This window comes from Bacillus sp. 3255 (genome assembly GCF_031456485.1).
Lineage (GTDB): Bacteria > Bacillota > Bacilli > Paenibacillales > NBRC-103111 > Paenibacillus_E.
In genome coordinates this window covers 57672-171685 of the sequence record NZ_JAVDUS010000010.1, presented here as the reverse complement: position 1 = coordinate 171685, position 114014 = coordinate 57672, and the positions used below count along the sequence as shown (strand labels likewise).

Annotated in this window: 118 protein-coding genes, 5 pseudogenes, 1 riboswitch and 1 other annotated feature (1 of these 125 only partly in view); of the genes and pseudogenes, 76 read left to right on the top strand and 47 right to left on the bottom strand. The window is 52.0% G+C overall.

All coding sequences use genetic code 11. The features are described from left to right. From J2X61_RS16865 to J2X61_RS16820, 10 genes are all read left to right on the top strand, one after another. Positions 1-604 carry the 3' portion of an HpcH/HpaI aldolase/citrate lyase family protein gene (locus J2X61_RS16865; protein WP_274472363.1) on the top strand. 497 nt of this gene lie to the left of the window's left edge, so only the last 604 of its 1101 coding nucleotides appear in the window; its start codon lies off the left edge, out of view; it ends in the stop codon at positions 602-604. After that, entirely contained in the window at positions 552-1964 is a 1413-nt protein-coding gene (locus J2X61_RS16860; protein WP_310189299.1) for a phosphoribosyltransferase family protein, read from the top strand. Before J2X61_RS16865 ends, J2X61_RS16860 begins: the two co-directional genes overlap by 53 nt. After that, complete coding sequence (locus tag J2X61_RS16855) at positions 1937-3070, top strand: cysteine protease StiP family protein (RefSeq protein ID WP_274472365.1); 1134 nt, start codon at positions 1937-1939, stop codon at positions 3068-3070. Before J2X61_RS16860 ends, J2X61_RS16855 begins: the two co-directional genes overlap by 28 nt. A 1-nt stretch (position 3071) precedes the next feature. After that, a complete protein-coding gene (locus J2X61_RS16850; RefSeq protein WP_310189294.1) occupies positions 3072-3908 on the top strand; it encodes an HAD family hydrolase in 837 nt (278 codons plus the stop codon). Continuing rightward, positions 3905-4927, top strand: coding sequence for an ATP-grasp domain-containing protein (locus J2X61_RS16845; RefSeq protein ID WP_274472367.1), 1023 nt, complete (start codon positions 3905-3907; stop codon positions 4925-4927). The genes J2X61_RS16850 and J2X61_RS16845 overlap by 4 nt, the downstream gene beginning before the upstream one ends. A gap of 262 nt (positions 4928-5189) precedes the next feature. Further along, complete coding sequence (locus J2X61_RS16840; RefSeq protein ID WP_274472368.1) at positions 5190-5771, top strand: hypothetical protein; 582 nt, start codon at positions 5190-5192, stop codon at positions 5769-5771. Between the two features lie 21 nt (positions 5772-5792). Then, positions 5793-6401 (top strand): sigma-70 family RNA polymerase sigma factor, encoded by a 609-nt coding sequence (locus tag J2X61_RS16835; protein WP_274472369.1) that lies wholly within the window; start codon positions 5793-5795, stop codon positions 6399-6401. Between the two features lie 39 nt (positions 6402-6440). Next, a complete protein-coding gene (locus J2X61_RS16830; protein ID WP_310189291.1) occupies positions 6441-7085 on the top strand; it encodes a pentapeptide repeat-containing protein in 645 nt (214 codons plus the stop codon). 28 nt (positions 7086-7113) lie between these two features. Continuing rightward, on the top strand, positions 7114-7677 hold the full coding sequence (locus J2X61_RS16825) for a 5' nucleotidase, NT5C type (RefSeq protein WP_274472371.1): 564 nt from the start codon (positions 7114-7116) through the stop codon (positions 7675-7677). 395 nt (positions 7678-8072) lie between these two features. Continuing rightward, positions 8073-8936, top strand: a complete 864-nt coding sequence (locus J2X61_RS16820) for a hypothetical protein (protein ID WP_274472372.1) — start codon at positions 8073-8075, stop codon at positions 8934-8936. Here J2X61_RS16820 and J2X61_RS16815 read toward each other — a convergent pair. Next, positions 8917-9882 (bottom strand): transposase, encoded by a 966-nt coding sequence (locus tag J2X61_RS16815; RefSeq protein WP_310189288.1) that lies wholly within the window; start codon positions 9880-9882, stop codon positions 8917-8919. The genes J2X61_RS16820 and J2X61_RS16815 overlap by 20 nt on opposite strands. A gap of 456 nt (positions 9883-10338) precedes the next feature. Between J2X61_RS16815 and yunB the strand changes: the two genes are divergently transcribed. Further along, positions 10339-11130, top strand: coding sequence for a sporulation protein YunB (gene yunB, locus J2X61_RS16810; RefSeq protein ID WP_274472374.1), 792 nt, complete (start codon positions 10339-10341; stop codon positions 11128-11130). Positions 11131-11138: 8 nt separating this feature from the next. Here yunB and J2X61_RS16805 read toward each other — a convergent pair whose 3' ends face one another. After that, positions 11139-12188, bottom strand: coding sequence for a M23 family metallopeptidase (locus tag J2X61_RS16805; RefSeq protein WP_310189285.1), 1050 nt, complete (start codon positions 12186-12188; stop codon positions 11139-11141). A 111-nt stretch (positions 12189-12299) separates the two neighbouring features. Between J2X61_RS16805 and larC2 the strand changes: the two genes are divergently transcribed. Continuing rightward, positions 12300-12803 (top strand): nickel pincer cofactor biosynthesis protein LarC2, encoded by a 504-nt coding sequence (larC2, locus tag J2X61_RS16800; protein ID WP_310189282.1) that lies wholly within the window; start codon positions 12300-12302, stop codon positions 12801-12803. Positions 12804-12829: 26 nt separating this feature from the next. Here the strand turns inward: larC2 and larC are convergent, their stop codons facing one another. The 3 genes from larC to larE are packed head-to-tail and all read right to left on the bottom strand — an operon-like array spanning position 12830 to position 15445. Continuing rightward, a complete protein-coding gene (gene larC / locus J2X61_RS16795) occupies positions 12830-13813 on the bottom strand; it encodes a nickel pincer cofactor biosynthesis protein LarC (protein ID WP_310189280.1) in 984 nt (327 codons plus the stop codon). A 10-nt stretch (positions 13814-13823) separates the two neighbouring features. Further along, positions 13824-14600 carry a nickel pincer cofactor biosynthesis protein LarB gene (gene larB, locus J2X61_RS16790; RefSeq protein WP_274472377.1) on the bottom strand — a complete coding sequence of 259 codons (777 nt, stop codon included), beginning with the start codon at positions 14598-14600 and terminating at the stop codon, positions 13824-13826. After that, entirely contained in the window at positions 14597-15445 is an 849-nt protein-coding gene (larE, locus tag J2X61_RS16785) for an ATP-dependent sacrificial sulfur transferase LarE (protein WP_274472378.1), read from the bottom strand. Before larE ends, larB begins: the two co-directional genes overlap by 4 nt. A gap of 155 nt (positions 15446-15600) precedes the next feature. Here larE and lipA point away from each other — a divergent pair, with 155 nt between their 5' ends. Further along, positions 15601-16476, top strand: coding sequence for a lipoyl synthase (gene lipA / locus J2X61_RS16780; RefSeq protein WP_274472379.1), 876 nt, complete (start codon positions 15601-15603; stop codon positions 16474-16476). Positions 16477-16512: 36 nt separating this feature from the next. After that, positions 16513-16869: a YutD family protein gene (locus J2X61_RS16775; protein WP_310189275.1), complete on the top strand. Its 357-nt coding sequence runs from the start codon at positions 16513-16515 to the stop codon at positions 16867-16869. A gap of 71 nt (positions 16870-16940) precedes the next feature. Here J2X61_RS16775 and J2X61_RS16770 read toward each other — a convergent pair whose 3' ends face one another. From J2X61_RS16770 to ylbJ, 4 genes are all read right to left on the bottom strand, one after another. Further along, positions 16941-17753: an NAD kinase gene (locus J2X61_RS16770; RefSeq protein WP_310189273.1), complete on the bottom strand. Its 813-nt coding sequence runs from the start codon at positions 17751-17753 to the stop codon at positions 16941-16943. Between the two features lie 11 nt (positions 17754-17764). Continuing rightward, the gene (locus tag J2X61_RS16765) at positions 17765-18436 is read right to left on the bottom strand and encodes a PilZ domain-containing protein (RefSeq protein ID WP_274472382.1); all 672 of its coding nucleotides are present in this window, start codon (positions 18434-18436) and stop codon (positions 17765-17767) included. Between the two features lie 128 nt (positions 18437-18564). After that, a complete protein-coding gene (gene glgP, locus J2X61_RS16760; protein ID WP_310189270.1) occupies positions 18565-21120 on the bottom strand; it encodes an alpha-glucan family phosphorylase in 2556 nt (851 codons plus the stop codon). 43 nt (positions 21121-21163) lie between these two features. Beyond that, positions 21164-22402: a sporulation integral membrane protein YlbJ gene (ylbJ, locus tag J2X61_RS16755; RefSeq protein WP_310189267.1), complete on the bottom strand. Its 1239-nt coding sequence runs from the start codon at positions 22400-22402 to the stop codon at positions 21164-21166. 275 nt (positions 22403-22677) lie between these two features. Here ylbJ and J2X61_RS16750 point away from each other — a divergent pair, with 275 nt between their 5' ends. Together J2X61_RS16750 and J2X61_RS16745 are read left to right on the top strand one after the other, a co-directional pair. Continuing rightward, the gene (locus J2X61_RS16750) at positions 22678-23070 is read left to right on the top strand and encodes a globin domain-containing protein (RefSeq protein ID WP_274472385.1); all 393 of its coding nucleotides are present in this window, start codon (positions 22678-22680) and stop codon (positions 23068-23070) included. 44 nt (positions 23071-23114) lie between these two features. Next, positions 23115-23816, top strand: a complete 702-nt coding sequence (locus J2X61_RS16745) for a DUF2225 domain-containing protein (protein WP_310189264.1) — start codon at positions 23115-23117, stop codon at positions 23814-23816. A 67-nt stretch (positions 23817-23883) separates the two neighbouring features. Here J2X61_RS16745 and J2X61_RS16740 read toward each other — a convergent pair whose 3' ends face one another. From J2X61_RS16740 to J2X61_RS16730, 3 genes are read right to left on the bottom strand one after another with little or no spacing between them, the layout of a single operon-like run. Beyond that, positions 23884-24990, bottom strand: coding sequence for a GGDEF domain-containing protein (locus J2X61_RS16740; RefSeq protein WP_310189261.1), 1107 nt, complete (start codon positions 24988-24990; stop codon positions 23884-23886). A 41-nt stretch (positions 24991-25031) separates the two neighbouring features. After that, positions 25032-25265, bottom strand: a complete 234-nt coding sequence (locus J2X61_RS16735) for a hypothetical protein (protein WP_274472529.1) — start codon at positions 25263-25265, stop codon at positions 25032-25034. 5 nt (positions 25266-25270) lie between these two features. Further along, on the bottom strand, positions 25271-25435 hold the full coding sequence (locus tag J2X61_RS16730) for a YycC family protein (protein ID WP_274472388.1): 165 nt from the start codon (positions 25433-25435) through the stop codon (positions 25271-25273). A 153-nt stretch (positions 25436-25588) separates the two neighbouring features. On the opposite strand from J2X61_RS16730, the gene J2X61_RS16725 reads away from it, so the two are divergent. After that, a complete protein-coding gene (locus J2X61_RS16725; RefSeq protein ID WP_310189258.1) occupies positions 25589-27397 on the top strand; it encodes a M3 family oligoendopeptidase in 1809 nt (602 codons plus the stop codon). A 69-nt stretch (positions 27398-27466) separates the two neighbouring features. On the opposite strand, the gene J2X61_RS16720 is transcribed toward J2X61_RS16725, so the two are convergent. Together J2X61_RS16720 and J2X61_RS36370 are read right to left on the bottom strand one after the other, a co-directional pair. Then, positions 27467-28414, bottom strand: coding sequence for a methyl-accepting chemotaxis protein (locus J2X61_RS16720; RefSeq protein ID WP_396135461.1), 948 nt, complete (start codon positions 28412-28414; stop codon positions 27467-27469). After that, positions 28406-28717: pseudogene (locus J2X61_RS36370) on the bottom strand (HAMP domain-containing protein); the annotation flags it as partial. The gene J2X61_RS16720 and the pseudogene J2X61_RS36370, both read right to left, overlap by 9 nt. Positions 28718-29003: 286 nt before the next feature. Here J2X61_RS36370 and J2X61_RS16715 point away from each other — a divergent pair. Beyond that, positions 29004-29372, top strand: a complete 369-nt coding sequence (locus J2X61_RS16715; RefSeq protein WP_310189253.1) for an O-methyltransferase — start codon at positions 29004-29006, stop codon at positions 29370-29372. 56 nt (positions 29373-29428) lie between these two features. Here J2X61_RS16715 and J2X61_RS16710 read toward each other — a convergent pair whose 3' ends face one another. Together J2X61_RS16710 and J2X61_RS16705 are read right to left on the bottom strand one after the other, a co-directional pair. Next, complete coding sequence (locus J2X61_RS16710) at positions 29429-30478, bottom strand: FecCD family ABC transporter permease (RefSeq protein ID WP_274472392.1); 1050 nt, start codon at positions 30476-30478, stop codon at positions 29429-29431. Then, complete coding sequence (locus J2X61_RS16705) at positions 30475-31497, bottom strand: FecCD family ABC transporter permease (protein ID WP_274472393.1); 1023 nt, start codon at positions 31495-31497, stop codon at positions 30475-30477. The genes J2X61_RS16710 and J2X61_RS16705 overlap by 4 nt, the downstream gene beginning before the upstream one ends. A 184-nt stretch (positions 31498-31681) precedes the next feature. On the opposite strand from J2X61_RS16705, the gene J2X61_RS16700 reads away from it, so the two are divergent. Next, positions 31682-32674, top strand: coding sequence for an ABC transporter substrate-binding protein (locus J2X61_RS16700; protein WP_274472394.1), 993 nt, complete (start codon positions 31682-31684; stop codon positions 32672-32674). 107 nt (positions 32675-32781) lie between these two features. Here the strand turns inward: J2X61_RS16700 and J2X61_RS16695 are convergent, their stop codons facing one another. Continuing rightward, positions 32782-33015 (bottom strand): alpha/beta-type small acid-soluble spore protein, encoded by a 234-nt coding sequence (locus J2X61_RS16695; protein WP_274472395.1) that lies wholly within the window; start codon positions 33013-33015, stop codon positions 32782-32784. Positions 33016-33171: 156 nt separating this feature from the next. Here J2X61_RS16695 and J2X61_RS16690 point away from each other — a divergent pair, with 156 nt between their 5' ends. The 3 genes from J2X61_RS16690 to ilvD all read left to right on the top strand — a co-directional run bounded on the left by J2X61_RS16690 (position 33172) and on the right by ilvD (position 36120). After that, on the top strand, positions 33172-33657 hold the full coding sequence (locus J2X61_RS16690; RefSeq protein ID WP_274472396.1) for a hypothetical protein: 486 nt from the start codon (positions 33172-33174) through the stop codon (positions 33655-33657). Positions 33658-33670: 13 nt separating this feature from the next. After that, the gene (gene rnhA / locus J2X61_RS16685; protein WP_274472397.1) at positions 33671-34315 is read left to right on the top strand and encodes a ribonuclease H; all 645 of its coding nucleotides are present in this window, start codon (positions 33671-33673) and stop codon (positions 34313-34315) included. Between the two features lie 119 nt (positions 34316-34434). Then, positions 34435-36120 carry a dihydroxy-acid dehydratase gene (gene ilvD / locus J2X61_RS16680; protein WP_274472398.1) on the top strand — a complete coding sequence of 562 codons (1686 nt, stop codon included), beginning with the start codon at positions 34435-34437 and terminating at the stop codon, positions 36118-36120. A 50-nt stretch (positions 36121-36170) separates the two neighbouring features. Here the strand turns inward: ilvD and J2X61_RS16675 are convergent, their stop codons facing one another. After that, the gene (locus tag J2X61_RS16675) at positions 36171-37313 is read right to left on the bottom strand and encodes a permease (protein WP_310189247.1); all 1143 of its coding nucleotides are present in this window, start codon (positions 37311-37313) and stop codon (positions 36171-36173) included. A 112-nt stretch (positions 37314-37425) separates the two neighbouring features. Beyond that, positions 37426-37693, top strand: a binding site (T-box leader). A gap of 66 nt (positions 37694-37759) precedes the next feature. Between J2X61_RS16675 and trpS the strand changes: the two genes are divergently transcribed. After that, positions 37760-38743: a tryptophan--tRNA ligase gene (gene trpS / locus J2X61_RS16670; RefSeq protein WP_310189244.1), complete on the top strand. Its 984-nt coding sequence runs from the start codon at positions 37760-37762 to the stop codon at positions 38741-38743. A 106-nt stretch (positions 38744-38849) separates the two neighbouring features. Here the strand turns inward: trpS and J2X61_RS16665 are convergent, their stop codons facing one another. Further along, positions 38850-39032 (bottom strand): DUF5325 family protein, encoded by a 183-nt coding sequence (locus J2X61_RS16665; RefSeq protein ID WP_274472401.1) that lies wholly within the window; start codon positions 39030-39032, stop codon positions 38850-38852. A 175-nt stretch (positions 39033-39207) separates the two neighbouring features. Here J2X61_RS16665 and J2X61_RS16660 point away from each other — a divergent pair, with 175 nt between their 5' ends. Then, positions 39208-39435 carry an alpha/beta-type small acid-soluble spore protein gene (locus J2X61_RS16660; RefSeq protein ID WP_379240940.1) on the top strand — a complete coding sequence of 76 codons (228 nt, stop codon included), beginning with the start codon at positions 39208-39210 and terminating at the stop codon, positions 39433-39435. A gap of 122 nt (positions 39436-39557) precedes the next feature. Here J2X61_RS16660 and J2X61_RS16655 read toward each other — a convergent pair whose 3' ends face one another. Beyond that, complete coding sequence (locus tag J2X61_RS16655) at positions 39558-40541, bottom strand: metal-dependent hydrolase (protein ID WP_274472402.1); 984 nt, start codon at positions 40539-40541, stop codon at positions 39558-39560. Positions 40542-40707: 166 nt separating this feature from the next. Here J2X61_RS16655 and J2X61_RS16650 point away from each other — a divergent pair, with 166 nt between their 5' ends. Further along, positions 40708-40998, top strand: coding sequence for a hypothetical protein (locus J2X61_RS16650; protein WP_310189239.1), 291 nt, complete (start codon positions 40708-40710; stop codon positions 40996-40998). 51 nt (positions 40999-41049) lie between these two features. Here the strand turns inward: J2X61_RS16650 and gerQ are convergent, their stop codons facing one another. The 7 genes from gerQ to urtA form a co-directional block, all read right to left on the bottom strand. Continuing rightward, positions 41050-41490: a spore coat protein GerQ gene (gene gerQ / locus J2X61_RS16645; RefSeq protein WP_274472404.1), complete on the bottom strand. Its 441-nt coding sequence runs from the start codon at positions 41488-41490 to the stop codon at positions 41050-41052. A 142-nt stretch (positions 41491-41632) separates the two neighbouring features. Then, positions 41633-42325 carry a response regulator transcription factor gene (locus J2X61_RS16640; protein WP_274472405.1) on the bottom strand — a complete coding sequence of 231 codons (693 nt, stop codon included), beginning with the start codon at positions 42323-42325 and terminating at the stop codon, positions 41633-41635. A gap of 228 nt (positions 42326-42553) precedes the next feature. Continuing rightward, positions 42554-43297, bottom strand: a complete 744-nt coding sequence (gene urtE, locus J2X61_RS16635) for an urea ABC transporter ATP-binding subunit UrtE (RefSeq protein ID WP_310189236.1) — start codon at positions 43295-43297, stop codon at positions 42554-42556. Then, positions 43242-44033, bottom strand: coding sequence for an urea ABC transporter ATP-binding protein UrtD (urtD, locus tag J2X61_RS16630; protein ID WP_274472407.1), 792 nt, complete (start codon positions 44031-44033; stop codon positions 43242-43244). The genes urtE and urtD overlap by 56 nt, the downstream gene beginning before the upstream one ends. Positions 44034-44071: 38 nt before the next feature. Beyond that, the gene (gene urtC / locus J2X61_RS16625; RefSeq protein ID WP_274472408.1) at positions 44072-45148 is read right to left on the bottom strand and encodes an urea ABC transporter permease subunit UrtC; all 1077 of its coding nucleotides are present in this window, start codon (positions 45146-45148) and stop codon (positions 44072-44074) included. 21 nt (positions 45149-45169) lie between these two features. Continuing rightward, positions 45170-46075 carry an urea ABC transporter permease subunit UrtB gene (gene urtB, locus J2X61_RS16620; RefSeq protein WP_310189233.1) on the bottom strand — a complete coding sequence of 302 codons (906 nt, stop codon included), beginning with the start codon at positions 46073-46075 and terminating at the stop codon, positions 45170-45172. Positions 46076-46165: 90 nt separating this feature from the next. Continuing rightward, positions 46166-47443 carry an urea ABC transporter substrate-binding protein gene (gene urtA / locus J2X61_RS16615; protein WP_274472410.1) on the bottom strand — a complete coding sequence of 426 codons (1278 nt, stop codon included), beginning with the start codon at positions 47441-47443 and terminating at the stop codon, positions 46166-46168. A gap of 279 nt (positions 47444-47722) precedes the next feature. Here urtA and J2X61_RS16610 point away from each other — a divergent pair, with 279 nt between their 5' ends. The 8 genes from J2X61_RS16610 (at position 47723) to J2X61_RS16575 (ending at position 54219) form a co-directional block, all read left to right on the top strand. Then, positions 47723-48025, top strand: coding sequence for an urease subunit gamma (locus J2X61_RS16610; RefSeq protein WP_274472411.1), 303 nt, complete (start codon positions 47723-47725; stop codon positions 48023-48025). A 32-nt stretch (positions 48026-48057) separates the two neighbouring features. Beyond that, positions 48058-48426 (top strand): urease subunit beta, encoded by a 369-nt coding sequence (locus J2X61_RS16605; protein ID WP_274472412.1) that lies wholly within the window; start codon positions 48058-48060, stop codon positions 48424-48426. Beyond that, positions 48423-50138 carry an urease subunit alpha gene (gene ureC, locus J2X61_RS16600; RefSeq protein ID WP_310189230.1) on the top strand — a complete coding sequence of 572 codons (1716 nt, stop codon included), beginning with the start codon at positions 48423-48425 and terminating at the stop codon, positions 50136-50138. Before J2X61_RS16605 ends, ureC begins: the two co-directional genes overlap by 4 nt. A 19-nt stretch (positions 50139-50157) precedes the next feature. Further along, positions 50158-50838 carry an urease accessory protein UreF gene (locus J2X61_RS16595; protein ID WP_274472414.1) on the top strand — a complete coding sequence of 227 codons (681 nt, stop codon included), beginning with the start codon at positions 50158-50160 and terminating at the stop codon, positions 50836-50838. A gap of 54 nt (positions 50839-50892) precedes the next feature. Further along, the gene (ureG, locus tag J2X61_RS16590) at positions 50893-51552 is read left to right on the top strand and encodes an urease accessory protein UreG (RefSeq protein WP_274472415.1); all 660 of its coding nucleotides are present in this window, start codon (positions 50893-50895) and stop codon (positions 51550-51552) included. Then, complete coding sequence (locus tag J2X61_RS16585) at positions 51545-52399, top strand: urease accessory protein UreD (RefSeq protein ID WP_310189221.1); 855 nt, start codon at positions 51545-51547, stop codon at positions 52397-52399. The genes ureG and J2X61_RS16585 overlap by 8 nt, the downstream gene beginning before the upstream one ends. A 197-nt stretch (positions 52400-52596) precedes the next feature. After that, entirely contained in the window at positions 52597-53565 is a 969-nt protein-coding gene (gene cyoE, locus J2X61_RS16580) for a heme o synthase (RefSeq protein ID WP_274472417.1), read from the top strand. A gap of 21 nt (positions 53566-53586) precedes the next feature. Then, positions 53587-54219 carry an SCO family protein gene (locus J2X61_RS16575; RefSeq protein WP_274472418.1) on the top strand — a complete coding sequence of 211 codons (633 nt, stop codon included), beginning with the start codon at positions 53587-53589 and terminating at the stop codon, positions 54217-54219. A gap of 3 nt (positions 54220-54222) precedes the next feature. On the opposite strand, the gene J2X61_RS16570 is transcribed toward J2X61_RS16575, so the two are convergent. Beyond that, on the bottom strand, positions 54223-54576 hold the full coding sequence (locus J2X61_RS16570; RefSeq protein WP_274472419.1) for a toprim domain-containing protein: 354 nt from the start codon (positions 54574-54576) through the stop codon (positions 54223-54225). A gap of 168 nt (positions 54577-54744) precedes the next feature. Beyond that, the gene (locus tag J2X61_RS16565) at positions 54745-55911 is read right to left on the bottom strand and encodes an MFS transporter (RefSeq protein WP_274472420.1); all 1167 of its coding nucleotides are present in this window, start codon (positions 55909-55911) and stop codon (positions 54745-54747) included. Positions 55912-56009: 98 nt separating this feature from the next. On the opposite strand from J2X61_RS16565, the gene J2X61_RS16560 reads away from it, so the two are divergent. From J2X61_RS16560 to J2X61_RS16535, 6 genes are all read left to right on the top strand, one after another. Beyond that, positions 56010-56177, top strand: coding sequence for a hypothetical protein (locus J2X61_RS16560; RefSeq protein WP_310189216.1), 168 nt, complete (start codon positions 56010-56012; stop codon positions 56175-56177). A 56-nt stretch (positions 56178-56233) separates the two neighbouring features. Beyond that, the gene (locus tag J2X61_RS16555; protein WP_274472421.1) at positions 56234-56665 is read left to right on the top strand and encodes a hypothetical protein; all 432 of its coding nucleotides are present in this window, start codon (positions 56234-56236) and stop codon (positions 56663-56665) included. A gap of 21 nt (positions 56666-56686) precedes the next feature. Then, entirely contained in the window at positions 56687-57835 is a 1149-nt protein-coding gene (locus J2X61_RS16550; protein ID WP_396135457.1) for a transglutaminase domain-containing protein, read from the top strand. A 158-nt stretch (positions 57836-57993) separates the two neighbouring features. Beyond that, on the top strand, positions 57994-58722 hold the full coding sequence (locus J2X61_RS16545) for an HAD-IA family hydrolase (RefSeq protein WP_274472422.1): 729 nt from the start codon (positions 57994-57996) through the stop codon (positions 58720-58722). A gap of 14 nt (positions 58723-58736) precedes the next feature. After that, the gene (locus J2X61_RS16540; RefSeq protein ID WP_379240953.1) at positions 58737-60803 is read left to right on the top strand and encodes a peptidoglycan D,D-transpeptidase FtsI family protein; all 2067 of its coding nucleotides are present in this window, start codon (positions 58737-58739) and stop codon (positions 60801-60803) included. A gap of 125 nt (positions 60804-60928) precedes the next feature. Further along, the gene (locus J2X61_RS16535) at positions 60929-62995 is read left to right on the top strand and encodes a peptidoglycan D,D-transpeptidase FtsI family protein (protein ID WP_274472424.1); all 2067 of its coding nucleotides are present in this window, start codon (positions 60929-60931) and stop codon (positions 62993-62995) included. Positions 62996-63056: 61 nt separating this feature from the next. On the opposite strand, the gene J2X61_RS16530 is transcribed toward J2X61_RS16535, so the two are convergent. Beyond that, a complete protein-coding gene (locus J2X61_RS16530; RefSeq protein ID WP_310189213.1) occupies positions 63057-65039 on the bottom strand; it encodes a glycoside hydrolase family 127 protein in 1983 nt (660 codons plus the stop codon). Between the two features lie 128 nt (positions 65040-65167). Between J2X61_RS16530 and J2X61_RS16525 the strand changes: the two genes are divergently transcribed. The 5 genes from J2X61_RS16525 to J2X61_RS16505 all read left to right on the top strand — a co-directional run bounded on the left by J2X61_RS16525 (position 65168) and on the right by J2X61_RS16505 (position 71203). After that, entirely contained in the window at positions 65168-66034 is an 867-nt protein-coding gene (locus J2X61_RS16525; protein ID WP_274472426.1) for a helix-turn-helix transcriptional regulator, read from the top strand. Between the two features lie 269 nt (positions 66035-66303). Next, positions 66304-68178, top strand: a complete 1875-nt coding sequence (gene asnB, locus J2X61_RS16520) for an asparagine synthase (glutamine-hydrolyzing) (protein WP_274472427.1) — start codon at positions 66304-66306, stop codon at positions 68176-68178. A gap of 40 nt (positions 68179-68218) precedes the next feature. Beyond that, the gene (locus tag J2X61_RS16515) at positions 68219-68959 is read left to right on the top strand and encodes a Cof-type HAD-IIB family hydrolase (protein ID WP_274472428.1); all 741 of its coding nucleotides are present in this window, start codon (positions 68219-68221) and stop codon (positions 68957-68959) included. A 44-nt stretch (positions 68960-69003) separates the two neighbouring features. After that, positions 69004-69486 carry a DUF456 domain-containing protein gene (locus J2X61_RS16510; RefSeq protein WP_274472429.1) on the top strand — a complete coding sequence of 161 codons (483 nt, stop codon included), beginning with the start codon at positions 69004-69006 and terminating at the stop codon, positions 69484-69486. A gap of 28 nt (positions 69487-69514) precedes the next feature. Next, positions 69515-71203 (top strand): putative polysaccharide biosynthesis protein, encoded by a 1689-nt coding sequence (locus J2X61_RS16505; RefSeq protein ID WP_310189204.1) that lies wholly within the window; start codon positions 69515-69517, stop codon positions 71201-71203. On the opposite strand, the gene J2X61_RS16500 is transcribed toward J2X61_RS16505, so the two are convergent. Then, on the bottom strand, positions 71187-72356 hold the full coding sequence (locus J2X61_RS16500; RefSeq protein WP_310189201.1) for a DUF2515 family protein: 1170 nt from the start codon (positions 72354-72356) through the stop codon (positions 71187-71189). The two genes, J2X61_RS16505 and J2X61_RS16500, sit on opposite strands and share 17 nt — an antisense overlap. Positions 72357-72487: 131 nt before the next feature. Between J2X61_RS16500 and J2X61_RS36365 the strand changes: the two are divergent. Together J2X61_RS36365 and J2X61_RS16495 are read left to right on the top strand one after the other, a co-directional pair. Then, positions 72488-72568: pseudogene (locus J2X61_RS36365) on the top strand (hypothetical protein); the annotation flags it as partial. After that, positions 72540-72902, top strand: a complete 363-nt coding sequence (locus tag J2X61_RS16495) for a DUF4183 domain-containing protein (RefSeq protein ID WP_310189198.1) — start codon at positions 72540-72542, stop codon at positions 72900-72902. The pseudogene J2X61_RS36365 and the gene J2X61_RS16495, both read left to right, overlap by 29 nt. 28 nt (positions 72903-72930) lie before the next feature. On the opposite strand, the gene J2X61_RS16490 is transcribed toward J2X61_RS16495, so the two are convergent. Further along, entirely contained in the window at positions 72931-73125 is a 195-nt protein-coding gene (locus J2X61_RS16490; protein WP_274472432.1) for a type II toxin-antitoxin system antitoxin, read from the bottom strand. Positions 73126-73137: 12 nt separating this feature from the next. Continuing rightward, complete coding sequence (locus J2X61_RS16485; RefSeq protein ID WP_310189194.1) at positions 73138-73977, bottom strand: SPFH domain-containing protein; 840 nt, start codon at positions 73975-73977, stop codon at positions 73138-73140. 191 nt (positions 73978-74168) lie between these two features. Here J2X61_RS16485 and J2X61_RS16480 point away from each other — a divergent pair, with 191 nt between their 5' ends. The 5 genes from J2X61_RS16480 (at position 74169) to J2X61_RS16460 (ending at position 78185) form a co-directional block, all read left to right on the top strand. Further along, the gene (locus J2X61_RS16480; protein WP_274472434.1) at positions 74169-74513 is read left to right on the top strand and encodes a thioredoxin family protein; all 345 of its coding nucleotides are present in this window, start codon (positions 74169-74171) and stop codon (positions 74511-74513) included. 203 nt (positions 74514-74716) lie between these two features. Continuing rightward, positions 74717-75616, top strand: a complete 900-nt coding sequence (locus J2X61_RS16475) for a COX15/CtaA family protein (RefSeq protein ID WP_274472435.1) — start codon at positions 74717-74719, stop codon at positions 75614-75616. Positions 75617-75694: 78 nt separating this feature from the next. Further along, on the top strand, positions 75695-76660 hold the full coding sequence (locus tag J2X61_RS16470; protein ID WP_274472436.1) for a DMT family transporter: 966 nt from the start codon (positions 75695-75697) through the stop codon (positions 76658-76660). Positions 76661-76675: 15 nt separating this feature from the next. Then, the gene (locus J2X61_RS16465) at positions 76676-77386 is read left to right on the top strand and encodes a Cthe_2314 family HEPN domain-containing protein (RefSeq protein WP_274472437.1); all 711 of its coding nucleotides are present in this window, start codon (positions 76676-76678) and stop codon (positions 77384-77386) included. Positions 77387-77393: 7 nt separating this feature from the next. Next, entirely contained in the window at positions 77394-78185 is a 792-nt protein-coding gene (locus J2X61_RS16460; RefSeq protein ID WP_274472438.1) for an SDR family oxidoreductase, read from the top strand. 50 nt (positions 78186-78235) lie between these two features. Here J2X61_RS16460 and J2X61_RS16455 read toward each other — a convergent pair. Then, positions 78236-78445 (bottom strand): annotated as a pseudogene (locus J2X61_RS16455) (NifU family protein); the annotation flags it as partial. Between the two features lie 133 nt (positions 78446-78578). On the opposite strand from J2X61_RS16455, the gene J2X61_RS16450 reads away from it, so the two are divergent. Continuing rightward, positions 78579-78833 carry a YuzB family protein gene (locus J2X61_RS16450; RefSeq protein WP_274472439.1) on the top strand — a complete coding sequence of 85 codons (255 nt, stop codon included), beginning with the start codon at positions 78579-78581 and terminating at the stop codon, positions 78831-78833. A 15-nt stretch (positions 78834-78848) separates the two neighbouring features. On the opposite strand, the gene J2X61_RS16445 is transcribed toward J2X61_RS16450, so the two are convergent. Beyond that, positions 78849-79913 (bottom strand): NAD(P)/FAD-dependent oxidoreductase, encoded by a 1065-nt coding sequence (locus tag J2X61_RS16445; RefSeq protein WP_274472440.1) that lies wholly within the window; start codon positions 79911-79913, stop codon positions 78849-78851. 45 nt (positions 79914-79958) lie between these two features. After that, positions 79959-81059, bottom strand: a complete 1101-nt coding sequence (gene mqnE / locus J2X61_RS16440) for an aminofutalosine synthase MqnE (protein ID WP_274472441.1) — start codon at positions 81057-81059, stop codon at positions 79959-79961. 368 nt (positions 81060-81427) lie between these two features. Here mqnE and J2X61_RS16435 point away from each other — a divergent pair, with 368 nt between their 5' ends. Then, complete coding sequence (locus J2X61_RS16435; RefSeq protein WP_274472442.1) at positions 81428-81607, top strand: aspartyl-phosphate phosphatase Spo0E family protein; 180 nt, start codon at positions 81428-81430, stop codon at positions 81605-81607. 147 nt (positions 81608-81754) lie between these two features. After that, a complete protein-coding gene (locus tag J2X61_RS16430) occupies positions 81755-82117 on the top strand; it encodes a HesB/IscA family protein (RefSeq protein WP_274472443.1) in 363 nt (120 codons plus the stop codon). A gap of 148 nt (positions 82118-82265) precedes the next feature. Here the strand turns inward: J2X61_RS16430 and J2X61_RS16425 are convergent, their stop codons facing one another. Next, on the bottom strand, positions 82266-82952 hold the full coding sequence (locus J2X61_RS16425; protein WP_310189189.1) for a class I SAM-dependent methyltransferase: 687 nt from the start codon (positions 82950-82952) through the stop codon (positions 82266-82268). A 79-nt stretch (positions 82953-83031) separates the two neighbouring features. Then, the gene (locus tag J2X61_RS16420; protein WP_310189187.1) at positions 83032-84078 is read right to left on the bottom strand and encodes a methyltransferase domain-containing protein; all 1047 of its coding nucleotides are present in this window, start codon (positions 84076-84078) and stop codon (positions 83032-83034) included. Positions 84079-84237: 159 nt separating this feature from the next. Here J2X61_RS16420 and J2X61_RS16415 point away from each other — a divergent pair, with 159 nt between their 5' ends. Next, a complete protein-coding gene (locus J2X61_RS16415; RefSeq protein ID WP_310189184.1) occupies positions 84238-84918 on the top strand; it encodes a glycoside hydrolase family 73 protein in 681 nt (226 codons plus the stop codon). 52 nt (positions 84919-84970) lie between these two features. Here J2X61_RS16415 and J2X61_RS16410 read toward each other — a convergent pair whose 3' ends face one another. Further along, entirely contained in the window at positions 84971-85132 is a 162-nt protein-coding gene (locus J2X61_RS16410) for a mechanosensitive ion channel protein MscL (protein WP_274472447.1), read from the bottom strand. Between the two features lie 340 nt (positions 85133-85472). On the opposite strand from J2X61_RS16410, the gene sda reads away from it, so the two are divergent. Beyond that, on the top strand, positions 85473-85628 hold the full coding sequence (gene sda, locus J2X61_RS16405) for a sporulation histidine kinase inhibitor Sda (RefSeq protein WP_274472448.1): 156 nt from the start codon (positions 85473-85475) through the stop codon (positions 85626-85628). A 332-nt stretch (positions 85629-85960) separates the two neighbouring features. Here sda and J2X61_RS16400 read toward each other — a convergent pair whose 3' ends face one another. Beyond that, positions 85961-86962 (bottom strand): NAD(P)/FAD-dependent oxidoreductase, encoded by a 1002-nt coding sequence (locus J2X61_RS16400; RefSeq protein ID WP_310189181.1) that lies wholly within the window; start codon positions 86960-86962, stop codon positions 85961-85963. Positions 86963-87392: 430 nt separating this feature from the next. Between J2X61_RS16400 and J2X61_RS16395 the strand changes: the two genes are divergently transcribed. Both J2X61_RS16395 and J2X61_RS16390 read left to right on the top strand, forming a co-directional pair. Next, positions 87393-88583: an NAD(P)/FAD-dependent oxidoreductase gene (locus J2X61_RS16395; RefSeq protein ID WP_274472450.1), complete on the top strand. Its 1191-nt coding sequence runs from the start codon at positions 87393-87395 to the stop codon at positions 88581-88583. A gap of 28 nt (positions 88584-88611) precedes the next feature. Further along, the gene (locus tag J2X61_RS16390; RefSeq protein ID WP_274472451.1) at positions 88612-88899 is read left to right on the top strand and encodes a hypothetical protein; all 288 of its coding nucleotides are present in this window, start codon (positions 88612-88614) and stop codon (positions 88897-88899) included. A 48-nt stretch (positions 88900-88947) separates the two neighbouring features. Here J2X61_RS16390 and hemQ read toward each other — a convergent pair whose 3' ends face one another. Beyond that, positions 88948-89694 carry a hydrogen peroxide-dependent heme synthase gene (gene hemQ, locus J2X61_RS16385; protein ID WP_274472452.1) on the bottom strand — a complete coding sequence of 249 codons (747 nt, stop codon included), beginning with the start codon at positions 89692-89694 and terminating at the stop codon, positions 88948-88950. Between the two features lie 179 nt (positions 89695-89873). Between hemQ and J2X61_RS16380 the strand changes: the two genes are divergently transcribed. Then, entirely contained in the window at positions 89874-90158 is a 285-nt protein-coding gene (locus J2X61_RS16380; RefSeq protein WP_274472453.1) for a YuiB family protein, read from the top strand. Positions 90159-90230: 72 nt separating this feature from the next. Beyond that, positions 90231-91112 carry an alpha/beta fold hydrolase gene (locus J2X61_RS16375; protein ID WP_310189174.1) on the top strand — a complete coding sequence of 294 codons (882 nt, stop codon included), beginning with the start codon at positions 90231-90233 and terminating at the stop codon, positions 91110-91112. An 87-nt stretch (positions 91113-91199) separates the two neighbouring features. Here the strand turns inward: J2X61_RS16375 and J2X61_RS16370 are convergent, their stop codons facing one another. Further along, positions 91200-92237: a zinc-binding alcohol dehydrogenase family protein gene (locus tag J2X61_RS16370; RefSeq protein WP_274472455.1), complete on the bottom strand. Its 1038-nt coding sequence runs from the start codon at positions 92235-92237 to the stop codon at positions 91200-91202. 122 nt (positions 92238-92359) lie between these two features. Between J2X61_RS16370 and J2X61_RS16365 the strand changes: the two genes are divergently transcribed. The 3 genes from J2X61_RS16365 (at position 92360) to dnaI (ending at position 95408) form a co-directional block, all read left to right on the top strand. After that, the gene (locus J2X61_RS16365; protein ID WP_274472456.1) at positions 92360-92731 is read left to right on the top strand and encodes a winged helix-turn-helix transcriptional regulator; all 372 of its coding nucleotides are present in this window, start codon (positions 92360-92362) and stop codon (positions 92729-92731) included. Between the two features lie 175 nt (positions 92732-92906). Then, positions 92907-94412: a replication initiation and membrane attachment family protein gene (locus tag J2X61_RS16360; RefSeq protein ID WP_274472457.1), complete on the top strand. Its 1506-nt coding sequence runs from the start codon at positions 92907-92909 to the stop codon at positions 94410-94412. A 42-nt stretch (positions 94413-94454) separates the two neighbouring features. Continuing rightward, positions 94455-95408: a primosomal protein DnaI gene (dnaI, locus tag J2X61_RS16355; RefSeq protein ID WP_274472458.1), complete on the top strand. Its 954-nt coding sequence runs from the start codon at positions 94455-94457 to the stop codon at positions 95406-95408. Between the two features lie 405 nt (positions 95409-95813). Here dnaI and J2X61_RS36360 read toward each other — a convergent pair. The 3 genes and pseudogenes from J2X61_RS36360 to J2X61_RS16345 form a co-directional block, all read right to left on the bottom strand. Further along, positions 95814-96137: pseudogene (locus tag J2X61_RS36360) on the bottom strand (methyl-accepting chemotaxis protein); the annotation flags it as partial. 225 nt (positions 96138-96362) lie between these two features. Then, a pseudogene (locus J2X61_RS36355) lies at positions 96363-96818 on the bottom strand (protoglobin domain-containing protein); the annotation flags it as partial. A gap of 84 nt (positions 96819-96902) precedes the next feature. Further along, entirely contained in the window at positions 96903-97046 is a 144-nt protein-coding gene (locus tag J2X61_RS16345) for a YqzM family protein (protein WP_274472460.1), read from the bottom strand. A gap of 209 nt (positions 97047-97255) precedes the next feature. Between J2X61_RS16345 and J2X61_RS16340 the strand changes: the two genes are divergently transcribed. The 3 genes from J2X61_RS16340 to uvrC all read left to right on the top strand — a co-directional run bounded on the left by J2X61_RS16340 (position 97256) and on the right by uvrC (position 100176). Further along, positions 97256-97639, top strand: coding sequence for a MerR family transcriptional regulator (locus J2X61_RS16340; RefSeq protein WP_274472533.1), 384 nt, complete (start codon positions 97256-97258; stop codon positions 97637-97639). 139 nt (positions 97640-97778) lie between these two features. Then, complete coding sequence (gene trxA, locus J2X61_RS16335) at positions 97779-98093, top strand: thioredoxin (RefSeq protein ID WP_310189167.1); 315 nt, start codon at positions 97779-97781, stop codon at positions 98091-98093. A 169-nt stretch (positions 98094-98262) separates the two neighbouring features. After that, complete coding sequence (uvrC, locus tag J2X61_RS16330) at positions 98263-100176, top strand: excinuclease ABC subunit UvrC (RefSeq protein WP_310189416.1); 1914 nt, start codon at positions 98263-98265, stop codon at positions 100174-100176. On the opposite strand, the gene J2X61_RS16325 is transcribed toward uvrC, so the two are convergent. Next, a complete protein-coding gene (locus tag J2X61_RS16325; protein WP_274472462.1) occupies positions 100136-101773 on the bottom strand; it encodes a CPBP family intramembrane glutamic endopeptidase in 1638 nt (545 codons plus the stop codon). The two genes, uvrC and J2X61_RS16325, sit on opposite strands and share 41 nt — an antisense overlap. A 218-nt stretch (positions 101774-101991) precedes the next feature. Between J2X61_RS16325 and J2X61_RS16320 the strand changes: the two genes are divergently transcribed. From J2X61_RS16320 to J2X61_RS16305, 4 genes are all read left to right on the top strand, one after another. Continuing rightward, the gene (locus J2X61_RS16320; RefSeq protein WP_310189164.1) at positions 101992-103344 is read left to right on the top strand and encodes a TrkH family potassium uptake protein; all 1353 of its coding nucleotides are present in this window, start codon (positions 101992-101994) and stop codon (positions 103342-103344) included. Positions 103345-103359: 15 nt separating this feature from the next. Next, on the top strand, positions 103360-104022 hold the full coding sequence (locus J2X61_RS16315; RefSeq protein ID WP_274472464.1) for a potassium channel family protein: 663 nt from the start codon (positions 103360-103362) through the stop codon (positions 104020-104022). Beyond that, positions 104022-105284, top strand: a complete 1263-nt coding sequence (locus tag J2X61_RS16310) for a cation:proton antiporter (RefSeq protein ID WP_310189162.1) — start codon at positions 104022-104024, stop codon at positions 105282-105284. Before J2X61_RS16315 ends, J2X61_RS16310 begins: the two co-directional genes overlap by 1 nt. Before the next feature lie 79 nt (positions 105285-105363). Next, positions 105364-106098 carry a response regulator transcription factor gene (locus J2X61_RS16305; protein WP_274472466.1) on the top strand — a complete coding sequence of 245 codons (735 nt, stop codon included), beginning with the start codon at positions 105364-105366 and terminating at the stop codon, positions 106096-106098. Between the two features lie 54 nt (positions 106099-106152). On the opposite strand, the gene J2X61_RS16300 is transcribed toward J2X61_RS16305, so the two are convergent. Further along, complete coding sequence (locus J2X61_RS16300; RefSeq protein WP_274472467.1) at positions 106153-107049, bottom strand: LysR family transcriptional regulator; 897 nt, start codon at positions 107047-107049, stop codon at positions 106153-106155. A 291-nt stretch (positions 107050-107340) separates the two neighbouring features. Between J2X61_RS16300 and J2X61_RS16295 the strand changes: the two genes are divergently transcribed. The 6 genes from J2X61_RS16295 (at position 107341) to J2X61_RS16270 (ending at position 113985) form a co-directional block, all read left to right on the top strand. After that, the gene (locus tag J2X61_RS16295; protein WP_274472468.1) at positions 107341-107994 is read left to right on the top strand and encodes a succinate dehydrogenase cytochrome b558 subunit; all 654 of its coding nucleotides are present in this window, start codon (positions 107341-107343) and stop codon (positions 107992-107994) included. 16 nt (positions 107995-108010) lie between these two features. Further along, positions 108011-109774 carry a succinate dehydrogenase flavoprotein subunit gene (gene sdhA, locus J2X61_RS16290; protein WP_274472469.1) on the top strand — a complete coding sequence of 588 codons (1764 nt, stop codon included), beginning with the start codon at positions 108011-108013 and terminating at the stop codon, positions 109772-109774. 2 nt (positions 109775-109776) lie between these two features. After that, a complete protein-coding gene (sdhB, locus tag J2X61_RS16285; RefSeq protein WP_274472470.1) occupies positions 109777-110541 on the top strand; it encodes a succinate dehydrogenase iron-sulfur subunit in 765 nt (254 codons plus the stop codon). Between the two features lie 593 nt (positions 110542-111134). Then, positions 111135-111245, top strand: a riboswitch (guanidine-I (ykkC/yxkD leader). A gap of 65 nt (positions 111246-111310) precedes the next feature. Next, the gene (locus tag J2X61_RS16280; protein ID WP_274472471.1) at positions 111311-112336 is read left to right on the top strand and encodes an ABC transporter substrate-binding protein; all 1026 of its coding nucleotides are present in this window, start codon (positions 111311-111313) and stop codon (positions 112334-112336) included. A gap of 31 nt (positions 112337-112367) precedes the next feature. Then, entirely contained in the window at positions 112368-113174 is an 807-nt protein-coding gene (locus J2X61_RS16275; RefSeq protein ID WP_274472472.1) for an ABC transporter permease, read from the top strand. Between the two features lies 1 nt (position 113175). Beyond that, complete coding sequence (locus J2X61_RS16270) at positions 113176-113985, top strand: ABC transporter ATP-binding protein (RefSeq protein ID WP_274472473.1); 810 nt, start codon at positions 113176-113178, stop codon at positions 113983-113985. The last annotated feature ends 29 nt before the right edge of the window (positions 113986-114014 follow it).

Here is a 114014-nt window from a genome sequence, read left to right as displayed (position 1 = left end):
ATACGGCCTTCCTATTCTCGAGTCAAGCGCCATCATTTATAAAGAAAGCCGGTTTCAATCGCTTCAATCGATCAAACATATATTGGATACCTATAAGGATTTGGTGCTTAACGTTAGAATCGGGGCTACCGATTTCTCAAGTCTATTCGGCTTGCGCCGAAGCCCGGAGATGACGATCTATGATATTTCTCCGATTCGGGATTGCGTGGCCGACATTATCAACGTCTTTGGAAGAGTGGATAGCTCTTATGTCATTTCGGGACCGGTCTGGGAATATTTCCCGCATAAAGGGTTAATCCGCGAAGTCATGCTGGACAAAGAAAACGGGCTGACGGGGAAAACGATTATCCATCCGACCCATATTAAGCCGGTTCAATCGCTTTACACGGTGTCTCACGAGGAGTACACGGATGCAGCCAGCATTGTGGCGAACAGCAATGGGGATTTCGGCGTGATCAGAAGTGAGTATGCCAATAAAATGAACGAAATAAAACCTCATTTAAATTGGGCGAGAAAGATTTTGTTACGATCACAAATCTATGGGGTGCTGCATGAACAACAACAATACAGTGGATTATTATCCAGTAACCGAGCGTACGTATAAGATCGCCGGAGATTTAGAGCTGAAAGTGAAGGTAGAGGCGAATCCTTTCCAGATCCCATTGGATAGCCTGTTTGGGATGGCGGCCAGAATTAATAAGAAGCGCTCCTTCTTATTCGTGAGCAAAGTGCTCGGCAAGCATATTCCGGTTCGTCCCTATACTTCGTTATTAAGCGGCGTTTCCTTGGGATTGCTCCTCCAGCAAGCGATGCAAGGCAGTATGCCGGATCATTTGTTGCCGCTGGCCATACAAGGCTTGATAGATCCTGCACGTGCGGACAATGCTTACCAAGAAATTCGGAGTCACCGGTTAGAGCTGCCTCAGCCAGCTGTGTTTATCGGGTTCGCAGAGACGGCAACGGCGATCGGGCACGCCGCTTTCCATACGTTTGGTGCTAATAATACTTATATTCATACCACACGAGAAATCATTGACGACTCACAATCCATCCTCAATTTCAGCGAGGAACACTCCCATGCGGTAGCGCATTATTGCTATGCGGAGGATCCTCACCTCTTTGCACAAGCGGAGGTCGTTGTCCTGGTTGACGACGAAATGACAACCGGCAAAACCTCTTTAAACATCATTCGCGATATGCAGGCCAAATTCCCGAAAAAAACGTATTACGTCCTTGCTTTGCTCGATTGGCGAACGGCAGCGGATCTGGAACGGTTTCGGGAGCTTGAACAGGAGCTTGGAATCGCCGTTCATGTCCTTACGTTGGTGAAAGGCGAGGTGACCGTGACCGGATCTTCGGAAAGCTTAACGCCAGCTCAACCGGAATTGCCTCTCAGCCAAGGCTCTACTTCCATAGACATTATGTACGTCGATCACTTATTTGCTCATAGCCCATGGGGGAATCAGCGCCCTTATTTGCAATACAGCGGCAGATTCGGGCTTACGCCGGAACATGAAGCCCAATTAGGAGCCGCCCTATCCCTAACCGCTAAGTACCTTCGAGAAACGCGAATCGGTACCAAGACCCTCTGCGTGGGGACGGGCGAGTTCATGTACATCCCGATGCGGATTGCCGCCGAAATGGGCGAAGGGGTATCCTACCAGTCGACGACGCGCAGCCCGATTCATACGATTGACCGGGACGGTTATGCTGTGAAGTCAGGGTATCCGTACGCATCGTCGGAGGATCCGGAGGTTACGCACTTCATGTATAACGTCCCGGTTGGCGAGTATGAGGATCTCTATCTCTTCCTGGAGAGAGAGGCGGACCAAGCAGCCTTGCAGCCGCTGCTGCGAATTCTGGAGACGCGCGGCCTGCAGCGGCTTCATCTCGTTTTCTTCTCACCACAGACCGTGGAGTGGAAGGAGGGAGCGGTATGGAAGATTGGCGGAGCAGACCGGTAAAGGAACCGGTAAGACTGGGCAGCTATCCCCCTTCCGATGTTACATTCTTGCTGAAGGATTTGCGCGGTGTGCAGCTGGAGAAATCGACGGATGACAGGGAACGGGCTATTCAATCCGGTACGCATTACTCCGAAATGCTCCCGGTCGAGAAGCAGCCGTCTCCCGATTATTTGCAGCTGTATCATGAGACGCTGCAGATGTCGGCCCGGAAGGCAGCCCTCGCAATTGGAACGACGGCGGAACTCATTCGCAGCCGTAAGGGGGCGAACACAGTGCTCGTCTCATTGGCGAGAGCAGGCACGCCGGTGGGCATTCTGATCCGGCGCTATTTGTTGGAGATGCATGGCTTAGACATACCGCATTACAGCATCTCCATTATTCGCGGGAAAGGCATTGACGAGAATGCCCTAATCTATATCCTGCAGAAGCATCCGGAGGCCAGGATTCAGTTCGTCGACGGCTGGACAGGCAAGGGGGCGATCCGCAAAGTGCTGGCTGAGGCATGCGCCCAGATGGAGCGTCACTACGGCATCAAGTTGGACGATGATTTGGCCGTGCTGGCCGATCCTGGACATTGTGCGGAATGGTTCGGCACGAGAGAGGACTTCCTCATCCCGAGTGCTTGCTTGAACGCAACGGTGTCAGGTCTGATGAGCCGGACGGTGCTTCGTGACGATTTGATCGGGCCGTACGACTTCCACGGCTCCAAATTTTATGAAGAGTGGCTGGAGCAGGATCTCTCCAATCATTTTATAGCGGCCATCACGCCGTTCTTTGGCGATATCTTTGCGCAGGCAAGGCAGCAGGCAGATCATTGGCTTGCCCATCCGCCTGCGATAACCTGGCAAGGACTGCACGATATTAAGGCGATTCAACAGGCGTTCGAGATCGCGGATATAAACCTGATTAAACCGGGGGTTGGAGAAACAACCCGCGTCCTGCTTCGCAGGGTACCATGGCGCATTCTCGTTGATCGCTTGGATAATCCGAATATTCGCCATATTCGGCTCCTGGCGGAAGCGAGAGATGTGCCGGTCGAGGTGTATCCGGGCCTAACGTATTCCTGCTGCGGGATGATTAAGTCTGTGAAAGGGGATGCCGAATAAGATGATATTTGCCAGCGACTTGGATCAGACCTTGATCTACTCACAGCCCGAAGACCGAGCGGCCGAACTGGGCAGCCGCATTGTCATTGCCGAGTTGATCGATGGCAAAGTGAGATCGTATATGTCAGCAGACGCTTTCCAACTGCTCAAAGAACTTATGGCGCAGCTGACGTTCATCCCCGTGACGACGAGAACGCTGCATCAATATTTCCGCATACATTTGGTCAGCCAAATCTTGAAGCCGGCCTACGCCGTAACAAGCAATGGCGGGAACATCGTGATCGACGGCCAGCCGGACCTCGAATGGCAATCGCATATTCTGAACCTTGTGAAGCAATCCAGCTCCCACGTCGGGGAGGTCCGGAGACTGATGGACCAGGTGCTTCATCCGGAATGGGTCATTTCCTCCAGCTATTGCGATGAGTTGTTCTTCTCTCACATTGTGCAGCGGGATAAAATTCCGCATCAAGAAGTGAGCCAGATGATCGATGAGCTTCGGCGTATGGGGTGGAACACCTCCATTCAAGGCAGGAAAATTTATGTTGTCCCTGCAGCTGTCAACAAAAGGGATGCCGTAGCGCATCTGAAGACGATGCTGGGGGATGACAAGATCATAGCATCCGGCGATTCGCTGCTGGATCAAATCTTGCTGGACTTTGCCGATTATGCGATAGCGCCGAGACATGGCGAGTTATTCAGGCAAGAGCAGCTGCAGCAAACGGGTGAGTACAAGTTCACAGAGGCATCCGGCATTTTTGCAACCGATGAGATTCTGGCTTATGTACAAACGCTTCCTAACGAGAATCATCATTCCTTCCGAATAAAGGAGTCCTCATGAAAAAAGTATGGTTTAACCGCTGGTTTTCGGTCGCTTATCACTACATGAACAGCATTCGCAACAATGAGGACGGCATGGCCTTCAAGATGTATGCGACGCATCCGGATCGTGCGCATATGGCTCTGCAAGCGGCAGATTATGCGGACACGGAGCCGGTGCTCGGCGATGACGATTATATCGAATTTGCGCTGGGCTTCTGCAAGCAGCATGGCATTGACGTCTTCATCCCGCGTCTGCATATGTATGCAATTGCGAAGCATTTGGATGAATTCGAGAAGATCGGCACCCGAGTCACCGTATGCCGTGATCTGGAGCTGCTGGAGAATTTGCTCGAAAAGCAAAAATTTTACGAAGCTATCCGCGATAAAAATATCCTCAGCATCCCGGATTATCATGTGGTGAATACGGCCGATCAGTTCATGGACGCTTACAAATCGCTGAGCCATGCAGGTCATCAAGTCTGCATGAAGCCAACCAATGCCGAAGGCGGTACAGGCTTCCGCATTATTAGCAACGAACGTAACGCCTTGAAGGACTTATTCGGGACGGTTACCCCTTATCTCACTTCGGATCAAGCTTATCGAACATTATCGTCCGTTGAGCGTTTCGATGACCTCATGGTGATGGAGCTGTTGGGCGGATATGAGTACAGCATCGATTGCTTGGCGACCGCCTCCGGCGAATTGTTAGCGGCTGTCCCGCGCCGCAAAGCGGACGGGCGTCTGCGCGTGCTGGAAGAAGTGCCCGAGCTGATTGAGATTGCGAACAAGGTTGCAGCCGCATACCGAATTCCATTCAACTATAATATTCAAGTGAAGTACAATCAGGGCGTGCCCAAATTGCTCGAAATCAACCCGAGAATGTCCGGCGGCCTGCATGTCACGTGCTTGTCGGGTATTAATTTCCCGTACTTGGCAGTGAAATCAATCTTGGGCGGACAGGTTGAGATTCAGAAGCCCCGGTTCGGCATCACGGCCAGTCATATTGAAACTTACATGATTATGAACTTAGGCGAATAAAGGCGAATAAATGAAGCTGCGCATCATATCTTTGAATATAGACGATTAAATCATTCAAAGAAGGTGCACTGCATGATGATTGGCGGGATCATACTCTCTGGAATCATCGTCGTTCTCATTGTCGTCGCAGCCTCGGAAAAAGCGGAATCCGTATCTAAATTTATTGAAAAATAGTCATCTATGAAACCTGCAAAGGTTTCTTTTTTTTCATCGGTTTTGGTAGAATAAAGAATAGAGTGTCTAAGGCTCTGGAGGGGATAATTTGCTGGATTTTACATTCGAAATCATGGATGAATACACAATTAATACAAGAATTTTGTATGCGAATGAGTGGTTTACTTTCAATCTCTATGAGAAAGACCATGTATGGACGCTTCATCCTTTTGACGGCATGCTGATTCGCAATAAAGATATGTGTGAGCTTGTGATGAACGAGCTTCTCAAGAATAAGTATTTTCACGTGATGTGTGCGAAAGAAAATATCATTCTATCGGAAATACGGACGACAGTCGACGTAGGCAGACGATCGGGCAATCCCGAGCCCATCCCCGTCCCCTCCTCATCACGCAGAGAGAGACCGCCTCAGAATGAATTGCCCGATGATATCCAAGCGTTCATGGACTATCATGATTTGGAGGATATCCTCGAGATTGAGAAAGAGTTCGTTCATAAACGTCTGACGTTCTACAAGCAAATGCTGGAGATCATGTTTATGCAGGGCGGAGGTCCGGACGATCGGGAATTTAGAGAAATTCAGTCTTTGTTCACGATGTATAAAGAAATGCTCGAGAGGTTGAACGGTTGGAACGACCGGGACTCCTCGGGTAATAACAGAAGATGGTAGATATGATAAAGGAGCTGTAATATGCTGCGATTAAGCGATAGTCAACTTGCAACAATGTGGACTCAAGGGGATTCCAAAGCGTTCGGCCGGCTTCTTGAGTTGTATAAAGACAAAATTTACCGATTAGCTTATCGCATGCTGCGCAACAAGTCGGATTCCGAGGATGTCGTGCAGGAGACCTTTCTACGAGCGTACCAGCATTCCCACCGATTTGATGCGAGCAAAAACTTCTCAACTTGGATTTTCAGCATTGGCAAGAACGTGACCATTGATGTGCTGCGTAAAAAGAAGTCGGAGCTGTCCATGGATACGAATCCGCATCCATATAAGGATGCACTGCCTTTCTATGAGAAGTTGACGAGCCAGGACAAAACGCCGGAGGTTCAGTTGATCGAGCAGGAGACAGCCGAACAAGTGGAGAGGATGATCCGCGACCTGCCGGAGAAGTATAAAACGCTGATCGTGTACAAATATTTCCTGGATATGTCGTTGGAGGATATCTCCAAAGAGGTGGGACTGCCTGTGTCCACAATCAAAACAAGATTGTTTCGCGGCCGCAATTTCATTAAGCGCAAGTGGGGTTCGCTCTTCTTCATGCTGCAAAGCCTGACGCCTGTCATCGTACTCTAATCAACATTCCTATTAACCGATAGAGGAGTATCTATTACTATGAGCAATGCCAAAATTGATGCACCCAAAATGCCGAAAGAATTACCGTTAATCTCTTTGCCGGAGGAAAAGCTGGAAGCGGAAGATAACTATCATACAGGAATCATTAGCGATTGTACCATCGATAATCAGAAAGCATCCAAAGTTGCATTTGATAAAATCATCTTCCGCAATGTAACCTTTACCCGGATTGCCATGAAAGACCTTGAATTAACGGATGTTATTTTTGAAAAATGCGATCTGTCCAATGTGGATTTCGGAGAAGCGACGATTCATCGGACGGAATTCCGTAATTGCAAAATTATGGGTATGGATTTGACAGGAGCGACCATTCGTAATGTTTTATTCGATTCCTGCTTAGGCGATTATGTCAATTTCCGAATGGCTAACTTTAGACAGATTGCTTTCCAGGATTGCTCGCTATTAAGCGCGGACTTCTACGAGATAACGCTTCAGAAAGTATATTTCGATAACTGCAAGCTGGACCGTGCCCAATTCACAGGGGCTAAGCTAACAGGCATCGATCTCAGCTCCTGTGATTTCACGAATTTAGGTGCAGGCGTAGAGGAATTGCGCGGCTGCATCATTTCAAGAGGACAAGCTTCTGTATTTGCGAGTCTTTTAGGGCTTATACTAAAGGAATAAACGCAATCGATGAAATGAGGAGACTGTCGTGAAATTTGGATTTGATATTGATGATACGCTTATCAACTTAAGGGAACACGCTTTCCGTATTTATAATCGGGAACTGAAACAGAACGTGGGCTTAGATATATTTGATGCGCTAAAAACGATGGAGATTCACGAAGCATTCGGACTGACGAAAGAAGAGGGCGGGAGGCTGTGGAAGAGCCTCCGTGATGATATTTATTATTCGGACTGCGCCCCCTTCCCGCATGCTCGTGAAATTTTGCATGAGCTGGTCAAGCGAGGCCACGAGGTGTACTACATCACAGCTAGAGCCAAGGAACATACGGAACGGACACGCGAGTGGCTGGTTCAAAACGGCTTTCCCGTTGCGGACGGGCATTTCTTCTGCGGGATGAGCGATTCGGAGAAAGTACATATCATCGACGATTTGAAGTTGGACTATTATTTCGACGATAAGCCGACCGTTCTGGAAACCTTATCCCATTTGCCGGTGAAAGCATACGTCAAAGACAGATCCTACAATCAACAGCTAGATCTGCCGAGGATTACCTCTTGGGATCAGCTTCTTGACGAATTACAGTCATAGGTGTCTATATCTGGATCGAGTCACCCGGCTGTAAGGAAATTAAATTTGTGATACCTTCGAAGGACAGCTGCCTAACTAGGGCGGCTGTTTCTTTATACGGGGCATGAACTAAAAGCTTGAAAGGGCTGTTCATGTCTTGGGTCATCTTACGCACATCAGGCATACCCTGATGGAGTTCGTAGCGTAACGCTTGCATTTGGCAGCCGCGTGCGGCATCACTTAAAGGCCAGCAGTCTCTGGGCTTGGGTTCGCTCCTCCTATTATGATAGTACGTCCATGGCGAGTGATTTCATTTACAAAAAAGACATGCCGAAATCACAATCCCATGACAAATCTTCCTTATGCTCTTCTCTGTGAGGAAGAAGACTTACTAAGTAGTCAAAGGAGATGAATGAATGATCAGAAAGTACACATTAAGAATGGCATTGGCTGTACTCTTCGGAGCTGTTTCAGTCGCAGGAATCGGAGGATCTCCACAGTCCGTTGAGGCAGCGAGTAATATGGTTCCGGATTATGAGGTTAAGCTTCTGCTTAATCCCAGCACGGTTCTTGGCACGGATTATAAACTCACAAGCAGTGTGAAAACCGCCTTCGGGATGCCGGATACGGTGACCAAGATGAATGTTCAATTCCTGGATACGAATGCTAAGGATATCTACAACAATGGATGGAGTCCGCGAATTCGCAAAACGGAAGGCGAGGATAACTTCGAGCTTAGTTATAAGAAACGTTATTCCATCACAGGTAACGATATCAATAGTGCCCTGACATTAGCTAACCAAGAAGGTTTTGATTCCGGCGATACGGGCTATGAAGCACAAATCGAGTGGGGATATCAGAAAAAAACGCTCAGTATTACTCGTACCAAAAGCGGCAGTAAATCCGGATACAGCGGTATGGATCTCCCCAATCAATCAGATTCACGCAGTCTTCTAATTAATAATGCTCCTGATAAGTTTAATAATTGGGTTTCTGACGGATGGGGAACGAGCAAACTATCCTCCTCACGCATCTATGGTCCCGTTCTGGCTAAGCGTTCGATCGGTACATGGAGCGGGCAGCAATTGTATATCGAAGTGTGGCCTATTCGAAATGCGGCGGGAACAGGCACGGAATACATAGTGGAAGCTTCTTTCAAAACGAAAAGCGAGTCGGAGGCTTCAACGAAACATGATGAATTAATTGCTTACCTGCAGGCCAAAGGCTGGTTCTTACCCCAGGATTCATTAAAAACACAGCTTATGATGGATCGATATTAAATAAGCCAAGACTCACAGCCGACCACCTTTCTCGAAGGTGGTTTTCCTTATGGCGGTGTCTGTGCCCACTATCCCTAGCGCTCAGAAAACGGAAACAATCGGTACTTGCATGAGTAAAGACAAGCCGGCATAAATGAGGAAATACCGGGATATTACGGGCTGTCAGATTGTATCGATAGCAAAACTCATCAAGATACTTTTGTAAATACTTAGCGCCAAGGCCATGAAAGCTTCGATTTATCCAATTGCCGGCTTGTCTGGCCAGCTGAAGCAATGGACGACAACGTATGGGCGTATAGAAGCCTGTTGTTATTTCTATATTGCGCACGGCAGGGTCAATATGTTGGTTATGAAACGAATGTAGATCGCGGCGAGATATATGCTTGTTGGTTGGGAGCTGAGGGATGATATGTTTGATTTTGAGATAACCGGATTCATTGCTGTGGATTTGTGAAGAGCCAAGCAGGAGAAGGTGCTCTTGTGGATGCTTACGGACGGTGGGATTGTATGGACGTCCATAAATGGCAGAATTAATAATAACAGTGCCGGTCAGAGGCGTTTGTGCGTCCCACAGATGGATCAATGATCTTATTTTATGCAGGATTAACCATGCCGTTTTGTAGGTGACTTGAATGATATGCGAGAGTTTGACAGCGCTGGCACCCTCCTCCGAACAGGAGACAAGAAATAATGCTGCAAACCACTTCCGAAGACTGGTCCGACTCCCTTCGGTAACGGTTCCGGAGGTCAGTGAAGCTTGATGACGGCAGCGGCTGCACTCGTATAGCGGAAGTCGGCGCGTATTAATTAAATAGGCGTGCCTAAAGCTGCATTGTGGACAGGAGAAGCCTTGTGGCCATTTGACACGGAAGAGATATTCCGCACAAGCGGCTTCGGTGGAGAAACGTTCCATAAACTGCTCGAAAGACAATTTTGAAAAGTCCAAATCCGCTTCCCTCCATTCAATCTCACAGACAAGAACAAATGTTCCTATTCGTAGTATATCGAACCTTTGATTCAATTTCAATATAATTTTGGAAAAATTTACTCGATATAACCATGTTTTATCTGAGCGAAAGGGATAGTGTTGATATAGCGGGCAAGAACAATGGGGGCGGCTAGAGCTGGCTGCGCTAGAGGCTAGAGGCGGCTAGAGGCGGCTAGAGGCGGCTAGAGGCAGCTAGAGGTGGCTAGGTGCAGCTGGAGCACGAGCTTGAAGAGACGAGGAGGCCCTGAGCAGATGGGATAGTGGCAATAGCAAGCAAGTGAATTCCGAATAGGTACCTCCCATAGCTCACCGGAGCTTTCCGGAGCCTCCCCTCCGAGCCGGCGCTAAGGCTTCTTTTTCACTTCATGTCCGCATAAGGTAGTACTAATGACAAGCGGGCTAGGGGGGAATGAGATGCTGCAAAGGCGACGGTGGAGAAGCAGACCTACAGGGAAATCCAACCGGAAAAAGGTGCTGTTGATCAGTCTTCTCATCTTTGTCTTATTTTGCGTGCAGTTTTTTATTTATGTTGAACGGAATCTCCGGCCTCCGCTGATGAACTTAGCGAAGGTCCGCATTAAGCAGATCGCCACACAAGCGATTAACAGCGCAATTGCGGATCATGTGGCTGGCAGCACGAATGCGGAGCAGCTTATCGATTGGAAAATGGATAAAAACGGAAAGATCACAGGCTTCATGTTGAATTATAACGAACATATGCGTATAACCTCCGATACGATCAATACCGTACAAGGAGAGCTTGATCATCTGCAGACGATATCCGAGCATATTCCGGTAGGGCAAGCGATGAACAGCGCCATCCTCTCGTCGTTCGGCCCCGATATACCGATCAGGCTGCTGCCTGTAGGGAATGTGAAGGTTGATTTGAATACGCGATCTCAAAACGCAGGCATTAACATGGTGATGTTCGAGGTATACGTTCGCATTATTGCCGAAGTATCGGTCATTATTCCATTTGATTCGGATACGGAAATCGTGGAAACGGAAATCCCTATTTCCTATTCGCTTGTGGTAGGGGATGTACCGACGTATTACTACGATAACAAGGGCAATCCGGTTGGCAGCAGCAAGGACGCAGGCCCGCCAAGCTTATCGCTTCCGCAAATTCCGAACTCGGGAACTACCACGCCGAAGAGCGAAGGGACCTCTACGCCAGAAGGAACGGAAAAAGAGCCGACCCCCTAGGGGCCGGCTTATTTTCTGCGTCTGCTGCGGTCTTCTTTTTCCCATTTGCGCAAGGAGGGGTAAGGATCAAAGCTCCACTCCGTTAATCCATTATCGCGATAGAGGCCGAAGTGGAGATGGGGCGGGAATTTCCCGGAAGTCCCCGGCTTACCGTAGCCGGAGCTGCCAACCCAACCGATCGTTTGGCCGGGCTTCACGACGTCGTTTTCTTTGATTCCTTTTTGGAACCCGGATAGGTGGGCGTAATAATGATAGATGTTGTTCACGTCACGAATCCCGATGCGCCAGCCGCCGTATGGATTCCAGCCTTTCACTTCCACGATCCCATAGCAGGTGCTGCGCACGGGAACGCCGTAACCGGCAAACAAATCGGTTCCTTCGTGGGAACGATGACCGCCCCAGCCGCGGCTGTCTCCCCACGTGCTGCGATAGGAGTAATCGGCCGTAACCGGCAGCGGGAATGCATGCTCGCCAACGTCCAAGGTGCCGAGCGTCTCATAAATGGTAGCGAACTGTTTGATACGTTCAACACTGCGCGAGTTCTGGTAATAATTCCATAAGTTGATCTGCAGATTATCTTCCTTAATGCCATTCTTGCTCATCAGAAATGCCATTGAAGCCAGCCGATCCAGATCGTTGTCCCGTTCAGCAACGCCGTCTCCGGAACCGTCGCGCCCATAACCGTGGAAGATGGAAATACTTTTGGGATTCGTATCCTGCTGGTCCGGATTCAAGATGCCGGCCCAATCCGACTCGGGAAAGTAAATACTAGTAAGCCCTCTGTGCGCAGGCCGTTTCTTGGCAATATTCATCGTTCGTTCGTACTGATCGACAGCGGCCAAATAAGACCATGGGATGCCGGAAATAATACTTGTTTTCTCAAACAGCTCTTTCCGCTCAGAGTTCAGGTTGGGAGTAACCTTAGATGGAGCAGAAGCGAGCGAGAGGTCGGAAGCGACAGCCTGCGCAGCCTCTACATTTGAAAGAATTCCTGATTCGGTTGCTGATAGGAGGAGGCTACAAATTAAAACCCGCGACCAAAAGGGTCTGCTTATCATCACTATCATCCTTCCTGAAATGTTATTTCTTAGGATGTACGCTTCCTATCGTGTTTATCCCAAGATCTTTTGTTGTTCGTTTATTTTTGCTATGATGCCAATATAAGGCGGGTGAAATGGATGAGTTTTAACCATAGAGATGAGCATGTGGATGACGGGATGCTGTTGATTCAAGCTAATTTGGATGATATGAATCCGGAGTGGGTTTCTTATATCATGGACAAGCTCTTCGATACAGGGGCGAACGATGTGTACGTGGTACCGATTATTATGAAAAGGGGCCGGCCCGGCATTATGTTGAATGTGCTCGTTGAGGAAGAACGGCTCTCGGCGATTGAAGACGTTATTTTCAGCGAGACTACAACGTTAGGCATTCGGTATATGCACGCATCCTGCCATCGTTTGGCCAGAGAGTTCGAAAAGGTACAAACCCCGTGGGGCTCGTTGTCGGTCAAAGTCGGCTATCACCAAGGGAAATTAGTGCAGTATGCACCTGAGTTTAAAGAATGCGAGCAGGTTGCGCTAGCTCATGGCGTGCCATTGAAGACGGTGTATGAAGAAGTCAGACACCGGTTTGTGCAGCAACAGCAAGAACATAAAAACGCCTCCTCCTAATGGTATAGGAAGAGGCGTTTATGCCGTTACTGAGGATTGTGCGTATGTGTATGAGAGTGCGAATGGGCGTGGTCGTGATCATGGTCATGGTGATGATGGTGGTCATCGTGCGAGTGTGCATGATCATGATCATGGTCATGATGATGATGATGGTCATCGTGCGAATGCGCATGATCATGATGATGATGGTGGTGATGGTGATCATCATGCGTATGAGCATGGCCGTGATTATGTTCATGAGACAAGTGCTCGTGGCCGACTTGCCATTTGCCGATGAAAGGGTCTACTTGGCCGATGACAACGCGAAGCACGTTAGGCTGCTTAGGCAAATCCCGCGTGCCTGCGCCGTAACCGATCGTATCCACGACCATTGGCGGAAAGCTTTTGGAAAACTCATCCACGATGCCGGAAATGATACCGGCCCCTGTCGGCGTGGTCATCTCCATACTGTAGTCAGTTGATGCAATCGGTAAGCCGCGCATCATTTCCAAAGTAGCAGGTGCAGGCACCGGATAGGTACCGTGATCGATTTGAATCGTACCCGAGCCTAGAGGAACCGGCGATGCGTAGATGCGCTCGATTCGCAGCGAGTCGATGGCCAAAGCCACACCCACGATATCAACGATGGAGTCGATCGCTCCGACTTCGTGGAAATGTACTTTCTCCACAGGAATACCGTGGATTTTCGCCTCAGCGATACCGATTTTCTCGAAGATGGCGAGGCTGAGCGCTGTTACTCGCTCGTTGAATCCCGCCCCCTGAATGACTTTGACGATTTCGGAGTAATGCCGGTGTTGCTTGGGCGGATGGTTCGGGTCCTGGATGACATCCAGCTTCAGAGCCGAGATGCCGCGCTTAATGACACGTTTCCACTCCAGCATATAAGGTTCCAGCTTGATCTTGGTAAGCTCATCTTCAATGTATGCACGGTCTGCTCCTGCATCGACCAATGCCCCGAGGGTCATATCGCCGCTGATACCGGAGAAGCAGTCCAAATATAAAATACGCATGGTACGAATCTCACGCTCGTTTCGACATATTTTTGTTAATGAGCCCTGCATAATAGCCGGCTCCGAAGCCATTGTCGATGTTCACGACGGAAATGCCGGGTGAACAACTGTTTAACATCGACAGAAGCGGCGCCACGCCTGCCAGATGGGCGCCATATCCGATGCTCGTCGGCACGGCGACGATCGGCTTGGACACAAGCCCGCCGACGACGCTGGCGAGCGCGCCTTCCATGCCGGCTACGACCACAATCGCGTTGGCACCGCGAATGAGATCCAGCCGGCGGAAGAGCCGGTGAATGCCGGCTACGCCGACGTCGAACACGCGTTCGACGTGGCTGCCCAGGCATTCAGCCGTAAGAGCGGCCTCCTCCGCCACAGGGAGGTCGGAGGTGCCTGCGCACACGACGGCGATGTAGCCTTCGTGGACTTTCAACATCGGGCGCTTGAACCAAGTGAGCGCCCGGGCCGTTTCGTGGTAGGTGACGCCTTCCACGGCTGCGGTAACATGGGCGGCTTTGTCCGGATCGACACGCGTGGCGAGCACGCGGTCGGTGTGCTCCGTCAGCCGCCGGAAAATCGTCTCGATCTGCTCAGCGGTCTTGCCTTCCCCGAAAATGACTTCGGGGAAGCCCGTACGCTTCTCGCGATCGATGTCCAGCTGGGCAAATCCGAGATCTAGGTTGCCGGGGCCTGCGCCTGCACCATCTTTGACGATTTGCCTTTTGGCTTCTTCAACGTCCAGATCGCCGGTCTGGACGAGCTTTAGAATCTTCTCCAAGTCCATCATAAGGATGCTTCTTTCACCTTTTCTTTGGTTTCCTTAGACAGCACTTCGTTCATGCTGCCGGTGCGGTAGCCCGCAAGATCCAGCGTTACGTAAGTAAAGCCGAGCTTGCTGAACTTTTCGTAAATCGCGTCGCGGTGCTCCACCACTTTGTGGATTTCATTCGGCATGACTTCGATCCGGGCGATTTTGTCATGATGACGCACCCGCACTTGATATAGACCGAGCTGCGACAAGAAGAATTCACCCTCATCCAGCTGGTCGATTTTCCATTTCTCAATTTGCGTTCCATAAGGAATGCGGGAGGACAAGCAGGCGAAGGACGGCTTATCCCAGGTGCGCAGCCCTAATTCCTTGGAAAGCTGTCGGATCTCGTCCTTCGTCAAGCCGGCCTCTTGCAAGGTGCTGCGGACGCCCTGTTCATTCTTGGCTTGCAGGCCCGGTCTGTAATCGCCGAGATCATCCATATTGGAGCCATCTAGAATATATGGGTAACCCAAATCTTTGGCTAATTGCTGCAGATGTGAATAAAGTCCTGTTTTGCAGTGGTAACAGCGATCCGGGTTATTGGCGACGAAATTCGCGTTCTCCAATTCTTTAACCTCTGTTTTGTGCAGCTTGACGCCGATCTGCTCGGCAAGTTCAACAGCTGCATCGAATTCCCTCGTAGGGAACGTTTCGGAAGCCGCAGTCACGGCTAACACTTGATCTCCGAGCTCTTGCTGTGCCCGCTTGAGGACGAATGTACTGTCCACGCCTCCGGAGAAGGCGATTAATACGCGACCCATGCCTCTTAAAATCTCACCGAGCTTGCGGTCTTTCTCGCGCGTTACTTCTTGTATGCTCATGATTCTTCCCTCCCATACAGCTATATGTAAAAAGCTGAGCTGTTTTGGTCCATCTAGATTAGTGTATCACAACTGACTGGTAAAGTGGATTGTTTTGTCAAGCATTCATGATATAATAACTACAGCATGAAACCAAATAAAAGGCGGGAACTATAATGCCTACAAAACCCCTAGAGAGAAAACCAGACTGGTTAAAAATTAATCTGAAGACCGATGAAAACTTCAAAGAAATAAAGTCGATGATGCGTTCCAAAACGCTGCATACGGTTTGTGAGGAAGCCAAATGTCCGAACATTCATGAGTGCTGGGCGAATCGGACGGCAACCTTTATGATTTTGGGCGACATATGTACGCGCGCCTGCCGCTTCTGCGCCGTCAAAACCGGCCTCCCGACGGAGCTCGATCTGCAAGAGCCGGAACGTGTGGCCGATGCCGCATTGCAAATGGGCTTGCGCCATTGCGTCGTGACTTCCGTCGCGCGCGACGATCTGCAGGATGGCGGAGCGATGATTTTCGCCGAAACGATTAAGGCGATTCGCCGGAAGCTGCCGCTCTGCACGGTCGAAGTGCTGATTCCCGATTTCCTGGGACGCGAAGAGTCGCTGGCAACGGTTCTGGAGGCCAAGCCGGATATCCTGAACCATAATATGGAAACGGTTGAACGCATGTCGGACCGCGTCCGCTCCAAAGCGAAGTATCGCCGCTCGCTGGAGCTGCTGGAGCGCTCCAAGCGAATCGCGCCGAACATTCCAACCAAATCCAGCGTCATGATCGGTGTCGGCGAGGAGTGGGAGGAGCTGCTGCAAACGATGGACGATCTTCGCGCGGTGGATTGCGATATTATGACCATCGGCCAGTATTTGCAGCCGTCCACGACCCATCTGGCTGTCTCCAAATATTATACGCCGGACCAGTTCGCCCTTCTGAAAGAAGAGGGGATGAAGCGCGGGTTCAAGCACGTAGAGTCAGGCCCATTGGTACGCAGCTCGTACCATGCCCATGAGCAGGTCCAAGCGGCATCGAACGTTTAAACTGACGGATCCGAGAAAGGAGAGCTTCCTACCATCATGATTCATATTGCGAACAAAACCTATGAGCTCGTGACCGACCACAAGAACGGTTGGAATTATGAAGTGTTCAAAGAACGCTACAGCGAAGTTCTGGAGCGCTATGATTATATTGTTGGCGACTGGGGATACAGTCAATTAAGGCTGAGAGGCTTTTTTAAAGAAGCTCACCCGAAAGCGACAAAGGATTCGTCGATCGCCGCCCTCCAAGACTATTTGAATGAGTACTGCAATTTCGGCTGTGCTTACTTTCTCATCGAGAAGGTTAACATTAACAAGCAGCAGCAGCAACCACTGCAGCCACAGCAGCCGCAGCAACCGCAGGTACCTTCCGAACCGACGACAACCTCGTCATAGAGGTTTGACAATAAAAAAACGCCATTTGAACTCCCGGGAGTTCAATGGCGTTTTTTTGTTGACCCATAAAGCTACTTAAGCTCTAAGCCGACGAAAGCCTCGCGCACCCGGTTCCAGAACGGGAAGGGGCGGAATCTGGCGAATTTCACTTTCACGTGGGAGGCGACGCGGCAGCGGATCGAGACGACGTCGCTGCGCTGCATATACTTATGATCGAGGGAAAGCAGCATATTTTGCTGGGCTTTCGGATAAATGTCGCAATGATGATGCTTCGGTAAAATCATGGAAGAGCCGAGTGTCCGGTAGACTCTGTTATTGATGGAAGCGATCTCGGCGATTTGGATCGCCTCCAGTGACGGATGGACCATGGCCCCGCCCAAGCTTTTGTTATAGGCGGTGCTGCCTGCCGGCGAGGAGATGCAGATTCCGTCGCCGCGGAACATTTCGAACACTTCATCGTTGATGTCCAGACGCGCAACCAGGGAAACTTCGATTCCCCGAAGCGTAAACTCGTTCAGCGCAAGATGCGTCTCAACGCCATGCTCGGTAGTGATTTCGATCTCAACGACCGGATATCTCACGACTTGCAGTTCCTCGACGGAAGGGACGCTAAATACCAGTGATGCGAGATGGTCGAGTTCGTTCGGTTTCCAATCCGCAAAAAAGCCGAGATGTCCCGTATGGATGCCTACGAATGCGATATGACCGATTTGATCGACATAATTATGAAAAGCCTGAAGCATGGTGCCGTCTCCGCCAATGGAAAGGACGATGTCGGGGTTATGCTCGTCCCTGGGCATTCCATGCTGTGCGGCGAGCGCATGGAACCGTGCTGTCAGCTCCTTGGAGATATCATCGCCTCGTTCAATGACGTTGTATTTCAATCGAGTTCCTCCTATTGAAGCGTACAGTATTTGTCAATTTCTTGCAGTATAGACTCGGGGGTATGCCTGAACTCGGCTGCGACGCGGTATGAATCGTTGCTGAAATTGGCCACCCTAATAATTTCGCCATATGCGGTGATCGGTCCGGGAAGTCCTGGCAGAATGAAGCTGAGCTCCAGGAACAAGGGGTGAATCAGCCGGTTCGTTGTTAGGAATGAAAGGCCTCCGCTGCTGATATCAAGCAGTTGTCCGGAGAAAGCGGCGCCCTTGCGTGCGGACACACCGCGAATACCGACGATCTGAAGTGTAATGGGTGTTCGAAGGAAGAGCTTGGCCCGTTGATGCTGTCTTCTCTGATGATGCTGAATTTCTTCGGGAATGGACAATGTGAGGTTACAACCGGATTTCTTCAATTCGAGCTGAAGCAAATCCACATACGTATAATATAAAATTCCACGGTCTCTAAAAGAAAATTCAATGAATGATACATGTTCAAGTTTGTCGAATGGAAATAGTCCGCAAAGCTCTAGACAAACGGTGAACGATTGTTCGCCTATTCGGTCAATGATGAAATCATCTTCGAAGCAGAACGGTTGCCCGTCTTTGCACTCACCGACAATCATCAAATGACAAGCCGAATTCGGTGCGATATATGCCAATTCTTGCGCCTTATTCCAATCCATAGCATCACCAAGTGGTTAGATTTGCATTCATGCTTGCATGCCCATACCGTAAGTCCTCTTTTCATAATAATTTATAAAAGAAAATAAGAAAAGCCCCAAACGGGGCTTTAAGCGGGTGAATCCAACAATTACTGCCAAGAGAGTGTACTGGTCACAAGCGAAAGCTCGAAGGAATGGGCGAAATTTGGCGAAACCGGTCGAACGCGAATCGAGAAATGAGGCCCATGAACAAGGTGCCCGGGAATGGTCGCTTTATAGCTCTGGATGCCTTCCGTCAGCTCGCCGGACGGCTCCATCGTGATGATGCGCTGCTCCCAGGTGTCGCCAATGTCCTCATAATATATGACTTCCACCGCCGTATCTTGCGGCCAAATAGGGCCGAAATGAACTTGCGCCGAAACCTCCTTCGTAGACGGTTTCATTTCGCTTAATGGAACTTCCGACGACAATTTGGCTGAGCGGTCATCGATGCCAATGATCTTGACATGATACCAGTTGCTGCGAATGAACTGCTTGTAATCGGCCACTTTGGTTGCCACGTCGTAGTGATTGGCGACGAACAGCCGGGCTCTGTCGGCCGTGGGCACATAGGTCTGCTCCGTGTAATCCTGCACCATCCGGTGGGTGTTGTAGACCGGGCTCAGGGTCTGAATGGAGCGCTTCATCCGGGAGATCCATTGATGCGGAAGCTCGCCTTGATTGTAGTAAAGAGGGATAATTTCGTTCTGCAGAATGTGGTAGATCGATTGGGTATTTTCTTTCTCCTGCACGGCCCAGTCCGCCGTGCCCGTGGAGCCGATCGCCCAACCGTTTGACCCGTTGTAGCCTTCCTCCCACCAGCCGTCCAGGACGCTGAAGTTCAGAACTCCGTTCATGGCTGCTTTCTGCCCGCTTGTGCCGCTCGCTTCCAGCGGCCTGCGCGGGTTGTTCAGCCAGACATCCACACCTTGAACGAGATAACGCGCCATATTCATGTCGTAATTCTCGAGCATGACGACTTTGCCTGCGAATTCCTTTAATTGCGATATGCGATATATTTCGCGAATGAGCTCCTGACCGGGATAATCCGCCGGATGCGCCTTGCCGGCAAATATAAATTGCACGGGGCGGTCGGGATCGTTAATCAGCTTCTTCAGCCGGTACAAATCGTTGAAAATGAGATTAGCCCGCTTATAAGTGGCGAACCTTCTGGCGAATCCGATTGTCAAGGCTTTGGGATTCAAGTATTGTCTGACTTCGTCGATGCGCTCCTGAGACTCGCCGTTGCGTCTGCGCTGCTCCATTATGTTGCGCCTCGCGTAGCGGATCAAGTCTTCCTTCAACTGCTGATGCACGGTCCAGATGGATTCGTCGGGAATGACTTCCACCTGCTGCCACTGATGCTTGTTAACTTGATCTTCCCGCCAAGTGCCGGGGAGGAAGCGGGTGAACAGTTCTTGCCACTGCGGAGCGGTCCATGTGTCCAAGTGAACCCCGTTCGTAATGGAACCGATCGGCACTTCGGACGCATCGATATGGCCGTGGAAATCCTTAAACATCTCGCGCGAGACTTGACCGTGAAGCTTGCTTACGCCATTGCGCAATCCAGCCGTATTCATCGCCAGGTGGGTCATATTGAATTGGCCCGTATGGTGGTCGAGCCCGAGCGCTACGATGCTTTGCTTGTGGCGCGACAGCTCGCTCAGCAGCGGTCCGAGATAATGCTCCACCATCCCGATCGAGAACGTGTCATGCCCGGCAGGCACAGGGGTATGGGTGGTGAAGACGGTCGCCGAGCGCACGGTTTCAACGGCTACATGGAACGGCAGCCCAAGGTGGAGCAGCTCCTTCAACCGTTCGAGCGTTAAGAAAGCGGCATGCCCCTCGTTGATATGGTACACATTGGGGTAGATGCCCAAAGCGCGGAGCGCCTTGACCCCGCCGATGCCAAGCACGATTTCCTGCGCGATCCGCGTATCCTGATTGCCGCCGTACAGCTGAGCGGTCAGTTCCTTATCCGCCTGGCTGTTCGCTTCATGGTCGGCATCCAGCAAATAGACGGCATTCCGGCCGACCTGTACACGCCAAATTTGCAGCGTAACGGTTCGTCCGGGCATGTCAATGGTAACGGTAAGCGGACGCCCGTCTTGAAGCACAGGAGAGATCGGCAGCTTGCCGAAGTCGTACGTATACAATTCGCTGATTTGACCGCCGGATGCATCGATTTTTTGCGTAAAATAGCCCTTTTTATAAAGAAGTCCCATACCGACCAATGGGATGCCTAAATCGCTTGCCGATTTGGTATGATCGCCGGCCAGGATGCCCAGCCCCCCTGAATAAATCGGTAAGGATTCATGAAAGCCGAACTCGGCGGAGAAGTAAGCGATTTGCACATAACCGCGATCTCCATGTTTTTGCTGAAACCAAGTAGGCCCGTTCATATAGGCGTCGAACTTGCCGATCACTTGCCGGTAGCGGGACAGAAATTCGGCGTTGCCGCTTAAAGCGTCGATTTGGGCTTCGTCCAAATCGTAAAGGAGGCGAACGGGATTATAGCCGGCTTGAACCCATTTGGCCGGATCCATTTGTGCAAAAAGCTGCAAAGCATCATGGTTCCAACTGAACCACAGATTGATAGCCAGCTCGGACAAGCGCTCAATCGCAGGCGGCAACGGTCTAGCTACTTTGGGGATGGCATTTTGCATACTGGATTCACTCCCTTTATGATTTTGATTCTAATTACCCCTATTATCTTGTTCCACCAACCTTTTCATACACAAGTTTTAGTAAGGAATATGCAGCGAAGAGGCCGGCAATGACTGTAAACGCTGCGAAAATGACCGTTCCGCTAACTGGAAGCAGCAGCTTCAGGTAGCTGAGGACCGGAGCGGCCGGATCGTACTGCGCCTGGAAGACGGCTTGCGAGCCCCGAAACCTTTGCATAGGCTCCCAGATGATCAGCACAATGGCGGCGGACAACAGGGCGTGGACCAGCCGGGCGAAGAGAAAGGGGACGTAACGCAAGTTGGTGTGGCTCAACAAGGAGACGATTTGCGCATGAACGGACATGCCGCCCCACGATAAAATAAAAGCCCCGATCGCCACCTTGCTGGAGAGGGCAAGCGCCGCCGGAGCGTTGCCCGCAGCCTTGGCCCCTAGCGTTACCTCGAACAGTCCGTTCATGACCGCTTGCGACAGTTCGAGCGGCAGTCCTGCGAAGCGCAGGATAGAGTCAATCAGCAGGTACATAGCGTTCATCACACTTGCCTGGGTCAGAACCTCCAGAACGACGGAAAAGAAGACGACAAGTCCGCCGACGACGAAAATTAAGTTCAGCGACTGCAGGATGGACTGGCTGAGCAGGGAGCCGACGGAGCGGCCGTCGGACATCCGCGCGTTATGCATGTTGTCGAATGCGCGTTTCCACACGGAGCCTTGGCTGACGCTTGTCTGCAAGGTCGGCATGCTTTTGCGCCCATGGAATCTCATCATAAGCCCGATAAAGAGTGAACCTCCATAGTGGGCTACAGCCAGAATGAGCGCCAAGGAGGCGTCGTGGAAAAAGCCAATCGAGACGGCGCCGATCAGGAAGATCGGATCGGAGCTCGTGGTGAACGCCACAAGCCGTTCCCCTTCTTCGCGATTCACGAGCTTCTGCTCCCATAGCTGGGAGGTTAATTTGGCGCCGACCGGATAGCCTGCGGCGAAGCCCATGGCCAGGACGAAGCCGCCGATGCCCGGAATGCGGAACACGGGGCGCATCATCGGATCGAGGAGTGTGCCGAAGAAATGCACGATGCCGAAGCCAAGCATGATTTCGGAAATGACGAAGAACGGGAACAGGGCGGGGAAGAGCACGTCCCACCAAATGGAAACGCCGCGTAAGGCGGCGCCAAGACCGGCATGAGGAAACGCAAATAAGCATAGAATAATGGCAATCACGACAAAAGCCGTGAGTAACGCAGCCGTGAAGTTTCGTTGCTGCATGGGCCTACACCTCCTCTTCCTCAACTATATGAAGTGGCTTGGACATCCATGCCAGCCTAAAAAACTTAGACTTTGGTACTGCTAAGCAAGTTGTTTTATGGTAAAATAGAACTATAGGTAGTCTTATATCCTAGGCGTCGGGAGTGATTCAAATGACAGGTATCATTGCCGGGTTGGTCGTTTGTCTGTTCGTGTATGTCATTCGAGAGACGCTCATGCATGCAGGGGATGAGGATGTAGAGCATTACTAAGCCAACAAGAGAGAGGATTTCCTAATGTCAGAGCAGGAACGCAATACGCTGTATGAATGGATGGGGGGAGCGGAGACGATTCGCCGGATTGTGGAGGCCTTCTACCCTAGAGTGCTGAAGCATCCGTTGCTGGCGCCTCTGTTTCCTTCGGATATTGGACCCGTTATGGATAAGCAATCTATGTTTTTGAGCCAGTTTTTCGGAGGACCGACCTTGTACTCGGATGTTCACGGGCACCCGATGATGCGGGCGAGGCATATGGCTTTTCCCATTACGGTCGAGCGTGCGGACGCATGGCTGGGCTGTATGGCCGAAGCGATGGAAGAAGTAGGCCTGCCGGAAGATCTCCGGGACTTTTTACTCCTGAGGTTGAAAGGCTCCGCATATCACTTTGTGAACACACCCGAAGAAGAATAGTTCTTCTTACCTACACTATTATCCGATAAAGGCGGGGTTACAAGATGGTTGAACCTTTGTATGAGATATCCGTAAAGTGCACCTATTGCGACAACTCCTTCAAATCCATGAAGGTTCGCCCCAGCTTCAAAAAAGCGAGCAAAACAGATACCGACTTCTGTGTTCATTATAAAACGATTAATCCCGACTATTACGTCGTAAGAATTTGTCCTTACTGCGGTTATGCGCATACGGAGAACTTCTCGGACAAGTGGAAGCCGGAACAACGGGAAGCCTTCTATGAGAAAGTCGCCAAGTTCTGGTCGATGCGCAGCTATTCCGGCGAGAGAACGTTCGAGGATACGATGCAAACCTACAAGCTTGCACTGATCAGCGCCCAGATCAAGGAGGAGAAGTCCCGTGTCATCGCCGGACTGCTGCATCATCTGGCGTGGCTGTACAGATCGGTCGGCGACTGGGAGCAGGAGAAGCGGTTCCTGACCTTCGCCCTGGATGCTTATGTGAGCGTATATGAGACCGAGGGAATGGACCTTAACAACGCCAGGCTCATGTATTTGATGGGCGAGCTCAACCGCAGGCTGGGCCGGTTCAATGAAGCGGTCAAATGGTTTTCGCGCATCATTAACGACCGCAAAATTATGGACGCCGGGATGATTCGGGCGAGCCGCGAGCAGTGGGTGGCTACACGTGAGGATATGCTGGCGATCCGTATGGAGCTGCCGGAAGAAATGAAGCAAGCCACTTAAATCATATCGGCTTATAATCCAAAGAACGCTTATCCAAGCGAGGTTGAAGGCAACTTCCCCCGTGTGGCTAAGCGTTCATTTTTTGCGCTTCAATTCCGATTTCACTGTAGTGTGTGAACCGATTCTTCCCCTGATGCTTGGACGCATACAACGCTTGATCCGCTTCATAGATAATTTGCGACAATTCATCCTGCGGCGAACCTGCGGTCGCGATGCCGATGGAGATCGTAATGGGCGCCGGAACCGAGTGGTTCTTATGCCGGAAAGCTTCCGCCACCTGGAAACACAATCGCTGCGCGTACAGGCTCAGGCGAATCGGATCGGCCTCCATACTGAGCAGAATGAATTCTTCACCGCCATATCTGGCCAGATAATCCTCCTCGTAGAGATGGGACCGCAGAACGCCGCTCAGCTCCCGCAGCAGTTGATCGCCTTCCAGGTGCCCGAACAGGTCGTTGTACATTTTGAAGTTGTCGAGATCAATCATCATGATCGTGATGGGGCGCTTGCTTAAGGCGCTGCTCGCGATCGGCATGAAGCTGCGCAAATTCGGCAGCTTCGTCAAGCTGTCTTGGTTGGCTTGCAGCTCCAACTGCCGCTGCATCCGCCAACTCTTGTTCTCGTCGTTCACCATCACGATCACCGTGATGAAGGCAGCGGCCATGATGGCGAGCATGAAGAGCAGATCCCCGGCATAAGCCCAGGACAGCCCGTCTGAGAGCAGAGCGTGAGTGATAAGCCGAAGAATGAAGACATAGGAGCATATTTGGAGCCCATGGCGAATAGGTATGTCCAAGAAGCCGCCGCGGTATTCTTTATTGTGGAAGAAGGAGCTGATGAGCGCTGGGGCAATCAGATCTTGCGTGATGTTGAACCAGGCATGGCTTTCCTGCGAGAGGAGGCCGAAGCCCGCCGGCAATATCGTCGAGATCAGGGCTACTGGCAAGCCGTAACGCAGCCCCGCCATGAAAATGGGCAAGGACCGCAGATCGACGAGACCTAGCGGCGCCGGCAAAGGCTCCAGCATCATGATGATACATGCGAGGCCGGTAAGCAAAGGGGCAATCAGCTTCTCGTACGAATCAATCAGCATCTTGCTGCGAACTTTGATCGCTACATAATTGAGCGTGATTAAAGTGCACGCACTTGTCAATGGAACGAGATACTCGTGCATAAATACTCTTTCTACTCCTCGCGCTGTGAAAGCAGCAAATGTTACTTGCGGATAGCGGAATCCGCCAATAAGTAATCGCGGTCTGTGTCGACGAGCGTCAGTCTATTGTGACAGCATGGGAACACAAGCAGCTTTTTTTTGCCTTCGTGAATGGACTTCAGTTCGTGGATTTTGAGCGGCAGCAGCACATTGGGGCTATGGCAAAACGGACATTCGGCCACATAAATGTCCTTCATGATGATGTCATAAGGCCATGTGTTTGCAAAAGGGACCAGCATGGTTACTTCTTGTCCCCTTCGCCGGATTCCGATGCGGAGTTTTTGGCAAGCTCGGCAATTTTCTGAAGTAAAATATGTTGTGGCATATGCATGAGATGCTCCAAGGGCACGCCAAGCTGCTCGGCCAGCTTAACAGCTGTTTCTGGAGAAATTTGTAACGGTTTCATTGTTCATCACACCATCCTGTTCCGAATTAGTTTGCAGGAACTTTACTTCATTGAATCATACTTTTTACCTATAAGCAATGAGGAAGATTGCGATGATTGCCCGCCATGCATCCTTTATGATTTAATAAAAGATGGAAAGGAAAGGTGATGATTTTGCTTCATTTACCTCTTAATCAAACATGGAATTTAGAAACCTTTTTCCCTGGCGGAAGCGATTCTCCCGCATTCGCAGCGCATCTGAAGGAGCTTCAGGCTTCGATTGCCGCTTTCCAAGAGCAGGTGCGGAACACGCCTTCCCCGCAAGCGGTTTCCGATTCGGCAGGGCTGGCCAAGCTGGTCGAGCTGCTTCAGCGTAATTTGATGAATATTCATGAAGCGGATTCCTTCGTAGGCTGTCTGCTGGCCGACAATCAGAAGGATAAGAAAGCTCCTGCGCTCAATGGCCAAGTGAAAAGCTTGCAAGCCGAGTATCAATCGTCGCTTACGCACTTCGATCAAGTATTGACCGGCATTCCGGACAGGGTATGGAAGGAGCTGCTGCAGCAACAACCGTTCCAAGCCGTTGCATTCCCGCTAGACGAACGCCGGGCGTTGGCCAAAGAGAAGCTGTCGCCGGAGCAAGAAGCTTTAATTAACGATTTGGCCGTAGACGGTTATCACGGGTGGGGCGACTTGTATAATTCGACCGTTGGTCAATTCCGTATGTCCGTTGAGGTGGACGGCGAGACCGTGGAGCTTTCAGCCGGTCAAGCTTTCAACAAGCTGCATACGGAGAACCGGGAAGAGCGTCTGGCGCTGTTCGAGAAATGGGAGCAGGCCTGGACGGACCAAGAAGATTACTGTGCGGAGGCGCTGAATCATCTGGCAGGGTTCCGTCTGCAAGTGTATAAGTACAGAGGGTGGAACTCCATACATAAAGAGCCGCTAGCCATCAACCGCATGGAGGAGAAAACGCTCCAGGTGATGTGGGAGGTAATCGACCGCAATAAAGACATTTTCGTCGAATATTTGCGTCGCAAAGCGAAATTGATGGGCGTTGATAAATTAGCCTGGGTCGATGTGGATGCTCCGCTAGGCGATTCGTCGAAGAAGATCTCTTACGATGAAGGAGCGAGCTTGATCGTCGAGCAATTCGAGCGGTTCAGTCCGAAGCTGGCCGCGTTCTCCGAGATGGCCTTCGAGAACCGCTGGATCGAAGCGGAGGATCGCCCGGGCAAGCGTCCCGGCGGCTTCTGCACCTCGTTCCCGGTGGCGGGGGAGACTCGCATCTTCATGACGTACGGCGGCACGCTTAACAACGTATCTACGCTAGCGCACGAGCTCGGCCACGGGTACCATCAGCACGTCATGACGGATATGCCTGCGCTGGCGCAGGAGTATGCGATGAACGTCGCAGAAACGGCGTCTACCTTCGCCGAGATGATCGTCGCGGACGCGGTGGTGAAGAGCGCCGCCACGGATGAAGAGCGGATTGTGCTGCTCGAGGACAAAATCCAGCGGGCGATCGCGTTCTTCATGAATATTCATGCGCGGTTCATCTTCGAAACGAACTTCTACGCGGAGCGGAGCCAAGGGCTCGTCAGCGTGGAACGCTTGAACGAGCTGATGGTGGACGCTCAGAAGGTTGCGTTCAAAGATGCGTTAAGCAGCTATCATCCGCATTTCTGGGCGGCCAAGCTGCACTTCTACGCTACGGACGTGCCGTTCTATAACTTCCCGTATACGTTCGGCTATTTGTTCAGCAGCGGCATCTATGCACGCGCTGTGCAGGAAGGTCCCGCGTTCGAAGACAAGTACGTCGCCTTGCTGCGAGACACAGGCAGCATGAACGTAGAGGAGCTTGCGCAGAAGCATCTGGGCGTTGATCTGACGAAGCCGGATTTCTGGCAAAGCGCTGTGGATATGGCCATCCAAGATGTCAGAGAGTTCATGAAGCTGACGGAAGACAAGGTTCGCGCATAACGAACGATTGATGTAAAAACAAGCTGGCCCGTTGCATACGGCGCCAGCTTGTTGTGCGTTACCTGAGGTTTATAATTTGAATACCTGAATCGTCTGCTGCAGCTGTGTGACGACACGAGTCATTTCTTCCGCTTGGGATACGATCCCTTGTACGGTGGCGATTTGCTCGTTCATGGATGCCGAGACTTCTTGCGTGCCGGCGGCGGACTCCTCCGTGATGGCGGAGATGTTCTCCATGGCAGCGGCGATCTGCCCCGAGCTGATTAGCATCTGCTCGCTTTCTTCGGCGAAACGGGTGATTTCTTCAGAGATGAAGCCGACGCTGTCCACAATTTGCGCGAATACCGTCTCGGTTTGATCGATGAGCACCGTTTGCTTCTTCACGACATCCTCGTTGACTTGGATGCTGCGAATCGCATCCTGAATGCCTTGCTCGATGCTTTTGACGAAGCCGAACACCTCGCGTGTCAAGGAAGTCGATTCCTCGGCAAGCTTGCGCACCTCGGAGGCGACGACGGCGAAGCCCCGCCCGTGCTCGCCGGCTCTGGCCGCTTCGATTGAAGCGTTAAGGGACAGCAGGTTCGTCTGCTCGGCAATCTCCGAAATGGCGCGGGTAACGTTCGAAATGCCGGCCGCTTGACGGGCGAGCATATCAATGGTCTCGGAGACTTGCCCCGTGACCTCCACATTCCGTTTCATGCCGATGCCTTGGCTTTCTACGGAAATGCGGCCTTTCTCAACAAGAGACATCATGTGATCGGAGCGGTCCTTCATCTCCTTGGTCGAACCGGCATAGGTGACGAGCTTCACTTCGATATCTTTGGAAGTAATGGAAACGCCCGAAACTTCTTCGGAAATTTGTCCGGCGCCGGCTGCCAACTCATGGGCGGATATGCTCACTTGCTCCAGAACACCGCGGAAATTTTCGTTCTTGGAATAAATATCGCGGCTGGTTTGGAAAACCTGTTTGGAAATAGAGCCCGTATCGCGAAGAATATCGCGGAGCTTATCGATCATTTTATTGAAGGATTGCCCCAGTTGGCCAAGCGTATCATCGGAAGTTACGTTAACTTTCTGAGAGAAGTCCCCTTTGGCGATGTTGAGCGCGATGCGGGACAGATCCGCCACAGGTTCCGTCAATTGATTCTCAAACCATTTGATGAACGGATAGCTGAGGGCCAGAAGAACGACAAGGAAAATAATTCCTAGTAAGCGGTTCCATTCTGAAGCAAACGAAAGAATTAACAAAAATACACAGTTCAATCCAATTAATGCATAGCAACCCAGCTGTAATTTTTTACGAAACGACAGGTTTGACATTTTGTCCATCTGACCGACTCCTCGCGAAATTTGTTATTTATGCAGGATGAATGGCTTATGTTTGAAAATTATAACATTGAATCTGGAAACATTCTACATCATTTCGACAAAAATCGTTCGCAATCGTAGTTCTTTTGGAGCAATGATTAAGAAATGATAAAAAATAGCAGAATTGCGTGAATATTTAGAATAAACTGTTGAAAATTGTCAAATAGAGTTTTATAATAGGTCTACAATCTTGGAATATACATAATAAGTAAAAAATAATAGCATAAGGAGGAATATGATGAGGTTGGATCAAGGCGCACTTGCCAGACAAATTGATCTGGTATTTCGAAAATTGAAGGAGGAATTGTCGCATACGAGCTCTGGCACGGTTTTTGTTCATATTCGCAATGATGAGATCGGCAAGTTCGGAGTGAAGCATCTTCCCTTCGAGGGCAAGGACGGCGTGCTGCCGGCTTGGTCGAACAAGGGATTAACGGAGCAGCAGTACCGGTCGTTTCGCCAGATGGCGATTGATTCTCTTGCTAGGAAAAAAGGCTGGACTCACGGTGAAATCATGTTTGATTATACCGTGCGGCATGACATGCTGTCGGCCAGTATCAGTTTTGAAAGCAATTATAATATGGCGAGTCTCGCCCAAACGATGTAGCACTCATTCATACCAAATATCCCCCGATCCTGAATAGGAAAGGGGGATTTGCTGCGTTAACCGCGATCTCTGCTGCGGTAGAGGACATAGATGAACAGCGGGGCGCCGATCGCCGCTGTGAAGACGCCGGCCGGAATATCCAGCGGCTTGAACAGGAAGCGTCCGGCGAGATCCGCCAGCAGGAGCAGCAAGGAGCCGGTCAGCGCGGAGACGGGGATCAGCGAGCCGAAGCTGGGACCTACGAGCTTGCGCGCGATGTGAGGCGCCATAAGTCCGATGAAGTTGATGGCGCCGCCGAAGGCTACCGCCGCTCCGGAAAGCGCGACGCTTAGAAGAATAAGGAAGAAACGTTGGCGCTGTACGCTGCTCCCCACATTCCGGGCGATGTCTTCGCCTAAGGACTGTATGGTAATATGCCGTGCATACAGGAAGATGGCCGGAATCAATATGCCCACCCAAGGAAGCAGCGGATAGACAGCCTTCTGCCAGGATACGCCGTAGATGCTGCCGGTCATGAAGGTCAACGATTGATTCGCCAAAATGATGGGACCGGATATCATCATCAGGTACGAGAGCGCGCTCATCGCCGCTGTGAAGCCGGTGCCGATCAGAACGAGGCGCAGCGGAGTAATCCCGTTCTTCCAGGATAGAGCGTACACCAGCAAGGTGGCGGTGAAGGCACCGAGAATCGCGGCGACAGGCAGCCAGTGGATGCTGATTTTATCCGAGAAGAAGAAGAAAAACGATACGGCGCCCAGTGTTGCGCCGCCGGTGGAGCCGATCGTATCCGGTGACGTGAGCGGGTTGCGCACGATCCCTTGCAGGATCGCCCCGGCAACGCCGAGCGAAGCCCCGATCAGGACGGCGACGATCACCCGAGGCAGACGCAGAGATCTGACGATCATGGTGCTGGGGTCCGACCCATAGCCGAAGACGGCTCGCACGACATCGGCCGGCTTGATATAGATGCTGCCGATTCCCGTACTAAGAATCATGACGACGATGACCGCAATGAGCAGGGATAGCGATACAAGGACTGATTTCTTGCTAATCCGATATGAAAAGATTTTACTGCGAACGGTGACATGGCGGCCTGATTTCCTCATTTCAGAAGCCCCCCTTTGCGTGCGATGTAGATGAAGAAGGGAACTCCCAGAATAGCTGTCGCTACGCCGACGTGAACTTCCTTCGGCATGACGATGAACCGCGCGATGATGTCTGCGCCGACAAGCAATATCCCGCCGAAAATCGCGCAATAGGGAATAACCCAGCGATAGTCGATGCCGACGAGGAAGCGGACGATATGCGGGATGATAATCCCGACGAACACAATCGGCCCTGCGACGGCGACGGAGCCTCCGGCCAGGATGACGATGACGACGGCGGTGACGAACTTAATATAGACGGTGCGCTGCCCGAGCCCCTTCGCAACATCGTCTCCCATGGAGAGAATGTTGATGTGCGGCGAGAGGATGAATGCGCCGACCCAGGCGAGCAGGACATAAGGATAGACGGATTGGAGCATGGCCATGGTACGTCCTTCAACCGATCCGACAAGCCAGTAGAGGACTTGATCGAACGCTTTGCCGTTCCCAAGCAGAATGCCTTGGGTCAAGGAGGCGAAGAAGGCCGTCATGGCTGAGCCGGCCAGCGTGATCTTCATTGGCGTGAGCCCGTCGCGGCCTAAGGAGCCGAGGCCATAGACAAGCGTTGAGCTGACGGCGGCGCCGAGGAACGCAATCCATGTGAACTGCGAGAGGCTGGTGACGTTGAAGAATCCGACCGAGAGCACGATGGCGAAGGCGGCCCCGGAGTTGATGCCGAAGATGCTGGGCGAAGCAAGCGGATTCCGCGTCATGGCCTGCATGAGCGCACCTGCGATGGCCAAGCTTCCGCCTACGAGTGCGGCGATTAACGCTCGCGGAATGCGCACCGTTTGGATGATGATCGCTTCGTTGGACGGCTTGGCGGTGCTGTCGAACGACTGCGTAACCTGAGTCCATGTATAGGCATGCAGGCCGAATCTGACGCTGCAGATCATCAGCACGGCCAGAACGGCGATAGCGGCGAGAAGTCCTAGACTTTTATAAATACGATATGTACGTTCATTGCTTGAATTATTCATCTATAAATGCCTGCTTCCCTATATTTCTTGCTTTGTTTATTTTAATAACTAAGGTTAATTAAGTCAACGATTTTGAGAATCATTATCATTTTCGATTGACAGATGGCACGGAAAGAAGTACGATATGTGCAAGATAATGATAATCGTTATCAACACATAGAGAGCGTGGAGGGAATAAGGTCAGATGTTTGCCAAAAATCAACGAAAGAGAGCATGGTCTCTTGTTGCGATTCTGTTTGTTATTTCTATTGTTTTAACAGCATGCGGAGAGAAGCCTGCGGCACAGCCGTCAGCATCCGCAGCACCGCAAGAGTCCGCTAAATCGGATGCTCCTCGTACCATTAAGCATGCTATGGGTGAAACCGCGGTTCCGGCTCAGCCGAAACGCGTTGTTATTTTGACGAATGAAGGAACGGAAGCTCTTCTTGCACTTGGCGTGAAACCGGTCGGGGCCGTAGAATCCTTCACGGGTAAGCCATGGTTCGATCATATCAAAGCTGATATGGAAGGTGTAACGACAGTGGGCGGCGAATCTCAGCCGAACCTGGAAGTGATTGCCTCTCTGAAGCCGGACTTGATTATCGGGAACAAAATGCGCCAGGAGAAAGTATATGAACAGCTGAAAGCGATCGCGCCAACGGTATTCGCAGAGACGCTGCGCGGCGAGTGGAAAAGCAACTTCGCCCTGTATGCGGAGGCATTGAATAAGAAAGCGGAAGGCGACAAAGTGATCGCAGCTTTCGATAAACGTATTGATGATTTCAAAAGCAAAGCCGGCGACAAGCTGAAAGAGAAGGTCGCTGTTGTACGTTTCATGGGAGGCAAAACTCGTTTCTACTATGGAAATATGTTTACAGGCGTTATTTTTAAACAAATCGGCTTTGCCCGTTCGGATGCGAAGAGCGATGAGAAATCGTTCGAAGATATTACGAAGGAGCGTCTGACAGAGCTTGATGCAGCGGACCGCGTCTTCTACTTCACATACGAAACCGGCGACGGCAAAGGCACGAAGCAAGAGGAAGAGTGGATGAACGATCCGCTTTGGAAAAACCTCAAAGTTGTGAAAGAGAACAAGCTGGTGAAAGTTAACGATGCCACTTGGAACACAGCAGGCGGTGTGAAAGCGGCGAATATCATGCTGGACGATCTGTACAAAATCTACAATATCCAGCCTTAATCAAGGAAGGACTGCTGACGGGCAGTCCTTTTTCTTTACACAACAAAAAGGAGGGCTTCCTTTCTTAAAAAGGATAGCCCTCACTTGTTTAAGTATAGGAGAGACGATTATCTGCTGAATCTGTTCACGCTGCCGCCTGCAAGTTGTTGTTCAGCGATTTGAACAAGGCGACGAGTGATGTTTCCACCAATGGAACCTGTGTCACGGGAAGTCATGTAGCCGTAGTAGCCGTCTTGAGGAATTTGGATGCCCAGTTCTTGAGCAACTTCAAATTTCATTTGATCCAAAGCGGCATTCGCTTGTGGAACAACCAAGGTGTTGCTGTTGCGATTTTGTGCCATCTGATATCACCTCCAGTAGTAGGTAGTATAATCTGTTTTGTCAAATATACTCGTCAAAAAAACTGGAAATTTCCACCACGAAATAGACGGGTTAGAAGCGGGATTGGACAGTCTTTGATATAATAAGAAAAATGAGGAGAAACGGAGGGGAAATCAATGTTCGAACTATCCGTGGAGGGCTGGTCGCTCGACAAAGATTTGCAAATCATACAAGCGGATGTCCGCATGGCGGTCGACGGGAGCATCCTGATCGAGGAGCCTCTCTGCATTGATGTAGGACTTCCTGCTTTATTGTACAGTGCTCTGCATGACACGGAGCCCGATCGGTTCGCACCGCCGGACGAATGGGTGAAGATGCCGTTCTTCGTGTGCGGCTGCGGGGACCCGGAGTGCAGAGGCTTCTCTTTCGTCGTGCATCACAAGGATCGGAATGAGCTGGAGCTCATTTCCGTTGAAGAACGCGGGGATGGGACGCACCGCAAGTTTGAGAACCATTTGATTGCCGTGTCCGACTACAGAAAGCAGGTTCTGCGAATCGGGGAAACGTATCTAGCCTTCATTCAAGGCTTGGATTACAGGCCTTATTATGCCGACACCGTGAAGGTTGTAGAAGAACTCGTGGAGCAATTACATCAACAATAACGGAGTGAATGGGATGGCAGCAGCGAAATATTATGTCGTTTGGGTCGGGCATAAACCCGGCATTTACCGGTCATGGGCGGAATGTCAGGCACAGACGAACGGGTACCCGCAAGCGCGGTTCAAATCGTACGAATCGGAAGCGGAAGCCAGACAGGCGTTCGAGAAAGGTTGGCAGAAATCGCTGAATTTCTCGGGAGCAGGGTCGTCTGCGTCGAAGTCCGGCAAGCCGGCAACTCCGGAGACCGCTCCGGAGGTCGACTACGACAGCTTGTCCGTGGACGTAGGCTGCTCGGGGAATCCGGGCATTGTGGAATATAAAGGCGTCGATACGCGAACAGGCGAGATCCTATTCTATCAGGGGCCGATTGCCAAAGGAACGAACAATTTGGGTGAATTTCTGGCCATCGTGCATGGTCTGGCTTACTTGCAGAAGCTTGGAAGCAATAAGACGATCTATACGGATTCCGTCACGGCTTTGAGTTGGATCCGGAAGAAAGAAGTATCCACCAACCTTGTCCGCGACGCTTCTACGGAAGAAATCTGGACGTTGGTGGACCGCGCTTTGAAGTGGCTGCGCAGCCATACCTATACGAACAAAATCGTGAAATGGGATACGAAGAAGTGGGGAGAAATCAAAGCAGATTTTGGAAGAAAATAATCTCCTATTTTTTACGTTGACGCGTCAGTACACGAAAGGGAGAAATTTGACGAAAAGTGTGTTATGATAGATTCATTATTTTTTAAAAATTAACTAATGGAATTTAGGAGGAATACAGTATGGCTCATCCAAAACAGCGCAGCGACATGATTAAAAAAGGATTCGACCGCGCTCCTCACCGCAGTTTGCTGCGTGCAGCCGGCGTTAAAGAGGAAGATTTCGGCAAGCCGTTTATCGCGGTTTGTAACTCTTATATAGACATTATTCCTGGACATGTGCATTTGCAAGAATTCGGTAAGCTCGTGAAGGAAGCCATTCGCGAAGCGGGCGGCGTTCCGTTCGAATTCAACACGATCGGTGTTGACGACGGTATCGCGATGGGCCACATCGGTATGCGTTATTCCTTGCCAAGCCGTGAAATTATCGCTGATTCCCTGGAAACGGTCGTTAACGCTCACTGGTTCGATGGCATGATCTGTATTCCTAACTGTGACAAAATTACACCGGGCATGATCATGGGCGCGCTTCGCGTTAACATCCCGACGATGTTAGTCAGCGGCGGTCCGATGAAAGCCGGTAAAGATAAGAACGGCAGATCGATCTCCTTGTCTTCCGTTTTCGAAGGCGTGGGCGCGTATCAAGCCGGTAAAATCGACGAGAAAGGTCTGGAAGAGCTTGAGCAATATGGCTGTCCGACCTGCGGTTCCTGCTCCGGTATGTTCACGGCGAACTCCATGAACTGCTTGGCTGAAGGTCTGGGCCTTGCTATGCCGGGCAACGGCACGATTCTGGCTGTTGCCGAAGAGCGTAAGCAATTCGTCAAAGATTGCGCGAAACAGCTGATGACACTGATCGAGAGAGATATCAAGCCTCGCGACATCGTGACGATCGAAGCGATCGACAACGCGTTCGCGCTGGATATGGCGATGGGCGGTTCCACGAACACCGTGCTTCATACGCTGGCTATCGCTGCGGAAGCAGGTATCGATTATCCGATCGCGCGCATCAACGAAGTGGCGGAGCGCGTTCCTCATCTGGCGAAGATCGCACCGGCTTCGGACTATCACATTGAAGATGTGCATTTGGCGGGCGGCGTGAGCGCAATTATCAATGAGCTGCTGAAGAAGCCGGGCGCTTTCGACGGCGATCGTCTATCGGTTACCGGAAATACGATCCGCGAGAACGTAGCCGGCTGCGAGATCCAGAACACGGACGTCATCCATCCATTAAGCAACCCGCACAGCGAAAGAGGCGGACTTGCTGTATTGTTCGGTAACCTGGCGCCGGAAGGCAGTATCGTTAAGGTAGGCGCGGTTGACAAATCCGTTGGCGGACGCCACATCGGTCCTGCGATCTGCTTCAACTCCCAAGACGAAGCGCTTCATGGCATTGCTAACGGCCAAGTGAAAGAAGGCCACGTCGTCGTAATCCGCTACGAAGGACCAAAAGGCGGACCTGGTATGCCGGAAATGCTGGCGCCAACTTCACAGATCGTCGGTATGGGTCTAGGCGCGAAAGTGGCCCTGATCACGGACGGACGCTTCTCGGGCGCATCCCGTGGTATTTCCATCGGGCATATGTCTCCGGAAGCGGCAGAGGGCGGACCTCTCGCTTTCGTACAAGACGGCGACATTATCGATGTGGATATGGACGGCCGCAAAATCGAGCTGCAAATCAGCGACGAAGAATTTGCGAAGCGCCGCGAGAACTGGGCAGGCTTCGAACCGAAAATCCGTTCCGGTTACTTGGCGCGTTACACCAAAATGGTAACGAATGCGAGTGCAGGCGCGATTTTGAAAATCTAATTAAAAAACTGCCGGGGCTTTGCGAGCTCCGGCAGTTTTTTTTGACCCATTCACAGAAAGAAATGCAAGAACAGCAGCGAACCGGCGAAAACCGTAACGGCAACGACGATGGAGAGCGTCAAGACGAAGCGCGCTTTGAAGATCGAGAGCATCATGAGCGTGCTCTTGACGTCGATCATCGGGCCGAACACGAGGAAGGCCAGCAGGGAGCCCGGCGAGAACGTTCTGGCGAAGGAGGCCGCTACGAAAGCATCCGTTGTGGAGCACAGGGAAAGCAGGTAGGCGAAGCCCATCATGAAGACGTGTGAGACAAGGGTTCCTTGACCGATTGCGGACAAGCTGTCTTGGGCGACGAAGGTTTGGATCAGTGCCGTCAGGAAGGCGCCGAGCATCAGGTACTTGCTCATCTCGATCAGCTCGGAAGTGCCGTGGCTGAGCATGGTCGCCAATCGGCTGTCGCCGTGGGCGTGGTGATGACCGTGGTGGTCATGATGATGCTCGTGACTGTGGTTATGACTGTGGTTATGGCTGTGGTTATGAATGTGGTTGTGGGAGTGTTCATGAGGATGGCTAAGGGTATGGTTATGAGCATGATCGTGATCGTGATCGTCGTGATTGTGATTGTGATTGTGATCATGAACGTGCACGGCATGGCGCAAAGGGTTGCTCTTCAGGAACCGCGTGAGGAGAAGTCCCACGACAAGTGCCACGCCGAAGGTAAGTCCCATGCGCGAATACGCCATCTCCGGCTCGCCGCGGAATGCCATGAAGGTCGAAGCGAACACGATCGGATTCAGAATCGGTCCGACGAGAATGAAGATGACGGCGATGTAGACCGGCATGCCTTTGCGCATCAGGCGGCGAACGAAAGGAATCATGCCGCATTCACAGAGCGGGAACATGATGCCGAGCACGCAGGCGAACAGAATGCCGCCGAGCGGGTGTTTGGGCGTCAATCTCCGAATGTATCCCTCGGGAATGAAGTTCTCCACGACGGTGGACAGGATGACGCCCATGAGCATGAAGGGCAGGGCATCCAGGAAGATGTCCATGAAGGAGGCAAAAACAAGCTTCGTATCATACAGAAGCACCCCCGCTTGCGGAAGCTCTCTCGTCGTCACGATGAGGTAGAGGAGAAGTACACAAATCAAAGTGGAGATGGGAAGGCTCCACCGGTATAGTGTTGATGACAATTCGTCGACACCCCTTTTTCCGGATAATATCTATACCTATGTCCATGCCGGGCTATATAGGACAAAGACCTCGGTTGACAATCCAAAGTCAAGGTGTATAATAATAGAAAATCAATTAGCGATGACAGGAACAAGTACATTTGTCTCCCGTTTCTCAGAGAGCCGGTGGTTGGTGCGAACCGGTGAAACGAACAAATCGAATGGATCCTTGAGCTTGAGGCTGAACACAGCATAGGAATCGCCGGAACCTAGGCCGGAATGAAGTCCTGCGCTGACAAGTATGCCGAACGGCTGCTCTCCGTTACAAGAGCCTGAAGGTCTTGGCGGCTGAAGTGCCCCAATGACAAATTAGGGTGGTACCACGGTCTCTCGTCCCTTGCGGGGAGAGGCCTTTTTGTTGTTTTTTTAGATCGATCAAGTTGATGTAGACGATGGAGGGACTCTCGATGAAACGAGTATTATCAGGTATGCAATCCAGCGGACAGCTGACAATCGGCAACTATATCGGGGCGCTGCGCAATTATGTGAAGCTTCAGCACTTGCACCGCTGCTATTTCATGGTCGTGGATATGCACGCCATTACCGTACCGCAGGACCCTGCGGCGCTGAAGGAACAGACGGAATCTATCGCTGCGCTGTACATTGCGGCGGGGTTAGACCCGAATAAAGCATCCATCTTCCTGCAATCCCACGTTCCGGCGCACGCGGAGCTCGGCTGGATTATGACGACGTTGACGCATATGGGAGAGCTGGAGCGGATGACCCAGTTCAAAGACAAGTCGGAGGGCAAAGATTCCGTAGGAGCAGGTCTCTTCACGTATCCTTCCTTGATGGCGGCGGACATCCTGCTGTACAATGCCGATCTTATCCCGGTTGGTGACGATCAGAAGCAGCATTTGGAGCTGACGCGCGATTTGGCGAACCGGTTCAACAACCGTTTCGGGGAAATGTTCGTGATGCCACAGCCGTATATGCCTGAAATTGGCGCCAGAATCATGTCCTTGGATGATGCTTCGAAGAAAATGAGCAAGAGCTCGCCGAACGCAGGCAGCTACATTGCGATGCTGGACGATCCGTCTGTGATCCGCAAGAAGCTGAGCCGTGCCGTTACCGATTCGGGCCGCGAAGTGAAATATGATCCGCAGAACAAGCCGGAAGTGAGCAATCTGATTTCGATCTACTCGCACTTTGCCGAGATGAGCGTCGCTGAGATCGAAGCCAAGTACGACGGGCAGGGCTATGGTCCCTTCAAGAAGGATCTGGCGGAACAGGTTGTTGCTGTCCTGGAGCCGATTCAACAGCGTTACCAAGAAATTCGCCGTTCGGGAGAAGTCTTCGATATTTTGAGAAAAGGCGCGCAGGAAGCCGCTGAGGTGGCTAACGAAACGCTGCTTGAAGTGAAGAAACGGATGGGCTTTGTAGTCTTGTAGTCTAAGATCAAAGGCCGGTTGACATTGGGCTAAGCAGCACAAAAAAGGAATGGGCGTTGATGCCCATTCCTTTTTGCGTATGCATTGTTGGTGATATCCGGTGACGTTACGGCCGGGAATTTTTTTTGCGGATCTTCGCTTTGACGGCGAAGCCGTAGCCGATGAATATTAGCGAAATGATCGCGCAAACGAGAACCATCCAAGGCTGCCGAAGGGCGATAAATAGTGAAATGGAAGCCAGCAGCAGCGTGCCGATGACAGCGAATAGAAGTGCGAGCGGTTTACTCATGAACGTGACCTACTTTCTAGAAGTTGCGTCTGTGAAGACGGCGTATTCGATGATCCTTGTTTTATTTTAAACTTTTTTACCCGTTGTGCATATAAATTGATTTCCTCCACATACTATCATTGCAAGCTTGCAAATACATCAAAGATCATAGCTGACTGAAAGGAGTCTGATCCTTATGGCACAAAATCGTAGCAGCAACACACTAGTGGTTCCTCAAGCGAACCAAGCGTTAGACCAACTGAAATACGAGGTAGCTCAAGAACTGGGCATCCAAATTCCTCAAGACGGCTACTATGGATACATGGCAACACGCGATACCGGCGCAATCGGTGGTCACATCACTCGTCGTCTGGTGCAAATCGCAGAGCAAACGCTGGCTGGACAATCCGGCTTCCGCGGTTAGTCTCACATTGAACTTTGTCCCGATCCAGGACATATAAAGCTCGGAGGTCTAAAAAGCCTCCGGGCTTTTGTCATTGTTACGCCCACTAAAAAGACGCGCCGGCAATGGCGCGTCCCTTCTTTTTAGTACAGATCAACACGCAGCTTCTTCTCGAGCCTGGAATCGTTGACCCAGCCGACATAGGAATCCAACGTTTCGTAATTGTGATCCATGAGGATGACTCCGACGAACGGATACTGCTTGCGATGGCGGTAGCGGACATCGGCCCATCTTACTTCGTAGCCCCAACGGTGCTCTTTGACCTCTGCGCAGGTGAAGGATGAGAAATAAAGCAGCGCTTTAATATCTTCATGCTTCTTGGAGGCTTCGATAGCCGGATGCTCCTCGCACTTAATTGTATCCAACCACCGGAGCTTTGAATTTTTCAATTCGCCCAGCTGATACGTGCCGTCCGCTCTTCGTTTGACGACGTTCCATACATAGAGGTTGAATGTTACAATCAGTGTGTAATGGTCCCCTGGCTGATAGGTCGGATCTTTGCGATAAAGCCCTTTCTCTACGATGTAATGGTCGAGTGTACGCCAGATGTAGTATAAGGCGATGATGCCATACAAGGTCGGGAAGACAAGCTTGGGACTGGCAATGTGGAAAGACCACATGAAGATGGCCGCGATATGGCTTGAGAAAATAAAGGGATCGAAGATGTGAATAATGTTCCACGACACCCATTTCTCAGAGAACGGCCGAATCGCTTGTGTACCATATGTGTTGAAGCAATCGCTGAATACGTGAAAACAAACCGCAATCCCGACCCACATCGCCAGGTGCAGCAGTGGGATTCCGTGGAAGAAGAGCGCGAGCGCGCCGGTGATGAGCAGCGTCCAAATGAGTAATGCCGGCAAAGAGTGAGAGCGACCTCGATGATTGCGAATGTACGTAGCGTTGCCTTTGAAGCGCAGCAGCCCGTCCACATCCGGAATCTGTGACCCGACAACGGTGCCGATGAAGACAGCAGTGGTCGTCGCCGAATCCGCGGAAACGCTGGGATCGATCTGCGACAGTCCTGCTAACCCTAAGCCAATAACAAGATGCGTACCTGTGTCCAAGTGGGTTTCTCCTCCTAAGCGTTTTCCATAGGAAAACCGATTTCGTTAACGTGCGCCCAGCAAGTTATCAAAGTGGCAATATTGGAACATAAGCATGGGCGCTGTTTCCTACTTCTTATTAGTTTACCATTTTGGAGCAAAAAATAAATCAGAGGGAGATCTAAAAATGTCCATTGTTTTTGTAGAGTATGCCATAAAAGCCGAATTCCGGGAGCCTTTCCTCATCTATATGCAGGAGTGGCAAGGGCGGGAAGGGCGTTTGGAGGTGCTGGAAGGAACGGACCAGCCGGGACTTTTTGTAGAAATTTGGAAAGGCATTCATCATGAGGAGTATATCGTTATGAAGGAAGAGAGGCTCAAGGGACCGGGGGATGAGCAAGCGCCATGGGATGCATGGATCGAAGGGGGACTTCGCAAGCTGCATATGTGGCATTTCTCGCCGGTTGCCCGGACATGAAGAAAACCGCCGGCTCCGTTGGAGCTAGCGGTTTATTCGGGATACGGCTGATTATCTTCTTTGGGCGTATGGATAGTAGTAATTCAGCTCTTCGTCGAACGTGATGTAGTCCAGATTCACCATGAGCAGCAGGAAGCGCATACCGGTTGCCGGATCACTGATGATGATATGGTCGCGTCCTGCGGCCTCCAATTTCCCTTTGAAAATTTTGGCGTTCCATTCGGAGTTGTTCTCGTATGTCATGTACAAAGTAGCCATTTTCCCAAGGTTCAAACGGAGAATGTTCTCGATGTAGGATTCTTCCATTTGAAGACCAGGGATGTTCACACCCGTCTGTAAACCTGTTCCCGGTGGGGGAACCATGGACCCGGCCGGCTGCTGGGGAACCACTTTGTTCGGAATTGCTGTCGGGACCGGGTAAGCAGGGTAAGGCGTGCCCCCGAATGATGGCATTTGCGCTTGATTGCCAATTTTGTAAGGGTTATTCAACATAACTGTAAAATCCTCCTTGAAGCTTTCCTTGTGGAAGCTTTCTTCTTAGTGAAGCATACACCTCATCATATTGTGCTTTCGCCTATTTGGTGACTGCATTTACCGGCTTTCGGCAAAATAAAAAAAGCTCCCGTAAGGAGCATTAATTCAGTACGAATTTATATCCGACTCCCCAAACGGTTTTGATATACTTCGGTTCTTTGGGGTCGGTTTCTATTTTTTTGCGAAGGTTTGCGATATGTACGTCGATGGCGCGCTCCGTTACATAGGTATCGAACCCGCGAACCCGGTTCAGCAGTTCCTCGCGGCTGTAAACGCGTCCTTGATTTTGCCATAGCAGCTTCATAATCTCGAATTCGGAGAAGGTCGTCTCAATCATTTTGTTATGTACAAACAGGCATCGCTTCTCAAGATCCAGGTGGACGACTGGATTCACCGCCGTATCCGCCTTGGCTGCGGCCACCGGGGCGAAGGCGGCGGAGCGGCGAAGCAGGGCTTGTACCCTTGCAGCCAACTCTCTCATGGAAAAAGGCTTGCATAAGTAGTCGTCGGCACCGGTCTGCAGTCCCTTGATCCGGTCGGACACTTCGCTTTTGGCGGAAACCATCAGAATCGGTATCGTAGAAGACGCTCGGAAGTAGGTACACAGCTGGATCCCGTCCACATCCGGCAGCATGATATCAAGAACGATACAATCGGGATTGAAATCACGGAACAGAGTTTCGCCCTGACGGCCGTTCTCGGCGCGCATGACTTGGTATCCTTCTTCGTACAAATAAATGGACATCATTTCACCAATGCTATAATCGTCTTCAATAATTAAAACTTTAGACATAAACGTTCCCCTCCTTTTCCTTTCAAAAGGTTCGGTGCTCGATATGCCGGACGCAACATTCGATCCTATAGGTAACATGTTAACATCATCCATTTTGTGCCGTCCAGTTTTTAAAGTGAATTAGTGCCGATTACAGAGAAAAAGGAAGCTGGATGGCAGTTGACTTCTAACGGAGGTTAGGTCAATTGATCCAGCTTCCTGTATTAGGTTGAGCATTCGCTTGTAAAATCATACGGTTAAATGCTTTTTGACTTGATCTTCGCTGAGCTGCTCGGCATGGCCTTCGGCGGCGACGGTGCCCCGGTCGATGACATAGTAATAATCGGCGATGCCGGTTGCGAATTCAAGGCTTTGCTCGACGAGAAGCACGGCGATTTCCCTGCTTCGTTTGATGCTTTCGATAATCGCTTCAATCTCCATCACAATCGAAGGCTGTATGCCTTCCATCGGCTCATCGAGCAGCAAGAGCTTGGGGCCGGAGGCCATCGCCCGAGCAATCGCAAGCTGCTGCTGCTGACCGCCGCTGAGATCGCCGCCTTTGCGGTGAAGCATTTGCCGGAGAACCGGGAACGTGTCGAAGAGCGAATCGGGCAGCTTCTTTCTCCGGTCTGCGGCGGCTTCGAGGCCGAGCAGCAGGTTCTCTTCGACCGTAAGCTGCGGGAAGATTTCGCGGCCTTGCGGGACGTAGCCGATGCCGGCTCTGGCGCGCTGATCCGGTGAGTAAGCCGTGATATCGCGCTCATTGTAATGAATACGGCCTGCCTTAGGCTTAATGAGGCCCATGATGCTCTTCATCAGCGTTGACTTGCCTACGCCGTTACGACCCATGAGACAGACGATCTGTCCGGGCTTTACGAGCAAATCGACATGCCGGATGACCATGCTCTCGCCATAGCCGGCTTCTATATGCTGCAGGTTAAGCACCTCGTTCCACTCTCCTTCCCAGATAAACCTCGGCGACTTTCTCGTCATGTTGAATATCCGCCATCGTGCCTTCGCGCAGGACGGTGCCTTCATGAAGCACCGTTACCGTTCTCGCGAACCGGCGCACGAAATCCATATCGTGCTCGACGACGATAATCGTTTGGCTCGCCGCGATTTCATGGAGCAGCTCTCCGGTCTTCTCGGTTTCGCTGTCGGTCATGCCGGCGGCCGGCTCGTCGAGCAGCAGAAGGTCCGGCTCCTGCATGAGCAGCATGCCGATTTCGAGCCACTGCTTCTCGCCGTGGGAGAGCGCGCCTGCGCGCTCCTTGGCCTTGTTCTGCAGGCCGATCATACCCAGCCGCTCATGCAGGCGATCCCGTTGCTCGCTGGTCGTTTTGGCCCACAGGGCGCTGAGAAGACCGCGCTTCTGCTTCATGGAGAGGGCCAAATTCTCAAATACGGTCAGCGTCGAGAAGACGGAGGGAGCTTGGAACTTGCGTCCGATGCCTAATTGAGCGATTTGGTGCTCCTGGTATTTGCTTAAGTCGATCGAATCTTTGAAGTGTACATGACCTTGCGAAGGCTTGACTTTCCCGCATATGACATCCAGGAGCGTCGTTTTCCCTGCGCCATTGGGTCCGATGAGAAAACGGAGTTCCCCGTATGCCAAGGAAAAGTCCAGATTGCGCAAGGCTTTAAAACCGTCGAAGCTCACTTCAAGTCCTTGTACGCTCAGGATGCTGTCGCCGGGTACAGGTTGAGGCACTGCTAATTGTCCAAGCATGGGAGGTTCCTCCTTCTTCATTTCAAACCATGATTTCGTTAGCCGGCTTCTTGCGAGGAAGAGATCGGCTGAGGAAGCACGGGCTTCTTCCAGTGGGATGTATAATGCGCAATCGTGCCGACAATGCCTTTGGGAAGCAGCAGCACGACGATGATGAACATGGCTCCGAGCATGATCGGCCACCAAGCCGGATAGGCTTCGCTGAACGTTGTTTTGGCGCTGTTCGTGACCAGCGCGCCGAGAACGGCGCCTCCGATCGTGGACCGCCCGCCGATGGCCACCCAGAGAACCATCTCGATCGATGGCACAATGCCCATCTGTGCAGGGGAGATAATGCCTTCCTGAAGCACGAAGAGCACGCCAGCCAGCCCGGCTAACCCGGCGGAGACACAGTAAATGGACACCTTGTACGTGACCGGGTTGTAGCCGATGAAGCGAACGCGGTTCTCGCCGTCGCGGATGGCGGTGAGAATATTTCCCAAGCGGCTCGTGACCAGGAAACTGCATAAGACGAGAACGACGGCGACAGCCGCCAGCGTGACATAGAAGAGGATTAGCTTCGTCGATGGCGATTGCAGGTTGAGGCCAAGGAACGAATCGAAGTTCGTCAGTCCGTTCGTTCCGCCTGTGTAACCTTGCTGGCCGACGAACAGCGTTACCGTAATGATGACCAGCGCTTGCGAGAGGATGGAGAAGAAGGCGCCTTTGATCCGGTTGCGGAATGTCAAATAGCCCAAAACGAAAGCGAGCAGCATAGGAACGAGGAGAGCAAGCAGGAAAGCTGCGGCAGCGGAGTGAAACGGCTGCCAGAACCAGGGCAGGCTCTCGACGCCGCTCCATGACATGAAGTCGGGCAGCTGGTCGCCGCTCGCGGCGAGCTTCAGGTGCATCGCCATGCAGTAGCCGCCGAGTCCGAAGTATACGCCGTGGCCAAGGCTAAGGATGCCGGTGTAGCCCCAGATCAGATCAATGCCGATGGCGATGATGGCATAGGCGAGAAACTTGCCGAGCAGCGACAGGCGGAATTCGGACAAAAACAATGGAGCTAGCGCCAGCGCCGCTAGAAAAACGGTATAAACCGTCAGTTTGATCTTGGAGTGTCCGGCTAAGAGCATGGAAGACGCCACTTCCTTTCTTCAGTCTAGAGATCTTGAGCGGATCGTCACAAGGCCCATCGGCTTCCATTGCAGGAAGGCGATGATGAGGGTGAAAACAAGCACTTTGCCAAGCGTTGCGCTAGTGGAATATTCCAGCGCCGTGTTGAACACGCCGATGCCGAGAGCGCCGGCCACCGTCCCGATCAGTTTCCCGATGCCGCCGAGAACGACGACCATGAAGGCATCCACGATGTAGTAGGTGCCTATCGTAGGGCCGATCGGTCCGAGGAGTGTCAGCGCGCAGCCGGCGATACCGGCCATGGCGGAGCCGAAGGCGAAGGACTGCGCATCGACCCGGCGCGTGGAGATGCCGAGGCAAGCAGCCATTTCGCGATTTTGCATAACGGCTCTCATTCGTCTGCCGCCTGAGGAATGATACAAGTACATGTAGATGACGAGAATGCATAGAGCAACCAGTGCGATAATGAAGAGGCGCTTATAAGGAAGAATCAGATCGGCCGTCAGGTGAAGGCCGCCTTCGAGCCATTCCGGCGCTTTAACGGCAACGTTGGGCGCGCCGAAGATAGAGCGGGCCACCTGCTGCAGCGCCAGGCTTACGCCCCACGTCGCCAGCAAGCTATCCAGCGGCCGGCCGTACATGAAGCGGATGAGGCAAAACTCGAGCAGCCAGCCGACTGCGAAGGCTACCGCGAAGGCGACGCCCAGCGAGACGATGAAATACCAGCCGAAGGCGGAAGCCGGCAGTAGCTTCTGGAACCACTGTTGGACCAGATAGGCCATGTAGGCTCCGATCATGATGAACTCGCCGTGGGCCATGTTCATCACGTTCATCAGGCCGAACGTAATGGCCAGCCCTATGGCGATGAGCAGCAGGATGGAGCTGAGGCTTAGGCCGTTGAACAATTGAAGCAGCAGCAGACTCATGGCTTGACTTCCCTCCCCAGTTATTCCCGAGTAAATGATGAAACCCAGGACTGCCTTGGGGGCAGCCTGGTTTCCGTGGCGGGATGCAGGTTATTTTTTGGTCACTTCGGCGCCCCAAGGATAGGTCTTGAGGAACGGATCGGGCGTAAGGGCCTGACCGGAGTTCCAGATTTCCTTGATCAACCCGTCGCCGCCGATCTGGCCGATGCGCGCAACTTTGGAAATGTGCTGATTCTCGCCGTTGATCGTCACCTTCCCTTCCGGAGCGTTCCACTCGATGCCCTTGGCGGCGGCTTTCACTTTCTCCACGTCGAAGGAGCCGGCTTTCTTCACAGCTTCCGCCCATAGATATACGGCGGTGTACCCGGCTTCGATCGGATCGTCGGTGACGCGGTCTTTGCCGTATTTGGCCTTATAAGCTTCCACGAATTTCTTGTTCTCCGGCGTATCCGTAGTTTGATAATAGTTCCAAGCGGTATAGTGGCCTTCCAGCACGGACGCGCCGATGCCGCGAACCTCTTCCTCCGCGATACTGACCGACATGGTCGTCAGATCCTTGGCGGTGATGCCTGCGTCCTTCAACTGCTTGAAGAAGGCTACGTTGCTGTCGCCGTTCAATGTGTTGAAGACGACGTCCGGCTTCTCTTTTTTGATTTTGCTGATGATCGTGTTGTAATCGGTATGCCCGAGAGGCGTGTATTCTTCGGCTACGAGCGTTCCGCCTTCCGCCTTCAACTGCTCTTTGATGATTTTGTTGGCCGTTCTGGGGAACACGTAATCGGAGCCCAAGAGGTAGAACTTCTTGCCTTTGTTTTGGAGAAGCCATGTAACGGCGGGGATGATTTGCTGATTCGTGGTGGCGCCTACATAGAAGATGTTAGGAGAGGATTCTACGCCTTCATATTGCACCGGGTACCATAGCAACCCTTTGTTTTGCTCGACGACCGGAAGCACGGCTTTGCGGCTTGCGGATGTCCAGCATCCGAAGATCGTCACGACGCTGTCCTTTTGCAATAATTTTTTGGTTTTCTCTGCAAAAGTGGGCCAGTCGGATGCACCGTCTTCAATGACAGGCTTAAGCTTTTTGCCTAAAAGCCCCCCCGCTGCATTAATTTCATCGATGGCCATCAGCTCGGCATCCCGCACCGAAACTTCGCTTATGGACATGGTGCCTGTCAGAGAGTGAAGAATGCCAACGGGTACGGTCTCTTCCTTCGTATCCGCTTTGGCTTCTGCCGCCTTCGCAGCGACGGGTGCCGTTGACGCGGTGGATGCCGCAGGCTCGGACTTGGCACAGCCGGCCGCGACCATCATCAAGGCCATGCTTAACGCGACTGTGAGCTTCCCTTTGTTTCTTATCTCTCTCATTGTCCCCACTCCCTTGTTTACAAGATTTGGATTACATGGCTTATGATAAAGTGGGTAAAAGCTGAATGTCAATATACATGACATTAATTGGATCAATTTTTGGTTTTGGCACAAAAAACGAATCGCCATTTGTAAAAAGAATCTAAAACGCATAAAAAAGGAGAGATTTTCAGCTCGTTTATGTCATATTATATAACATATAAGATTTACATCCAGGTCATACCCGAATATAATAAGTGTAAAGGATTCCCATTATTCGGTTTTTGAAGAGGTGATGATGTGCATTTAACAGAGCGAGAGAAAGAGAAGCTGCTGATCACGGTAGCGGCAGACCTGGCGCGGCGCAGATTGGCCAGAGGCGTCAAGCTGAATTATCCCGAGAGCATCGCGCTGATCACATCCGAAATTATGGAAGGCGCAAGAGACGGGTTGACGGTTGCCGAGCTCATGGCGTTCGGTACGACGATTTTGAAAGCGGAGCAGGTCATGGAAGGCGTGCCGCAAATGATTCACGAGGTTCAAGTGGAGGCGACATTTCCGGATGGCACCAAGCTGGTGACCGTGCACGAGCCTATCGCTTAGTGAAATGAAGCATAACCGGGAGGGGCGAGAAGATGATTCCAGGCGAGTATCGGACGAAGCAGGGTGTTATTGAACTGAACGCAGGCCGGCAGAAGGCGGACATCATAGTCACGAACACGGGAGACCGCCCTGTACAGGTGGGATCGCATTATCATTTCTTCGAAGTCAACCGGGCACTGGCGTTTCCGAGGGAGCTTGCCTTCGGCATGCGCCTCGACATTCCCGCAGGGACGGCCGTCCGGTTCGAGCCCGGGGAACAGAAGCCGGTTCGGCTCGTCGAACTGGGCGGGGCCAAGTTGTCGTACGGCCTCAATCATTTGAGCCGTGGACTAGCGGTGAAAGATCAGCTGCCGGAGGAGACGAAGGCCAGATGGCGGGCATGGGAGGGAGAGCGGGAGTGAGTCAAATCGACCGTAAGAGCTACGCGCTGATGTTCGGGCCTACGACCGGCGATGCCATCCGGCTCGCCGACACGGAGCTTTGGGCGCAGATTGAACATGATTACACGGTTTATGGCGATGAATGCAAGTTCGGCGGAGGGAAGGTCATCCGCGACGGGATGGGGCAATCCAGCGGAGCGACCCGTGATCAAGGCGTGCTGGATACGCTGATCACGAATGCCGTCATTATCGATCATTGGGGCATCGTGAAAGGGGATATCGGCATCCGTGACGGTCATATCGTCGGGATCGGCAAAGCGGGCAACCCCGATATCATGGACGGTGTGCATCCCGACCTGGTCGTTGGAGCGAGCACGGAAGTCATCGCCGGTGAAGGCAAGATTGTTACGGCCGGCGGCATCGATGCCCATATTCATTATATATGCCCGCAGCAAATTGAAACGGCCCTTTCCTCCGGCGTGACGACGATGATTGGTGGAGGTACGGGTCCGGCGACAGGCACGAATGCGACAACATGCACACCCGGCGCCTGGCATATGCGGCGGATGCTGGAAGCGGCGGAAGCGTTCCCGATGAATTTGGGCTTTACCGGCAAAGGGAACGCCTCCTTCCTAGCTCCGTTAATCGAGCAGATCGAAGCCGGCGCTATCGGGCTTAAGCTGCACGAAGACTGGGGGACGACGCCGGCGGCGATCGATACCTGTCTCGAAGCGGCTGACCAATATGACGTTCAGGTTGCGATTCATACGGACACATTGAATGAAGCCGGATTTCTGGAGGATACGCTGGCGGCGATCAAAGGGCGAACGATTCATACGTATCATACGGAAGGGGCGGGAGGCGGGCATGCGCCGGACATCATTCGCGCAGCCGCCGAACCTAATGTGCTGCCATCCTCAACCAACCCGACCCGGCCGTATACGATCAATACGATCGAAGAGCATTTGGATATGTTGATGGTATGTCACCATCTGGACAGCCGAATACCTGAGGATGTAGCGTTTGCGGATTCGCGGATTCGGCCGGAGACGATTGCCGCCGAGGATATTTTGCACGATATGGGCGTATTCTCCATGATCAGCTCGGATTCCCAAGCCATGGGACGGGTAGGCGAGGTGATCATCCGCACGTGGCAAACGGCAGATAAGATGAAGAAACAGCGCGGCCCGCTGGCGCCCGATACGGAAGAAGGCGACAATTACCGCATCAAGCGGTACATTGCCAAGTACACGATCAACCCGGCGATTACGCATGGCGTCTCGCATGTGGTCGGTTCGATCGAGCCCGGCAAATTCGCCGATCTGGTCGTTTGGAGCCCGATGTTCTTCGGGGTCAAGCCGGATCTGGTGCTGAAAGGCGGCAGTATCGCTTACGCGCAAATGGGCGATCCGAACGCCTCGATCCCGACGCCGCAGCCCGTCTTCGGCCGGCCTATGTTTGCGGCTTACGGGAAAGCCTTGACGCAGAGCTCGATAACGTTCGTATCCCGGAGCGCATACGACAACGGGATTGCGCAGAAGCTCGGCCTGCAGAAGCGGATTGAGCCGGTTCATGGCTGCCGGGCCGTAACGAAGAAAGACATGATTCATAATAACGGCACGCCGGCTATTGAAGTGAATCCGGAAACCTATGAAGTGAAGGTAGATGGAGAAGCGATTACGTGTGAGCCGGCAGCGAAGCTGCCGATGGCGCAATTATATTTTCTATTCTAGACAGTGCGGGTGATGGCAGATGAACTGGCTTGCTTACCAGCAGCTGTTGGATTCGGCTCTGCCGATCGGGGGATTCTCCCATTCCTTCGGATTGGAAACGCTCGTCCAGCAGGGGCGGTTAACGACCGTCGATGAGCTTGAAGCTTATATCGGAACGATGCTGAGGAACAGCTGGGCGTCATCCGACGCCATGGTCATTAAAGCGGCCTATGTGCACATCCCGGCAGGAGAGTGGGAGCAGCTGTGGGCCATCGACCATATGCTGCACGTGCAGCGGGCCTCCAGCGAGGCCAGAAGCGGCGTGCAGAAGATGGGACGCAGGCTGCTGCAGCTGGCGCGTTCGATGTATCCCGGATTGGACTGGACGCCACTGGAAGAAGCGGTGAAAGCCGGCCGCTGCAGCGCGAGCCATCCGGCCGTTCACGGATGGGTCGGCTATCACCTCGGCGTGCCGCTGGATCAAGCCGCCGAAGGATATTTGTACGGCTGCGTCATGACGTGCATCAACAGCGCCCTCCGGCTTATGTCGATGGGGCAGACCCAGGGGCAGATGCTGCTCGCGAAAGTGATTCCGCTGATCGGCAGCGAATGGCAAAGGGTGGCGCAGCTGGACCCATGGGAGGCTTATACGAACGTACCCTCGGCCGATATGGCCATGATGCAGCATGAGACGTTATATTCGCGATTATTCATGTCTTAATTCATCGAGGGGCTTAAAGGTTAATGCCCCAAACTATTCATAGGAGGAATGGCTATGTGTCAAGGACAAGGTCATCATCACCATCACTGGGAGAAACCGTCCGTGGATCGGAGCCGTCCGATGCGTATCGGCATCGGAGGACCCGTCGGATCCGGGAAAACGGCTTTAGTGGAACGTCTGGCTCGCAAGCTGAACAGCCGGTACAGCATCGCGGTAATCACGAACGATATTTATACGAAGGAAGACGCCCGCATTCTCATCAGCTCGGAGGCGCTGGCGGAAGACCGCATCATCGGCGTGGAAACCGGCGGCTGCCCGCATACCGCCATTCGCGAGGACGCTTCGATGAATTTCGAGGCGATTGAGGAGCTGGAGCAGCGGTTCGAGCATCTCGACCTGATCTTCATCGAGAGCGGCGGGGATAACTTGGCGGCGGCGTTTTCTCCGGAGCTGGTGGATCGCTTCATCTATATTATCGACGTTGCCCAAGGGGAGAAAATCCCGCGCAAAGGCGGCCCCGGCATTATGCGCTCGGATATGCTGATCATTAACAAAATCGATCTGGCCCCGTTCGTCGGCGCCAGCTTGGAAGTGATGGATGCCGATACGAAGAAGATGCGCGGGGATCGTCCCTATATTTTCTCTAATCTGATGGGCGGTACAGGTCTGAACGAGATCGTGTCATGGGTGGAACACGAGATTAATCATGCCTAAGCGGACCGGGGAGATTGCTGCGGCATTCGCCGTGCGCGGCGGCCTCACGCAGCCCGTTCACAGGTATCACGCCTCCCCGCTCAAAATCGCCAAGACGTTCCGTTACGAGAACGGTACGTTCGATAGCCTGCAGCCCATGGATCAGTTGGGCGTCTACATGATGGACTGCTCTCCGGGACTCATGGCAGGAGATCATTATGACATTCACGTGCGCCTTGAAGAGGGGGCACGCGTCTTCCTAACGAACCAATCGTTCACGAAGGTTCATCCCTCGCTGCCGGAGCAAGGCAGCTCGCAGCGCCAATCGCTGCAGGTTGAAGCAGGCGCGCTGCTGGAATACATCCCGGAGCCCCTGATGCTGTACAAGGATGCCCGTCTGGCTGCGGAAACCGAGATTCATCTGCAGCCGGGCGCGGTCGTCATCTATTCGGACGTTCTCTGTCCCGGTCGAACGCAGCGCGGCGAAATCTTCCAATACGAGAGCTATGCCAATCGCATGAAGGTGTGGCACGGCTCGGAGCTGATTTATTATCAGCATCAAAGAATCGAGCCCCGAGGCATGGAGCTGTCCGCTCCGGGCTGCTGGGAGCGGGATACGCACCTCGGCAATCTGTACGTCTTCTCCGATCGATTGGAGCAGCACCATCTCGACGGCTTGCTGGCCAGTCTGGCGAAGATCGAGGGGCTCGAAGAGGTGCGTGCAGGGGCAAGCTTGACCTACAAACACGGGTTGATCGTCACTGTTATGGGAAGGCATGCCTGGAAGCTCCAGCTTGTGCTGGCGCAGGCCTGGCAGGCATTGCGCCGCAGCTTGCTTTCATTAACCCCGTTAATGGTGAATAAGTAGACGCGAGAGAGGAGCCGATAGGCTCCTTTTTGCATTGGGAGAGAATGGCAGGCCAATTTTCCACGCATACTGGAAGGAGAATCGACAAAATCATGACATTTGACCCCTACTTGATTGTCAAACGGTGTACGGGTTGGTATGATGAATGTGTTCATCCTACAAAAAGCCCGGAATTTCGATATAGAGGAGGTCAATGAGTGGACAATCAAGCTAGTCTGTCAAATAGTTCGCCACAAGGCACTGTCGGGAACGAATCCGTGGATACAAGCCATAAACCGGCAGCGGCAGAGCCTGTGACGTTGAAAGATTTTTACCGCTTGGTGAAGCCAGGCATTATTTATTCCAATTTAATGACCGCATTTGCCGGTTATTGGATGGCGGCACGCTGGGACGTTACATGGACCCACTTGCTGTTCACGATGCTCGGTACAGCGCTGGTCATGGCCGGCGGAACTGTGCTGAACAATTACTTGGACCGCGAGATGGACGCCAAGATGGAACGGACGCAGAACAGAGCGCTGCCTAGCGGAAGACTCGGGCCGAACGTGGTCTTGTGGTACGGCATTATTTTGGGGACGATCGGACTTGCCGTTCTGTATTTCGGTGCCGATTCACCACTCGCTACGCTCGTCGGTTTGATCGGGCTGTTCCTGTACGTTTGGCTCTACACGGCCTGGTTCAAAAGAACGTCGGTATGGAGCACATTCGTCGGCGCATTCTCCGGCGCAACGCCGCCGGTGATCGGCTACTGCGCGGTTAGCGGTACGATCGATCTGGGAGCGATTCTCGTCTTCTTGTTCTTGTTCCTGTGGCAGCCGCCGCACTTCTGGGCGCTCGGTATTCGCCGCATGGAGGAATATCGCGCAGCGGGCTTCCCGCTGTTGCCGGTCGTCAAAGGGTCGTATGTGACCAAAATCTCCATGGTGCGTTACGTCGTCTTGCTGGTACCGGTTACAGTGATGCTCACGGCATACGGTTATGAAGGTTATCTCTTCTTGTTCGGATCTACGATTCTCGGATTGATTTGGGTGTTCATGAGCGTGAAAGGCTTCAAAGCAACCGGCGAGGCTGAAGTGCAATGGGCGAAGCGCATGTTTCTTTACTCCATTATGTATCTAACGCTGCTGTCGTTACTTATGGTGATCGATACAGTGAAGATTAGCTAGAATTGAGGACTGATAATAACGATGAGCACTTTCTTTGAGAAAAACTGGTTCAAACTGGCGCTTGGCGCTATTTTGATTGCAATGATCGTTTCCTTCGCCTATAAGCTTTGGGTGAACGGCAGCGAGCCGGACCAGCGCTTGACCGCAATGAAGCAATCACCTGCTTTCTCGCTGCAGGACTTGGACGGCAACACCGTGAATTCCGCAGATACCGACGGCAAAGTGAGACTTGTCTACTTTTTCTATTCGTTCTGCCCGGACGTATGTATGCCTACGACGTTTCTGCTGACACAGGTGCAGGACGAATTGAAGAAAAAAGAGCTGTTCGGCACGAAAGCCGAAATGATCTCCATTACCGTCGACCCGAATCGCGATACGCCGGCGGTGCTCAAAGAGTTCGGAAGCAAGTTCGAATCGAAGCCTGATCCGAGCGGCTGGATGTTCCTTCGCGGTGAAGAGGCGAAGACGCATAAGCTGGCAGAGGATTTCGGCATCATGGTCATCAAAGAGAAAGACGGCAACTTCTCGCACTCCAATGCGATTCTGCTGGTCGACAAAAAAGGGAAGTTGCGCAACTACTACGATGCAAGCAATCCGGAGCTGGATGCGGATCACATCGTTAAAGACGTGGTTACGCTCTCCAAAGAGAAATAATAGCTATTCAAAAGCAGGATCTGTTGAGGGGTATATAAGATACTCTTCCAGACCTGCTTTTTCTAATTGTTGAATCAAGTATTCCTCAGGCGTTCCTTCGACACCGGCGTATCCTTTGCGGGTATAGATTTGTTCGGCGTCCGGGAAGGTGTCGCGGAGCAGGTAGCGAATTTTTTTGCCGGATGAATCGTTGTCGGTGAACAAAAAGACCGGTTTATCGCCAACTTTTTTCCGCAGATCCTCCAGCGTCTGAGAGCTTGGCGTCCCGAAGGTGCACAAGATTTGGACACTGTCATCCACAACGCGTTTTAAACGGGATTTGTCGTTTTTACCTTCTACGATGATAGCGATCGACATAGGGTTCCTCCATCACGTTTTTTTTGTAGTATAACCCGTTTTGCCGCGCGATCCAAGGCAACCGTTCGACGCATGGACGAAATAGCCGCCGACATTTCCCGGGAAATGACAGAGATTGACAGCGCAAATAACGGCTTGAGGAGCTCAAGCCGCCATCGTGAAGACGTGCTATGTCGTAACGGGAGATTTGAAGGTGCGTAAAGGCAAGAGGGAAAGAGCCAGCATGAGAATGAAGAAGGCGATGAAGTAGGAGGATATGTGGTCGCGCAGCTGTCCGGCCACCATCGGGCCGATAAAAGCACCGACGGAGTAAGAGATGGACAGCAGGGAGAAGACGCGCCCGTACCGGTTGCTGCTGGTGATGCCGGCAAGCAGGGCGGCCAAGGCCGGATAGATGACTCCTTTGGCCATCCCGATCAGGAAGAGGGAAACCGGCAGCGGAACCGGCCACTCAATGGCAAGTCCGAAAAATACAACGGCGAGCGCTAAGCTGCCGCAGACGGTGCGGATGAACGGCGCTACTTTATTCAAGAACCAGAACGAAATGCTCAGGAGAGCGCCAAGACTGATTAATGTGAAAAAGACGCCGGACGTCAGAATCGACTCCCGGGCGGATTGCATCAGCGGCAGTTCGAAGAAGAGAATGCCCTGCGAGCAGGATAGCGCCATGGGAATCAGGAAAAACAGCCATGGAACCGACAAGCCCGCAGGCAGCTCGGCTTCGCTCTGCAGCATGCCGTGCCCGTGGTGATCCATAGCCGGAAGTTGGCCGGAGGATGGACCTGCCAGCCGCTTCTCTCTCACGCCGAAGATGGCCAGCACGCCGGTAACGATCAAGATCCAGCCCAAGACGGAGAAAGCTGTCGTAAAACCGATTTTGGCGACCAGAATGGCGCCCGCAGCCGGAGATACGACGGAAGCCAGCGTATGGACGAGGCCGTTGCCCGCCATCAGTTTGCTCTGCTGAATATGGTCTTTGGCCATTCGGGCCAAAAGCGACAAGCAGGCCGGAGACAGGAAGGCAAGTACGAATCCGCTGATCGAGCGGATGTAAAGCAAGTGCCACGGATCCTCGACGGTGGATTGAAAAAGCAAGATGATCCCTGCTACAATCAGGCTAAAGACAATGAAAAATTTACTCCCGTATTTGTCCACGCCGTAACCGGCAAGGAGATTGCCGGGTAAGTGCGTAATCGAGTAGACGCCCATAATTAGCCCTATAAAGGAAGGAGCCGCTCCCAAGGATAAGGCGAACGGAGAAAGAATCGGGTACTGTGCGTGCAAATCGAAAAACGCTACAAACATAAAAAGATACAACCATAGGGCTGTTCGCATGTTCTCACCGCCTCGATGATTTAGTCTTGTCTCTTGTTAAGATGTACGCCGCTCGTCCGATGGATATGACCGTTCCATGCAATTGACACAATTTCGGTTTGGAGGATGTTATGGACGCCTATGTAATCCTTTTGCTTGCTTGTGCAGCTGTATTCCTCGTATTCCGGCTGAGGCAGTCCTTTCGCAAAACGCGGGGGAGAATCGACAAAACGGAGGAAATTCAGCGCAAGCTGGCTGCTTTAAGGAAAAAAAGAGATGAAGACTAGCGATTGCCTGTAGTATGATAGGGGAGATCTTTTTGGATAAATAGGAGGGGTAAGCGTTGGATCAGTGGATTTCATTTGCACAGGATCGTTGGTATTTGCTAGTTGCAGCTGTCATTGTGTTATTCATCGTCATCGGGATCGTCAAAACCGTGGTGAAATGGGTTGTCGTTATCGCAGTTGTAGGCGCTCTGCTCGTTTATGGCGCAAGTTATAAGGATAAAATAAAGGATATTGGGGCAAGCGTTGTCACTCAGGTTGGGGACGAAGTGAAAGACAAAGCGGTCTCCACGTTGACAGCGGAAGCGAAAGAGGCGCAGTTCAAAGCGAATCCGGACGGTTCCTTCATCATCACGACGAAAAGCTTGAAAGTGGAGGGCAAGGCCGGCACGGACGAAGTGCAGGTCACGTTCCTCGGTAAAACATTTAAAATGAATGCGAATGCAGCGCTTAACGCGTTCATCGAACAAGCGAAGAAAAACGCCGGCTAAGCGGCAGGAGGGTGAGTGCGTATGGCGGATATGTCGTGGTTTCAAATGAATTCCATCAATTTAATATCCATTGTGATCGTGCTCACTTTCGCCGGCTCCGTCGTTCAAGGATTCTTCCGCGGCGGCTCAGGCTCTGCCAAGCATCTGCTCTCCATGCTCGTGGAGGCGGTTGTCGTCATTGCCTCTGTGCTTATCGCCTGGAAAATGGTGGGGCTTGTCTCGCCCGTCATCCAAACATGGCTGAAAGAGCAGAATCTGCAGGTGCCTTCCGTAGAAATCAGCAGCCTCCAGCAAGCTTATTATACGGCGATGACAAGCGTTCGCGACTTCCCGCTGCTGCGGTTCGGCGTGCTGTTCCTGATCGGCTATATGATGGTGAAATTGGCGCTGAATTTGCTGGTTGATCCGCTGATGGGCGGATGGCTGGCCCGTCGCGACCCTTACCGGGAACGCGGCAATTCGGTCCTCTCCTCCCTGTCCGGAGGGGTGATCGGTTCCGTTGCCGGCATCGCGCGGGCGCTAATTCTGATCGCCGTTTTATTCATCTATGTGACCTTATTCCCGCACTCCTTGGTCACGCCATATATTGAATCTTCCCAGATGTATCAGAAAGGGGCGAAGGAAGTCATCTCCCCCTTCACCGGAGATTTCATCGCGGACAAGGTGCCCGTGTTCACCCGGGCGGTAGAGCAGGAATTTACGAATATTTTACAGCGTAAATATGAAGTGCTGGACGCGAAAGTTCCCGGCAATATCGTCGATGCGGCCAAAGAAGTGACTGCTAGCGGAAAGACGGATGAAGAGAAAGCCAAGCTGTTGTACCAATGGGTCGGCAGCCGGGTTAAGTATGATTGGGATAAAGTGAAGCTGTATGAAGAACAGCGGATCTGGAAGGAGCAGACGCCGGAGGATACGTTCAATACCCGCGAAGGCGTATGTATCGATTATTCGAGGCTGTATGCCCAGATGGCCAGAGCGGTAGGCCTGGATGTGAAAGTCGTCACGGGCCTCGGCTATGACGGGCAGGGCAGTTACGGTCCGCACGCGTGGAATGAGGTTTACTTGAAGGAATCTAACCAATGGGTTCCTCTTGACTCGACATGGGTGTCCAGCGGCGGCAATTGGTTCAATCCGCCGAACTTTGACCAAACGCATATTAGAGACGCATAGAAGCTGCAAGCCTTTCCTTCGATGACGAAGGGAGGGCTTTTTCTTTAGGGGCAGCCGCCGCTTCAGGAAAAACATGGAGGTTTGCAGAGGTTTTTCTCATCCAATAGTAAATGTGGTAAACTAAAAGGGTGTGATTTTGTTAAGGAGATAAAGGAGTCATGATGAGGAAATCATTGAATGAGTACGAGATGATTTACTTGGATGCCGGGGATACGCTGTTGACGATTCCCGCCGCCCAAACCATATTGAAGCAATATTTGCAGCTGCGTTCCGTGGAGCGGGACGAGGCGCATATCAGTGAACTATTCACGGAAGCTTTCCGTCTATTTTATTATGTTAATAAACAGGACAACTTCGTGGCATGCACGCCGGAGTCGGATCGCGAGTTCTGGGTCCATCTATATCAATACGTGCTGCATAAGCTGGGCATTCACGAGGAATGGACGGAGGAACAGATCTTCCAGTGCTGCCACGAGCTGTACGAAATTTATACGGCGCCCGAATACTATGAGCTGTTTGCCGATGTGAAGCCATTCCTGAAGGCGCTGCAGGACCGGGGCTTCCGAATCGGCATCGTCAGCAATTTCGCGCCTACACTGCAAGCGATCCTGGAGGACAAGGATATCCTGCATTATTTCGATCCGGTCATCGTCTCGACGGAGGTCGGTTTGGAGAAGCCGGACCCGGCGATTTTCAAGCTTGCCCTGGAGCGGGCGGGGGTGGCGGCACGAGATGTCCTGTATGTCGGGGATCACGAAACGAACGATATTTGGGCGCCGGGTCAAGTCGGCATCGATGCGGTTCGCATTCTTCGTTACGATTACCATTCCGGGGAAGGCATCCGTTCCCTGTTGGAGCTTTTGGATGAACAACAAGCTATTGTGTAAGAAAGGATCTGAGTGTGATGAAGCCATCCATTATGGATGACCCCAAGAAAAAAGAAATCACCAAGAAGCGGCATTTCTCGTTTCGGATCAATATATTTTTCTTCATAACGTTCTTATTATTTTCCGTCCTCATCGTACGCCTGGCTATCTTACAATTCGTTCAAGCCAAGGATTTGAAAGCGGCAGAGAATACGAATACGAATCAAACGAACAAAATCGCCCCGATTCGCGGCAACATTTATGATTCGACCAAATCGCCTCTCGCGTATACCATCCCCGTGCAGTCGCTGTTTTTCCGGATCGAACCTTCCCAACAGGATAAAGACGAAGTCATTCGCATGGCGAATAAGCTGAAAACGGAAGTGTTCGACAAATACGGCAAAAAGGATGCCAAACCGATGGAGCCTGCCGATATCGTGCTCGCGATGGATCTGGGCTATGACATTAACAAGAACAAAGTGAAGGACCCGAGCTATTATTGGGTTCCGCGCAAAATCAAAAGCGATCTGTCGAAAGAAGAAATCGCCTATTTGCTGGAGCACCGGGATGAGTTCAAGTGGCTGGAGGTTACGGAAGAGAGCATCCGCACCTACGAGCTGGACGATGACGGTACCACGACGATCGCTCCGCAATTAATCGGCTATCTCAAATCGTATTCCACCGAGAAAGCGAAGGAAATGTACGAGAATAATGAGAACAGCAAGGAGTATCTCGATACCGAAAATGTAGGCTTCGACGGGATCGAGCGCATGTACCAGGATGAGCTTCGCGGCAAGAACGGCTACAAAATATATCCCGTGAACGCAGCGATGAAAATTATCGGACGCGCGACGGTCACGAAGCCGACCAAAGGCAACAATCTGTATCTGTCTATCAACAAGGATATTCAGAAGACCGCGGAGAAAGCGATTGCCGATCAAATCGCCTTCCTGCATACCCCACAGGCCAGAAACGACGCCTATTTGAAATACGGGGCGAATGCCCAGGCAGGCTATGCGGTAGCGATGGAAGTCGATACGGGACGCGTCGTCACGATGGCGAATTATCCCGACTACAATTCCAACGAATGGACAGGCGGGATTTCGCAGGCTACGCTGGATGAGATCGGATCGTATATCTATAACGGTTCGATTACGACCGCTTATCCCAAATATTCGGATAAAGAGCGGCCGAAGCATCCTTCCTCCATTGTATTCATGGGTTCCACGATCAAACCGTTGTCCGTGCTGATCGGATTGACGGAGAAGCTCTTTACGGCGGGCGAGACGTATTACGATTCCGGCTCCTTCACATTCGGTAAAACGGCTTCCGCGAGTACGATCCGAAATTCGGATGGACATGCTTATGGACCTTTGAATGCTTCGACGGCTATCGAACATTCGTCCAATACGTATATGTCGGCCAAAATCGGTATCCCCTTCTATCAGAAATACGGTGGCGAGAATGTCGCCGTCACGGACAAATGGGCGGACTACCTGGCGAAGTTCGGCATCGGCGTCAAGACCGGCAGCGGACTGCCCGGTGAAACTGCCGGTTCGAACGATTTTGCCAAAAACGCCAAAAAAGACAGCTATCAGTCCGCCATGGTGTATGCATCATGGGGACAGAACGAGAAAACGACGACGCTGCAGCTCGCGCAGTACGCGGCGACATTGGCCAGCCGCGGCAAACGAATGAAGCCGCTGTTCGTGGATGAAATCCGCAGCTTCGAGGGCGATCTCGTCAAGAAGGTCGAGCCCGAGGTCTTGGAGGATTCCAGCGCCATGTTCTCGAAGAATGATTGGAACACCATTATTCACGGTATGAAGAGCGGCGCCGAAGGGATCGAGGAGCTGCCGTACAACGTTGCGCGCAAAACGGGAACCTCGACGCAAGCGGTCTCCGGCGGAACGATAGATAACGCCGTGTTCATCGCCTTCGCACCCGTGGAGAATCCGAAGCTGGCCGTAGCCGTCGTCGTGCCGGAGGGCGGATTCGGGCGTTACGGGGCATCGCCGATCGCGGCGAAGATTTTCCAAGCGTATGACGCGGCCAATGAGGGCATCCTGACGAAGCTCGGCGGCGGGAAGCGCCCTTGGTAAACAGGTATACAAAACCTTCAACCCTCATATATGAGGAGTTGGAGGTTTTTTTACGCTGTCCGGCTGAACTTTACCGGGGTTCATCCGTCTATTTAGGAGATGAGAAAGAAAGGATCTGTTCAAGGATGAAATCGCCGATTCTGGATGATCCGAGGAAACAGGAAGTAGCGAAGAAGAAGCATCTGTCCGTGCGGATCAATATTTTTTTCTTTGTCGTATTTATCTTATTTTCTATGCTGATCGTCCGTCTGGCGATGCTGCAGTTCGTTCAGGCCAAGGAGCATAAGGCGGCGGAAAACAGGAACGGTACGCAAACCGTGCAGATTGCCCCCATTCGCGGCAACATTTATGATGCTACGAAATCGCCGATTGCTTATACGATCCCAATGCAGTCGCTCTTTTTCCGGATTGATCCCGCCGCACAAAAGTTGGACGATCTGATCGCCATGGCCGAGCGGCTCAAAACCGACGTATTCGACAAATATGCCAAGCCCGGCTCCAAAAGCCCGACGCCGGAAGAGATCGTTCTTGCCATGGATATCGGGTATGATATTCACAAGAATGAAGTCAGAAAGCCGAGCTATTACTGGGTGCCGAGGCGCATTAAGGCGGACTTGTCCAATGAAGAAATCGCTTATCTGCTGGAGCATCGGGATGAGTTTCAATGGTTCGACGTAACGGAAGAGAGTATCCGTACTTATGAAATGGACGATGACGGCTTGACGACGATCGCTACGCATTTGGTAGGCTATACGAATTCCTTTACTTCGCCGACCGCCAAGGAAATGTATAAGGACAGCCCCATGATTAAGGAATATTTGAATACGGAAACGGTCGGGTTCGACGGCATTGAGCGGATGTATCAAGATGAGCTTCGCGGCATGAATGGCAGTAAAGTATATCCGGTTGACGCCACGAATAAAATTATTGGACGCGCGGAAGTGACGCCGCCCGTCAAAGGCAACAATTTGTATCTAACGATCCACAAGGATGTCCAGAAAGCAACGGAAAGAATGCTGGAGGACCATCTCCGCTATTTGCGCAGCCCTTCCCATGCAGGAGACCCTTATTTGAGGACCGGTATGCAGGCGGCTTCCGCATTCGCCGTTGCGATGGAAGTCGATACGGGGCGCGTCGTCACGATGGCGAACTATCCGGATTACGATGCGAACGCATGGACCGGCGGCATGCCGTCGAGCATTTATAAGGAGATCGAAACCTTCATCCCTAACGGCAGCATACGGACCGCCAAAGCCAAATATCCGGATGCCAAAGAGAACGCGAAGCACCCGTCGTCCATCGTTTTCATGGGTTCGACGATCAAGCCGTTATCGGTGTTGATCGGACTGAAGGAGAAATTTTTCAACCGGTATGAGAAGTCGTATTACGATTCCGGTTCATTCACCTTCGGTCGGGGCGGCGGCAGCACCATCACGAATTCGGGCAAAACGGCTTACGGCTATCTGGATGCTGCAGGGGCGATTGAGCACTCCTCCAATACGTTCATGTCCGAGCGAGTGGGCATCCCGTTCTGGAACAAATATGGCAGGGAGAATCCGGCTGTGACGGCCAAATGGGCCGAGTATCTGGCCAAGTTCGGGATGGGAATCAAGACGGGCAGCGGTTTGCCTGGGGAATTCGCAGGTGCCAACGATTTTATTAGAAATGCGGAGAATGACAGTTACCAGTCGGCGATGGTGTATGCGTCCTGGGGCCAGAACGAAAAGACGACAACGCTGCAGCTTGCCCAATATACCGCTACTTTAGCGAGCCGCGGGAAACGGATGAAGCCGATATTCGTTGATGAGATCCGCAACTACCAGGGGGACCTGGTACGTAAAGTCGAACCTGAAGTGCTGGACGATTGGGGAGGAGAATTTGCTGACGAGGATTGGAGCACGATTATTCACGGGATGAAGAGCGGTGCGGAGGGCATCGAGGAGCTGCCGTTCAACGTAGCGCGCAAAACAGGAACCTCGACGCAGGCTGTAGCGGGCGGCTCCGTAGAGAACGCCGTATTCATCGCCTTCGCGCCAGTAGAGAATCCGAAGCTGGCCGTTGCGGTCGTCGTGCCGGAGGGCGGATTCGGACGCTATGGGGCCTCCCCGATTGCGGCGACCATTTTCCAGGCTTACGACGCAGCCTACGATAATATTCTGACGAAGCTGGGCGGCGGGAAGAAGCCTTGGTAAGGAACAGTACAAAGAGGATGTCCGGGAGACATCCTCTTTGCTTTGTTCGGCAGAGCCTGAATTATTTAACCCGTATCCATACCGCCATCTCGCCAACCCCGCGATTCCCCCATTGGAAATAAGGGATGGCCCGCAAGGTAACAGGCTCCGGCGACGGCCCCCAGCGGCGGTACGGAAGCTCATCCTGCTGCCACGAATCCGCAGCAGCTTCCTTGTAGCCGTGTGCCGTAATGAACATCGTGCCGCCAAGCGTATCCGTGTCCGCCTCCGTCTCAAGCCGCGTGCCGCTCTGCAGGCTGAGGCCGGCGAGCGGTGCGCCGTTATCCGCCTGCTCGAGGCAGTAGACGAGCGGCCCTCGCTGGATGGCGGCTTTCCCTGCGTTGCTGCGGATGAGCGGACTGGCTTCGATCAGTTGAGCCTCCATCCCCAGCTGCCAGGTCACGACGTCGCCGTCCGCCCACACCCGGTCGACGACCGCATAACCGCTGTCCATCTGCAGCGCCTGCTCCTTCACTCCGTTGATGAGCAGCTGCGGCTCGCCTTCGCACCAGGAAGGGACGCGCAAGGCCAAGGCGAAGGCGTGCGGCTGCGCCAAGCTGAGGCGCAGCGTCGTCTCTCCGTGCCAAGGCAGCGAGCTCATCTGCTTCAAGCCGACGGAGACGCTCCCGTCCAGCGTAATCGTTGTTTCGCTGCCGATAAACAGATGGCAGTTGATCCTTCCTTCCTCCGTCGTATACATATAGCTGCCCAGCGAAGAAAGGATCCGCGCCAAATTTGGCGGGCAGCAAGCGCAGCCGAACCACTTCTGGCGCTCCGCTTTTACGTGGTGCTTGCCGGGATTGCCTGCCGAAGCTTCCGGCCATACCTCCAGCGGATTCACATAGAAGAAGCGCGTCCCGTCCTGGCTCATGCTGCCGATGATGATGTTGTACAGCGCACGCTCGATCACATCCGCATATTCGCTTCGCGTCTCGAGCCGCAGCATCCGCTGGGCGAAGAACACCAGACCGATCGAAGCGCACGTCTCGGCATAGACCGTGTCGTTAGGCAGATCGTAGTCGAAGGTGAAGGCTTCCCCGTGATGCGTCGAACCGATTCCGCCGGTTATGTACATTTGCTTCCGCGTCGTATTCGCCCACAGCTTCCGGCAAGCCGCAAGAAGCCGCTCGTCGCCTGTTTCCCGGGCCAGATCAGCCATGGCGGTGTACATGTAGACAGCTCTAACCGAATGGCCGACGGCCGTATCCTGTTCGCGCACGGGCAGGTGGTTCTGTTGATACTTCGCATTCAACGCCGGATTTGCCGATTGGCCTGCGCGGTAATGAGACGTTCGGCCGCGGCGCTCCCATTCCATCTCGAAGAAATCAGGGCGCTGTCCCCGTTCGTCGATGAAATAGCAGGCAAGCTTCAAGTATTGATCATTCTGCGTCACCGTATACAGCTTGACCAGCGCAAGCTCGATTTCTTGATGCCCGTCATACCCGCGCAGTTTCCCTTCCTCACGGCCGAACGTATCGCCGATATGATCGACGAAGCGGCACATCGCATCCAAAAACTTCCTTTTGCCGGTGGCTTCGTAATAGGCCACGGCAGCTTCAATCATATGCCCTGCACAGTATAACTCATGGCATTCATGCAAGTTCGTCCACCGTTTGCCCGGCTCTTTGATGGTGTAATAGGTGTTCACGTAGCCGTCGCTATGCTGTGCCTTGCAAATAAGCTCGATCGTCTCATCGGCGATGCGTTCCAATTGCTCGTCGGGATGAGCCTGAAGCGAGTAGGCGACAGCCTCCAGCCATTTGGCAAGATCCGAGTCTTGGAACACCCAGCCGTGATAGTCCCCGGTTTCCAACCCTGCGGCTATCCGGAAATTGCGAATGGCGTAGCTGGGCTCGGCGCCGGGTACGCGGTCGTTGAGCGCTTCCCATTGATAGGGGATCACCGTGTCCCGGACAAGGGAGACATAACGGTTCCAGAAATCATCGTTAATCGTAATCTGGTTTAAAGGCAGCTGATGCTTGGCCCGAAGCAGCGTGCTTGACATGGTGCAACCTCCTCGATTTTAGCGGAAATAGGCTTTGCTTTCCCCCATTATATGAGGGATACTGGTAGAGAAACAGGCGGAAATACAACCATTTATTTATAAAATTTCACACTTGAGGATGGTTCGAAATGAGAGAAATTTCCCTTACCGCACCGCCTTTGCCCTATTATCTGGAGAGCGGCTACAGTGTGTACCAAGCGGGAGACACGCATCCGGACCGTACAGGATTAGGCATGTATGATCTCGTCTTCATAACGAAGGGAACGTTGTATTTGGGGGAAGAGGAGCGGGCGTGGACCTTGACCGAAGGGCATTATGCGCTGCTGCTGCCGGATAAATATCATTACGCCGTGCGGCCTTGCGAAGCGGAGTGCCGGTTCTATTGGCTTCATTTCCAAACCGTGACCCCATACAGGTTCAAAGAAGACAAGCTCCCTTCGCGCAACGAATTCGCGCTCCCGCAAACAGGCGAAATCACGCTGCCCCAGCAGGGCGAGGTGCCCGATCCCGCCGGACTGGAGCAGCTGTGGAGCCGGCTCCAGGAGCTTGCCGTTACGGCAAAATCGGTGTCGTTCTGGGAGGAGCAGGTTGTGTTTGCCGACATATTGCGGATGTTGGAATCGGGGAACCGGCCCGAAGTGCGGACCAAGGTCCACCTGCTGGCGGAACAGATCGAAGCCTTCCTGAAGCGGCATTATTCGGAGGATATCTCCAATGAGTCCTTGTCCCGCGTGTTCCATTTTCACCCGAACTATTTGGGCAGGTGCATGAAGCAGGTATACGGCTGCACGCCGCTGGCCTACTTGCACGCTTACCGGATCGAGCAATCGAAACTGCTCCTGCTGAAGACGCAGGGGTCGATGGAACGCATTGCCGAGCAGGTCGGCTTTCATCATGCCGCCTATTTCTCCAACTGCTTTCGCGCCGCAATGGGGCTGTCACCGCTGGCGTACCGCAAGCAGTTTACGAGAGGAGGAACCGTTCCGCCGTCCTGAGCATATGCTGTTGCCAAGGAGGGAAACCTTCTTGTACGCCAAAAGTTGCACGAAGTCAACTTTTGTGCGCAAAGGAAAGGTGGGGCAGGCATGAAAAAGACTCGATTGACGGCTTCGTTGAAAAGACTTCTGATTACCTTCATTTTCCTATGACAAACAGCGGATTGCGTACTTTCATCCTATTTCCAGAATGACGGACGGATATGGTATACTAGTGTATCGGTAGTCGAGAGATAGTTTGATGATGGTACGGAGGAGTGAGTTTCACCATGTGCGGTATTGCGGGTGTTATGTATTTTGAAGATAGAGAACCAACTGTAGCCATGCTGCAGCAAATGACGGATGTCATCGTCCATCGGGGTCCGAACGATTCCGGCTTCTGGACGGATAATCGGATCGGTTTAGGCTTTCGCCGGTTGTCCATTATCGATATCCAAGAGGGACACCAGCCATTGACGAACGAGGATGATTCGGTCTGGATCATTTTTAACGGAGAAATTTATAACTACAAGGAACTTCGCGGGATGCTGCAGGAGCGCGGCCATCAATTCCGTACGCACAGCGATACGGAGGTCATCGTTCATCTGTACGAGGAGTTCGGCGAGGAGTGCGTCAAGCACTTGCGCGGCATGTTCGGATTCGTGATCTGGGACAAAAGGAAGAAGCAGCTGTTCGGAGCGAGAGACCATTTCGGCATCAAGCCGTTTTATTATCATGTCAACGACCGCCAGTTTTTGTTCGGCTCCGAGATCAAGAGCCTGCTGGCTGCGGACGGCATGAACCGGTTGATTCACACGGACAGCTTGCTGAATTATTTGACGTTCCAGTACGTGCCTGAACCGAATACGATGTTCCACGGCATTCATAAGCTGCCGCCGGCCCATTATGTGAAAATAACGTTCGACGGCAACATGTCGATACATAAGTATTGGGATCCGATGTTCGAGCCGGAGGAGCGCCCGTTCGATGAGTATGTGGAGCAGATCCGCGAGACGCTGAAGGATTCCGTCAAGCATCACCTCGTCAGCGATGTGGAGCGCGGCTGTTTCCTGTCCAGCGGCATTGACTCGACGGCGATCGCCACTCATATGCGGAATATCGAACCGATTCGCACGTTCTCGGTTGGCTTCGAAGGCGCCAACAACGAAACGGTGATCGCCGCCCAGACGGCCGCGACATTGGGTACGGAGCATTATGACAAAGTCATCACGAAGGATGACTATTTCAGTTCGCTGCCGAAGGCTATCTGGCATCAGGACGAGCCAGTCGCCGACCCTTCGGCGATTGCTCTCTATCACGTCGCGCAGCTGGCTCGCGAGCACGTGACGGTCGTTCTGTCCGGGGAAGGCGCGGACGAATTGTTCGGCGGCTACCGCATTTACCGGGAGCCGCAGTCGCTCCGACCGATCGATCAGCTGCCGCATCCGATCAAGCGCATGCTGAACCGCTTCGCCCGGATGCTTCCGAGCGGCGTGAAAGGGCGCAACTATGTGCTGCGCGGCACGACGCCGCTCGAGGAGCGCTTCCTCGGCAACGCGAAGATTTTCTCCGAGGATATGAAAGCGGAGATCCTGCGTCTGGACCACGAGATGCTGCGAGCGTACAAGAATCCCGTGCAAATTGCCGGGGACTATTACAATAAGACGAAACATCTTGATCCGGTTAGCCGTATGCAGTATATCGACATGAATCTATGGATGCCCGGCGATATTCTGATGAAGGCTGACAAGATGACGATGGCGCACTCGCTTGAGCTGCGCGTCCCTTTCCTGGATAAAGAGCTGTTCGAGGTGGCGCGCCGTATTCCGGCGAGATACCGGATCGCGAACGGAACGACGAAGTATATTTTCCGCAAAGCGATGGAGGGGATCATTCCGGATCCGATTCTGAACCGTCCGAAGCTTGGCTTCCCGGTGCCGCTCCGCGATTGGGTGAACGGATCGATGGGCGATGTGCTGCTGGAGCAAATCAAATCGAGCGGGATCGAGGATTACATCAATATGGACACCGTGGAACGCATGCTGCAGAAGCACCGCAGCGGTCAGGGCGATTATGCGCGCCGCCTGTGGACGATCTATATTTTTGCTCTCTGGCATCTGACGTTTATGGAAGAACTGCCTAAGAAAGTGCTCGCGGCTTACTAGGTTTAAGGAAGATACTTAAGGGAACAGGGGATGGAACAACATGGGACCGTTTAAGTTAATCGCCCTCGATATGGATGGCACGCTGCTGGATGAGGAGAAGAAAATATCGCCTGACAATGCGGAAGCGATCCGGCAAGCTGCGGCTGCAGGCAAAATTGTCATGATGTCGACCGGACGCGGCGCCGTCAGCGCGATGCCGTATATTCAGGAGCTGGGGCTGACGTCGCCTATGGTTGTCGTGAATGGCGGCGAGGTATGGGAAGCGCCGGGCAAGCTGCTGCGGCGGACGCTGCTTCCGGTGGAGACCGTGAGCAAGCTGCATGAATTGGCATTGGAGCATGATTGCTGGTGGTGGGCGTACTCCGTAGACGGCATCTTCAACCGCGAGCGCGAGGGGCTCGACATCGCCAACAGTGAATGGCTGAAGTTCGGGTACTTCTCCGAGAATGCCGAGAAATTGGAGCGCATCCGAAGTGCGGTCAGCAGTTGGGGAACGCTCGAGATCACCAATTCCCATCCTTCGAACATCGAGATTAATCCGCTGGGCATCAGTAAAGCGAGCGGTTTGGAGGCGGTTTGCCAGCTGCTTGGCATTCAGATGTCGGAGGTCATCGCGATGGGGGACAGCGAGAACGATATCGCGATGATTCGTGAAGCGGGGCTTGGCGTCGCCATGGGCAATGCGCAGGATGAGGTCAAGCGAATTGCCGATATTACGACGGTAACGAATGAAGAGAGCGCAGTCGCCAAGATCATACATACGTATTTGCTGAAGTCATAGCCATTCGCCTTTTTATCCAGTAAACAACGGACGGAGATGGGCACATGATTGCATTAGCCTGGAGTTTGGTCATTCTTTTATTTGTTGTGGGAATGCTTGGCGCCGTATATCCGGTGCTGCCCGGAGTTCTGGCCATTTATGCCGCGTTCTTCATCTACGGCTGGCTGGTCAGCTTCGAACCGTTCGGTTGGGTGTTCTGGACGACACAGACGTTGATTGTCATTATCATCCTTGTCGCCGATTATGCGGTCAGCGCCATGGGCGTGAAGAAGTTCGGGGGTTCGAGAGCGGCTGTGATCGGGAGCACCATCGGGTTAATTATCGGGCCCTTCGTTATACCCGCTTTCGGTTTGATTATCGGACCTTTCGTCGGCGCCGTCATCGGAGAGCTGATTATCGGCACCTCCTGGCAGAAGGCGGTTACCGCCGGGATCGGCTCCGTGCTTGGCTTCTTCGCCAGCAGCGCAGTGAAAATCGTCCTGCAGCTGGCGATGATTATTCTTTTCTTGTTCTGGGTGTTTTTTTAAATTACGGTTGTAGAGAGTAGGAACGGAATTGACGAAGGAAACCAAAGACTCGCTTGTCAAAGGGACGCTTATTCTCGCCGTAGCCGCGCTTGTTGCGCGGTTTCTCGGCGTTTTCCAGCGAATCCCGCTTGTGCATCTGCTGCACGAGGGGGGGATGGGCAGTTATTCGATCGCTTTTAATTTATACTCGATCCTGCTCGTCGTGGCTACGGCGGGCATTCCCAGCGCGTTAAGCAAGATGGTGTCCGAGAAGTATGCCATCGGCAGACCCGCCGAAGCGGAGCGCATCTACCGTGCGGCGATTTGGTTCGCCGTCGTGGCGGGGGCGTTCATGACGGTGCTGTTGTATGTTCTGGCTCCGGTCTATGCGGAGCACATCTCGCATGGCGGGCCGGATGCGACGCTGGCCACGCGTGCCATCGCGCCGGCGATGCTGTTCTTCCCGCTTATCGCGATTATGCGCGGGTATTTCCAAGGACGGCAAAATATGATGCCCAACGGGGTGTCGCAAGTCGTTGAGCAGATTTTTCGATTGGTCACGTCGGTGGGACTCGCCTATCTGCTCCTGCAGGTCAGCTTGGGCTGGGGAGTTGCCGGGGCTTCGTTCGGCGGAGTCATGGGCGGCATCGCGGCGCTTGCCGTCATGCTCTATTTCGCTCTCAAGCTCAAACGCCGGGATGCTGCTAGGCAGAAAGAAGGCGTCTCCCGCGCAGCGGTGAATGAAACCGCAGCCGGAGGCGGATCCGCCGCATTGCCTGTACAGGCGCGATACCGGGACATTTATCGCAGCATGCTCAAGCTGTCGATTCCGATCGTCATTTTCTCGGTCACGGTAACTCTCGTCTACGCGATCGACACCTCCATCATTATTCCGCTGCTGGAAGGGACAATCGGCAGCGGCGAAGCACTCGGGCTGGTCGGTATCATGGGAGGACGCGCGCAATCGTTGGCGGGTATTCCGATCATTTTGGCTATCGCGCTGAGTCAGTCGGTCGTTCCGATTATTTCGGCGGCCTATTCCCGCAAAGATATGAAGCAGGTCAGCCACCAGACTACAAGGGTGCTCCAGCTGTCCATACTTTCGGGATTGCCAGCGGTGCTCGTGATCGCCATTGCTGCGCGTCCGCTGGACTACTTCATGTTCGGCCATGAAGACACGGCATTCGGTATGAGCCATGGACCTTACATGATCGCTTTGCTGACGTTAGGGGCCATGTTCCAAATTGTGATGCAAACCTCCGGCGCCGTGCTGATGGGGATGGGCCGCATGAGGCCGCTGATGGTGCATGTCGCCGTCGGGATTGCGGTCAAGCTGGCAGGGAGCTTCCTGCTCGCGCAGTGGTTCGGCATCTATGGCATAATTGGCTCCACCGGACTTTGCTTCATCGCGATGTCCTGGCTCAACTTACGTTCGCTGCGCCAAGAAGTGACGTTCACGATCCTCGGACGCCGGTTCGCCGGACTGACCGTCTCCATCATCGTGATTGCCGGACTTGGCATCGCTGTGGAGTGGCTCACGCATACGTATGTGCATCCGACAAGCCTGTACCGGATCAATGAGGGGATTAATGCCATACTGGTGTGCGGATTTACCGCCGCCCTATATCCGCTCATGTTGATGCTTACGCGAGTCGTCACGAAGGACGACGTGAAGAACTTCCCGGCGCCCGTGCAGAAGCTGATTAACAAGGGAAGCCGTCTTATCGGACGTTCATAGCCTGCGCAGCCCGGATGGCCAGCTCGATCGTGCGGATTCCCGTGCACATGGCTTCCGTCAGGTCGTAGGTCTCCGGCACGGTGATCGGCTGGAGATGGGCCAAAGGCTCGCGGGCTTCGTGATACCAATCCCCCGGCTCCGCGGGGAGTACTTGCCGGTCAGGCCATGCCGCGGCAAGCGCAGGACTATACAAGGGACTGCTTCCTTCCTTGAGGAAGCAGCCGTCAAGCCTCTCCTGATATTTCTTATCGGGAGAGGCTTTTTGTATGGGACTGTATAAGTGCGGCCAGTAGTCAGCCCTTGAACCGGTATGCGGCGTTGCCTTCGCGAAGCGCAGAGCGCCCTGAAGCACGTCAGGCACTCCGAATAGCAGGGCATAGAGGCTTTTGCCGAATTCGATACGCTCGGACAAATCGGCGAAATTTTCGAGGATCAGGCCGGCCAGACGGAGCAGGGGAGCGTCGCCTTCCCGGTCAAGCGGCAGGAAAGGGAAACCGACCTGGTTCAGCTGCAGGAATGCCTGGCCTTTGAATAAAGGCTTATCCAGTACGCTGAGCTGATAACGTTTATTTTGAACGACACGTCCTTCGATATAATTCTGCTCGTTGACAATAAGCCCGATCGTAAGTAAGGCGGAATCATGGCTGGCCCAAAACTGGTCCCATACGGGCCTCATCCACATCGAGATATGGAGGTGCGGGAGCAAGTGGAACAGGTTCTTGCGCTGACGAACAGAGGCATCGTACAGCAGCAGCTGCGGATAAGCATCCTGAAAAATGAGCGCATTGGCACGCTCCAGGAAGGCAAAGAGATGTTCCACCAGCTCCTCGTCGATAAGGCGGGGCAGCAATTCCCCGCGGAGATCGGTCATGTTCCATCCCCCGTTGCGGGAGACCAGGTGGGCGAGCAGCGCCCAGTGAAGCTCGGGGTGAGCTTGGTACATGGCCCAGTAGGCCATTGTGCGCGTTACGTTATTACGGTTCTCCACGGCGGTTCGCGTGCGAATATGCTCGAGGAGCTGTCGTTCCTCCGGTGCAAGGGAGAAGGGCTCAACGCCGCCGCGAAGCAGCTCCGTCTGCGTGCGCAAGCTGGTATCCAATTGTTCGGCCCAAGCTTCCGCCAATGGGATGGTGTCTAAATGCAAGGGACTCATCATGACCTCCTCAACTCAACCTATCCGTTATCATCTCTATATTGTTGGCTCAAAGCTGCGGCGGTATGTGACAACCGGATTCAAATGCGAGAAATGGGGGAAGCGTCTGATATGAATATTTCTACTATGCGATTTCCAATAGCGAGAAAAGGGTATACACCGAAGAAGACCAAACCCCGGGATATGGGGAACAGTCCATTCCAAGCGCGAAGGCGATCTCCTACCGGCAAGTTTTCGTCAACGGCGTGCTGCAGCCCCGAACCTTGTACCGCCGACTTCTTTGATGACAATGGGGATCCGGTTGCGGCACTTCCGGCCCCGCCGACAGACGGGTACTACAACGTCTATGTCAACGGTGTGCTGCAAGAAGGCGGGTTGTCCACGCTTACTACGGCTTCTCTCGTTCTGGCCACAACAGCATTTTGCAGCCATTTCGCTTCTATGGAGCGGGATGGTTTTTTCTTCGCCAGACTGCTTTTACGGCGTACGTGCTGGACACTCTCCCTTTGGCTCAGGTGGTTTTGTGAAAATAACACAACCCCCTGACCAGATAAAGGTCAGGGGGTTCATGTCGTTACTCCTCCGTACTCACCGTACCGTCTGGCGGTGGCGGTTGAATCCGGTTCAAACGGCCCGCCCGCTGCAAGGACTCCCGAAGCAAATATTCAATATGACCGTTGACGCTCCGGAACTCATCCTCCGCCCATCGTTCCAAAGCTTCGTAGAGCTTGGGATCGAGCCGAAGCGCAAAATTTTTCTTTGGAGCCATAGCGGGGGCCCGTTAATACAGCGAACCGGTGTTAATGACCGGATTCGCTGAGCGGTCCGATACAATGGCGACGAGCAAATTGTTGATCATGGCCGCTTTCCTCTCTTCATCGAGCTGCAGACCTTCGGCTTCGAGGCGGGAGATAGCCATCTGGACCATACCGACAGCTCCATCGACGATGATTTGGCGGGCGGATAAAATGGCGGAAGCTTGCTGGCGCTGCAGCATCGCACTTGCAATTTCCGTCGAGTAGGCAAGGTGAGTGAGGCGGGATTCGATGACTTCGACGCCGGCCACGGAGAGACGCTCTTGCAGTTCTTGACTGAGCTCTGCGGCGACTTCGTCCGCATTGCCCCTGAGCGAGTACCCCTCGCTGTCGAAGCGGTCGTAAGGGTATTTGCTGGCGACATGGCGCAGCGCGGTCTCACTCTGAATCTCGACGAACTTCTCGTAGCTGTCTACATCGAAAATCGCTTTGTACGTATCGACGACCCTGAACACGACGACGGCGGCGATTTCAATGGGATTGCCTTCGATATCGTTCACTTTCAGCTTGACGCTGTTAAAGTTACGAACCCGCAAAGAAATTTTCCTGCGGCTGGAAAAAGGAACGATGAGCCATAGGCCGCTCTTGCGGATTGTGCCCGAATACGTACCGAAAAAAGTGATGATCGATGCTTCGTTCGGCTGAACCGCCGTGATCGTCGAAACGAAGATCAATCCCAAAATGATGAGAATAGCTCCCGATACAAAATGTTCCTGTGTCAAGAGTAGAACACCGAGACCTCCGCCAATAATAAACAATAAAATACCTAGAAAACCATTAATGGACCAAGCTTGGGATTCTTTCATGGAAGCAGCACCCCTTTCTAATGTCAGCCTGTATATGTGATGCGGATATTGTATTGATATTTAAATGATATCACTTTTTACTTTAAATGTAAATGTCCGGCATGCGGAATATGTTGGGAAGCGTTCATCTTGACACCATTTTTGGGGCATGCTATAAGTTAATAAATTCCTAACGCAGCGAGGTGCTTCTCATGTTGAAAATATCCAACGAACAAGCTTTTCAAGAACAAATCTCCAAGCCTGGATTGACTGTCGCCGTGTTCAAAGCGACCTGGTGCAAGGACTGCCATTTCATCGATCCCTTCATGCCCTCTGTCGAGGAAGCGTATGCCGGCCGAATCGCGTTCATCGAACTCGACCGCGACGAAGTTCCGGATCTGTGCGAGCAGCTGAACATCCTCGGGATCCCAAGCTTCATCGCGTTCCAGGGAGGCAAGGAGCTCGTTCGCTTCGTCAGCAAATTGCGCAAAACCCGCGATGAAATCGAGCAATTCCTGGATCGGGCGATCGAGGTATCCGGCGCGCTTGCGAAATAACCGGCAATGGGAAACGGCTCCGTGCGAGTCGTTTTTTTGCTGCCGCATCCGCAAAAATCACAACTTTGACACGAGTTCGCCCCTTCCTAGGCGGTTTCGGAGCTTTGTAACAATTGCGAATGGATTTGCCAACTTTTTAAAGCTATAATTGAAAACGAACCAACCACATTCGACATGATTTTCAAGAAAAAGTAGGTGCAATCATGCAAAAATGGATACCCAAGCTCGCGAATCTGTCCGCCATCGGCATGTTTCTCATACTTGCCATGGGCGCTCTTGTTACCAAGGCTGACGCAGGAAGAGGCTGCGGGGACGAGTGGCCCCTATGTCACGGGAAATTCGTCCCGGCTCATACGATATCATCCTTCATTGAATACAGCCACAGGCTGGTTGTCGGCATAGTCACCCTTATTCTGATCGCTACCTTCATCCTTGTGTTTCGTTATGTGAAACGGAAAGATGCGAAATATTTCATTACCGGCACCGTCGTCATGACGCTCATTCAAGCCGTGATGGGAGCATTGGCTGTCGTATGGCCGCAGTCCTCGCTCGTGCTCGCGCTTCATTTCGGATTATCGCTGCTCGCGTTCGCGTTTTCTCTGCTGCTTGCGCTTGTGTTTACACCATGGGGACAATTTCAGAGAGATACCGCCATTCGCAGCGGTTTCAAAGTGATCGTATGGATCACCGCGGTTTACAGCTATGTTGTCGTTTATTTGGGCGCATTCGTCCGTCATACCGTCTCCTCAGGCGGGTGCACGGGATGGCCGCTATGCAACGGGGAAGTGATTCCCGAGCTCAGCGGAGCGACCGGCATTGTGTTCACGCACCGGATTGCGGCATTGCTGCTCTTCGTATGCATTCTCTTCCTTTATTTGCAAGCGAAGCGCTATTATCCAAGCTCCGACAAATTGCATTTCGGCAGCAAATGGTCGCTTATCCTGGTCTCCCTGCAGGTGTTCAGCGGTGCTGTCGTCACATGGTCCATGGGCAATGAGCTTGCCTATTTGTTCACCGGTATGATCCACGCCGTCATTGTGGCCGGTATGTTCGGATTCCTATGTTACCTGTGCGTGCTCACCCTATACGACCGTCAAGCCTAATACCTATGCCTTCTGATACAGAAGGCTATTTCCTTTTCTAAGCCATTTTTCTATTACAGTCACAAAGGTGGAGCCATCATGAGCCGCAGTTCAAGTTCAATTCGCACTTTCTACCCTCATGCAGGGTTTGTGTTCGTCTATATTCTATGGGGCATTAATCTGGCTTCGCTGAAGATCGGAGGACGTGAATGGGATTCCCTCGTGTTCAACGGACTGCGGTTCGCGAGTATGATTCCGATCCTCTGGGTCTATACTTACTTCTATTATCGTTCCCGGTCGTTGAAGTTCCACATTACGGCCAGCGATCTCCTGCGTATATGTGCGCTGGGGATTCTCAACGCGATCGGCATGGAGGCGATGCTGCAATATGCGCTGCAATTCTCCAACTCGGCGAACGGTGCGGTATTAGGCCGCGGCTTCATGCCCGTGATCACCGTCCTCATTGCTTTGCTGGCCGGACAAGTCAGGCTCTCCTGGCGCATCCTGCTGGGGATTCCGCTAGCGCTCGGGAGCGTCATCATTATCGTATCCGGGGGAGCCAGCGGCTTTCATCTGGGGGGAGAAACGCTCAGAGGCGACGTTCTGCTGCTGATGCGCAGCGTCATGGGGGCGATCTATCTCATCGGCATGAACCGGCTCGTTCAGCGCTATCCGCTGCCGATGCTCATCTCCTTCGAGATGACGGCAGGCGCAATCTCCTTGCTGCCATTCGTGCTGCTGCGCGCGGATGCCGCTTATTTGTCGGCCATTTCGGCCACAGGCTGGCTCAGCTTAATTTACACTTCGCTGCTTGCGACGGCGCTCGGGTTCTCCCTGCATAATTGGAGCCTAGCGAAGCTGGGGCCGTTCAAATCATCGGCGTACGGTTATTTGCTCCCGGTAACCGCTGCGCTGGCCGGATATTTCATTTTGCACGAATCGATATCGTTCTATCAGGTCATGGGCGGTGCAGGCGTGCTGACAGCCATGTACCTGGTACAGGCGGACAAGTCTCAAGCCGCGAAGCAAGCGGCCATTAACAATCAAACGACGGCGAGCGTTTAAGAAGGGGGTATACCGATGCTGCGACAATTGTTCAATGAACCGAAGCGGGTGGACAGCGGACTGCTGCTGGAAGCCGGCAATGCGGTGAAAGCTTTCATTGAGCATCTGGAATCCAAATCGATTCGCCGCCATGCTTCGGACTATCCGAAATATCACCGGCAGGCGATCTGGAGCAAAGGGTTTATCGATGCGCTTGACGAGCTCGAGCAGAGCAAGTATTGCTGCGAGCGGTACGCTGAGCATATCAGCAAAGCTTTCCTGGAAGATATGAACCCGCAGGAGATGGAAGCGTATCATCTGTTCGTCTACTTTTACAAAAATGCGTTCATTCGGCTTTTTTCCATTTTGGATAAATTGGGAACGTTCATGAATGATTTATTCGAGCTCAAAACGGAGACACTCAAGACGCGGTATTCCTACTTTACCGTTTTGCGCAGAATGCATGAGAAGAAGATTCACAGCCCGCTCGAACTGCAGCTGTATAACCTCAAAATGGACTATAAATCTCCGCTCGACCGGCTGCGGAATCAACGGAATATGGAGATTCATTATATTAACGCCGAAATGCTGGATGATCTCATGCAGAAGCAGCCTTACCCCGGAGATCGCATCCATGTCGAGAATGTGAAATCAAATGTTGCCGATCTCCAGCAGGGATTTGATATGGTTTGCCGAACCTTAATTATAGCTTTCTCTTATATTACGGCTAGTATTGCAAAGGGGTAAGAGGACCATGGAATTAAAAGGCCGAACGGTTCTTATTACAGGCAGTGCAAAGGGACTCGGCAAAATGACCGCCATCACGCTGGCGAAGCAAGGATGTCAGGTCGCGGTTAACTATGTACATAGTGCCAAGGAAGCGAACGAGCTGGTCGCGCAGCTGCACGATTACGGCGTTCGCAGCATCGCCGTTCAAGGCGATGTCGCCAGACGCGAGGATATCCTCCGCATGGTGGAGCGAACGGCAGATGAGCTCGGTCCCATTGATATTCTCGTGAATAACGCGGGACCTTTCATGCGGGAGCGGCGCTTCTTCGCCGATTATGAGGTCGATGAAATCGAGTATTTCATGCGGGGCAATTTGCTCGGCGTGATGGAGCTGGACCGCTTGGTCCTGCCGATGATGCGGCAGCGGCGGTGGGGGCGCATCATTCACTTCGGCTTCGGCAAAGCTGCTGAAGCCAGAGGATGGACGCACAGGGCCGTATACGCGGCTGCGAAGGTCGGCTTGGTATCATTCACGAAAACGTTGGCCGAAGAAGAAGCGAGCCATGGCATTACCGTGAATATGATTTGCCCGGGCGATATCCGGGGGAAGCATAAGGAGCAGACGATGGCGGAAGCGCGTCAGGAGGTTGACGGAGAGACGCCGGTCGGAAGGCCGGGGACGGGCGAGGATGTGGCCCGGGTCATCGAATTTCTCTGCTTGCCGGCTTCGGATTTCATTACAGGCAATATTATGGATATTTCCGGCGCGTTGGACCCGATCCAGCCATTGCCGGTGCTTAATCAGCGGAAATCATAACAAAAAGAGCTTACCCTCGTGGTAAGCTCTTTCTTATGATATAGTCGTTATTAGAACACTTGCACGACTTCTGTTATACCTTCAACTTCTTCGACCAGCGCGCGCTCGATACCAGCTTTCAACGTGATCGTTGAGCTTGGGCAGCTTCCGCAAGCACCCATCAGTTTCAATTTAACAACGCCGTCTTCTACGTCAACGAGATCTACGTCACCGCCATCGCGTTGTAGAAAAGGACGAAGTTTATCTAAAACTTCAAGGACTTCATCATAAATAGCTTCTTTCGTTTTTTCAGACATTTGATTCATCTCCTTTCTTTTATTATTATATTACAATACTGATTAAATGAAAATGGTTTTCAACTTCGAATATCATCATAAGGTGGAAATTTTTATTATGAGACCAATCATTGAGTTTTGCGCCAGCAATATGCACCATGGAACCGACAAAGTCATGAAAGCTCTGGAACAGAATCCGGACTACGACGTTATTGAATACGGTTGTCTAGGCAACTGCGGACAATGTTATATGGAGCCTTACGCCTTGCTGAACGGTGAAATTATCGCCGCAGAAAGCGCTGAGCTTCTCCACGAACGTATTCTTGAGAAGATCAAAGAAATCGAAGCCATGTACGATCTCCTAAGCGAATAGGCAGCTGAGAAGATTTTAACCGAAGTGACGCTTCGATTTCCATAATACGCCGCTTTTGAGCATACGGGCGATTTTGCCTGTCATTAGCGTACGTTTGCCCATGATGCCGAAGCCGGTCTTTTTGCCAAGCGAACCGAGCGTGCCTCTCAGCTTGATCTTGCCAAGCCGCGGCGTTTCGCCTTTCCATATCGCCTGCATCGCTTCGGCAATCTGCTTGCCTTGAGCTTGCGCGGCTTGGGCGCTTGGTGAGAAGGGCAGGGACGCGCAATCGCCGACGACGAACACGTCGTGGTAATCCGGAATCTGGTGGAATTCGTTCAGCAGGATGCGGCCTTGACGGTCTTTCGGAACGTTCAAAGCCTCTACGATCGGATTCGGCTGAATGCCGGCCGTCCACACTGTCGCATCGGTACGGATGATTTCGTCTCCGTTGTACAAATCTCCCCCGTCCAAACGGACTAACGAGACATTCGGCCGAAGCTCGATGTGATGGTCGATCATCCACTCGCGCACATACTGCTGCAGGTTGCTAGGGAAGGCCGACAATAAGCTCGGGCCGCGGTCGATCAGCCGGATGTTCAAGTCAGGGCGGCTTTCTCTGAGCTCGGACGCCATCTCAACGCCGCTAAGGCCGCCGCCGATAATGGATACTTGTCCGTATGGGGCGATGTTGTTAATGCGTTGGTACGTAGCGCGGGTTTGCGCCAGCGTCTGGATGCTGGAAGAGAATTCCTTGGCACCGGTGATGCCATGGTAACTGTCTACACAGCCTAGCCCGATTACAAGCCAATCATACGTCAGAGGCTCTCTGTCTTCGAAACGAATTTCCTTCTTATCCAGATCCACTGATGCTACTTCGCCGTAAGTCAACAGCAAGCGTGGATCGTCGGGATAGGCAACGCGAATATGTGTTTCTGCGATCGTGCCTGAAGCAAGGGCGTAGTATTCGGTTTTGAGTCCTTGAAACGGGCTGCGGTCAACAAGCTCCAGTATGGTATCGTCCGGTAAATCTTTCTCCAGCATATTCAAGGCTATGGTCAAACCGCCATAACCTCCTCCGAGAATCACAAACTTTTTCATAACACCCAATATCCCTTCTGAACTGTTCTCTCTTCTCTATTATGACTAATAAACTTTGATTTCATTATAAAAGGTGTCGCGTTCTACAGCTGTACGTCCCGCACCTTGAATCAGCCAAACGAGCTCGTCCCGTGTCAGGCCTTCCGGCGATAATGCGCCTGCGGCGTGCGAGATTTTCTCCTTGACGATCGTTCCGTGCGCGTCCGAAGCGCCGAAGGCGAAGGAGAGCTGCGTTAATTTGACTCCGATATTAATGAAATAAGCTTTGATATGAGGGAAGTTATCCAGCATCAAGCGGGAAATGGCGATGGTTTTCAGCTCGTCCCAGGCCGGTACGCGCTTCTTAAGCCCCGCATTCTTGCTTGCAGGCTGAATGGAATTCGGGATAAAGACCATGAAGCCGTTCGTTTCGTCTTGCAGCTCGCGGAGCAGCATCATATGGCGAATGCGCTCTTCCTTCGTTTCAATCGAGCCGTACAGCATGGTTGCATGGGTTTTCATGCCCAGCTGATGCGCCGTGCGGTGCACGTCGAGCCATTCTTCGGAGGACGCCTTCTCGACTCTCATTTTGGACCGGTAACGCTCCGTTAGAATTTCGGCTCCGCCGCCAGGAAGCGTGGACAGACCGGCATCCATCAATGCTTGGAGCACTTCGCGATAGCTTAAACCGCTAATCCGCGAGAAGAATTCAATTTCGGCCGCGGTATGCGCTTTGATCGTCACGTCCGGATAGGCTTTCTTCAATTGGCGGATGCAATCGACATAATACTCGAAAGGCACATGAGGGTTATGCCCTTGACTAATGTGGAACTCCCGGATCTCAGGGTTATAGTTGGCAGCTACATACTCGAGCATTTGGCTCGGTGTCAAGGTGTAGGCACCTTCTTCACCTTCGTCGCGGCGGAAATGGCAAAAAGCACAATGCTCTTCACACACATTCGTGAAATATAAGCTCATATTTTGCACAAAATAAACCTTATTCCCGTTCAATCGCGTATTCACTTTGTTAGCCAGTTGACCAATGCTCGGCAGATCATCCGATTCATACAGAAATAATCCGTCTTCCAGAGACAAACGCTCACCGTGCTCAACTTTCTCGGCAATTTCCGCCATCCGTTTGATCGGATCCGTCGTGGTAACACTCATCCTACTTCCTCCTTAAAATACAAAATAAAGCCATACAGAATCGACGCATGAATCCATTTCAGATCACATGCGCCTTTAAGTGTGAGTAGCTCGCCTACCTGTCAGCCAATTCGGTTCAGGAATTCACACTTCCTACAGCGACCATCCCTTTGCGTGAACGTCTCTCTGCTTGATACGTACAAACTATCCTAACCATTATAAACCTCTTTCGCAGGGAGGGGCAATATGAGGAAGATGGACATAAATTGACAATCTGCCAAATCTACAAAATTTGCTAGCATTTTCTTGAAAAGGTTATTCCCAATATTAACAAATTCCTGTATACTATTGCAATGTGATTACGTAGGGTTAAAAAGGTGATTATAAACGTGCCAACATATTTCGTAACCGAACTGCAGGAACGATTGGACATAGCGATCGAAACGCTTCGAGAGCAAATGGTGACATTAGGCACTGAATATGGGTTTCTGCATCCTGAGGTTCAGCAGTGCAGCCGGGAGCTTGACCAGCTGCTGCTGCAGTACTATGCGCTCCGACGGAAGCAGTAATCATCTGGCTGGTATGACGGGGAATGTATATGCAGCTGCCCTTGAGCAATGCATCGAATAGGAGTATACTTGATAGTAAGCATTACGAAACTTAAGGATAATGCCAGTTCTTTCGAAGCGAAGGAACATCAAGGAGGGATTTCCGTTATGATTACTATTAGTGAATCAGCGACTGATAAAATTAAGGAACTTCTGGCTTCCGAAGAATCACCCAACTTATTCTTGCGTCTAGGCGTCAAAGCAGGGGGTTGCAGCGGCTTCTCCTATGGGATGGGCTTCGACAACGAGCAGAAAGACGATGATAAAGAATTCACGATCCACGGCCTGAAGGTTGTAGTGGATGCAGATAGCTCCAAATATTTGTACGGCGTACAAATCGACTTTGAAGACAAGGGCATGGGCGGCGGCTTCACCATCAACAATCCGAACGCCGTAGCATCCTGCGGATGCGGGCAGTCGTTCCGCACCAAGGAAGAGGACGCGGTTCTGGCGCAGCCCTGCGAGGACTAAGCTTCACATCGACATCTTCTCCGGACGGAGTATTCCACGCGAATACATCGTCCGGAGTTTTTTTGTTTGGACGTTAGAGCCGTCAAATTGGACCGTATTAAACTCAAGTGCCACGCATGTTATCATGCGGGATGCTTGAGTTTTTCTTTTACACCCGCAGCCACCAAACCCCGGCGCACTCAGGAACCCGCGTCCAGCCTTCCCGTACGACCCGGTCCGCGATGGCATCCCCGAAGAAAAATCGCGTCAGCCGCTCCGCTTCCTGCAAACTATCGAACCCATAATCGGTTCTTACCCAAGTAGAGGAGAAGCCATATTCCTTCTCCAGCTGCGCGAAGTAGTCTAATAGAAAGGCGGGAGGGTCCGGCGTCTCGGAGGCCGTTCCGTAGTTTTCTATAATAATCGCGCATCCGCCAGGGCGCAGCACGCGCTTGATCTCGGCCATCACCTGACGGATATCGGCCTGCCAGTTCGGCAGCGTGCTGCTTCCCAGATAGCAGATGCTCCACCCGGAGACGACCAGATCGACGCTGCGATCCTCAACCGGCAGCGCGCGATGGTCGGCAACCCGGGTGCTCCAGTTGCGCAACCCGGCTGCTCGCAGCTTATGAGCCGTGAGGTCCAGCATCGCTTGGGATTCATCGAGCGCCAGGATGGATTTGGCCTGTGGCGCCAAGGCGCAGGTAAGTCTTCCGGAGCCTGCGCCCAGATCCAGAATATCCAAGCCGGCAGCGGGCTTAATAGCATCTATAACAGAATAGAGGCTAGGTTGTTTGGAGATAAGCAGATCATAGGTTTCAGCTTGGGAGTGATAAATATGTTCATGGTCAGGCATTCTTCTTCCTCCTTAAGATGCGGATCATCGTTAACTTCTTCATCGTAAGGAGTGACGTTAGGAGAAGGTCAAGTTTTTTCTAATGAATCGGCACCGCATAAATAATTGTAAGCCAATCATTAAGCTGCCTGTGCTTGGTAATATAGCCGTTACATTCAAACCAATCTAATAAGGTGGAACGGATCGCATAATACTCATTTTGAATCAGGGGCAGCTGCTCGGCATCACCTTGCTGTGTCAGATCGTTCAAGATGTGCTCCTTCATCGCCTCGCTTGGAAACATCAGGTCCGTGATGCAGATGCGTCCGTGCGGCTGTAAGACGCGGCGCATTTCTTCCAGCGCCAATATTTTCTGCTCATCCGAGATATGATGCAGCGCGAAGCTGGTCACAACGAAATCAAACTGCCCGTCCAAGTAGGGAAGTGCCAGCAAATTGCCCAGCTTCAGCTCCATGTGGGGATGCTTGCGCGCGCATTGCTTCAGCATTTCTATGGATTGGTCGGTGCCGGCCATCCGAATGCCCTTGTCCAGGAACTTGGCGGCCAAATTCCCCGTTCCGGTCCCGATATCCAATCCGCGTTCACCGGATCTGGGGGCGACCCAATCGACCGTCGTTTGCAGCGCTTGGTCATAATCCTTATATTCGTTATCATTATTAGAGACGTAGTCGTCATGCGTTAGAGCCTGATGGTCGAAATTCCACTTGTCGCTCCAGTTTTTTCTCGTTTCCCGCAGTCTTTTGGAGCCTTCGGCCAGCAGGAAGATATCGTCCAGAGGAAGCGTTGGCTGGTGCTTCAGAAGTTCGATCATCGAGTCCGTCGTCTGAATAATTTGCTTGAGCTCCAGCCATTGGGATACGAGGATGGACCGCTGCATCTCCAAATAATATTGAAGCTGCTCCGTGTTCGCTTCGTCCGCGTCCGGCAGCGCTTTCTGAATATCTTCAATGCTCATGCCGGCTTCTCTGAGCGAAATGATCGTCTGCAAACGCCATACTTCTTTCTCGGAGAAGGTCCGGTAGGCGTTGTGTTCTTGTTTGTGCGGAGAAATCAGCCCCTTGGCTTCATAGAAGCGAATGGTTCGCGGAGAAATATTCAGCTTTGACGCCAGTTTTTTGATTTTCATTCGATGCTTCACCTTCCTTACCTACAATAAACCTTAACGTAAGGAGAATGTAAAGCGGAAGGAGCCGCATATTCTCTGCAAACTGTAACCTTTCCTATCTAATAAGAATAAAATAGTTTATAAGAATGCTAGTCCGTTCTGAAAGGAGGGGGAGCGTGCATGGTAACAAGACAAGAATTCATCGAACTCGTTGCTCCGATTGCGGTGAAGCTTCGTCTGGACAATTCGCCGATATTCCCGTCCGTGCGCATCGCGCAGACGATTTTGGAAACAGGCGGCAAGGTGAATGCGTGGAACAATCTTGTTGGATATAAGGTCGGAAGCGGAGTGACGACGCCGTATTGGCAAGGGGACAGAGTCTCGGCTACGACTTGGGAAGTCGTGAATGGAACCCGCTATGATCATGTGCCTAGCGATTTCCGGGCGTATCCCACGATCGAGGCAGGCTTTCGCGATCAGGATCTCCTGTTTCAGTCCCCCCGTTATGTCAGTGTCAGGAATGCCCAAAGCCCGGGCGAACAGACGCTAGCGCTGCAAAATAGCGGATATGCAACGGATCCAGCTTATGCCAGCAAGCTTAACAATTTAATACAAGCGAATGGATTAACGCGATACGATGAGGAGGTTATTCGAATGCTCGAGCAGCTGCAAGCACAAATAACGGCTTTACAGACGAGAGTTGACGCATTGGAAGGGCAAGCGGCTCTTAAGGAAGTACCTGTGTGGGCCAAAGCTGCGGTGGATGCGGCGGTCAAAGCCGGCCTAATCGATACGCCGAACGGCGGAAGCTATGATTTCTACCGGTTGTTAACGGTTCTGCACCGCAAGGGAATTGTGTAAGGGAACGCATATATAGAGGAAAAAAAGAGCCGCGGGTGACAGGTAACCAATCCTAGTACACGACGCGGCTTTTAATTTTGACGTTGTCTCCGTATTTCGCTTTCATCAATTTGGTTTGCTCCAGCATAAAAGCATAGATTTCTTTCAAGCGGTTCTTCTTAGGCTTAATAGTCTCTTTAATCTCACCATTCAATACAATGTCGTAGACGATCATAGTATACAACTCCTTTGTTTTGACTTTCTACTAACATTGTATGCGACGAATATTAAGCGACGATTAAAAATTCTTTTCAAATTTGTGAACTATGTTAAAGGAATATGAAGTGATGCCTAATAATTTTAAAAATACTGATAAATCTTTTTTATCACAAAATGATAGGGCGAGCGTGTGTATAACTTTATACACAATATCCCCCAAGGTTTGATACCGATTAGGGGACATATTAACAAATTACCCACAGGATATACACATAATTCTGTGGATAACGGAACGCTTGTTCTATTTTTACCCCCATGATAATATAATTACAAATTATAGAATATAGGTGATTTCAGTGAGACAAATTAGTGACGAAACATTGATCGATTCTTATTATAAGGCGCTGGATTTGAGATTGGAATCAGATTTTGTTGATCTGCTGCTCGCCGAAATTCAGAGACGTAATTTGAAGCTGCAAGTGTACGTGAAGGACGAAACGCCTCTGAACTAGATAGGTGTCTCATAGAGTTAACGACTCTCATAGATACGGAACGAGAATAGTTATACTTCGCTGACAATCGGGGCAACTGACCACATGCAGGCATTGATCGCCGGAACCCGATATGGCGCCGTCCGACATCGAATATCCATCGATTTCCCTGTAAGGGGAGTAGGGACCGAGGTAGTCGCTAAGTCTGCCGCCATCGCGCATCGCGTGCGAGCATTCAGGGCATTCTGTGCTTAATTCCTGCAGGCCATTGCATACCGGACATATAGATGACAAAGGGGTATTCCTCCTAATCCGCAGATTAGGTATAGAATACCCCTTTTTGCATCGATTGATTATAATTTCAAGCTTGAACTATGTCCCGGTGAAAGTTTGGCTGTCGGATCGATATAGACTTTGGCATTGTTAATCGCCGTCGGTGCCTCGCCGAAGCCAACCGCGATCAACTTCAATTTACCGGGATACGTCGTGATATCCCCGGCCGCAAAGATGCCTGGAATGTTCGTCTCCATCCTGGAGTCAACCACAAGTGAGCCGTTCTCAATCGTAAGGCCCCATTCGGCGATCGGTCCGAGGGAAGAGACGAAGCCGAAGTTGACGATCACCGCATCCACATCGAGCAAGGTGACTGCGCCGGATTTGATATTATTGAGCGTCACCTGCTCGATGCGGCTGCTGCCGTGCAGCTTCGTGATTTCCGTTGGGGTGACGACGTTGACGCCAGACTTCAACAAACGTTCAACGCTATGCTCATGAGCGCGGAATTTATCACGGCGGTGGATCAGCGTTACCCGCTCAGCGACCGGCTCGAGCATGAGCGCCCAGTCTACCGCGGAATCGCCGCCGCCGCTGATAACGACCCTCTGACCGGCGAAAGCATTCAAATCACCGACAAAATAATGAAGGTTCTTCTTTTCGAATTGCGCTGCTTCGGGAAGCTCCAACCGGCGCGGCTCGAAAGCCCCGACGCCGCCGGCGATAATGACTGCGCGGCTCAAGTGTATATCTTTGTCCGTCGTGATTTCGAAGAGCCGCTCCTCTTTCTTCACAACCCGGTGTACTTTCTCTTCCAAGCATATATCTACCGGGAAGTGTTTCATTTGAACCAATAAGCTGCCGACTAATTCTTGCGCCGTCACTTTTGGGAATCCGGCTACGTCATAGATGTACTTCTCCGGGTATAGCGCTGCAAGCTGTCCGCCAAGCTGCGGCATGCTCTCAATAATTCTCACGGATGCCTGGCGCATGCCTGCGTAGAAGGATGCGAACATCCCGGCAGGGCCACCGCCGATCACGATAATGTCGATAATGTCTCGAGTCGTTTCTCTCTCGTTCATCGTTTTCCACTCCTCCGTTTCATTAATCCTTGCGATGTGCATGGTGTAAGGAAAGCAGCAAACGGCCACAATCATTACTTCATTATAATCGCTTCATGGAAAATTAATGAAACAGAAAAGTGTGAATTCTTTATGTAAATCGCTTTATCAATATGATAAGTAATGCTTATAATGGTTGGACAGGCCAGACAAGGCTGGAAGCCTGATTTTAAGCCAAAATAGCACTTGATATTTACTTGTTTAAATTATATTATATCATGAGAATCGGTTTAGCATGTTGTGACGAAATTCATCCTGTTTCATCATAATTCACAGCATGTGAGAACAAACTAGTAGCAGTATACTACATTTGAAACTGTTTGTGTAATTTTTCACAAGATAGAGAAACCAACCATTGGACTACAAAATCGGATATGGAAGTGAGAGAGACATGAGTAGAATACCAAGAATCGTGATTCTAGGAGCCGGGTATGGCGGGATTCTTTCAGCTATTCGTCTGCAGAAAGAATTGAACTATAATGAAGCTGACGTAACACTTGTCAATAAACACGACTATCATTACATTACCACACATCTCCACATGCCGGCAGCAGGTACAGATAATCCTGAAAATGCACGCGTGAACATTTTGAAATTGATTGACGAGTTCAAAGTGGATTTCGTGAAATCCACCGTTACGCAAATCCGTCCTCATGAGAAGAAGGTCATTCTCGAAGACGGTACGCTCTCCTACGACTACCTGGTTATCGGTCTTGGTGGTGAAGCTGAAACTTTCGGTATTCCGGGTCTGAAGGAATACGCACTGAATATCCGCAGCATCAACAGCGTCCGCTTCATTCGCGAGCACATCGAGTACCAATTCGCGAAGTACAAGCGCGAGCCGGATCGCAAAGATTACTTGACTTTCGTCATCGGCGGAGCGGGCTTTACCGGTATTGAATTCATTGGCGAGCTTGCTGATCGCATTCCGCAGCTTTGCAAAGAGTTCGACGTCGATCCGTCCCTGGTGAAAATATATAATATTGAAGCGGCGCCAACAGCACTGCCGGGCTTCGATCCTGAGCTCGTTGAATACGCGATGAAAGTCTTGACAGACAAAGGCATCACGTTCAAGATCGGCACGGCGATCAAAGAGTGCACGCCTGAGGGCGTTCTGATTGCCGGCGATGAGTTCATCAAAGCGGCGACAGTGGTATGGACCGGCGGTATCCGCGGCAACCACATGCTCGATGAGGCCGGCTTCGAAACGATGCGCGGCAGAATCAAAGTCGACGAGTTCTTGCGTGCGCCGCAATTCGACAACATCTATGTAGTCGGCGATTGCTCCATCGTGATGAACGACGAAGGCAGACCTTTCCCTCCGACAGCGCAAATCGCGATGCAGCAAGGGGAAGCGGTAGCGCATAATCTGATCGCGGCGATCCGCGGTTCACAAATGAAACCTTTCAAATTCTCGAACAAAGGTACGGTAGCTTCCTTAGGTAAAGGCCAAGCGATCGGTATCGTCGGTTCCCGCAAGCTGAAAGGCAACGTAGCGGCCATGATGAAAAAAGTGGTTGATATGAGATACCTCTACATTATCGGCGGTATTCCGCTCGTTATTCGTAAAGGGCGCTTCTAGTTTATCATGAGGTAACGGGGGGATCGCTATGCGGCACTGCAGTGTCCAAGTAAGAGGACTTCTTACCCGGGATGAGCTGGAGCGGTACAACGCGCTGATTGAAGTCGGTCATTATCTGGAGACGGAGAAGAGATACGATCATGTGGCCGTTGTGCAGAAGGAAATTGATATTCTCATTCTGCCTGCGATCGAAAGATTGAAGGAGAAGAGCCGGCAGCGCGACCGGGATACGGAAGCGTATCTCGCGCGCAAAGCGCAGATGGAAGCCGAGCTTGCGGCTGCACTGCGTGATGACGACGAGGATGATGAGGATTAACACATAGAAAGAAGCCTGCTCTTGCGAGAGAGCAGGCTTCTTTGTGTTTTAAACGGTGATAAGCTTGGTGAATTTGTCGGGGGTCAGCAGGTTGCCTACGTAGAAATCGCCGAATTCGCCGAAACGCGCGCTCACTTCGTCGAAACGCATTTCGTAAACTAGCTTCTTGAAATGCAGCGGATCATCGGAGAACAGCGTTACGCCCCATTCCCAATCGTCAAGTCCGACGGAGCCTGTAATGATTTGTTTCACTTTGCCCGCATAGGTACGGCCGATCATGCCATGGCTGCGCATCATCGTTTTGCGATCGTCGGCAGGGAGCATGTACCAGTTATCATTGCCTTCACGGCGTTTATTCATCGGATAGAAGCAGATGTGCTTCGCCTTAGGCAGAATAGGCTTCAAGCGGGCCTGAATGTCCGGGTCATCCGCAGGATCAACGCCCGGCTTGGCCAAATAGCTGCTTAACTCAACGATAGATACATAAGAATATACCGGGATTGTAAAAGCGGCAAAGCTGGATTTGTTGAATGCATTCTCAAGATCATTCAGTTCTTCTAGGGTTTCGCGTAATTGCATAAATACGAAATCCGCTTTCTGACCAACGATGCTGTAGACGGCCGTGCTGCCCAGCTTATCGTTCTCAACTTGCTGCCAATCGGACAGAAATGTATTCAATTCTTCTATTGCATGCTTACGCTCTTGCGGGGTTGCAGCATGCCATGCGTTCCAGTCGATCAAACGGAAATCATGCAGCGCATACCAGCCTTCCAGCGTTTGTACGGCTTCACTCATGAGGTGTTCCTCCATTCAAGGCTAAATTATCCCCTACATTGTATCCAATTCATGGAGAAAGGGCAAATGAACAAAGGGTGAAGTGGCAAATGTTCAATTAGTGTACACTTTACCTGCGTGGTTCTCTGGATTACAATGAAAAGAAAATGAACGAGTTTCACATTTAGGGGGTACAGACTTTGCTGCAAATGATTATCGCCACTGTCTTAATGATGGTGTTGTTTTTTGGAATCGGTTTTATTTTGAACATGCTTATGAAAACAACGTGGTTCCCGCTGTATGCATTCATCGTGCTGATCATCGGTGTCGTCATTTACGGGTCAACGAGCTCCTCATCCTTCTTATCCAGCGGCGAGAGCTTTACGATTGTCGACATCATTCCGGCGATCGGCGGCCTGGTTGGCGCTGTCCTAAGCGGATCGGCCATCAAAGCACTGCGGATCAAAGGGTTCAAAATGTTCTAATGTCATAAAAAAAGGCAGAGCGGGCTACGCTAAGGGGAAGAGATTGCACTTGACCTTACGGAGGAGACGACTTTGCCTTTTGCTTTTGTTAACGGGACGCAGCTGCATTATGAGATCTCGGGTACCGGGGACCCGATCGTTTGGATTCATCCTCCTCTGTTGACGGAGGACGGTTTCGCTTACCAGAAAGAGCAGCTAGCCGCCCATTTCCGAATCATCACATTCAATATCCGAGGGCACGGGCTCAGCCGTGCGTCGGAACGTCCGCTAACCATTGAGCTTATAGCGGAGGACATCGTTAAGCTGTTGAATGAACTGGGGATTGAACAAGCCTATCTCTGCGGTTATTCAACCGGTTCCATGGTGCTTCTCGAAGCCTTGCTTACGCACCCGGAACGCTTCCTCGGGGGAATTATCGTCAGCGGCACGCCGGAATTGACAGATCTATATAATGTAAGCAGAGCGTGGGTGGCGTGCCGGATGGCAGGTTCGGATATGCTCATGAAGCTGCTCCGGACCTCTATCGCTTACGGTAATGCGGACAAGCTGGAAACATTCCATCAATTAAAAGAGCGTGCGCTTACCGATGCCAGGGATGATGTATGCAGCTATTTCAAGGAATCCCTGTCTTATTCATGCACCCTGAGGCTAAGGAATATCCGGCATCCAATCCTATTAATCTACGGTCAGAAGGACCGCGCCTTTAACCGGTATGCCAAGCTGCTGCATGATCAGCTGCCGAACAGTTCTCTCTATTATCTAAAAGACGCGAAGCATCAAATCCCGACCAAATACGCATCGAAGATGAACGATTTGGTTCGGTTGTGGATCGACAGCTTGCAGGACGAGAAGACGGAGCGGCCGTTGTTGGATTTGGCAATTGCCAAAAAGCTCAATCCTGCGATGTATGGGGAGAGTGAAAAAGAGCGCTTGTCTGAGGATGAGCTTCGTTGATGATGATATGCAGCCTCTGTGCCGAAGAGAACATGCAAAAGGGACTGCTGCAAGGTGTATCCGACTTTGCAGCAGTCCCTTTTGGCGTTATTCGAAATGCTCCAAAACAATTTTGCCCAGCGTACGGCCGGCCTCGATGCGGGCATGCGCTTCGCGCAGGTTCGCCGCATGAATCGGCGACAGCCGATCCGTCAGCGTTGTGCGCAGCGTGCCGCCGTCGATCAGTCCGGCTACTTCATTCAACAGATGATGCTGCTCGATCATATCGGCGGTTTCGAACATCGCGCGCGTGAACATGAATTCCCATACGAACGCGGCGCTTTTATTTTTGAGCGCATTCATATTCAGCGGCTGAGCCGTTTCTACGATGGAGCAAATGATGCCTTGCGGTACGATGGCCTCCGCCATGTTCTGCCAATGCTGATCGGTGCTGTTCAGGCAAAAGATATAGTCAACGCCGGACATGCCGAGAGCTTTCAACTGAGAGACGAAAGCTTCCTGATGGTTGATGATGTGATCGGCCCCCATAGAGGTCGCCCACTGTGCCGATTCCGGCCGCGAAGCGGTGCCGATAACGGTCAATCCGGCATGTTTGGCCAATTGAATGGCAATGGAGCCCACGCCGCCGGCAGCGCCGATGATCAAGATCGTGCGGCCCGCATTGTCCGCTGCGCTGCGGGAGACGCCAAGCCGATCAAACAGCCCCTCCCAAGCGGTAATGGCTGTCAAGGGGAGTGCCGCCGCTTCGGCGAAATCCAGCGATGCCGGCTTCCTGCCCACGATTCGCTCATCGACGAGATGGAACTCGCTATTGCCGCCCGGGCGTGTAATGCTGCCTGCGTAGTAAACCTCATCGCCCGGCTTGAACAACGTGCAATCCGGTCCGGTTGCCGTCACGATGCCGGCGACGTCCCACCCCAGAATGCGCGGAGCTTCCTCTTTCCTGTCTTTGGGAGCGCGGACTTTCGTATCTACCGGATTCACGGAAATGGCTTTCACGCTGACGAGCAGATCTCTGCCCATGGGTACCGGTTTCTCTATGTGGACGTCGATCAGGCTTTCCGGATGCTCGATGCTCAAATATTGATAAAGTCCTACTGCTTTCATCGTTTCTTTGGTTGTCATAAGGTCATCTCCTTACAAATAGTAGTTATCTGTTGTCAGTTTAGCTCATTCGTTCTAAAATAGGAAGTACGCACATTCATGTGATGTAGTATCAATTTATATACTGTGAGGTGGTTAGTCACATGCGTGATCGGAAAAGCGGCTATGGCAGCGAGGGAAATATGGAAGGTTGCCCCGTTGAATTTACACTGGATATTATCGGAGGCAAATGGAAGGGCGTGCTGCTGTATCATTTGATTGACGGCACCAAAAGATTCAATGAATTCAAACGAATCTGTCCGTCCATTTCCCAGAGAATGCTGACCTTGCAGCTGCGGGAGCTGGAGGAGGACGGCATCGTGCACCGTGAGGTGTATCATCAAGTACCGCCGAAAGTTGAATATTCGCTGACGGAGTTTGGCCGGACGTTAACGCCGATTCTGCTGCTCATGAAAGAATGGGGAAGCCAATATAAGAAAAATTCAGAATGTTCCCTCTCCCTGGAGCGAACTTGAACTCGCCAGCCTGCGCCAATCGAAAGGTTGGTTTTTTCATTTCAGGTAATATTATCTTTTCTCTAGCAGATACCAGTCGTGTCGATTTTTGTGGTAGACTAGTAGAGAGAAACCGAGGTGCAATCTTTCCTGTATTGCGATCGGTTGAGCTTAGGCAGGATGGTGCTGTAATCGAATGAGAATGACGAATATGCTGCATTTCACGGAAAACCACAGGTTTTGTGTAAACCGTGAGTTTTCTTTGAGCAGTTTGGATTATAAAATGCTGGCGATGATGTACCAGCCGATGATCGGCGGTTTGTCGATCTCTCTCTATCAAGCTCTCTATCAGCAAATGAGCGCGGAAAAAGTCGGATTTTCGCCGCTGGAGCAGCAGCGGAAATTGTTTTTGCTGCTGGATCTGGAGCAGGGTGAGCGGGGCCGCAAGTATTTGATCGAGCAGTCTTCCAAGCTGGAGGCGATCGGCCTTCTGCAGACAACCCGTAAATTTTTGCCGGAGGAAGAGGATTATATCTTCGTTTATACCTTGTTTCCGCCGCTCGGACCTAATGAGTTTTTCCGGAATCAGCATTTGACCCTGCTGCTGCGGGACAAGGTCGGCAAGTTCATGCTGCTCTCTCTGCGGGAAGACTTGCTGGCGCCGGAGCCTGTGGAATGCCGCGATGCCAGTGAAGAGAATTTATCCGTTCCCTTCTATGAGCTGTTCCGTCTGAATACGCAGGTCGTCGACTACGAATTGGAACAAGCGCTGTACGAGGCTTCGGCCAGCAAGCAGGGGGAAGCGCGTCTGGACGTAACGACCAAAGGGTTCCAATATGCCGACATTATTATGCGGTTTCCGCGCGGATCGGGCAATCGGGTATTCGTCGAAGCGCTCAAGCATAAGCCGGACCAGATGGCGGCCATTAATATCGTAGCGAAGAAGTACAACTTGTCCCTCCAAGAAACGTGCCGGTTGCTGGATGAAGACGGAGCGTTCTCGGAAGACGGGGAGCTGCAGATGGATTTGATGCAGTATAATGCGAACCTGTTCTACCGCCAGAGCAAGAAGCGCGACGAGGAGCGGGAGCGAACGTTATCCAGAGCGGAGGAGGCCGGATCCGACGCTTCGCAAGAGATGCCGGAAGAGAAGTCCGTGGAGATGGCCTATTACTTGGAAGTGCCGCAGCAGCTGCGCGGCGAATGCACGGATCATCAATACAATTACATTATGCGTAACGAGCCGTATACGGCAGTCCTGAAGATGTTCTTTACCCAGGGCTCCATACCGGACGGCGTACTTAACATATTCGAGAAGATCGACCTGAATTACAAATTGAAGGAAGAAGTGATCAACGTGTTGATTCACTTCCTGCACATCGACCGCCGTTCATGGGCGAAATCTTCGATCGAGGCCGTTGCTTCGGATATGCTGGGCAAACAAATACTTACTTACGAACAAGCCGTAGAGTATGTGCGCGAGAAGATCAGCTACAAACAGAAAGCGGCATCCAAAGTAGAGGCCGCCAAGTCGGGCGGTTCTGCGACAAGAGGCCGTCAAGGCAAGACGCAGAAGCCGCATATCCCCATAGCCGTACCGGATGCCGAGACGGTAGCTTCCTCCCGTTTGTCCGAGGAAGAGATGGAGGCCGCCAGAAGGATGGCAAGAAAGCTGGATGAGCGCTTTAACCGTAAGAGCTGACGAATCCACAGCAAGATCATTTGGAGGAGGTGCCGCTAACCAATGGAATCCCTGTCACACATTCTTAAATCCATGCCTGATTCGGAATGGAAACGGAAGGCGGAAGTCAAGATCAAGGCGGTTCTGGATGATCCGCTGATTCATAAGTTTCGCCAGAAGTATGCCTTCGTCGATGATTACGCCGTCAAGATCAATATGAACAAGCTGTACCAATATGTGACCGAGTTCAAGACCTGCTCGAATTGTCCCGGTCTGGACAACTGCCCGAACGATATGACGGGGCATTATACGATGCTGAGCGCGAGTACGGATCAGGACAAAGTTTTTATTCATGAAGAGAAAGTGGCGTGCAAGAAATTCATCGCCAAGCAGCTGCAGGATGCCATCTCTTCCCGCATCCGCACCTTTCACGTGGATCCCAGGATGATTACGAGAAGCTACTCGTTCGAGGAGATTCTCGAGACCGATTGGGACCGGGCGAAGGCCGTCATGAAGATCAATGATTACGTGAATGAAACGATGGAGAACGGTCTGCAGACGCGCGGTCTTTACTTATCCGGCATGTTCGGCACGGGCAAGACGTTCCTTATGGGCTATATGCTGCACCAGCTGGCCAAAGTCGGCATGACCGGGGCGATCGTGTATATGCCGGATTTCGCCGAGGATTTGAAGGGCATGTTCCAGGAGCCTTCCAAGTTGAAGGAAACGATCGATCTGCTCAAAGAGACGGATCTGCTCGTGTTCGACGATATCGGCGCGGAGAATCTGAATCCGTGGCTTCGCGACCATGTCATCGGCGCGATTGTCAACCACCGCATGAACCGGAAGCCGACGTTCTTCACGTCCAATTACGCGCTGAACGACCTCGAGAAGCATTTCAGCTTCACGAATAAGGATGGCGACGAAGAGTTCAAAGGCCAGCGGATTATGGACCGAATCCGGCCGTTCGTCGATGTCATCGAAGTGCTTGGCACGAATAAGCGGGGCAAGGCGTAGTATTTGGCTCCTAGCCGAAGAAAACCCTTCAAATTCAGAGATATGTAAGAGAAAGCCGCCTAGCTTGAATAGGCGGCTTTCTTATTTGGAATTGTTTTTGCTTGGAAGCCGGCATTCTTTCCTGCCGGCTGGTAACTGGAGAAATTCCAGTTACACTGTGTCTGGGCCCGATGTTCAAGGATTCATGGGCCGAGATATTGGATTCCCGGACGTTGTGAGGCCAAAGTTTGACTATCTAGCATCCATCGGCGTACCCGTTGGGGGCGCTATTGATCTTTGTGCATCAATATGTGCTGCTGTTTATCTTGCGTGCAACTGTATGCCCTTGAGCCACTGGGTAACCACGTACCGCTATGTGATACTGTGCTCATTTTAGGCACCCAAGTGGTTCGAAGGGTCTTCTGTTTATTGCTTTTTGAGCTTCTCCAGCTGCGTCGTTACGTTCTCGATCATCTGTACGAAGGAGGTGAGCTCTTGGGCGCTGGCCGCCTGAGTACGGGCGTAGTGCGTCGTCTCCTCCGAGCCTTTCTGAACGAGCTCGAGCTTCTTCGTGATCAGCTTCAGCTTCTCCTGAATTGTGTTCAGCGCTTCCCGAGAATTCGAAGCCAGCTTGCGCACTTCGTTGGCGACGACTTCAAAGCCGCGCCCATGCTCGCCGGAACGGGCTGCTTCAATGGCTGCGTTGAGTCCGAGCAGATGCGTCTGATCGGAGATTTCTTTCATGACGGAGCCCATCTTGGAGATATCCTTGATTTCATGCTGCAGCTCGTCAATACGTATATTGGATTGATCCTGCGACTCCGCCGTCTTGATCGCCGTATCGGCTACGGTCTGGGAGCTGCCGCCAAGTTCGACCATCATGGAAGCCAGGTCTTGCACGGCCCCGGAGATGGTCGTCAGCATTGTATCCTGCTCGTCCACAAGCCTTTGAATCTTCAGCTTCTCATCATACTCGTAGGCTTCCAGCACAAGCTGGCTGTCCAGGTTGAACATCTTGCTAAGCGAATGGATAACGTGAACCCACTCTTCGGGCATAAGGGTTTTAAAATGTTTCGAAGCAATGTCGGTATATTTCAAATAAGTGCCCAAGTACCAGGAGGTTGTTAGGCCGATACGGGAATGGACTTTGCCGATAAAGAGCCGTCTCTCGATATACTCATCATCCATCACGCCGGAAGCCATGGAGAGGAAGTACCAGCGCTGCGTTTCTTTGAGCCGGTCAATCGTACTGTGCTGCTGAATAATGGCAAGAAGCTCAGGAACCTCGATAATATCCGCATACAGCTCATCGACAAGCTGGTTGACGACCGTTTGGAATGCTTCTTCCTTACTGTGCAGTAGTTCTAGATCCGCATTCGTTAATCCGATGTAAGTAATGAGTTTCTGACGTGCTGCTTGAACTTTGATCATTTGAATCGATAGTCTCCTTAGTGGTCTAATGAAAAAACCGCCTTACACAGCTGTGCAAAGCGGTTTTGTAAGGCTAGTATGAGCCTATTTCATAACTTGAATGGCTGTTGCAACGATTGCAATGATGAACAAAATGCCAAAGAACACGCCGAATCCGATACCTACATCCATGAAATCGTTGCGCGGCTCTTCATACACGTGAAGCTCAGGGTGTTTAGGATCGCTCATGTGGTTACCCCCTAACGTCCGACATTCGAAGTTTAAGCTTAGTATACCCAAATTCGTCGAAACTTGTAAAGGTGATGGAAGTGACAATTGTGCAAACAATAACAGACAGCAGCGGAAAATGCAAAATAAATCTTGACTCTGACATTAGTGTTATGGTTTACAATAAAATCATCCTTACTTGATCAAGGAAAAGGAAAAAGGTGAAAGCCATGCGGATTAGTGAGTTATCCAAGCTGACCGGCGCCAGTATTCGTTCTTTACGGTACTACGAAGCCAAAGGGCTGATCGCTACGCAGCGGGAGGAGAACGGGTACCGGGTCTTCAACCAAATGGCCGTTGAGCGCGTCAAAACCATTCAATTCTATTTGAGCCTCGGCTTTACGACCGAACAGATCGAAAGCTTCCTGAACTGTGTCATGAAGAATCAGGAGTCGCTCTGCGACGATCTGCTGCCACTCTACACGGAGAAGCTGCAGGACATCGAGAGACAGATGGAAATGCTCCAAATGCTCCAAGCGAACTTGAAGGACCGCATCTCGTATATCGAGCAGCAGAGACTTCAAGGTTTGCCCGTAGAACTGCCTGCCAAGTAATTGGCGCGGCATCCGGTTTGCTAACTTATGGCTTGGTTGAAAAGGGCTATAGGTGTGGTATACTTTACATGTTGACGTTCATCGGTAGACTATCACTACTTGATGTTATACAACCATTCATTAGAAGGAGGAAACTATCATGGCAATTGTGAATGTTTCTGATAACAGCTTTAAAGCTGAAGTTGAAAGCGAAGGTACAGTACTTGTAGACTTCTGGGCACCTTGGTGCGGACCTTGCAAAATGATCGCTCCTGTTCTGGAAGAGCTGGATAAAGAAGTGGAATCTTTGAAAATCGCGAAAGTGAACGTGGATGACAATCCGGAATCCGCAGCTCGCTTCGGTGTAATGAGCATCCCGACGCTGATCGTGTTCAAAGACGGACAGCCGGTTGATAAAGTGGTTGGTTTCCAATCCAAAGACGCTTTGAAAAATGTAGTATCCCGTCATCAATAATTGATTCAAATTAGAAACAATTGTTCGTGTGAAAAAGCTCTTTTTCTGCTATGCTGAAAAGGAGCTTTTTTTTGTGCGCGAAAGGAGATTTGGAAACATGACGGAGCATGATCACGAGCTTCACGAACACCAGCATGAGGATGCGGCCAGCCGCGAGCGGAGTTTGGAAATGATCAAACATAAGCTGTCGCTGTTGCCGGATAAGCCGGGCTGCTATATCATGAAAAATCGGGAAGGCACGATTATTTATGTAGGCAAGGCCAAAGTATTGAAAAATCGCGTGCGCTCCTATTTCACAGGCAGCCATGGCGCGAAAACACAAAAGTTGGTCAGCGAAATTCGCGACTTTGAATATATCATCACCTCCTCGAATATGGAGGCGCTCATTCTCGAGTGTAATCTGATTAAGCAGCATCATCCGCGGTACAACGTCCTGCTCAAGGATGACAAGACGTTCCCGTATATCAAGATTACACATGAAGCGCAGCCGCGTCTGGAAGTGACGCGGCGCGTGTATAAGGATAAGGGGAAGTATTTCGGCCCTTATCCGAACGCCTTCGCAGCCCAGCAAACGAAGAAGCTGCTGGACCGGCTGTATCCGCTGCGCAAGTGCAAGACGATGCCCGATAAAGTATGTCTCTACTATCATATCGGGCAGTGTCTGGCGCCTTGCGAATACGAGGTCACCGCGGAGACGAACGAGCGGATGGTGCAGGAGATCACCCGTTTCCTGAACGGAGGACACGATGTCATTAAGGAAGAGCTGACGGCCAAAATGCTGGCCGCAGCAGAGGAATTGAACTTCGAGCGCGCGAAGGAGCTGCGCGATCATATCATGAGCATCGACGCCGTCATGGAGAAGCAGAAAATCAATGCCGTCGATGCGCAGGACCGCGATGTGTTCGGTTACGCGGTCGATAAGGGCTGGATGGCGGTGCATATCCAGTACATGCGGCAGGGCAAGCTGATCGAGCGGCACGTCTCGCTGTTTCCTTATTACGGGGACGAGTACAACGATTTCATTACCTATGTGACACAGGTCTATATCGATAATCCGGCGCTGCCGAAGGAGATTTTCCTGCCGGGCATGCCGGAGCAGGCGGCTGGTTCAGCCGTTGACCAGGCTGTTCAAGCGGGAGAGCCTGATGCAGGCCAAGCCGAGCCGGCTGAGGCTGCGCAGGCGGAGCCTGTCGTTTCGGCGCAGGCCGAGGCTGAGATGAAGGATGTCCGTGAAGCGCTGGAATCGTGGCTGAAAGTGAAGGTCCATATCCCGCAGCGCGGACTCAAGAAGCAGATGGTTGATATGGCGAAGGATAATGCCCGCAACGCGCTGGAAGAGAAGTTCCGTCTGGTGGCGAGGGACGAGAGCCGCACGACCAAGGCCGTGGAGAATCTCGGCGAATGGCTCGGCATGGGCAAGATCAGCCGGATCGAAGCGTTCGATAACTCCAACATCCAAGGGACGAACCCGGTCTCGGCGATGGTTGTGTTCGTGGACGGTAAGCCCGACCGCAAGGAGTACCGCAAGTACAAAGTCAAAACCGTCGTCGGTCCGGATGACTACGATACGATGCGCGAGGTCATCCGCCGCAGATATGAGCGGGTGCTCAAGGAGAATCTGACGATGCCCGATCTCATCGTCGTGGACGGGGGCAAAGGGCAAATCTCCGCAGCGATCGATGTGCTGGAGAATGAGCTGGGGCTGTACATCCCTGTGTGCGGACTCGTCAAGGACGCGAAGCATAAGACGGCGCAGCTCATGATGGGAGATCCGGCCGAAGTCATTCCTTTGCCGCGCGACAGCCAGGAATTTTACTTGCTTCAGCGGATTCAGGACGAAGTCCACCGGTTCGCGATTACGTTCCATCGGGAAACGAGAGCGAAGTCGATGGTCGTCTCCCAGCTCGATGCGATCCCGGGCATCGGCGAGAAGCGCAGGAAGGCGCTGCTGAAGCATTTCGGCTCCGTGCGCAAAATTAAAGAGGCTGAAGTCGAAGACTTCAAGCCTCTAGGTATCGGTGAGAAATTGGCAAGCGAGATTCTCAAAGCGCTTCAAGGCGAGGCGGCGGCCCCCCAGGAATAAGGGGGCCCCGCCTTTTTCCATGCAGCCAGGCCAGGAAGCAGCCGACGAGCGCAGGGAGCAGCAGATAGAAGATGCCGCTGATGATATCGCTGATATGTCCTAACGAGAAGAGTGACATGCCCATGAGGATGCTGTCCATGCAAGCATGTGCGAATACGGCTGTGATGAAGCCGTATTTCAGGAATACATAACCAAGAATAAGGCCGATGATGGTAACTTCGACGAGCCGCGTGTAGACCGGATAGATCGGATACTGGGTGTGGCTGGCGGCCCAGATCACACTCGGAATGAGAATCGCAATGAAGTTATTGCGGAACAGCTTTTTGAACAGCATGATACCAAGCAGCCTGTAGGTGGCCTCCTCGGATATTGCCGCGACCCACGCCATGAGCGGGAAGAAGCGGGGTTCCGCCATGTTGAGCACGGAGTCGGTCGGGTCATTGACGGCCCAGACGTCGAATTTGACGTCGCCGGTGTAGAACAGCACTTGCTGAACGCCCAGGATGAAGAGGGCTAACAAATACCCGCGGCCCATACCGTGAAACGCTTCTGTGCCGAATTTGCCTTCCCTCCAGGACGGCCACTTGGGCTGTCCGATCCGGTTCCACAATCCGTTGCCTGCCACAAGCGACAGGTAGAGCGAGATGCCGAGGCCGAGAGCCAGCACATTCATGAATATAATCGCAGCCATCGTGGCGAATTCCCCATTGACGGCGCCTATGCTCATCGAGCGGAAGGCCGGATACATATTGAAATTATTGGTGATATATATGGCCAGGAATATGGCTGTAAGCAGCAGCCCGTTGGTGAATCTCATCTGTTTGCGATAGAGGATGGCGAACACGATGGCCGCAACGGTCATGATCAGAGAAAAGCCCATCGAAATCCACGTCATGACAGAAGCCGAATGATCCTGCTGGTTGAGCCAAGCCAGATGTGAGGCGGGTAAGCTGAATAGTACCGTGTAGCCGACCAGATTGGCGTCGTCGAATTGGGTGCGCACCTGCAGCTTCGCTTCGCCCATTGGCTGAGATTGCTTCTCGTAGTACAGAACGAGTCCTGAAGAGGAATCCGTGCCATCGTCTTCTTTGGCGATCGGCTTCATCTCGTCGGGATTAAGCCCTTGCGCCCGCATTTCCTGCTTGGCCAGAATGTCGGCCTTCGTTTGACTGATGAGTGCAGAGGCATCGTCGCGGTACGTCTCCCGCCAACTGATTACGGAACCGTCCGTGTAGTTGATTTCCACTTCGAATAAACGGCTTTGCCTGGCGTCGCCCACTTGAACCTGGTAATAGTCCAGCGGATAATGCTTCCCATAGGTGTCCTCGTAGCTTTGGGACAAATGCTCCTTCTGCAAATAACCGCTGCGCTCTTTCTTGGACTGGTAGACGACATACGTCTCGGGAGCCTTAATGGCATAACGCCCGCTGATGAATGTCGAGGCGGCCTCTGCCGCTTGCTGTTTGGTTAGCGCCGGGTTGTCCGCCTGCGGCTCATCCTCTTGCTGCATGCCATAAAGTGCGGAAACGCCAAAGTAAAGAGCAACGCCTATACAGGCAAGTAGGAGGAGAAATCGGTTTAATCGGAACCTTGGCATCGTCACAATCCCTTCTGAATTGAGTAAGTATCAAACCCTATTTCCACGTTATCACGAGTTTATGAAGAATGCGAATTTTAGGTGGAAAAGCAATTCAAACAGTTATATAATACCTATATTTGCATGAATAGCCGAATGTCTTCACGATAATGGGGAACTCTACGTGTAAAAGGTTACGCACATGCACGTGATTGCACAAATGGATGAGGAGAAACTCTATGTTCAAAAAATTGAGTATTTGGCAGATGACCCCGCCGCAAGTATTGGTGCTTGGCTTTGCCGCGATCATCCTGGTCGGAGCCGGTCTTCTCACGCTTCCGGTCGCTTCCGCGACAGGTCGCCCGATCCCTTTCATCGATGCGCTCTTTACGGCGACCTCAGCAACCTGCGTGACAGGGCTTGTCGTTGTGGATACGGGCAGCGTCTATACGATATTCGGTCAGATCGTGATCATCAGCCTGATTCAGATCGGCGGCTTGGGCTTCATGACGATGGCTACCTTGCTAGCATTCGTGTTTCGCAAGAAAATTACCCTCAAAGAAAGATTGATTCTGCAAGAAGCTCTGAACCAAGGCAGTATGGAAGGCATCGTGCGTTTGATCCGGAGAGTCCTCATATACTCGTTATCGATCGAGGCGATTGCGGCCGTGATTTTCGCCATACGCTGGACCTTTGATCTGGGGTTTTCCAAGGCGCTGTATTTCGGGATCTGGCATGCGATTTCGATGTTTAACAATGCCGGCTTCGATCTATTCGGGACCGTCGACGCTCCTTTCGTCTCTTTGACGGGATATGCGGACGATTTCGTGGTGAACTTTGTGGCGATGGCGCTTATCGTTCTTGGCGGTATCGGTTTTGTCGTGATGGCGGATGTAATGGATTATAACAAGACGAAGAAGCTCTCCCTTCATTCTAAGGTTGTACTAAGTATGACCGGCTTACTGATCGTTGCAGGAGCTCTTATCATTTTTATATTCGAATATACGAATAACAGAACCCTGGGCTCGTTGGATTTGGGCGGTAAAATACTGGCCTCCTTCTTCCAGTCGGTGGCGCCAAGGACGGCGGGCCCCAATACGGTGGATATCGGCGCGCTGCGGCAGGCGACACAGTTCTTCATTGTGATCCTGATGTTTATCGGTGCATCGCCGGGCTCGACGGGCGGCGGTATCAAAACGACGACGTTCACGATTCTCATCTCCGCTATCGTTACGATGATTCGAGGTAAGGAAGATATCGTCATTTTCCGTTATCGACTGGCGAAAGACCGCATTCTTAAGGCTATTACCCTAACCATGATGGCCTTGTTTCTGGTTATTATCATTACCATGCTGCTGTCCACCACAGAGGATTCGCAGCTGCTCAAGATTTTGTTCGAGGTAACCTCCGCTTTCGGCACGGTCGGATTAACGATGGGGCTGACGCCGGAGTTAACGACGTTCGGTAAAATTCTCATTTCCTTGACGATGTTCGCCGGACGCCTCGGACCGATTACCTTGGCTTATGCGCTGCAGCCGAAACAAGAGAAAGAATTATATAGATACCCTGAGGGTAAAATCACGATTGGATAGGGGAAACGAAACATAATGAAAAAGACGCAATATGTGGTTGTTGGACTGGGGCGCTTCGGAGCCAGCATTTCTAAGGAGCTGATGAAGCTTGGCAATGAGGTGCTTGGGATTGACAAGGATGAGGAAGCGGTAGACGAGATGAGCCATGTGCTTACACATACCGTCGTTGCCGACGCCACCGACGAGGATGTGCTGAAGTCGCTGGGCGTGCGCAATTTCGACTGCGCCGTCGTTGCGATCGGAGACGACATTCAGTCCAGTATTTTGACAGCCATTGTGCTCAAAGATCTAGGAATTAAGAAAGTGGTGGCCAAAGCGTTGTCCGAGCTTCACGGCAAAGTGCTGAATAAGCTGGGGGTCGACCGGGTGATTTATCCGGAGCGGGATATGGGCATTCGCGTCGCTCACCAGCTCAATTCGCCTAACCTGCTCGATTATATCGAGATTTCCAAGGATTATACGGTAGCCGAGCTGTCAGTGCCCAAGCGGTTGTGCGGCTTATCGATCAAACAGTTGGACCCGCGGGCGAAGTTCGGCTGCAGCGTCGTGGCGATCAACAAACAGACCGGCGTCATTATCGCACCTACGGCAACGGATGTCGTGAACGAGAACGATATTATGGTGATCATCGGCACGAACGACCAAATTGAAGAGTTCGAAAGCGAAGTCATCCGATAATGGACAATGCGACCTCCCATCTCATCGAGCATGTTATTGTGCTGCTTGTGCTCATCTTCGGCCTTGGGATGCTGTTCGGGAAGGCGGCGTCTTGGCTGAAACTGCCGGATGTAGCCATGTTTCTTATCGCCGGGATGATTGCCGGTCAAGCCTTTCATTGGATTTATGAGCCCAGCACTTCATTCACCAATCAGTTTATTCTGACCATAGGCTCTGCATTAATTCTTTTCGACGGCGGGCGCAACATCAAGCTCGGGGGTCTGAAACGGGTATGGTTGACGATAGGCATGCTGAGCGTGCCCGGAGTGATCATCACATGCGGGGCGGTTGCAGCGGCGGCCCATGTGCTGCTGAACCTGCCTTGGCTGTATGCGCTGCTGCTCGGCGCCATTATTGCGTCGACGGATCCGGCAACGCTCATTCCGGTATTCAAACAAGTCAAGATCCGCACCAAGGTCAGAGAGACGGTTGAAAGCGAGTCGGCCTTCAATGATGCGACGGCGTCCATTCTCACTTTCTCGCTGCTTGCCGTCATTATGGGAACGGGGGAAGTTTCGCTCGCCTCCGGCATCCTGGATTTCATTACCACGGCGGTGGGAGGGCTGCTGCTTGGGGGGGCAATCGGATTCGTCATGACGTATTTGACTGCGCATCTGAAGCTGGGCATGCTCCGCGATTATGCGACCATCGCCATGATCGTGACCTCGCTTTTCGCCTATATTGCCGGGGAACTGTTAGGGGTCAGCGGGTTCATGGCGACTTTCACAGCGGGATTGATTTGGGGGAATGCGGGGACATTTAAGCTGGAGATGGAAGATAAACGGCACGAAATGGAGCATTTCTCTGAAAATATTACTGTGATTATGCGGATGCTTATTTTCATTCTTCTTGGCAGCCAAGTGAATTTCCCGGTTATTCTCGAGCATTTCTGGACGAGTCTGGGGGTCATAGTCGTTTTCATCTTCATCGCTCGGCCGCTAACGGTTCTCCTCTGCACGTGGCCGGACCGCAAAGCGAAGTGGAAGCGCAACGAAATCCTGTTCATGTTCTGGGTGCGCGAGACGGGAGTCATTCCAGCGGCATTGTGCGGGATGGTGGCTGGCATGGGAGTTGCGCACAGCGACCTTATAGCGAGCGTAACCTTCATGGCCGTGCTGATCACCATTCTGTTTCAAGCGAGCACGACGGCATATGTGGCCAGGAAGCTGGGGCTTGAAGTGAAGCCGGGCGAGGCAGAACCGCTTGAGCACGGAGCGTCTTGATGTCAGTTCTATTTTCTGCCTGCAAGGACAGTTAGCGTAGGTCTCAGCGAGAGAAATTCGAGGCGAAGGTGGACTATGAATGTATAAAGTTTTGGTCATTGAAGATGATGCCATGATCGGCGATATGATCACGATGTATTTGGGCGAAGAAGGCTTTGAGGTGATGAGGACGGAAACCGGGGGGAAGGGGATCGAAGCGGTTCAGTCATTCGCCCCTGATGTGATCTTGCTGGATCTCATGCTTCCGGACATGGATGGTCTGGAGCTGTGCAGCCAGGTTCGCAGGTCCTCCAGCGTGCCCATTATGATCGTATCGATGAAAAATAAAGTCGTGGAACGTGTCTCCGCTCTCGGGGCGGGCGCGGACGACTACTTGTCGAAGCCGTTCAGCATGCACGAAATGAGTGCACGGGTTCATGCCTTGATTCGCCGCGCGCAGGTGTACCGGAGGAATGAAACGAAGAATGCCGGAGGGACGGCCGTTCCGGTGAGCAAGCCGGTAGCAGCGGATGCGCTGCTTCTCGACAAAAACACCATTTCGCTGGATCTCCAAACCCGATCGATGTGCGTAGGCGGGCAGGTCGTCGAGACAACGTACTCCGAGTTTGAAATTATGAAATGCTTCATTAATCACCCGGGCCGCGTATATAGCCGCGAGGATTTGCTGCAAACGGTACGCGGCTTTGATTCCTATGTAACGGACCGGGCGATTGACGTGCATATTGCCAACCTCCGCAAAAAAATCGAGAAAAATCCCAAAGAACCCCAAAGGATTCGTACGGTCTGGGGCGTAGGATATAAATTTGTTTTCTAACTTAAAAGCACGATCCGGCCAACCTCTGAATGCTGCCTCTGGCAGATTGGAGGTTTACTTGTGTTCGGCGAAGTAATTCACCGCCTGCCGGATGAACTTGGCGGACTCCGGATTATCCGTAGCCTGATCCGAATAAATGAGCGAAGTCGTCCGCTTCGTCTGCTCCAGCTCGACCAAATAGCGGAGGATGAGCTCATTATTCTCCAGCAAATCCTCCCGCAAGTACGATTTGGGCAGCAAGGTCGCCGTCTTGCAGGTGGAGACGAGCCGGATGATGGCTTCGAAGGAATCGATTTCCATCTGAACGTTAGGGAATATGGTATAGCGGTGGAACAGTTCATCCATCAAGATGCGGTACCAGGTGCCTTTGGAGAACAGGATCATCGGCAAGTCGTTCAGATCGTTCATCGTAATCTCCGCCCGGTCGATGAAAGGGTGCCCGAACGGCAGCACGAGACAGAGATGATCGTCGAAGAGCGGCTCGCAGTGCAGGCTGGTCGCATTGATCCGGGAGGCGACGATCCCGATGTCGACCTTGTTTTCTTTGACCATCGTAACGATCTCATGGGTTTTGCCCGTCAGCAGCTTAATCTCCGTCAAGGGGTACACTTGCAGGTAATTCGTGACGAGGTCGGGGAGCGTTGCCTGCAATGTGGTCAAGCTGGCGCCAATCGTGATGGAGGTGTGGGTGCCGGCCGCTTTGTACATTTGAATATTCTGCTTGAATTTGCGCTCCAGATGGCGCAGTTCCAAGGCGTGGTCGTAGCAGATCTGCCCCGCCTTCGTCAGTTCGAGCCGTTTGCCTTTGCGGGTGAACAGCTCCACGCCAAGCTCCTCTTCGAGCTTCATGATTTTGCGGGAGAGGGCGGGCTGTGAAATATTGAGCAGCTGCGAAGCTTTGTTCAGGCTTACTTGTTCGACAACAACGGCGAATACATCGAGAAGTTCCATCGGTTTATTTCATCTCCAACGACAAGGTTTATATGCAAGTTAGTTATAAGTGTATATAAAAAAACGGCACTTCCATTATAAGCGTGAAAGAGGTACGATGTACATGTCACTTTTTATTCACAATTATTGGACGACTGTGTATATTCGCCGCCCGGTTTGGCGAAAAATAGGCGTGGATGAATATGGGTTGACGCTCGTTTGCGGCGAGAGTACAATGATATGTGGCTTGTCTTTTGTCAGAACATGTCGGAATGTTTTATGAAATTTGTTGAGGGGGGAATTGGTTACATTATGGGTAATTCGTATTACTTTCGAAAGATCCACTCATTGCTAGGTGTCATTCCGGTGGGCTTCTTCCTTATTGAGCATTTGCTCACTAACTATGAAGCAACCAAGGGTCCCGAAGCGTTCGTGGATCAAATCAACTGGCTGAACGGTCTGCCGCTGGTCTTGCTCATGGAAATCGTGGGGATCTGGTTACCGCTTCTTTATCATGCCGTTTATGGACTTTATGTAGCCTATCAAGCACGCAATAACGTGTCCAACTACGGATATTTCCGCAACGTTATGTTCATGCTTCAACGGGTTACGGGCGTCATCACGTTCCTGTTCGTTGCTTGGCATTTCTTCGAGACTCGTCTGCAAGTTGCTTTCGGCAATGTGGCGCACGAGAATCTCGGTGTGACGATGCATGGTATCGCAACGAATCCTGTGATGTTCACGATCTATGTGATCGGTATCGTTTCTGCGACCTTCCATTTCTGCAACGGTTTGTGGTCGTTCTTCGTTTCCTGGGGTATCACGGTTGGACCGCGCGCACAGCGTTATTCCTCCATCATTTGGATGGTGCTGTTCGTCGTTATGTCCATCATGTTTATTATGTCGTTGGCAGCATTTACAGATACGCAATTTCAGGTTCCGGTAGAAGCACAAGCGGGGCACTAAGGGAGGGTGAACAGAAGTGGCTAATTCGAAAATCATCGTCGTCGGCGGAGGCCTTGCGGGACTCATGGCGACAATTAAAGCAGCGGAAGCCGGAGTTCACGTTCAATTGTTCTCCTTGGTTCCTGTGAAACGTTCCCACTCCGTATGCGCGCAAGGCGGCATTAACGGTGCGGTGAATACCAAAGGTGAAGGTGACTCCACTTGGGAGCACTTTGACGATACTGTTTACGGCGGAGACTTCCTTGCGAATCAACCGCCAGTCAAAGCATTATGCGATGCCGCTCCAGGCATCATTCACTTGATGGACCGGATGGGCGTTATGTTCAACCGTACGCCAGAGGGTCTGCTGGACTTCCGCCGTTTCGGCGGTACTAAATATCACCGTACAGCCTTCGCAGGCGCAACGACAGGGCAGCAGCTCTTGTACGCACTTGACGAGCAAGTACGCCGCTGGGAAACAGCGGGTCTCGTGACGAAGTTCGAGCATTGGGAATTCCTGGGCTCTGTTATCGATGAAGCCGGCGTATGCCGCGGTATCGCCGCGCAAGATCTGCGCAGCATGGAAATTCAAACGTTCCCGGCTGATGCGGTTATTTTGGCGACAGGCGGTCCTGGCATTATCTTCGGTAAAACGACGAACTCGGTCATCAACACGGGTACGGCTGCAAGTGCCGTTTACCAACAAGGCGTTAAATATGCGAACGGCGAGATGATTCAAATTCACCCGACGGCAATCCCGGGCGACGACAAGCTTCGCTTGATGTCCGAATCCGCGCGCGGTGAAGGCGGTCGGATCTGGACATATAAAGACGGGAAGCCTTGGTACTTCCTCGAAGAGAAATATCCGGCGTACGGAAACCTCGTGCCTCGTGATATCGCAACGCGCGAAATTTTCTCCGTATGTATCGATCAGAAGCTGGGCATCAACGGCGAGAACATGGTTTACCTCGATCTTTCCCATAAAGATCCGAAGGAGCTTGATATCAAGCTCGGCGGTATCATGGAAATTTACGAGAAATTCATGGGCGACGACCCGCGCAAAATTCCGATGAAGATTTTCCCAGCCGTTCATTACTCCATGGGCGGTATGTGGGTTGACTACAACATGATGACGAACGTCCCGGGCTTGTTCGCTGCCGGCGAGTGTGAGTACCAGCATCATGGTGCAAACCGTCTGGGTGCGAACTCGCTCGTATCTGCGATCTATGACGGTATGGTGTCCGGTCCCAAAGCGGTTGAGTACATTCGCGGCCTGGAGAAGCACGCGGACGATACGTCCTCGATCATCTTCGATCGCGAGAAGAAACGCCATCAAGACCGTTACGAAAGCTTGCTCAAAATGAACAGCGGTACGGAGAACGCCTATGCGCTGCACAAAGAGCTTGGCGATATGATGAACGCGAACATGACCGTTGTTCGTTACAACGATCGTCTGCAAGAAACAATCAACAAGATTAAAGACATGAAAGAAAGATACAACAACATCAACATTACGGATACGGCTCGTTGGAACAACCAAGGTGTGGCGTTCACTCGCCAGCTGTGGAACATGTTCGAGCTTGCCGAAGCGATGACTGTCGGCGCCTTGATGCGTAACGAAAGCCGCGGCGCGCACTACAAGCCGGAATTCCCGGATCGTGACGACGACAATTTCATGAAAACGACGATTGCCGATTGGACGCCGGACGGTCCGAAAATCAGCTATGAAGATATTGATGTATCTTTGATTAAACCGCGGAAACGCGACTACTCCACGGATAAGAAAAAAGGAGGACATTAATCATGGCTGAGACACAAAGCGCACAAAAAACCGTGAAGTTTATCGTGACTCGTCAAGAGAGTCCGGATTCCAAACCTTATACCGAGGAATTTGAAATTCCATACCGCCCGAACATGAACGTGATCAGCGGTTTGATGGAAGTTCAACGGAATCCTAAGAATGCCCGCGGCGAGAAAACGACGCCGGTCTGCTGGGAATCCAACTGTCTGGAGGAAGTGTGCGGCGCCTGCTCCATGGTCATTAACGGCAAACCGCGCCAAGCTTGCTCGGCGTTGATCGATAAGCTCGAGCAGCCGGTTCGCGTAGCTCCGATGAGTACGTTCCCGGTTATGCGTGACCTTGTCATCGACCGCGGACGTATGTTCAACGCATTGAAGAAAGTGAAAGCGTGGGTTCCGATCGACGGTACGTACGATCTCGGTCCTGGACCGCGGATGGCGGAGTCCAAGCGTCAATGGGCTTACGAGCTTTCCAAATGTATGACATGCGGCGTTTGTCTGGAGTCTTGCCCGAACGTCAATGACAAGAACTCCTTCATCGGACCTGCTGCCATCTCCCAAGTTCGTTTGTTCAATGCTCATCCGACGGGTGAAATGAACAAAGACGAGCGTTTGGATGCGCTGATGACGGACGGCGGTATCGAAGGCTGCGGTAACTCGCAGAACTGCGTACGCTCCTGTCCGAAAGGCATTCCGCTCACGACGTCCATTGCGGCGATGAATGCAGATTCGACGAAACATCTGTTCAAGAAATGGTTAGGCGTGTAAGCCGAACTATGAATATAGCCCGATACCCTGTGCGCAGGGTGTCGGGCTTTTTTGCGGGTTCCGACGGCTGGTTTTCTCCCTTGGACAGACGCAAACGTGCGTGCGGTGCAGTGCAGCGCAGTGCAGATCAGTGCAGGTTACTTTCGTGAGGTCCACCTGACCCGGCTAACGGACACAGACGTCCTTATTTGATGTTTAATGGTCTGGATGCGAACGTAACGGACACCCGTGCGCTTATTTGCCTGTTCGGGAGCAGGTTTGGTCCGGAAAGCGGCAAATAAGGTCACGGGTGTCCGTTAGCAACGAAACGAGGCGTTTTTCGTGAGGTTAGCGGCTGCTGTGTCCGTTAGATTTATTAAGATGTCGGGAGGCGGCTAACTCCAGATAATTTTTATATGGATAGCTGACATGATGGAAGTGGAAGTGGATGAATGTATTATTGAGACTCATTTTTTGTAGCGTTTTATGTTATGTTACATTACATATTTTAGTTGAAAAATGCTTATATAAAATATTGATGTAATATATATTGACATATAACTTAGATGTCAGTATGATAAAGACAAAAGTAAGAGGCGCTAACAACCACATAGCAAATTGTTTTCTAGGGTTCCGCGGTAGATGAAGGCTGCCGGTCCGGTCCAAGAGAAGACACACGGCGGAGAAGGTCGCCGTGCACACGGAGGGACAAAAGCCCGGGAGGATATCAGAACATGATATCGTTCCGGGTTTTTCTTTTTATCAATGTAAAGGGAGAGGGAGAATCCGAATGAGACAAAAAATGATAGTTCTGATGATGGCGTTGTTATTGGCGTTAACGGTAGTGAGCGGCTGCACGAGCAAAGAGGCGGCCAGTGGGGCGGCGGGCGGCGGCGGTAACCAACCGATTAAATTGGCGCTCAGTCCATGGCCTGGCTGGTTTGTCTGGTACTTGGTCAAAGAGAAAGGCTTCTTCGAGAAGAACGGTGTGAATGTAGATTTGGTATGGTTCCCTGTGTATAGCGATTCCTTATCCGCGCTTGCTTCCGGGAAAGTCGATGCGAACAGCCAAACGTTAAGCGATACGCTGGCTCCGGCGAGCAAGGGCATTCCGCTCAAAGCCGTATTGGTGAACGATAACTCCAACGGCGGGGACGGCATCGTCGTGAAGCCCGGCATTAACTCTCTGAAGGAACTCAAAGGGAAGAAAGTGGCGACAGAGCTGGGGACCGTCGATCATCTCCTGATGCTGACCGCCCTTGAGAAAGAAGGTCTTGCGGAGAAGGACGTCGCTTACACGAACATGACAGTAAACGATGCAGGTCCGGCATTTATTTCAGGCAACTTGGACGGAGCTGTGCTATGGGAGCCGTTCTTGAGCAAAGCGATTGCGGAAGGCAAGGGCAAGCTGCTCTTCTCCTCCAAGGATACGCCGGGTCTTATTCCCGATCTGCTCGTCTTCAAAGAAGAGATTACGAAGAACCGCCCGGACGATGTGAAGAAAATTTTGCACGCCTGGTTCGATGCTCTGGACTACTGGCAAGCGAATCCGGAAGAGTCTTTGCAGATTATGGCCAAAGCGGCGGAGACGCCGTTGGATGAATATAAGGCCGGTGTAAACAGCGTGAAGATTTTCCAACTGGAAGATAATATCAAGGCTTTCCAGAAAGGTGAGACTTACAGCTCCCTTCATTACACTTCGCAGAAAACAGCCGAGTTCTTGAAAGGCTTGGAGATGCTGTCGACCATTCCGAAGGCGGAGAGCTTCCTGGACGGACATTTCGTTGAGGAAGTGCAGAAGGAGCGCAAGAAATAAAAGGCGAGTGAGGTGCTCTATGGAGACGACTATGAAAAAAAGACGCAAACCCGCGTTATTCGCCATACGGGGTGACATTAAGCGCAGCACCTACGTATCGGGCATCGTATTGACGGTTGCCTTGGCGATCGTGTTCTGGAGCGTGCTCAGTTATGGCAGCTTCGTTAACCGCGCATTTCTGCCGACACCCGATGCCGTCCTTCGCCAGTTAGCCATTCAGCTGCAGAGCTCGGTGTTCTGGCATCATGTCGGCATCAGCATCTTCCGGGTGGGAGCCGGCTTCCTGCTCGCTTGCTTGCTCGGTATTCCGCTCGGGATTCTTGCGGGGACGTTCCGGTACGCCGAAGCGCTGCTTGTTCCGCCGACGGAGTTCATCCGGTACATGCCGGCTACCGCTTTTATTCCGCTGATCATGGTATGGGCGGGGATCGGGGAATGGGCGAAAGTGATCGTCATCTTCATCGGGTGCTTTTTCCAGCTCATGCTGATGGTGGCGGATAATACGCGTTCGGTATCCAATGATTTGCTGCAAACATCGTACACGTTAGGAGCGAACCGCTGGCAAGCCATTGAGAAGGTGCTGATCCCTGCACTGCTGCCGGATCTAATGAATACGCTGCGGTTAATTATCGGCTGGGCTTGGACTTATCTGGTTGTGGCGGAGCTGGTAGCGGCCAGCAGCGGGTTGGGCTTCTCCATTATGAAGGCGCAGCGGTTTCTCAATACGGATCAAATTTTTGTCGGCATTCTTGTCATCGGCCTGCTTGGTCTGCTGACGGATCGCTCATTCGCATATTGCCACCGCAGATTTTTCCCATGGTTGGAAGGAGGCCGTTAACATGATGCATGCATTACGAGTGGAAGCTTCTATGGACCAAGTTACGGCGGAGACCAAGATTAAAGCTGTCGACGTCTCCAAAGTCTACAGCACGAAGAAATCGCAGTTCGTTGCGCTCGACAGCGTATCCTTTCATATAAACGCTCATGAGTTTGTCAGCTTCGTCGGCCCTTCCGGCTGCGGCAAATCCTCCCTCCTGCGCATACTTGCAGGCTTGGAAACGATGACGAGCGGAACGCTCACCGTCTCAGGCCACGATATTGACGGACCCGGCGCCGACCGCGGGATGGTATTTCAGTCGTATACGCTGTTCCCATGGCTGTCAGTAAGGGAGAACATTGAGTTCGGCTTGACGTTGAAAGGTGTGCCCCTATTCGAGAAGAGGGCGATCGCCGATCACTTCATGGAGATGGTCGGTCTGCAGAAGTTCGCCCGCTCGCTGCCTAAGGAGCTCTCCGGAGGCATGAAGCAGCGGGTGGCCATTGCGCGTGCGCTGGCGAATAACCCGGAGGTGCTCCTGATGGATGAGCCTTTCGGGGCACTCGATCCGCAGACCAAGAACGCGATGCAGGAGCTGCTGCTGCGCATCTGGGAGAAGGAGAAGACGACCGTCGTCTTCATCACGCACGATATCGAGGAGGCGATCTTCCTCTCTCAGCGCGTCTATGTGATGCAGGCGCATCCCGGTACGATTCGCAAGGAGATCGTCATTCCCCGCGGGCTGCGGGACGTGGAGGACGTGAAAGATTCCGACGCCTTCCTCAAATTGAAGAAGCAGATCATTTCCTTGATCGGGCATCACGAGGAATGAAAACGGACTTGATCTGTGGGATAGAAAGT

Coding starts and splice junctions, on each gene's coding strand:
- J2X61_RS16860 (WP_310189299.1), top strand. CDS start 552: ATGAACAACAACAATACAGTGGATTATTATCCAGTAACCGAGCGTACG.
- J2X61_RS16855 (WP_274472365.1), top strand. CDS start 1,937: ATGGAAGATTGGCGGAGCAGACCGGTAAAGGAACCGGTAAGACTGGGC.
- J2X61_RS16850 (WP_310189294.1), top strand. CDS start 3,072: ATGATATTTGCCAGCGACTTGGATCAGACCTTGATCTACTCACAGCCC.
- J2X61_RS16845 (WP_274472367.1), top strand. CDS start 3,905: ATGAAAAAAGTATGGTTTAACCGCTGGTTTTCGGTCGCTTATCACTAC.
- J2X61_RS16835 (WP_274472369.1), top strand. CDS start 5,793: ATGCTGCGATTAAGCGATAGTCAACTTGCAACAATGTGGACTCAAGGG.
- J2X61_RS16830 (WP_310189291.1), top strand. CDS start 6,441: ATGAGCAATGCCAAAATTGATGCACCCAAAATGCCGAAAGAATTACCG.
- J2X61_RS16820 (WP_274472372.1), top strand. CDS start 8,073: ATGATCAGAAAGTACACATTAAGAATGGCATTGGCTGTACTCTTCGGA.
- yunB (WP_274472374.1), top strand. CDS start 10,339: ATGCTGCAAAGGCGACGGTGGAGAAGCAGACCTACAGGGAAATCCAAC.
- J2X61_RS16805 (WP_310189285.1), bottom strand. CDS start 12,188: ATGATAAGCAGACCCTTTTGGTCGCGGGTTTTAATTTGTAGCCTCCTC.
- larC (WP_310189280.1), bottom strand. CDS start 13,813: ATGCGTATTTTATATTTGGACTGCTTCTCCGGTATCAGCGGCGATATG.
- larB (WP_274472377.1), bottom strand. CDS start 14,600: ATGATGGACTTGGAGAAGATTCTAAAGCTCGTCCAGACCGGCGATCTG.
- larE (WP_274472378.1), bottom strand. CDS start 15,445: ATGAGCATACAAGAAGTAACGCGCGAGAAAGACCGCAAGCTCGGTGAG.
- lipA (WP_274472379.1), top strand. CDS start 15,601: ATGCCTACAAAACCCCTAGAGAGAAAACCAGACTGGTTAAAAATTAAT.
- J2X61_RS16775 (WP_310189275.1), top strand. CDS start 16,513: ATGATTCATATTGCGAACAAAACCTATGAGCTCGTGACCGACCACAAG.
- J2X61_RS16765 (WP_274472382.1), bottom strand. CDS start 18,436: ATGGATTGGAATAAGGCGCAAGAATTGGCATATATCGCACCGAATTCG.
- glgP (WP_310189270.1), bottom strand. CDS start 21,120: ATGCAAAATGCCATCCCCAAAGTAGCTAGACCGTTGCCGCCTGCGATT.
- ylbJ (WP_310189267.1), bottom strand. CDS start 22,402: ATGCAGCAACGAAACTTCACGGCTGCGTTACTCACGGCTTTTGTCGTG.
- J2X61_RS16750 (WP_274472385.1), top strand. CDS start 22,678: ATGTCAGAGCAGGAACGCAATACGCTGTATGAATGGATGGGGGGAGCG.
- J2X61_RS16745 (WP_310189264.1), top strand. CDS start 23,115: ATGGTTGAACCTTTGTATGAGATATCCGTAAAGTGCACCTATTGCGAC.
- J2X61_RS16740 (WP_310189261.1), bottom strand. CDS start 24,990: ATGCACGAGTATCTCGTTCCATTGACAAGTGCGTGCACTTTAATCACG.
- J2X61_RS16730 (WP_274472388.1), bottom strand. CDS start 25,435: ATGAAACCGTTACAAATTTCTCCAGAAACAGCTGTTAAGCTGGCCGAG.
- J2X61_RS16720 (WP_396135461.1), bottom strand. CDS start 28,414: ATGATCGATAAGCTCCGCGATATTCTTCGCGATACGGGCTCTATTTCC.
- J2X61_RS16715 (WP_310189253.1), top strand. CDS start 29,004: ATGAGGTTGGATCAAGGCGCACTTGCCAGACAAATTGATCTGGTATTT.
- J2X61_RS16710 (WP_274472392.1), bottom strand. CDS start 30,478: ATGAGGAAATCAGGCCGCCATGTCACCGTTCGCAGTAAAATCTTTTCA.
- J2X61_RS16705 (WP_274472393.1), bottom strand. CDS start 31,497: ATGAATAATTCAAGCAATGAACGTACATATCGTATTTATAAAAGTCTA.
- J2X61_RS16700 (WP_274472394.1), top strand. CDS start 31,682: ATGTTTGCCAAAAATCAACGAAAGAGAGCATGGTCTCTTGTTGCGATT.
- J2X61_RS16695 (WP_274472395.1), bottom strand. CDS start 33,015: ATGGCACAAAATCGCAACAGCAACACCTTGGTTGTTCCACAAGCGAAT.
- J2X61_RS16690 (WP_274472396.1), top strand. CDS start 33,172: ATGTTCGAACTATCCGTGGAGGGCTGGTCGCTCGACAAAGATTTGCAA.
- rnhA (WP_274472397.1), top strand. CDS start 33,671: ATGGCAGCAGCGAAATATTATGTCGTTTGGGTCGGGCATAAACCCGGC.
- ilvD (WP_274472398.1), top strand. CDS start 34,435: ATGGCTCATCCAAAACAGCGCAGCGACATGATTAAAAAAGGATTCGAC.
- trpS (WP_310189244.1), top strand. CDS start 37,760: ATGAAACGAGTATTATCAGGTATGCAATCCAGCGGACAGCTGACAATC.
- J2X61_RS16665 (WP_274472401.1), bottom strand. CDS start 39,032: ATGAGTAAACCGCTCGCACTTCTATTCGCTGTCATCGGCACGCTGCTG.
- J2X61_RS16660 (WP_379240940.1), top strand. CDS start 39,208: ATGGCACAAAATCGTAGCAGCAACACACTAGTGGTTCCTCAAGCGAAC.
- J2X61_RS16650 (WP_310189239.1), top strand. CDS start 40,708: ATGTCCATTGTTTTTGTAGAGTATGCCATAAAAGCCGAATTCCGGGAG.
- gerQ (WP_274472404.1), bottom strand. CDS start 41,490: ATGTTGAATAACCCTTACAAAATTGGCAATCAAGCGCAAATGCCATCA.
- J2X61_RS16640 (WP_274472405.1), bottom strand. CDS start 42,325: ATGTCTAAAGTTTTAATTATTGAAGACGATTATAGCATTGGTGAAATG.
- urtE (WP_310189236.1), bottom strand. CDS start 43,297: ATGACGAGAAAGTCGCCGAGGTTTATCTGGGAAGGAGAGTGGAACGAG.
- urtD (WP_274472407.1), bottom strand. CDS start 44,033: ATGCTTGGACAATTAGCAGTGCCTCAACCTGTACCCGGCGACAGCATC.
- urtC (WP_274472408.1), bottom strand. CDS start 45,148: ATGCTCTTAGCCGGACACTCCAAGATCAAACTGACGGTTTATACCGTT.
- urtB (WP_310189233.1), bottom strand. CDS start 46,075: ATGAGTCTGCTGCTGCTTCAATTGTTCAACGGCCTAAGCCTCAGCTCC.
- urtA (WP_274472410.1), bottom strand. CDS start 47,443: ATGAGAGAGATAAGAAACAAAGGGAAGCTCACAGTCGCGTTAAGCATG.
- J2X61_RS16605 (WP_274472412.1), top strand. CDS start 48,058: ATGATTCCAGGCGAGTATCGGACGAAGCAGGGTGTTATTGAACTGAAC.
- J2X61_RS16595 (WP_274472414.1), top strand. CDS start 50,158: ATGAACTGGCTTGCTTACCAGCAGCTGTTGGATTCGGCTCTGCCGATC.
- ureG (WP_274472415.1), top strand. CDS start 50,893: ATGTGTCAAGGACAAGGTCATCATCACCATCACTGGGAGAAACCGTCC.
- J2X61_RS16585 (WP_310189221.1), top strand. CDS start 51,545: ATGCCTAAGCGGACCGGGGAGATTGCTGCGGCATTCGCCGTGCGCGGC.
- J2X61_RS16575 (WP_274472418.1), top strand. CDS start 53,587: ATGAGCACTTTCTTTGAGAAAAACTGGTTCAAACTGGCGCTTGGCGCT.
- J2X61_RS16570 (WP_274472419.1), bottom strand. CDS start 54,576: ATGTCGATCGCTATCATCGTAGAAGGTAAAAACGACAAATCCCGTTTA.
- J2X61_RS16565 (WP_274472420.1), bottom strand. CDS start 55,911: ATGCGAACAGCCCTATGGTTGTATCTTTTTATGTTTGTAGCGTTTTTC.
- J2X61_RS16550 (WP_396135457.1), top strand. CDS start 56,687: ATGGCGGATATGTCGTGGTTTCAAATGAATTCCATCAATTTAATATCC.
- J2X61_RS16545 (WP_274472422.1), top strand. CDS start 57,994: ATGATGAGGAAATCATTGAATGAGTACGAGATGATTTACTTGGATGCC.
- J2X61_RS16535 (WP_274472424.1), top strand. CDS start 60,929: ATGAAATCGCCGATTCTGGATGATCCGAGGAAACAGGAAGTAGCGAAG.
- J2X61_RS16530 (WP_310189213.1), bottom strand. CDS start 65,039: ATGTCAAGCACGCTGCTTCGGGCCAAGCATCAGCTGCCTTTAAACCAG.
- J2X61_RS16525 (WP_274472426.1), top strand. CDS start 65,168: ATGAGAGAAATTTCCCTTACCGCACCGCCTTTGCCCTATTATCTGGAG.
- asnB (WP_274472427.1), top strand. CDS start 66,304: ATGTGCGGTATTGCGGGTGTTATGTATTTTGAAGATAGAGAACCAACT.
- J2X61_RS16515 (WP_274472428.1), top strand. CDS start 68,219: ATGGGACCGTTTAAGTTAATCGCCCTCGATATGGATGGCACGCTGCTG.
- J2X61_RS16510 (WP_274472429.1), top strand. CDS start 69,004: ATGATTGCATTAGCCTGGAGTTTGGTCATTCTTTTATTTGTTGTGGGA.
- J2X61_RS16500 (WP_310189201.1), bottom strand. CDS start 72,356: ATGAGTCCCTTGCATTTAGACACCATCCCATTGGCGGAAGCTTGGGCC.
- J2X61_RS16495 (WP_310189198.1), top strand. CDS start 72,540: ATGGGGAACAGTCCATTCCAAGCGCGAAGGCGATCTCCTACCGGCAAG.
- J2X61_RS16490 (WP_274472432.1), bottom strand. CDS start 73,125: ATGGCTCCAAAGAAAAATTTTGCGCTTCGGCTCGATCCCAAGCTCTAC.
- J2X61_RS16485 (WP_310189194.1), bottom strand. CDS start 73,977: ATGAAAGAATCCCAAGCTTGGTCCATTAATGGTTTTCTAGGTATTTTA.
- J2X61_RS16480 (WP_274472434.1), top strand. CDS start 74,169: ATGTTGAAAATATCCAACGAACAAGCTTTTCAAGAACAAATCTCCAAG.
- J2X61_RS16475 (WP_274472435.1), top strand. CDS start 74,717: ATGCAAAAATGGATACCCAAGCTCGCGAATCTGTCCGCCATCGGCATG.
- J2X61_RS16470 (WP_274472436.1), top strand. CDS start 75,695: ATGAGCCGCAGTTCAAGTTCAATTCGCACTTTCTACCCTCATGCAGGG.
- J2X61_RS16465 (WP_274472437.1), top strand. CDS start 76,676: ATGCTGCGACAATTGTTCAATGAACCGAAGCGGGTGGACAGCGGACTG.
- J2X61_RS16460 (WP_274472438.1), top strand. CDS start 77,394: ATGGAATTAAAAGGCCGAACGGTTCTTATTACAGGCAGTGCAAAGGGA.
- J2X61_RS16450 (WP_274472439.1), top strand. CDS start 78,579: ATGAGACCAATCATTGAGTTTTGCGCCAGCAATATGCACCATGGAACC.
- J2X61_RS16445 (WP_274472440.1), bottom strand. CDS start 79,913: ATGAAAAAGTTTGTGATTCTCGGAGGAGGTTATGGCGGTTTGACCATA.
- mqnE (WP_274472441.1), bottom strand. CDS start 81,059: ATGAGTGTTACCACGACGGATCCGATCAAACGGATGGCGGAAATTGCC.
- J2X61_RS16430 (WP_274472443.1), top strand. CDS start 81,755: ATGATTACTATTAGTGAATCAGCGACTGATAAAATTAAGGAACTTCTG.
- J2X61_RS16425 (WP_310189189.1), bottom strand. CDS start 82,952: ATGCCTGACCATGAACATATTTATCACTCCCAAGCTGAAACCTATGAT.
- J2X61_RS16420 (WP_310189187.1), bottom strand. CDS start 84,078: ATGAAAATCAAAAAACTGGCGTCAAAGCTGAATATTTCTCCGCGAACC.
- J2X61_RS16415 (WP_310189184.1), top strand. CDS start 84,238: ATGGTAACAAGACAAGAATTCATCGAACTCGTTGCTCCGATTGCGGTG.
- J2X61_RS16410 (WP_274472447.1), bottom strand. CDS start 85,132: ATGATCGTCTACGACATTGTATTGAATGGTGAGATTAAAGAGACTATT.
- J2X61_RS16400 (WP_310189181.1), bottom strand. CDS start 86,962: ATGAACGAGAGAGAAACGACTCGAGACATTATCGACATTATCGTGATC.
- J2X61_RS16395 (WP_274472450.1), top strand. CDS start 87,393: ATGAGTAGAATACCAAGAATCGTGATTCTAGGAGCCGGGTATGGCGGG.
- J2X61_RS16390 (WP_274472451.1), top strand. CDS start 88,612: ATGCGGCACTGCAGTGTCCAAGTAAGAGGACTTCTTACCCGGGATGAG.
- hemQ (WP_274472452.1), bottom strand. CDS start 89,694: ATGAGTGAAGCCGTACAAACGCTGGAAGGCTGGTATGCGCTGCATGAT.
- J2X61_RS16370 (WP_274472455.1), bottom strand. CDS start 92,237: ATGACAACCAAAGAAACGATGAAAGCAGTAGGACTTTATCAATATTTG.
- J2X61_RS16365 (WP_274472456.1), top strand. CDS start 92,360: ATGCGTGATCGGAAAAGCGGCTATGGCAGCGAGGGAAATATGGAAGGT.
- J2X61_RS16360 (WP_274472457.1), top strand. CDS start 92,907: ATGAGAATGACGAATATGCTGCATTTCACGGAAAACCACAGGTTTTGT.
- dnaI (WP_274472458.1), top strand. CDS start 94,455: ATGGAATCCCTGTCACACATTCTTAAATCCATGCCTGATTCGGAATGG.
- J2X61_RS16345 (WP_274472460.1), bottom strand. CDS start 97,046: ATGAGCGATCCTAAACACCCTGAGCTTCACGTGTATGAAGAGCCGCGC.
- J2X61_RS16340 (WP_274472533.1), top strand. CDS start 97,256: ATGCGGATTAGTGAGTTATCCAAGCTGACCGGCGCCAGTATTCGTTCT.
- trxA (WP_310189167.1), top strand. CDS start 97,779: ATGGCAATTGTGAATGTTTCTGATAACAGCTTTAAAGCTGAAGTTGAA.
- uvrC (WP_310189416.1), top strand. CDS start 98,263: ATGATCAAACATAAGCTGTCGCTGTTGCCGGATAAGCCGGGCTGCTAT.
- J2X61_RS16325 (WP_274472462.1), bottom strand. CDS start 101,773: ATGCCAAGGTTCCGATTAAACCGATTTCTCCTCCTACTTGCCTGTATA.
- J2X61_RS16320 (WP_310189164.1), top strand. CDS start 101,992: ATGTTCAAAAAATTGAGTATTTGGCAGATGACCCCGCCGCAAGTATTG.
- J2X61_RS16315 (WP_274472464.1), top strand. CDS start 103,360: ATGAAAAAGACGCAATATGTGGTTGTTGGACTGGGGCGCTTCGGAGCC.
- J2X61_RS16310 (WP_310189162.1), top strand. CDS start 104,022: ATGGACAATGCGACCTCCCATCTCATCGAGCATGTTATTGTGCTGCTT.
- J2X61_RS16305 (WP_274472466.1), top strand. CDS start 105,364: ATGTATAAAGTTTTGGTCATTGAAGATGATGCCATGATCGGCGATATG.
- J2X61_RS16300 (WP_274472467.1), bottom strand. CDS start 107,049: ATGGAACTTCTCGATGTATTCGCCGTTGTTGTCGAACAAGTAAGCCTG.
- J2X61_RS16295 (WP_274472468.1), top strand. CDS start 107,341: ATGGGTAATTCGTATTACTTTCGAAAGATCCACTCATTGCTAGGTGTC.
- sdhB (WP_274472470.1), top strand. CDS start 109,777: ATGGCTGAGACACAAAGCGCACAAAAAACCGTGAAGTTTATCGTGACT.
- J2X61_RS16280 (WP_274472471.1), top strand. CDS start 111,311: ATGAGACAAAAAATGATAGTTCTGATGATGGCGTTGTTATTGGCGTTA.
- J2X61_RS16275 (WP_274472472.1), top strand. CDS start 112,368: ATGAAAAAAAGACGCAAACCCGCGTTATTCGCCATACGGGGTGACATT.
- J2X61_RS16270 (WP_274472473.1), top strand. CDS start 113,176: ATGATGCATGCATTACGAGTGGAAGCTTCTATGGACCAAGTTACGGCG.